At 56.0% G+C, this 115,343-nt stretch carries 94 protein-coding genes, 1 pseudogene and 1 riboswitch (1 of these 96 running past the window's edge); of the genes and pseudogenes, 34 read left to right on the top strand and 61 right to left on the bottom strand.

The genetic code is table 11. From position 1 onward, the window contains the following. A protein-coding gene (locus AB6T85_RS06675) for an SDR family oxidoreductase (RefSeq protein WP_253456026.1) crosses the window boundary here: on the bottom strand, positions 1 to 39 show its 5' portion. Its footprint begins 1,029 nt before the window's first position; 39 of the gene's 1,068 nt are visible here — the first part of the coding sequence; the start codon lies at positions 37 to 39; the stop codon falls past the left edge of the window. Between the two features lie 99 nt (positions 40 to 138). Here AB6T85_RS06675 and AB6T85_RS06670 point away from each other — a divergent pair, with 99 nt between their 5' ends. Further along, positions 139 to 1,047 carry a LysR family transcriptional regulator gene (locus tag AB6T85_RS06670; protein WP_301289639.1) on the top strand — a complete coding sequence of 303 codons (909 nt, stop codon included), beginning with the start codon at positions 139 to 141 and terminating at the stop codon, positions 1,045 to 1,047. Here the strand turns inward: AB6T85_RS06670 and yjdN are convergent. Beyond that, positions 1,037 to 1,477: a VOC family metalloprotein YjdN gene (yjdN, locus tag AB6T85_RS06665; protein WP_125290238.1), complete on the bottom strand. Its 441-nt coding sequence runs from the start codon at positions 1,475 to 1,477 to the stop codon at positions 1,037 to 1,039. The genes AB6T85_RS06670 and yjdN overlap by 11 nt on opposite strands. Before the next feature lie 970 nt (positions 1,478 to 2,447). Between yjdN and AB6T85_RS06660 the strand changes: the two genes are divergently transcribed. The 3 genes from AB6T85_RS06660 to AB6T85_RS06650 are packed head-to-tail and all read left to right on the top strand — an operon-like array spanning position 2,448 to position 3,976. Then, positions 2,448 to 2,930, top strand: coding sequence for an Hcp family type VI secretion system effector (locus AB6T85_RS06660; RefSeq protein WP_253456029.1), 483 nt, complete (start codon positions 2,448 to 2,450; stop codon positions 2,928 to 2,930). Positions 2,931 to 2,957: 27 nt separating this feature from the next. Next, on the top strand, positions 2,958 to 3,557 hold the full coding sequence (locus tag AB6T85_RS06655) for a peptidoglycan recognition protein family protein (RefSeq protein ID WP_253456032.1): 600 nt from the start codon (positions 2,958 to 2,960) through the stop codon (positions 3,555 to 3,557). After that, positions 3,551 to 3,976 (top strand): hypothetical protein, encoded by a 426-nt coding sequence (locus tag AB6T85_RS06650; protein ID WP_301252139.1) that lies wholly within the window; start codon positions 3,551 to 3,553, stop codon positions 3,974 to 3,976. The genes AB6T85_RS06655 and AB6T85_RS06650 overlap by 7 nt, the downstream gene beginning before the upstream one ends. 270 nt (positions 3,977 to 4,246) lie before the next feature. On the opposite strand, the gene AB6T85_RS06645 is transcribed toward AB6T85_RS06650, so the two are convergent. The 4 genes from AB6T85_RS06645 to AB6T85_RS06630 form a co-directional block, all read right to left on the bottom strand. After that, positions 4,247 to 5,560, bottom strand: a complete 1,314-nt coding sequence (locus tag AB6T85_RS06645; protein ID WP_369895289.1) for a c-type cytochrome — start codon at positions 5,558 to 5,560, stop codon at positions 4,247 to 4,249. 11 nt (positions 5,561 to 5,571) lie between these two features. Then, positions 5,572 to 7,356: a GMC family oxidoreductase gene (locus tag AB6T85_RS06640; RefSeq protein ID WP_253456038.1), complete on the bottom strand. Its 1,785-nt coding sequence runs from the start codon at positions 7,354 to 7,356 to the stop codon at positions 5,572 to 5,574. A 2-nt stretch (positions 7,357 to 7,358) separates the two neighbouring features. Beyond that, entirely contained in the window at positions 7,359 to 8,093 is a 735-nt protein-coding gene (locus AB6T85_RS06635) for a gluconate 2-dehydrogenase subunit 3 family protein (RefSeq protein ID WP_301730335.1), read from the bottom strand. Positions 8,094 to 8,606: 513 nt separating this feature from the next. Continuing rightward, positions 8,607 to 11,489, bottom strand: coding sequence for an EAL domain-containing protein (locus AB6T85_RS06630; protein WP_301252137.1), 2,883 nt, complete (start codon positions 11,487 to 11,489; stop codon positions 8,607 to 8,609). 461 nt (positions 11,490 to 11,950) lie between these two features. Here AB6T85_RS06630 and sbmA point away from each other — a divergent pair, with 461 nt between their 5' ends. Continuing rightward, positions 11,951 to 13,153, top strand: coding sequence for a peptide antibiotic transporter SbmA (sbmA, locus tag AB6T85_RS06625; RefSeq protein WP_253456047.1), 1,203 nt, complete (start codon positions 11,951 to 11,953; stop codon positions 13,151 to 13,153). A gap of 36 nt (positions 13,154 to 13,189) precedes the next feature. Here sbmA and AB6T85_RS06620 read toward each other — a convergent pair whose 3' ends face one another. The 4 genes from AB6T85_RS06620 to gltP form a co-directional block, all read right to left on the bottom strand. Then, positions 13,190 to 14,836, bottom strand: coding sequence for a dihydroxyacetone kinase subunit DhaK (locus AB6T85_RS06620; protein ID WP_369895092.1), 1,647 nt, complete (start codon positions 14,834 to 14,836; stop codon positions 13,190 to 13,192). A 768-nt stretch (positions 14,837 to 15,604) separates the two neighbouring features. After that, positions 15,605 to 17,149 carry a methyl-accepting chemotaxis protein gene (locus tag AB6T85_RS06615; RefSeq protein WP_253456056.1) on the bottom strand — a complete coding sequence of 515 codons (1,545 nt, stop codon included), beginning with the start codon at positions 17,147 to 17,149 and terminating at the stop codon, positions 15,605 to 15,607. Positions 17,150 to 17,408: 259 nt separating this feature from the next. Beyond that, on the bottom strand, positions 17,409 to 22,130 hold the full coding sequence (locus AB6T85_RS06610; RefSeq protein ID WP_369895090.1) for an autotransporter outer membrane beta-barrel domain-containing protein: 4,722 nt from the start codon (positions 22,128 to 22,130) through the stop codon (positions 17,409 to 17,411). A gap of 522 nt (positions 22,131 to 22,652) precedes the next feature. Then, positions 22,653 to 23,948, bottom strand: coding sequence for a glutamate/aspartate:proton symporter GltP (gene gltP, locus AB6T85_RS06605; protein WP_253456061.1), 1,296 nt, complete (start codon positions 23,946 to 23,948; stop codon positions 22,653 to 22,655). A 529-nt stretch (positions 23,949 to 24,477) separates the two neighbouring features. Between gltP and acs the strand changes: the two genes are divergently transcribed. The 3 genes from acs (at position 24,478) to actP (ending at position 28,542) form a co-directional block, all read left to right on the top strand. Further along, the gene (gene acs / locus AB6T85_RS06600) at positions 24,478 to 26,430 is read left to right on the top strand and encodes an acetate--CoA ligase (RefSeq protein WP_301730338.1); all 1,953 of its coding nucleotides are present in this window, start codon (positions 24,478 to 24,480) and stop codon (positions 26,428 to 26,430) included. Positions 26,431 to 26,587: 157 nt separating this feature from the next. Next, positions 26,588 to 26,893, top strand: coding sequence for a DUF485 domain-containing protein (locus AB6T85_RS06595; RefSeq protein ID WP_369895087.1), 306 nt, complete (start codon positions 26,588 to 26,590; stop codon positions 26,891 to 26,893). After that, complete coding sequence (gene actP, locus AB6T85_RS06590) at positions 26,890 to 28,542, top strand: cation/acetate symporter ActP (RefSeq protein ID WP_369895085.1); 1,653 nt, start codon at positions 26,890 to 26,892, stop codon at positions 28,540 to 28,542. Before AB6T85_RS06595 ends, actP begins: the two co-directional genes overlap by 4 nt. Before the next feature lie 186 nt (positions 28,543 to 28,728). Here the strand turns inward: actP and AB6T85_RS06585 are convergent, their stop codons facing one another. The 9 genes from AB6T85_RS06585 to AB6T85_RS06545 form a co-directional block, all read right to left on the bottom strand. Next, on the bottom strand, positions 28,729 to 29,364 hold the full coding sequence (locus AB6T85_RS06585; RefSeq protein WP_369895299.1) for a hypothetical protein: 636 nt from the start codon (positions 29,362 to 29,364) through the stop codon (positions 28,729 to 28,731). A gap of 59 nt (positions 29,365 to 29,423) precedes the next feature. Beyond that, complete coding sequence (locus AB6T85_RS06580; protein WP_301252126.1) at positions 29,424 to 29,972, bottom strand: fimbrial protein; 549 nt, start codon at positions 29,970 to 29,972, stop codon at positions 29,424 to 29,426. Next, positions 29,969 to 30,472, bottom strand: coding sequence for a fimbrial protein (locus AB6T85_RS06575; RefSeq protein ID WP_301730340.1), 504 nt, complete (start codon positions 30,470 to 30,472; stop codon positions 29,969 to 29,971). Before AB6T85_RS06575 ends, AB6T85_RS06580 begins: the two co-directional genes overlap by 4 nt. Before the next feature lie 125 nt (positions 30,473 to 30,597). Beyond that, positions 30,598 to 31,347 carry a fimbria/pilus periplasmic chaperone gene (locus tag AB6T85_RS06570; RefSeq protein ID WP_369895083.1) on the bottom strand — a complete coding sequence of 250 codons (750 nt, stop codon included), beginning with the start codon at positions 31,345 to 31,347 and terminating at the stop codon, positions 30,598 to 30,600. Positions 31,348 to 31,394: 47 nt separating this feature from the next. Then, positions 31,395 to 33,890 (bottom strand): outer membrane usher protein, encoded by a 2,496-nt coding sequence (locus tag AB6T85_RS06565; RefSeq protein WP_301252122.1) that lies wholly within the window; start codon positions 33,888 to 33,890, stop codon positions 31,395 to 31,397. A 193-nt stretch (positions 33,891 to 34,083) separates the two neighbouring features. Beyond that, entirely contained in the window at positions 34,084 to 34,593 is a 510-nt protein-coding gene (locus tag AB6T85_RS06560) for a fimbrial protein (protein ID WP_369895082.1), read from the bottom strand. A 678-nt stretch (positions 34,594 to 35,271) separates the two neighbouring features. Beyond that, complete coding sequence (locus AB6T85_RS06555) at positions 35,272 to 35,817, bottom strand: YfaZ family outer membrane protein (protein ID WP_253456085.1); 546 nt, start codon at positions 35,815 to 35,817, stop codon at positions 35,272 to 35,274. Positions 35,818 to 35,959: 142 nt separating this feature from the next. Further along, entirely contained in the window at positions 35,960 to 36,658 is a 699-nt protein-coding gene (locus AB6T85_RS06550) for an LrgB family protein (RefSeq protein ID WP_253456088.1), read from the bottom strand. After that, a complete protein-coding gene (locus tag AB6T85_RS06545; RefSeq protein ID WP_369895081.1) occupies positions 36,651 to 37,076 on the bottom strand; it encodes a CidA/LrgA family protein in 426 nt (141 codons plus the stop codon). The genes AB6T85_RS06550 and AB6T85_RS06545 overlap by 8 nt, the downstream gene beginning before the upstream one ends. A gap of 103 nt (positions 37,077 to 37,179) precedes the next feature. Here AB6T85_RS06545 and AB6T85_RS06540 point away from each other — a divergent pair, with 103 nt between their 5' ends. The 3 genes from AB6T85_RS06540 to AB6T85_RS06530 all read left to right on the top strand — a co-directional run bounded on the left by AB6T85_RS06540 (position 37,180) and on the right by AB6T85_RS06530 (position 39,928). Next, the gene (locus AB6T85_RS06540) at positions 37,180 to 38,082 is read left to right on the top strand and encodes a LysR family transcriptional regulator (protein ID WP_253456093.1); all 903 of its coding nucleotides are present in this window, start codon (positions 37,180 to 37,182) and stop codon (positions 38,080 to 38,082) included. A 557-nt stretch (positions 38,083 to 38,639) separates the two neighbouring features. Next, positions 38,640 to 39,464 (top strand): DUF3289 family protein, encoded by an 825-nt coding sequence (locus AB6T85_RS06535; RefSeq protein WP_301730342.1) that lies wholly within the window; start codon positions 38,640 to 38,642, stop codon positions 39,462 to 39,464. 2 nt (positions 39,465 to 39,466) lie between these two features. Further along, on the top strand, positions 39,467 to 39,928 hold the full coding sequence (locus AB6T85_RS06530; protein ID WP_369895079.1) for a DUF943 family protein: 462 nt from the start codon (positions 39,467 to 39,469) through the stop codon (positions 39,926 to 39,928). A 62-nt stretch (positions 39,929 to 39,990) separates the two neighbouring features. Here the strand turns inward: AB6T85_RS06530 and AB6T85_RS06525 are convergent, their stop codons facing one another. The 4 genes from AB6T85_RS06525 to soxR all read right to left on the bottom strand — a co-directional run bounded on the left by AB6T85_RS06525 (position 39,991) and on the right by soxR (position 44,693). Next, positions 39,991 to 41,640, bottom strand: a complete 1,650-nt coding sequence (locus AB6T85_RS06525) for a Na+/H+ antiporter (protein ID WP_253456099.1) — start codon at positions 41,638 to 41,640, stop codon at positions 39,991 to 39,993. A gap of 175 nt (positions 41,641 to 41,815) precedes the next feature. Further along, positions 41,816 to 43,165 carry an NCS2 family permease gene (locus tag AB6T85_RS06520; RefSeq protein WP_253456102.1) on the bottom strand — a complete coding sequence of 450 codons (1,350 nt, stop codon included), beginning with the start codon at positions 43,163 to 43,165 and terminating at the stop codon, positions 41,816 to 41,818. 355 nt (positions 43,166 to 43,520) lie between these two features. Continuing rightward, positions 43,521 to 44,183 carry a glutathione S-transferase family protein gene (locus tag AB6T85_RS06515; protein ID WP_301252118.1) on the bottom strand — a complete coding sequence of 221 codons (663 nt, stop codon included), beginning with the start codon at positions 44,181 to 44,183 and terminating at the stop codon, positions 43,521 to 43,523. Positions 44,184 to 44,228: 45 nt separating this feature from the next. Continuing rightward, complete coding sequence (soxR, locus tag AB6T85_RS06510) at positions 44,229 to 44,693, bottom strand: redox-sensitive transcriptional activator SoxR (RefSeq protein WP_369895077.1); 465 nt, start codon at positions 44,691 to 44,693, stop codon at positions 44,229 to 44,231. A 110-nt stretch (positions 44,694 to 44,803) separates the two neighbouring features. On the opposite strand from soxR, the gene soxS reads away from it, so the two are divergent. After that, positions 44,804 to 45,193, top strand: coding sequence for a superoxide response transcriptional regulator SoxS (gene soxS / locus AB6T85_RS06505; RefSeq protein ID WP_125290210.1), 390 nt, complete (start codon positions 44,804 to 44,806; stop codon positions 45,191 to 45,193). Here soxS and dgcN read toward each other — a convergent pair. After that, positions 45,190 to 46,494, bottom strand: a complete 1,305-nt coding sequence (gene dgcN, locus AB6T85_RS06500; protein ID WP_253456109.1) for a diguanylate cyclase DgcN/YfiN — start codon at positions 46,492 to 46,494, stop codon at positions 45,190 to 45,192. The two genes, soxS and dgcN, sit on opposite strands and share 4 nt — an antisense overlap. Before the next feature lie 806 nt (positions 46,495 to 47,300). On the opposite strand from dgcN, the gene AB6T85_RS06495 reads away from it, so the two are divergent. After that, positions 47,301 to 47,582, top strand: coding sequence for a YjcB family protein (locus tag AB6T85_RS06495; protein WP_125290208.1), 282 nt, complete (start codon positions 47,301 to 47,303; stop codon positions 47,580 to 47,582). Positions 47,583 to 47,620: 38 nt separating this feature from the next. On the opposite strand, the gene AB6T85_RS06490 is transcribed toward AB6T85_RS06495, so the two are convergent. The 3 genes from AB6T85_RS06490 to AB6T85_RS06480 form a co-directional block, all read right to left on the bottom strand. Beyond that, the gene (locus AB6T85_RS06490) at positions 47,621 to 48,574 is read right to left on the bottom strand and encodes an ATP-grasp fold amidoligase family protein (RefSeq protein WP_253456112.1); all 954 of its coding nucleotides are present in this window, start codon (positions 48,572 to 48,574) and stop codon (positions 47,621 to 47,623) included. A gap of 341 nt (positions 48,575 to 48,915) precedes the next feature. Then, positions 48,916 to 49,761 carry an ATP-grasp fold amidoligase family protein gene (locus tag AB6T85_RS06485; RefSeq protein WP_369895076.1) on the bottom strand — a complete coding sequence of 282 codons (846 nt, stop codon included), beginning with the start codon at positions 49,759 to 49,761 and terminating at the stop codon, positions 48,916 to 48,918. A 113-nt stretch (positions 49,762 to 49,874) separates the two neighbouring features. Continuing rightward, on the bottom strand, positions 49,875 to 51,131 hold the full coding sequence (locus tag AB6T85_RS06480; protein WP_301252115.1) for an MATE family efflux transporter: 1,257 nt from the start codon (positions 51,129 to 51,131) through the stop codon (positions 49,875 to 49,877). Between the two features lie 540 nt (positions 51,132 to 51,671). On the opposite strand from AB6T85_RS06480, the gene AB6T85_RS06475 reads away from it, so the two are divergent. After that, on the top strand, positions 51,672 to 52,067 hold the full coding sequence (locus tag AB6T85_RS06475; protein ID WP_125290204.1) for a transposase: 396 nt from the start codon (positions 51,672 to 51,674) through the stop codon (positions 52,065 to 52,067). 880 nt (positions 52,068 to 52,947) lie between these two features. Here the strand turns inward: AB6T85_RS06475 and AB6T85_RS06470 are convergent. Both AB6T85_RS06470 and AB6T85_RS06465 read right to left on the bottom strand, forming a co-directional pair. Further along, positions 52,948 to 53,907 (bottom strand): DMT family transporter, encoded by a 960-nt coding sequence (locus AB6T85_RS06470; protein ID WP_301252114.1) that lies wholly within the window; start codon positions 53,905 to 53,907, stop codon positions 52,948 to 52,950. A 77-nt stretch (positions 53,908 to 53,984) separates the two neighbouring features. After that, the gene (locus AB6T85_RS06465; protein WP_253456124.1) at positions 53,985 to 54,809 is read right to left on the bottom strand and encodes an AraC family transcriptional regulator; all 825 of its coding nucleotides are present in this window, start codon (positions 54,807 to 54,809) and stop codon (positions 53,985 to 53,987) included. A gap of 234 nt (positions 54,810 to 55,043) precedes the next feature. Here AB6T85_RS06465 and AB6T85_RS06460 point away from each other — a divergent pair, with 234 nt between their 5' ends. Continuing rightward, positions 55,044 to 55,979: a VirK/YbjX family protein gene (locus tag AB6T85_RS06460; protein WP_369895075.1), complete on the top strand. Its 936-nt coding sequence runs from the start codon at positions 55,044 to 55,046 to the stop codon at positions 55,977 to 55,979. A 44-nt stretch (positions 55,980 to 56,023) separates the two neighbouring features. Here the strand turns inward: AB6T85_RS06460 and AB6T85_RS06455 are convergent, their stop codons facing one another. After that, positions 56,024 to 56,455 carry a DUF3828 domain-containing protein gene (locus AB6T85_RS06455; RefSeq protein WP_253456131.1) on the bottom strand — a complete coding sequence of 144 codons (432 nt, stop codon included), beginning with the start codon at positions 56,453 to 56,455 and terminating at the stop codon, positions 56,024 to 56,026. Positions 56,456 to 56,827: 372 nt separating this feature from the next. Here AB6T85_RS06455 and AB6T85_RS06450 point away from each other — a divergent pair, with 372 nt between their 5' ends. Next, positions 56,828 to 57,016 carry a hypothetical protein gene (locus AB6T85_RS06450; RefSeq protein WP_253456134.1) on the top strand — a complete coding sequence of 63 codons (189 nt, stop codon included), beginning with the start codon at positions 56,828 to 56,830 and terminating at the stop codon, positions 57,014 to 57,016. A 112-nt stretch (positions 57,017 to 57,128) separates the two neighbouring features. Here AB6T85_RS06450 and AB6T85_RS06445 read toward each other — a convergent pair whose 3' ends face one another. The 5 genes from AB6T85_RS06445 to AB6T85_RS06425 are packed head-to-tail and all read right to left on the bottom strand — an operon-like array spanning position 57,129 to position 62,452. Continuing rightward, on the bottom strand, positions 57,129 to 58,391 hold the full coding sequence (locus tag AB6T85_RS06445; protein ID WP_369895074.1) for a phospholipase D-like domain-containing protein: 1,263 nt from the start codon (positions 58,389 to 58,391) through the stop codon (positions 57,129 to 57,131). Continuing rightward, positions 58,384 to 59,016 (bottom strand): MotA/TolQ/ExbB proton channel family protein, encoded by a 633-nt coding sequence (locus tag AB6T85_RS06440; RefSeq protein ID WP_369895073.1) that lies wholly within the window; start codon positions 59,014 to 59,016, stop codon positions 58,384 to 58,386. Before AB6T85_RS06440 ends, AB6T85_RS06445 begins: the two co-directional genes overlap by 8 nt. A 17-nt stretch (positions 59,017 to 59,033) precedes the next feature. Continuing rightward, on the bottom strand, positions 59,034 to 61,277 hold the full coding sequence (locus AB6T85_RS06435; protein WP_369895072.1) for a TonB-dependent receptor family protein: 2,244 nt from the start codon (positions 61,275 to 61,277) through the stop codon (positions 59,034 to 59,036). Between the two features lie 28 nt (positions 61,278 to 61,305). Further along, positions 61,306 to 62,043, bottom strand: coding sequence for an energy transducer TonB family protein (locus AB6T85_RS06430; RefSeq protein ID WP_369895071.1), 738 nt, complete (start codon positions 62,041 to 62,043; stop codon positions 61,306 to 61,308). Between the two features lies 1 nt (position 62,044). Further along, complete coding sequence (locus AB6T85_RS06425) at positions 62,045 to 62,452, bottom strand: ExbD/TolR family protein (protein WP_301730349.1); 408 nt, start codon at positions 62,450 to 62,452, stop codon at positions 62,045 to 62,047. A gap of 359 nt (positions 62,453 to 62,811) precedes the next feature. Between AB6T85_RS06425 and gstA the strand changes: the two genes are divergently transcribed. The 7 genes and pseudogenes from gstA to AB6T85_RS06390 all read left to right on the top strand — a co-directional run bounded on the left by gstA (position 62,812) and on the right by AB6T85_RS06390 (position 67,187). Continuing rightward, on the top strand, positions 62,812 to 63,414 hold the full coding sequence (gene gstA, locus AB6T85_RS06420; protein WP_369895069.1) for a glutathione transferase GstA: 603 nt from the start codon (positions 62,812 to 62,814) through the stop codon (positions 63,412 to 63,414). Between the two features lie 203 nt (positions 63,415 to 63,617). Next, positions 63,618 to 64,535, top strand: a complete 918-nt coding sequence (locus tag AB6T85_RS06415; RefSeq protein ID WP_301730350.1) for a pyridoxal-phosphate dependent enzyme — start codon at positions 63,618 to 63,620, stop codon at positions 64,533 to 64,535. 79 nt (positions 64,536 to 64,614) lie between these two features. Continuing rightward, on the top strand, positions 64,615 to 65,082 hold the full coding sequence (locus AB6T85_RS06410; protein WP_253456158.1) for an OsmC family protein: 468 nt from the start codon (positions 64,615 to 64,617) through the stop codon (positions 65,080 to 65,082). Positions 65,083 to 65,115: 33 nt separating this feature from the next. Continuing rightward, positions 65,116 to 65,496, top strand: a complete 381-nt coding sequence (locus AB6T85_RS06405; protein WP_369895068.1) for a DUF4440 domain-containing protein — start codon at positions 65,116 to 65,118, stop codon at positions 65,494 to 65,496. A 53-nt stretch (positions 65,497 to 65,549) separates the two neighbouring features. After that, positions 65,550 to 65,957 (top strand): annotated as a pseudogene (locus AB6T85_RS06400) (class I SAM-dependent methyltransferase); the annotation flags it as partial. A 238-nt stretch (positions 65,958 to 66,195) separates the two neighbouring features. After that, positions 66,196 to 66,729, top strand: coding sequence for a hypothetical protein (locus AB6T85_RS06395; protein WP_253456163.1), 534 nt, complete (start codon positions 66,196 to 66,198; stop codon positions 66,727 to 66,729). Positions 66,730 to 66,797: 68 nt separating this feature from the next. Beyond that, positions 66,798 to 67,187, top strand: a complete 390-nt coding sequence (locus AB6T85_RS06390; protein WP_253456165.1) for a hypothetical protein — start codon at positions 66,798 to 66,800, stop codon at positions 67,185 to 67,187. Positions 67,188 to 67,307: 120 nt separating this feature from the next. On the opposite strand, the gene cspE is transcribed toward AB6T85_RS06390, so the two are convergent. After that, complete coding sequence (gene cspE / locus AB6T85_RS06385; protein ID WP_125290184.1) at positions 67,308 to 67,520, bottom strand: transcription antiterminator/RNA stability regulator CspE; 213 nt, start codon at positions 67,518 to 67,520, stop codon at positions 67,308 to 67,310. Between the two features lie 382 nt (positions 67,521 to 67,902). Here cspE and AB6T85_RS06380 point away from each other — a divergent pair, with 382 nt between their 5' ends. Then, complete coding sequence (locus tag AB6T85_RS06380) at positions 67,903 to 68,661, top strand: SDR family NAD(P)-dependent oxidoreductase (protein ID WP_253456167.1); 759 nt, start codon at positions 67,903 to 67,905, stop codon at positions 68,659 to 68,661. Between the two features lie 185 nt (positions 68,662 to 68,846). Here AB6T85_RS06380 and AB6T85_RS06375 read toward each other — a convergent pair whose 3' ends face one another. Beyond that, positions 68,847 to 69,776, bottom strand: coding sequence for an alpha/beta fold hydrolase (locus tag AB6T85_RS06375; RefSeq protein WP_301252101.1), 930 nt, complete (start codon positions 69,774 to 69,776; stop codon positions 68,847 to 68,849). A gap of 414 nt (positions 69,777 to 70,190) precedes the next feature. Here AB6T85_RS06375 and AB6T85_RS06370 point away from each other — a divergent pair, with 414 nt between their 5' ends. Next, positions 70,191 to 73,994, top strand: a complete 3,804-nt coding sequence (locus AB6T85_RS06370) for an NAD(P)-binding protein (RefSeq protein WP_369895066.1) — start codon at positions 70,191 to 70,193, stop codon at positions 73,992 to 73,994. Between the two features lie 95 nt (positions 73,995 to 74,089). Here AB6T85_RS06370 and AB6T85_RS06365 read toward each other — a convergent pair whose 3' ends face one another. Beyond that, positions 74,090 to 74,632 carry a single-stranded DNA-binding protein gene (locus tag AB6T85_RS06365; protein ID WP_253456176.1) on the bottom strand — a complete coding sequence of 181 codons (543 nt, stop codon included), beginning with the start codon at positions 74,630 to 74,632 and terminating at the stop codon, positions 74,090 to 74,092. A gap of 310 nt (positions 74,633 to 74,942) precedes the next feature. Between AB6T85_RS06365 and uvrA the strand changes: the two genes are divergently transcribed. Continuing rightward, positions 74,943 to 77,774, top strand: coding sequence for an excinuclease ABC subunit UvrA (uvrA, locus tag AB6T85_RS06360; protein WP_253456179.1), 2,832 nt, complete (start codon positions 74,943 to 74,945; stop codon positions 77,772 to 77,774). Positions 77,775 to 78,021: 247 nt separating this feature from the next. Next, on the top strand, positions 78,022 to 79,074 hold the full coding sequence (locus tag AB6T85_RS06355; protein ID WP_125290177.1) for an NAD(P)-dependent alcohol dehydrogenase: 1,053 nt from the start codon (positions 78,022 to 78,024) through the stop codon (positions 79,072 to 79,074). 62 nt (positions 79,075 to 79,136) lie between these two features. Here the strand turns inward: AB6T85_RS06355 and AB6T85_RS06350 are convergent, their stop codons facing one another. The 6 genes from AB6T85_RS06350 to dnaB all read right to left on the bottom strand — a co-directional run bounded on the left by AB6T85_RS06350 (position 79,137) and on the right by dnaB (position 84,267). Further along, complete coding sequence (locus AB6T85_RS06350) at positions 79,137 to 79,466, bottom strand: MmcQ/YjbR family DNA-binding protein (protein ID WP_125290176.1); 330 nt, start codon at positions 79,464 to 79,466, stop codon at positions 79,137 to 79,139. Position 79,467: 1 nt separating this feature from the next. Continuing rightward, a complete protein-coding gene (locus tag AB6T85_RS06345; protein WP_301252096.1) occupies positions 79,468 to 79,884 on the bottom strand; it encodes a secondary thiamine-phosphate synthase enzyme YjbQ in 417 nt (138 codons plus the stop codon). Positions 79,885 to 79,999: 115 nt separating this feature from the next. Continuing rightward, positions 80,000 to 81,193 carry an amino acid aminotransferase gene (locus tag AB6T85_RS06340; protein ID WP_369895064.1) on the bottom strand — a complete coding sequence of 398 codons (1,194 nt, stop codon included), beginning with the start codon at positions 81,191 to 81,193 and terminating at the stop codon, positions 80,000 to 80,002. A gap of 78 nt (positions 81,194 to 81,271) precedes the next feature. After that, complete coding sequence (locus tag AB6T85_RS06335; protein WP_125290174.1) at positions 81,272 to 81,886, bottom strand: YitT family protein; 615 nt, start codon at positions 81,884 to 81,886, stop codon at positions 81,272 to 81,274. Positions 81,887 to 82,118: 232 nt separating this feature from the next. Further along, complete coding sequence (locus AB6T85_RS06330) at positions 82,119 to 82,583, bottom strand: Lrp/AsnC family transcriptional regulator (protein ID WP_253456188.1); 465 nt, start codon at positions 82,581 to 82,583, stop codon at positions 82,119 to 82,121. A gap of 268 nt (positions 82,584 to 82,851) precedes the next feature. Next, complete coding sequence (dnaB, locus tag AB6T85_RS06325) at positions 82,852 to 84,267, bottom strand: replicative DNA helicase (RefSeq protein WP_125290172.1); 1,416 nt, start codon at positions 84,265 to 84,267, stop codon at positions 82,852 to 82,854. Positions 84,268 to 84,359: 92 nt separating this feature from the next. On the opposite strand from dnaB, the gene AB6T85_RS06320 reads away from it, so the two are divergent. Next, positions 84,360 to 85,340 carry a quinone oxidoreductase gene (locus AB6T85_RS06320; protein WP_369895063.1) on the top strand — a complete coding sequence of 327 codons (981 nt, stop codon included), beginning with the start codon at positions 84,360 to 84,362 and terminating at the stop codon, positions 85,338 to 85,340. Between the two features lie 240 nt (positions 85,341 to 85,580). Here AB6T85_RS06320 and pspG read toward each other — a convergent pair whose 3' ends face one another. From pspG to AB6T85_RS06305, 3 genes are all read right to left on the bottom strand, one after another. Then, a complete protein-coding gene (pspG, locus tag AB6T85_RS06315) occupies positions 85,581 to 85,811 on the bottom strand; it encodes an envelope stress response protein PspG (RefSeq protein WP_253456194.1) in 231 nt (76 codons plus the stop codon). Between the two features lie 248 nt (positions 85,812 to 86,059). Beyond that, on the bottom strand, positions 86,060 to 87,055 hold the full coding sequence (gene dusA, locus AB6T85_RS06310; RefSeq protein ID WP_253456197.1) for a tRNA dihydrouridine(20/20a) synthase DusA: 996 nt from the start codon (positions 87,053 to 87,055) through the stop codon (positions 86,060 to 86,062). A gap of 113 nt (positions 87,056 to 87,168) precedes the next feature. Beyond that, positions 87,169 to 88,413, bottom strand: coding sequence for a conjugal transfer protein TraF (locus AB6T85_RS06305; protein ID WP_369895062.1), 1,245 nt, complete (start codon positions 88,411 to 88,413; stop codon positions 87,169 to 87,171). Between the two features lie 438 nt (positions 88,414 to 88,851). On the opposite strand from AB6T85_RS06305, the gene zur reads away from it, so the two are divergent. Continuing rightward, positions 88,852 to 89,367 carry a zinc uptake transcriptional repressor Zur gene (gene zur, locus AB6T85_RS06300; RefSeq protein ID WP_253456203.1) on the top strand — a complete coding sequence of 172 codons (516 nt, stop codon included), beginning with the start codon at positions 88,852 to 88,854 and terminating at the stop codon, positions 89,365 to 89,367. 147 nt (positions 89,368 to 89,514) lie between these two features. Here zur and AB6T85_RS06295 read toward each other — a convergent pair whose 3' ends face one another. From AB6T85_RS06295 to AB6T85_RS06285, 3 genes are all read right to left on the bottom strand, one after another. After that, positions 89,515 to 89,724 carry a CsbD family protein gene (locus tag AB6T85_RS06295; protein WP_125290167.1) on the bottom strand — a complete coding sequence of 70 codons (210 nt, stop codon included), beginning with the start codon at positions 89,722 to 89,724 and terminating at the stop codon, positions 89,515 to 89,517. Between the two features lie 649 nt (positions 89,725 to 90,373). Beyond that, entirely contained in the window at positions 90,374 to 90,982 is a 609-nt protein-coding gene (gene lexA / locus AB6T85_RS06290; protein ID WP_253456205.1) for a transcriptional repressor LexA, read from the bottom strand. A gap of 97 nt (positions 90,983 to 91,079) precedes the next feature. Then, positions 91,080 to 91,454 carry a diacylglycerol kinase gene (locus tag AB6T85_RS06285; RefSeq protein ID WP_301252092.1) on the bottom strand — a complete coding sequence of 125 codons (375 nt, stop codon included), beginning with the start codon at positions 91,452 to 91,454 and terminating at the stop codon, positions 91,080 to 91,082. A 128-nt stretch (positions 91,455 to 91,582) separates the two neighbouring features. Here AB6T85_RS06285 and plsB point away from each other — a divergent pair, with 128 nt between their 5' ends. Then, the gene (plsB, locus tag AB6T85_RS06280; protein WP_253461154.1) at positions 91,583 to 94,012 is read left to right on the top strand and encodes a glycerol-3-phosphate 1-O-acyltransferase PlsB; all 2,430 of its coding nucleotides are present in this window, start codon (positions 91,583 to 91,585) and stop codon (positions 94,010 to 94,012) included. Positions 94,013 to 94,072: 60 nt separating this feature from the next. On the opposite strand, the gene ubiA is transcribed toward plsB, so the two are convergent. The 8 genes from ubiA to pgi all read right to left on the bottom strand — a co-directional run bounded on the left by ubiA (position 94,073) and on the right by pgi (position 102,724). Continuing rightward, entirely contained in the window at positions 94,073 to 94,951 is an 879-nt protein-coding gene (ubiA, locus tag AB6T85_RS06275; RefSeq protein ID WP_301252090.1) for a 4-hydroxybenzoate octaprenyltransferase, read from the bottom strand. Then, positions 94,952 to 95,479: a chorismate lyase gene (gene ubiC, locus AB6T85_RS06270; protein WP_253456214.1), complete on the bottom strand. Its 528-nt coding sequence runs from the start codon at positions 95,477 to 95,479 to the stop codon at positions 94,952 to 94,954. Between the two features lie 602 nt (positions 95,480 to 96,081). Further along, the gene (psiE, locus tag AB6T85_RS06265; protein ID WP_253456218.1) at positions 96,082 to 96,480 is read right to left on the bottom strand and encodes a phosphate-starvation-inducible protein PsiE; all 399 of its coding nucleotides are present in this window, start codon (positions 96,478 to 96,480) and stop codon (positions 96,082 to 96,084) included. Between the two features lie 148 nt (positions 96,481 to 96,628). Beyond that, complete coding sequence (locus AB6T85_RS06260; protein ID WP_253456221.1) at positions 96,629 to 98,716, bottom strand: YjbH domain-containing protein; 2,088 nt, start codon at positions 98,714 to 98,716, stop codon at positions 96,629 to 96,631. Next, positions 98,716 to 99,465, bottom strand: a complete 750-nt coding sequence (locus tag AB6T85_RS06255; RefSeq protein ID WP_253456224.1) for a capsule biosynthesis GfcC D2 domain-containing protein — start codon at positions 99,463 to 99,465, stop codon at positions 98,716 to 98,718. The genes AB6T85_RS06260 and AB6T85_RS06255 overlap by 1 nt, the downstream gene beginning before the upstream one ends. After that, the gene (locus AB6T85_RS06250; RefSeq protein ID WP_253456227.1) at positions 99,462 to 100,103 is read right to left on the bottom strand and encodes a YjbF family lipoprotein; all 642 of its coding nucleotides are present in this window, start codon (positions 100,101 to 100,103) and stop codon (positions 99,462 to 99,464) included. Before AB6T85_RS06250 ends, AB6T85_RS06255 begins: the two co-directional genes overlap by 4 nt. 79 nt (positions 100,104 to 100,182) lie before the next feature. Next, on the bottom strand, positions 100,183 to 100,431 hold the full coding sequence (gene yjbE, locus AB6T85_RS06245; protein ID WP_125290158.1) for an exopolysaccharide production protein YjbE: 249 nt from the start codon (positions 100,429 to 100,431) through the stop codon (positions 100,183 to 100,185). 643 nt (positions 100,432 to 101,074) lie between these two features. Next, entirely contained in the window at positions 101,075 to 102,724 is a 1,650-nt protein-coding gene (pgi, locus tag AB6T85_RS06240; protein WP_301252087.1) for a glucose-6-phosphate isomerase, read from the bottom strand. Positions 102,725 to 102,937: 213 nt separating this feature from the next. Here pgi and AB6T85_RS06235 point away from each other — a divergent pair, with 213 nt between their 5' ends. The 4 genes from AB6T85_RS06235 to panS all read left to right on the top strand — a co-directional run bounded on the left by AB6T85_RS06235 (position 102,938) and on the right by panS (position 108,539). After that, complete coding sequence (locus tag AB6T85_RS06235; RefSeq protein WP_369895060.1) at positions 102,938 to 104,740, top strand: cation:proton antiporter; 1,803 nt, start codon at positions 102,938 to 102,940, stop codon at positions 104,738 to 104,740. A 52-nt stretch (positions 104,741 to 104,792) separates the two neighbouring features. Next, positions 104,793 to 104,986, top strand: a riboswitch (Lysine riboswitch). A 94-nt stretch (positions 104,987 to 105,080) separates the two neighbouring features. Beyond that, the gene (gene lysC, locus AB6T85_RS06230; protein ID WP_253456236.1) at positions 105,081 to 106,433 is read left to right on the top strand and encodes a lysine-sensitive aspartokinase 3; all 1,353 of its coding nucleotides are present in this window, start codon (positions 105,081 to 105,083) and stop codon (positions 106,431 to 106,433) included. A gap of 328 nt (positions 106,434 to 106,761) precedes the next feature. Further along, positions 106,762 to 107,454, top strand: a complete 693-nt coding sequence (gene aqpZ / locus AB6T85_RS06225) for an aquaporin Z (protein ID WP_253456239.1) — start codon at positions 106,762 to 106,764, stop codon at positions 107,452 to 107,454. 167 nt (positions 107,455 to 107,621) lie between these two features. After that, positions 107,622 to 108,539 (top strand): ketopantoate/pantoate/pantothenate transporter PanS, encoded by a 918-nt coding sequence (panS, locus tag AB6T85_RS06220; RefSeq protein ID WP_253456247.1) that lies wholly within the window; start codon positions 107,622 to 107,624, stop codon positions 108,537 to 108,539. 33 nt (positions 108,540 to 108,572) lie between these two features. Here panS and AB6T85_RS06215 read toward each other — a convergent pair whose 3' ends face one another. The 3 genes from AB6T85_RS06215 to metA form a co-directional block, all read right to left on the bottom strand. Then, positions 108,573 to 110,198 carry a Na/Pi cotransporter family protein gene (locus AB6T85_RS06215; RefSeq protein ID WP_253461156.1) on the bottom strand — a complete coding sequence of 542 codons (1,626 nt, stop codon included), beginning with the start codon at positions 110,196 to 110,198 and terminating at the stop codon, positions 108,573 to 108,575. Positions 110,199 to 110,394: 196 nt separating this feature from the next. Continuing rightward, entirely contained in the window at positions 110,395 to 114,075 is a 3,681-nt protein-coding gene (gene metH / locus AB6T85_RS06210; RefSeq protein WP_369895059.1) for a methionine synthase, read from the bottom strand. Positions 114,076 to 114,181: 106 nt separating this feature from the next. Then, on the bottom strand, positions 114,182 to 115,111 hold the full coding sequence (gene metA, locus AB6T85_RS06205; RefSeq protein ID WP_253456254.1) for a homoserine O-acetyltransferase MetA: 930 nt from the start codon (positions 115,109 to 115,111) through the stop codon (positions 114,182 to 114,184). Positions 115,112 to 115,343 lie beyond the last annotated feature (232 nt).

Raw genomic sequence — 115,343 nt, 5'->3', positions numbered from 1 at the left:
AACGCCGCTGACGCCGACAATAAGTGCGCGTTGTTGCATAAATTTTCCTCCTGATTGCTAATTCATTAAGCTTAATAGAGAATTAAAATCCTATTAGAGGTATAAATTCATATTATTTGAGAATATGAGTCATGAATAATGATCGGTCGGGATCGCCTTAAAGATATCACCCCCTTTGTCGCCAGCGTGGAACACGGCAGTTTTACCGCCGCCGCCGATTCGTTGCATCTGACCAGTTCAGCCATCAGCAAAAGCGTGGCAAGGCTGGAAGCCCGGCTCGGCTCGCGGCTGTTTGAACGCACCACGCGACGACTGGCGCTGACGGATGCCGGTCAGGCCTTTTATGAAACCTGTACGCGTGTGCTGAGCGAGCTGGCGGAAGCGGAATCCGTACTGGCCGCCCAGCGCGCCATTCCGGTCGGACGGCTGCGGATTGCCGTGCCCAACACCTTTGGCCGGATGCGGGTGATGCCGCTTATCAACGAATTTTGCCAGCAGAACCCGGAGATGCAGATTGCCCTCTCTTTCTCCGATCGCTTTGTCGATCTGTTTGAGGAAGGCGTGGATATCGCGATACGTATTGGCGGCTCGACAGATTTTCCGCCCTCGCTGGGCTGCCGCTTTTTGGGTAATGAAAGGCTGATCTTCTGCGCTTCGCCGGACTATCTGGCGCAGCACGGCGTGCCCGACTCTTTGCAGGCGCTGACCGAAAGGCGAGCCATTGTTTACGATCGGGTAGATGGCAGCACCAGTCCGTGGCATATCCGTTCGCCGGATGGACGAACGATAACCCGAACCCTGCCTTATCGGATGGCGTTAGGGGATGGCGAAGCCCAGGTCGCCGCCGTAGTAGCCGGACTCGGCGTGGCGCAAATGGCGACCTGGCTGCTGGAAAAAGAGTTGGCCAGCGGCGCGCTGGTACCGATCCTGCCAGAGCTGGCGGTAGAAGGTCTGCCGCTATTTATCGTCTGGCCGCGCAGAAAGCAGCTGCTGCCGAAGGTCGACGCGCTGCTTGCCACGCTGGATCGGCTGAAAATCAGTCAGTAGCGGGTTTATTTACGTTGATGCGCCACGGCACGCCGAACTTATCGATCAGCGTACCGAAACCGGCCGCCCAGAAGGTTTCTTCCCATTCCAGCGTGACCTTACCGCCAGCGGAAAGATTATCGAACCAGCGTTTGCCTTCGGCAGGATCGTTGCTCGACAGGCTGACGGCAAAACCGTTATAGCTTACCGCTTCCGCGCTGTCGCTCATTTGCAGCTCGCCGTCGCCGATATGCAGCAGCGCGTGCATGATTTTATCATCCGCTGGCTGTTCCGCGCTTGGGCTGTTCTGTTTCTGCGGCTGCTGTTTTTTCTCCGCAGGCACGTCACCCCAGGTCATTTTAACCGTCAGTTCGGCTCCCGTGGCCTGCTGATAAAAAGCGATAGCCTCTTCACAGTTTCCCGAAAAGTATAAATAAGGCGAAAGTTGCATAACATCTCCTTCGTTTGAGGTATGTGCTGAAGAACAAGCTCGAAGAAAGTGTAGCAGGCGACTGAGATCTGGCGCTTAATTACATGTTACTGAATAAAAACGCATGCCAGGAAAAGCAGAACGTTCTTCTGTCCGGCTCTGGCAGGAAGGCTCGTCGGTTTAAACCAGACGCTTTCGACACGGCAAAAAAACGGCCAGTTTGCTGGCCGCTTCATCTGAAAGGTATAAAAATATGTTGCCCTGCTACCGACGCTATCCGGGCCAACGCTTTCATGCCTTTGCCGTTACTCTTTGCCTCAGGTCGTTCCAGTAGTTGCGACAGGAGCGGTAATAAACAAGCGCTCGCCCGCGCTAATTATCTGCGTCCGTTTCAACATCATTTTTCTGGTAACCTCTTCCTGGCGACTATGGCATGTAGCTGACGATAAGATTCCATCTGGTCTCAAAAGCGACGGATATTGCGTTTCAATTGCGGGTCTCGCAGAAACTTCTGTGTGTAAATGTGCGGCCCAACCGGTATATCAAAATAACGCCTGTGTTGTCGTATTGGTTGTTATATACGTATTCAGCTTGCGGAGCGGCATTATCAGCGTCATTTTTTTGACCCTGGTGTAGTGACGTTGCGAGCAAGATTGACCTTTGCAGGGGTAATAAAATAAGTGTTGATTTAGCTGAGTAGCAGCGGTTTTATAACGGGGAACCGGCCTTGTGTAAACCGCCAGTGGCCCGGCTTTGACCATGCCCCGGCAGCAGTGCGCCAGGGAGACAAGCCAAGCGTTCCAAAGTTGAACCAGCTGGCAAGTTCAGTCCCGGAAGCCAGAGCGATTGCAGATGTTCTTCAGGCACGATGGCGTGAAATATCCAACCAGCGGTCTGACAGAGATGTTTTCAGTTACGTGATCAACCTTTATTGGAAGTTTATACGAGGCAAAGAAAAGCAGTAATCATTTTATTTATACAAGGAAGAATTATGGCTCAGGATATTTTCATAAAATTTAATGGAATTGAAGGCGAGTCTCAGGATTCTACACATAAAGGTGAAACAGAAATCCTGAGTTGGGAATGGTCTGTCAGACAGGCATCAAATATGCACCTGGGATGGGGTGGCGGCGCCGGGAAGTGTACCGTTGACGACTTGTATTTTGAACATTATATCGATAAGACCAGCACCAACTTACTTCATTATTGTCTTACTGGAAAACGTATACCTGAAGCCGTTTTGACTGTCAGAAAAGCTGGCGGCTCTCCGCTGGAGTATATGCACATTACGCTTCAGGATATTATCATCACCGGCGTAAATCCTGTGTATCTCAATACCATGCGCGTCCCGCGTGAAGCGGTCAGCCTCGCGTTCTCCAGGATAAAGATGGATTACGTTTTGCGAAATGCGGGGAGAAATATAGCGGGTACGGTTTCTATGGGATATGATATTAAAGCTAATACGGATATTTAACTATAAGTAATATAAGGGAATATAACTATGCTATTCGTTAATAAAAATGGGTTAGTGGATGCGGAACGTATTATCGTCAGACGTTTCAGCACGATAGAGCGTGGCAAACTGGACAAAGTAAATGGGATTATCGTACATCAGACCGGAGGATCGACAGCAGAAAGCTCTTTTAACAGTTATAAAAACACAGGTGCAAATGGTGCACATTTTCTGATAGATAAAGACGGTACTATTTACCAGACAGCTTCAGTCTTTAAAATTACTTATCATGTCGGCAATATAAGATCCAGATGCTACATGGAAAAGAAATGCAAACCTTCGGAAATTTCCAAAATAAAGCCATTACTGAATAAATATAAGCAGCTCTCTCGTTTAGAACAGAAAAAGCCATATCCAGAAAGATACCCTGCTAACTTTGATTCTCTGGGCATAGAAATAGTTGGAAAACCTGTTTCAGGTGAAGACCAGGATGCTATTTATGAAAAGATCAATGATGCCCAAAACAGTTCATTGAAATGGCTTGTAGCTGAACTTTCTGACACATTAAAAGTATCGATGACTGAAATTTTCAGACATCCTGAAGTATCATATAAAGTTAAGACAGAAGCGGGTACAGCACAATGGTAAAAAAAATTTTCGTCATGCTGTGTGTGTTTTTTACTATAAATATAGCTTTTGCAGGACATATGGCGACCCGAAAAATCACAGGCATTAAAATTGATGAAACGGGAAAAACCGAAGATGAATCAGGAAATGTCAAAAATGGCTGCCTGGCATTTAAAATAACAGAGCGAGACGTGACGGATTTTTTTTCTGAGGCGTATCCGGTGCCTTTAAGTTTTAATGTACATGATCGTTATTCACCCTGTTATGCTAAAGGGACTATTGAATTTAGCAACAACACCCGTGGTAAATGGAAAATATTCTCCAGTGGAGGAGGAACACTACGATGGGACACTGGTGATGTAGTAACTTTATTTTATAATGATTATAAATGGACAGATCCTTTCGAAGGAACATACACGTCTGATGACGAGCTTGATTAACAATCAAAATCTGCTCCCAACCATTAAGGTACACGCCTGACTGGCGTACCTTATTTACTGGGTGTTTCAACTTTTACAGCGCAATCTGGCCGGGCTGGAAAAGGGTGCCGGGTAACAAAATTTTGGCGGTTCCGGCGTAACTCTTGGTAATGAGCGGACATCAATGCCGTTTTCTGCATCTTTGTGGAAGCAATCTGTCCCCGGATCGGGCACGCCGTCTACAATCTGAAGCGGCCATTTACTGGCCGCTTTTTTACCGGTCAAAGTCGCTTATTTCACTTCAGTCAGCTTCTCAATATCCACGCTGCCCTGCTGTTCAGCGTCGTTTTTACGCACTTTCGCCACGTCGCTGGCGCTAACCTGCTCTTTGGCCGTATTGCCCCAGCTGGTGCGGATAAAGTTCACCACGTCGGCGACCTGCTGGTCGTTCAGCCGCCAGCCGAAAGCCGGCATGGCGATGGCAGAAGGGGCACCCTTCACGCCCGGTAGCGTCGCGCCGCTGATAACGATATGGATAAGCGAGGTTGGATCTTCCGCCAGCACCACAGGATTGCCGCTCAGCTGCGGGAAGAAGCGCTTATAGCCGCTGCCGTCCGTTTTATGGCAGGCCGCGCAGCTGTCGACGTACACCGACGCGCCCGGTTTGCTGTCGTCGCCCTTCCACAGCGCCTTCGCTACCTTGTCATCCGGCGTAAAGCCGACCTGATTTAAGTCTTTCGCGCCCAGGGATTTCAGATAGCGCGCAATGGCGGTGATATCTTCGTCGCTTAAATGCTGTAAACTGTGCTGCACCACTTCGGTCATGCCGCCAAAGGCCGCGGTACGATCGTTGCGGCCATAGCGCAGGAACTGCGTCAGATCGTCTTCACTCCAGCGGCCCAGTCCGTCACGGCTGTCGCCGCGCAGGTTGTTGGCGGTAAAGCCGTCAATCGGCGAGCTGCTGCCGGAAAGGTAGTCGCTGCCTTCGCCGTCGTTCAACGCTTTTTCCTGCATGGTCAGGCTACGCGGGGTATGACAGGCGCCGCAGTGGCCCAGGCCTTCCACCAGATACTGACCGCGAGCCAGCACCGCATCCTGCCCTTTAATCGCCTGGAAAGCTTTTACGTCCGGTGCAAACAGCCCGCGCCAGATCGACAGCGGCCAGCGCATCGACAGCGGCCAAGGAATGTCGCTTTTCCTGTTTTCGGCCTCAACCGGCTTCACGCCATGCATAAAGTAGGCGTAAAGCGCGTGCATATCCTCATCGTTAACCACGGCATAGGAAGGATAAGGCATCGCCGGATAGAGCGTGTCGCCGTTCTTCGCTACGCCGTGGCGTACCGCTTTCTGAAAGTCGTCATAGCTGTAATCGCCAATGCCGGTTTTCTTATCGGGCGTGATGTTGGTGGAGTAAATCTTGCCGATGGGCGTCGCCATCGCCAGCCCGCCGGCAAAAGATTCGCCACCCATTTTGGTATGGCAGGCCACGCAGTCACCCGCGCGCGCCAGATACTCGCCGCGCTTGATCAGATCGGCGCCGTTATCCTCCGCCGCCGCAACAAAGGTGGTCATACCCAGCATCAGAGCCGGGATCAGCATTTTCATCATGGTCATCCTTACGCCTGCACCAACGGACCTGGACTTGGAAGGTACTGTTCACGAATCGCTTTCGCTGACCAGTAGGTCAACGCCGCCACCATGCCGGTCGGGTTGTAGCCCAGACCCTGCGGGAAGGCGGACGCGCCCGGAACAAACACGTTCGGCACATCCCAGCTTTGCAGATAGCGGTTAACCGCGCTGGTTTTCGGATCTTCGCCCATGATCGCGCCGCCGTTCATATGCGTGGTCTGATACACGGTGGTGTCGAAATGCGTGCCCGGCATTTTCGGCGCGCCGCTGATCAGTTTCGGGTTCATCGCTTCGGCGATTTTGTGCATCCGGCCATGCATAAACTGCGACATTTTGATGTCGTTTTCCTGCCAGTCGAAGGTCATACGCAGCAGCGGCTGGCCGAAGGCATCCTTGTAGTTCGGATCCAGATCCAGATAGTTGTTGCGATAGGACTGGTGCGCGCCGTGCGCGTCCATCGAGACATGATGCGTATAGTGATCGGCGACCGCCGCTTTCCACTTGCTGCCCCAGCCTGGCGTGCCCGGCGGCGTCGGCAGGCCGGAGATCGGCTTCACGCCCGCCTGGTTAACCCAGAACGGCGAGCCGCCGACAAAGCCATATTTGCCGTGGTCGAAGTTATCCGCGTTGAAGTCGTCCACGCCCACGCCCGCGCCGCCCGCGCCGATAAAGTTGTTGGTAAAGACGTCTTTATCAAAGAAGGCCTTGATGGTGGAAATATTCTGATAGGCAAAGTTACGGCCTACGGTGCCTTCGTTAGTGACCGGATCGTAAGGCTTGCCGATGCCGGACAGCAGCATCAGGTGCACGTTATGGAACTGGAAGGCGGACAGGATCACCAGGTCGGCGGGCTGCTCGATCTGGCGGCCAAGCGCATCGACATAGGTCACGCCGGTAGCGCGCTTTTTGTCGTCGGTCAGGTTGACGCGCAGCACGTTGGCGTTTTCGCGCAGCTCAAACTTCGCTTCCTGACGTAGCGCAGGCAGCACGTTAACGTTCGGCGACGCTTTGGAATACATATAGCAGGCGTAGCCGCTGCAATAGCCGCAGAAGTTGCACGGCCCCATCTGCGCGCCGTAGGTGTTGGTGTACGGGCCGGAAGTATTGGCGGAAGGCAGATCGTAAGGATGATAGCCAACGGATTCAGCGGCCTGCGCGAACAGCTGCGCGGAGAAGGTTCGCTTCTGCGCGGGCAGCGGGAACTTGTCGGAGCGATCCGGCGCGAACGGGTTGCCGCGTCCCTGCTGGCCGACGACTTTGCCCTTAACGCGCCATTCCGAGCCGGAGGTGCCAAACACTTTTTCGGCCTTATCAAAAAACGGCTCCAGCTCGTCATAGGTGACGCCGAAATCCTGAATGGTCATGCCCTCAGGAATAAACTTTTTGCCGTAGCGCTCTTCATAGTGGCTGCGCATCCGCAGCTCGATCGGATCGACGCGGAAATGCACGCCTGACCAGTGCAGGCCCGCGCCGCCGGTGCCGGTGCCGGGTAAAAACGCGGCAAGCTGGCGATAGGGCTGCGCGGTCTGCGCCGAGTTATGGCGGATGGTCACGGTGCTTTTGGAGAGATCCTGGAACAGCTTTTTACGGATGTTATAGGTCAGCTCATCAATAACCTGCGGATACGCGCCGTCAGGATAGGTGTCGCGATGCGGGCCACGCTCCAGCGCAACCACGTTCAGGCCCGCTTCGGTCAGCTCTTTCGCCATGATCGATCCCGCCCAGCCGAAGCCTACGATCACCGCATCTACTTTTTTCATTACGTTTGCCATGCTTATGCTCTTTCCCCACGAATCGACACCGGCGGGAACGGATAGCGCTCGCCCCGTTCAACCCAGTCCATAAAATCAGCGCGCGCGCCCGGAAAGCCGATCAGCTTCCAGCCGACCATATTCTGATTGCCGCCATGCACAGGATCGCTGAAGAAGCCTTCGCGCGTGTTCTGTAACAGGAAAGAGAAGAAAACCTTAGCCGGAACCTGTTTGAATTCGGCTTTGCCGGCTTCAAAGGCCTGTAGCAATGCGTCCTGCTGGTCGTGGCTCAGGTCGGCGAACGCTTTGCCGTGCTGCGCTTTGGAGAAAGCATCCGCGTCCGCCAGGCCCAGGCGGTAAATATCGCGCGGGATCAGCGGGTACTGATAGCCCAGCTCTTTGTCGGCATCGGGATGGAAAGGCCCCTGCATATACCAGTTGGAACCGGTCGCGTAAGGCGTGTTCATCTGACGATCGATATACTCCGGCACGCCCGCTTCCAGCGCGCCGGGGCCGCGTTCGTCGGCAGGGATCAGGCGCGCCACGGCCGCCTTAATAAAAGCGTACTCTTCCGGGGTAAACCAGGTGGGCTGGTAATCGCGGGCCTGCTGCGGCCCTGCAGGCTCGGGCGCGGCTACGGCTGCGGCTGGCGCGGTTAACGCGCCCAGGCCCGTGCTGCCAATCGCCACGGCGGGCGCAAGCGTAATGGTTCTCAGCAGAAAGTCCCTGCGGGAGCTTCCGATCGTTTCTTTTGACATGACATTGCCTTTTAAAATGGCCTGGTTGTTCGGCTGTAAGCATTCGTGATGGGAGACCCGCTAGCCTGTTTTTTTATAAAAATCGGGCGCTAGCGTGATCTGAATCAATGTTACCGGTAACAATTTATGGATTTTAACAGGAATCGGCGCAAAAAATTAGCGTAAATAAACAAAATGGCACAATTTCATTAACAACCAGGCAGGCGGAAAGAGAGAGGCACGTCACCAGAGAGGGCCAGCGCGCAGCAGAGCGTTATAAGGGATGAGCTATTGAAGAACGCGCGGCCGCAGCAGAACCAGCATGCAGCCTGACGTTGTAAGGGATGAGCTACTGAAGAACGCGCGGCCGCAGAAGGCCAGCGCCTTATGATGGATGAGCCGCAGAAGGCCAGCTTGTCACATTGCGCGCGAATGATTTAGCCAAAGGCGCGCGCAAGGCCAGCGCGCAGCACGACGCCCTGGTGGATAAGCTACGCGGCGATCGTAGCCATAACGCTGTTCAGGATCGGGCCGCTAAGGGTGAACCTGGCCGTCGCGCTTTTCGTCCAGGCCAAACAGCTTCAGCCGCGTCTCCGACGGCTGCGGGCGGCCAAAATAATACCCCTGGAACAGCGTACAGCCTTCGATTTTCAGCTGCTCGAACTGCTCGCTGCTCTCCACCCCTTCCGCCGTGATTTGAATATCCAGGCTGCGGCTCATGCCCGTAATGGCCCGGATAATGGCCAGCGCCTCGCGGCTCTCTTTCATATCGTTGATAAACGACTTGTCGATTTTGATCTTATCGAACGGGAAAGAACGCAGATAGCTGAGCGACGAGTAGCCGGTGCCGAAGTCATCCAGCGCGATGCGCACGCCCAGCTTTTTCAGCTTTTGCAGAATGCGGATATTGACCAGGGTGTTGTCCAGCAGCACCGACTCCGTGATCTCCACTTCCAGCCGGTGCGGGGCCAGCCCGGAATCCTTCAGCGCCGCTTCCACTACCGACACCAGCGAACTGTTTTTAAACTGGAGCGGCGAAAGGTTGACCGCCACGCTCTGATGCGCCGGCCACTTCGCTGCCTCGCGGCAGGCTTCGTACAGCGCGAAGGCGCCCAGCGAGTGGATCAGCCCGGTTTCTTCCGCCACGGGAATAAAGTCCAGCGGCATAATCAGCCCCTGTTTCGGATGGTGCCAGCGCATCAGCGCTTCGTAGCTGATGATCTCCTGGCCCAGACTATCGGTAATCGGCTGGTAATACAGCTTGAGGTGGCGATGGGTCATTGCCTCGCGCAGATCGGTTTCAATCATGCGGCGCTTGCTGGCGGCTTCGCCCATTTCGCTGGAGAAATGCTCAAAGCGGTTGCGGCCGTTGCGTTTGGCTTCGTACAGCGCCATATCGGCACAGCGCAGCAGCTCGGCGGGGGTAGTCAGACCGCCTGCGACAATAGAAATGCCGATGCTCAGCCCTACCGTCAGGCTATGTCCGTCGACGTTGAAGGTCGGACGGATGGCCTCAATCAGTCTTTGCGCCACCGCTTCGGCTTCCTGTAAATGCGTCAGGCCCGGCAGTACGATAGAGAATTCATCGCCGCCGTTGCGCGCCAGCGTATCCTGTTCACGCAGCACGCCGCGCAAACGGCTGGCGACGGCGCGCAGCAGATCGTCGCCGACCTGATGGCCCAGCGCGTCGTTGACGTTCTTGAAGTTATCCAGATCCAGACAGAGCGCCGCCGTCTGTTTACCATTATCGAAATCGCAGCGCAGCGCCTCGTTCAGCCGCTGGCTGAACAGCACGCGGTTCGGCAGGCTGGTCAGGTTATCGTGATGCGCCATATGATGAATGCGCGCATCAGCCGCGCGCTGATCGGTAACGTCGTCAGCAATCAGCAGCACGTAGTTAGTATGGGCGTCGTTGCCGTTAATAATCGAGGCCGAAGCGTTGATGATCCGTTCGCCGCCACGGGTACGCAACAGCTGCTCGTTTTTATGCACGCCTTCATTGCGCTGTGCGGCGGTCGCCAGCTGGGAAAAATAGCCGCTCAGCTCTGAGGGCATGTAATCGTCCAGCCTTTTGCCGGCAAGCTCTTTCATTTTTACGCCCAGCAGCTGCTCCGCTTTGCTGTTCAGCAGCAGCACCTCGCGCGATACCACGTCTTCCACTATCACACAGCAGGGAATATTGCCGATAATGGTGTCGAGAAACTTCGACAGCGCGGCCATCTTATTGCTGTTCTGCTCTGCCAGATCTTTTGCCCGCAGGATCTGCTGTTCGTACTCGCGCAGTTCAGTGCAGTCGCGGGTAATTTTGGCAAAGCCAAGCAGGCGGCCTTCTTTAGTATGAATCGCTTCGATCACCACGTGCGCCCAGAAGGCGCTGCCGTCTTTGCGATAGCGCCAGCCCTGATCTTCAAAACGCCCAACGCTTTGCGCAATCGCCAGGTTTTTGTCGGGCAGGCAGGCAAAGCGATCCTGCGCGCTGTAAAAGCAGGAGAAGTGTTCGCCGACGATTTCCTCCGCCGTATAGCCTTTGGCGCGATGCGCGCCGGCATTCCAGTTCACCACATGGCCCTGGGGATCGAGCATATAGATGGCGTAGTCGGTGACGCCCTCCACCAGCAGACGGAACACCTGTTCCCTTTCGCGCTGTTCTTGCAGCACGCGCTGTTGTTCAGTGCAGTCGCGGGTGATTTTGGCGTAGCCGATTAGCCTGCCGTCGTCGTCGTGCACGGCGTCAATGACCACGTGCGCCCAGAAAGAGGTGCCGTCTTTACGATAGCGCCAGCCCTGCTCTTCGAATCGGCCGGTACGGTAGGCGGTTTTCAGGTTGGTTTCCGGGAGCTTAGCCAGCCGGTCTTGCGTGCTGTAAAAGCAGGAGAAGTGTTTGCCGACGATTTCTTCCGCCGTATAGCCTTTGGAACGCCTTGCGCCTTCGTTCCAGTTCACCACATAGCCGTCGGGATCGAGCATGTAGATGGCGTAATCGACCACGCCTTCGACCAGCAGACGGAATTTCTGCTCCTGGGCGCGCTGTTCGGCAAGCTGAGCCTGCTGTTCGGTGCAGTCGCGGGTAATTTTGGCGAAGCCGATTAGCCCGCCGTCGTCGTCGTGCACGGCGTCAATCACCACATGCGCCCAGAAAGCGCTGCCGTCTTTGCGGTAGCGCCAGCCTTCGGTTTCAAAACGTCCTTTTTCGCGGGCGATGGCCAGGCCGCGCTGCGGCAGACCTTTTTCTCTGTCTTCCGCACTGTAAAAACAGTCAAAATTTCTGCCGATAATTTCATCCGGCAGATAGCCTTTCGCCCGCTCCGCGCCCGCGTTCCAGTTGGCTACGGTGCCGTCAGGTTTCAGCATATAAATGGCGTAGCCGACCACGCTTTGCACCAGCAGTCGGTACATCACATCATTATTTTCGTTCATTTTCTTTCCGCCTGAGGGACGCTGCCCCGAAGAAGGCCTGGCCTGCAGATAAGCGGCCCTCCGCTGCAGGCCCGCCTTTTCTGAAGCAATCCCGCGCCGCTATTCCCTGTAAAACCTTGCTGTATCAGGCTCCGCTGCCTGAAAGTGCCTTATCGTTATCGGCCTCGTTTAAATAACATTCAGCATTTATTTTGCCGGGCCAGGGCGGGGGGACTATGCAGGGTTGAACGCGTGGCTGCAACCCGCGATCGCTACAATCCCGGGATAAGATGTTTGCAGAATATTAAAATAATGGCCTGTAATTTATTAACGCTTCGCGACCGCTATTCACGTTAATGACTGGCGTAACGGAAACACTCGCCTGTTGCAAAGGCGGCGGTCAGACATCAGCGGATACAAAACCGGTAAGACCATTAACGAGTAATCGCGTTAGATGGTGGCCTTACCGTTCTGGAGTCGCTATGTTTAAATCCTTTTTCCCCCGCCCCGCGCTGTTCTTCAGCAGCGCCGCCGTCTGGTGCGCGATCGCCATTCTCGTCTGGTTTGCCGGCGGCAGGCAGTTTCTTACCTCATTCGCCCATGCCGGCCCGCTGCCAAATAACGCCTTGCGCTTTATCGCGCCTTCCGCCCTCGCTTTTTATCTTTATTATTTTGCGGCTTTCGCCCTGTTCGCCGGGTTCTGGCGCGTGTTCAGTCCGCATCCCTGGCAAAATTGGTCGGTAAACGGTTCGGCGCTGATTATTTTTGTGACCTGGTTTTCGGTGCAGATGAACGTTGCTATCAACGCCTGGTATGAGCCGTTTTACGATCTGATCCAGCGCGCGCTGACCCATCCCAATTCAGTGCCGATCGCCACGCTTTATCAGCAGCTGATCGGCTTTCTCAGCATTGCGCTGATCGCCGTGCTGGTGGATGTGCTGAATATGTTCTTTATCAGCCACTATGTTTTCCGCTGGCGCACGGCGATGAACAACTATTATATGGCGCACTGGTCGCGGCTGCGCGGCATTGAAGGCGCGGCGCAGCGCGTGCAGGAAGACACCATGCGCTTCGCCTCGACGCTGGAGGATATGGGCGTCAGCCTGATTAACGCTGTTATGACGCTTATCGCTTTTTTGCCGGTGTTGATTGGGCTATCGGTGCATGTGAAAAACGTGCCGCTGCTGGGTGACCTGCCCTACGCGCTGGTGATTGCCGTGGTGCTCTGGTCGCTGCTGGGCACCGGGCTGCTGGCCGCCGTCGGCATCAGGCTGCCGGGCCTGTCGTTTCGTAATCAGCGGGTGGAGGCGGGCTACCGTAAAGAACTGGTCTATGGCGAAGACGATCCCGCACGCGCCAGTCCGCCCACGGTGCAAAATTTGTTCGGGCTGATCCGTAAAAACTATTTCCGGCTCTACTTTCACTATCTCTATTTTAATATCGCCCGCTCGCTCTATTTGCAGCTGGACGCCGTTTTCGGCCTGGTGGTGCTGTTCCCTTCTATTGTCACCGCCGCCATTACCTTCGGGCTGCTCCAGCAGATCAATAACGTATTTGAACAGGTGCGCGGCGCCTTTCAGTATCTGGTTTATTCGTGGAGCACGCTGGTTGAGCTGTTGTCTATTTATAAACGTCTGCGGCTGTTTGAACAGGTACTGGACAGGGAAGCGGAGGGAGAGCTTTAACAGGGCGCGGAAGGAACCGCGCCCCGGAAGGGCCGCTTATTGTTGCGCGGCCAGCCTGGCGAAGACCTGCTCTACCGCGTAAGCGCCCGGATCCTTCACGCCGTGCAGGCTTTCCTGGTTAAGGTAAGAGGAGCGACCCGCCTGCGCTTTGCTCATCTGCGCCGTTTTTTCCGCGCCCGCTTTTGCCGCCTGCGCCGCCTCTTCTCTACTTTTACCCGCCGTCAGCGCGGCAAAGGCCGGATCCAGCGCGTCAATCATGGTGCGATCGCCCGGCCGCGCGCCGCCGTAGTGCTGCATCCGTTCCAGCCCGTAGCTCAGCGCCTGCGGCAGCGCCTCGCCTTCTTCCAGCTTCTGTCCGGCGGCGGTAAACATAATCGACATCAGCACGCCGCTGGATCCGCCCATCACCACCGCCAGCTCTTCGCCAATCAGCGTTAGCAGGTTTTCTGGCTCGTTCAGCGGCAGCCTGTTCGCTTCCAGCTCGGCGAGGATTTTTTTCGCCCCGGCGGCAAAGGTCGAGCCGGTGTCGCCATCGCCCACTTTGGCATCCAGCTGGTTAAGCTCGGTCTCCAGCTCTGCCAGCGTGCGGCAAACGGTAGCAACTATGGCGGCCGTTGATGCATTTTCCGAAGGCGCAAAATGCTGCTGCCGCGCAACTTTTTCGCTCTGGCGCGTATTAAGCGGCGCAGGCTTGCTCGCGGGCTGCCAGCCGCTGGCCTCAACCGGCGCCTGCAACGCTTCCGCCAGCGCGTCGGTCAGCAGCAGCGTCGACAGCGAAAAGCCTTTCATATCCAGCGCGCTAACCAGCGTCGCCGGGCCAATCAGCAGATCGACCTGTTTTCCCAGCGGCGAACGCAGCACCTCGCGCGTCAGCACCGCCATTTCCAGCGAAGAGAATCCGCCCAGGTTATTGATTAACAGCGCCGTTTTTTTATTGTCCGGATTGTGCTCCGCCAGCTTCGCCGCCATCAGTGCAACGATCTCGCGGCTGTCCTGCGTTTTCAGCGTAGAGGCGCCCGGTTCGCCATGAATGCCCATGCCTAACTCGCTTTGGCCTTCTTTAACCCGCTCGTCCCGCTTTTCGCCGGGCACATGGCAGCTGCTGAAGGCCAGACCAAGGCTGGCGGTGGCGGCAATGGCTTCGTTGGCCGCTGCCATCACCTCCTCCAGCGATTTTCCGCTGGCGGCGGCGTAACCGGCGACTTTATGGATCAGCGCCGTACCGGCAATCCCGCGCGGCTGCGGATTATCCGGCAGCGCGATATCATCGGTCACCATCACCAGCTCGACCTTAAAGCCCAGCTTTTTGGCTTTTTCCGCCGCCAGGCCGAAGTTCAGCCGATCGCCCGTGTAGTTTTTAACGATCAGCAGGCAGCCTTTTTCACCCGTGACGTTGATGATAGCGCTGAGTACCGCCTCCACGCTCGGCGAGGCGAAGATATCGCCACAGACGGCCGCGGTCAGCATTCCTTTTCCGACAAAGCCCACGTGGGCCGGTTCATGCCCGGAGCCGCCGCCGGAAATCAGCGCTACGTCCTTTTTATCCCAGTCGTTACGCACCACCACCCGAATATCGGGGCCGGCGTCAAGCAGGCTAAGGCTGTGCCACGGGTTGCCGATCAGCGCGCCTTCAATGGCTTCACTGACCAAATCGCTTTTTTGATGCATGAAAAACTGACTCATAAATCTGTTTTCTCCTGGCTGAAAAGAGCGGACTGAGTCACTAACTGTAGTTGAATTCCTGCGGCGGCCGCGCAGGAAACAGGCAGGGCAAGGAGAAAAGCAGTAACTTAAAATGGACGTGATTTCCCTTTTTTCAGCAACAAACGTTGGTAAAAGCTAACGGAAAAACAACAGAATATTTTATATTTTTTATCACTTTTTGCCGTGGGAGAGTCGTTGCCCTTCTGGTCGGGCCTCTGCGTACCCGCCACAGGAAAACTCCGAATAACTGAAAACAGTACCATGATTACTAAAGAATTTATTATTGCAAACCCCGGCATTATTCCTAATTGTTTCTCTGCGCTGGTTTTGAGATTGCAGTATATCAGTCAATTATTATACAGTTTTGGTTATCGTTCTGCGGCGTTCGGGAAAGCTTCTTTTATCCGACAGCGCTTTCCCCCCTTAACGCAGACGATCCCCCTCTGTAGCAGGATAAGCTTCACCACGCCACCACCAGGGCGTTATGCGGAGCAGGTCGCAAGGCCTGCTCTTTTTTATCGCTGTTTTGGCTGTAAAAAGCCCGGAGGGGCCGCCCGCCTTAAAGCGTTATATCCGTGGAGAGAGCGTAAAACAGGCGTTGCCACCGCGTTTTCGGCCAGGCACCTGGGCAGGAGAATAAGGAAAGCGGGCGGGAATTGTGTTGTACCGTTTAAAAGTATACCGTTCAAAAGGCAGGCTCCGTCCGCTGCTCGCCAAAACGCGGCGCGACCGAAGCCTGCATCACCGTTAGCGGAACACGCTGATCGCTTCCACCAGACGGGTGGCCTGATGCGTCATTCGGCCAGCCGCCTGCGCGCCTTCTTCCACCCGCTCGGCGTTCTGATGGGTGATATTGTCCAGGTCTTCTACCGCCAGGCTGACTTCGCTCAGCGCCGTAGCCTGCTCGGCGGTGGCGGAACTGATCTGCGCAATCAGCGAGGTCACGTTCTGCACCTGAGAAACGATATCCTCCATCGTTTTGCCCGCGTCGTTAACGTGGACGCTGCCGGACTCCACCTTCAGCGCGCTGTTCTCCACCAGGCTTTTTATTTCGCTGGCGGCCTTGGCGCTGCGCTGCGCCAGGCTGCGCACTTCTCCGGCCACCACGGCAAAGCCTTTGCCCTGCTCGCCCGCGCGTGCGGCTTCCACCGCAGCGTTTAGCGCCAGGATATTGGTCTGGAACGCGATCCCATCAATGACGCTGGTGATGTTGGCTATCTTCTTCGAACTGTCGGCAATTTCCGCCATCATGCCGACCATATCCTTCATCACCACGCCGCCTTTGGTCGCGGCATCGCGAGTGCTGGCGGAAAGCGTATTAACCTGCTGCGCCGTGTCGGTATTGCTTTTTACCGTGGCGGTCAGTTCATTCATGGTGGCAGCCGTTTGCTGGACGTTGGCCGCCGCCTGCTCCGTACGACGGCTCAGCTCGTTGTTGCCGTGCGCGATAGCATCGCTGGCGCTCATCACGTTGACCGCCTGGCCGCTGACGTCTTCCAACAGCCAGCGGAACATCAGCCCCAGCTGCCCGACCGCCCGCAGCGTGGTGCCGATTTCATCCACGCGATCCATCTGGTCGACCTGCTGGCAGGCGCCGGTCGCCACGCTCAGCGCCTGTTTGCACAGCCGCTCGACGGGACGGGAAACCTGCTGCTCAAGCCAGCTCGTGGCCAGCAGCAGCAGCACGGCCATGATGGCGCTGAATATCGCCAGCGACTGGCCCGGTAGCCCCAGCGCCCAGACGCCCGCCACGGAGAGCGGCCACAGCGCCAGCAGCGCAGAGCGAATGCGCCAGCGCAGCGGCATGGTTTTCAGCAGCGAGGCCCAGCGCAGCGCCCCGGTACGCACCAGCAGCCCTTTATGGAAGCGCCAGCCCTTACGCTTGCCTTCGCGAAATTCTTTATACAATTTTTCAGCCTGCGCGATCTCCTGCGCGGCGGGACGGGTGCGTACGGACATATGGCCCTGTATCTTACCGTTGCGCACGATCGGCACGGCATTGGCGCGTACCCAGTAGTGATCGCCGTTTTTACGACGGTTTTTCACCAGCGCGGACCAGGGTTCGCCCTGTTGCAGCGTCGCCCACATATCGGCAAACGCTTCCGGCGGCATATCAGGATGGCGCACTATATTGTGAGGCTGCCCGTTGATCTCTTCCGGCGTAAAGCCGCTGACTTTGATGAATACGTCGTTCGCGTAGGTGATATGGCTGCTGGCGTCGGTGGTTGACATCAGCGTGGCGTTCTCATCAAACGCAAATTCCTGCTGTGTTACGGGTTGATTGCTGCGCATGGCGTAAATCCTTGAAGCGGTGACCAGGATTGGGCTTTGAGTGGATAAATTATCATTCGTTATATTTTCGGCCCGTTCCGCCTGAACTTTAGTTGCTAAAGCTAAATTCCATGCAAAGGTTAAAAAACCGCAAAGCCTTACGGACAGCCATCTGGCGAGAAAAGAACCGGTTCCAGCCGCCCGCAAAACCCTGTCGACGACAAGTCATTATTATGCAGAGATGTTTTAGTATGGTGAACGGATCACGCCCGCTGAAAGATCAAAAACGCCACCTTACGCCCGCGTTATAGCCCCAGCCTTTGCCGCCGTTGCCGTCGATTTCTTTCCGATAGTCCGCTTCCGCATAGAGCGACACGTTATTTTTAAAGACGGTGGTGGCGCCGACGCCGGCTTCCCACATCTGACCGAACTTACCGCTGCGGAAGCTCTGCTCAAGGCCGTCCACGCCTTTAGCGCCTATTGTGGTTTTAGCCTGACTGTCCCAGCCTTTGTAATAGTTGGTGCGCAGATAAGGCGTGTACTGGCGGCCGCTGTTATCGCTCCAGCGTCGATCCAGCTTCGCGCCGACGCGCCCAATGGTCTGGTGCGAATCGTCGTAGCTGACCGTCAGGTTATCCCTGTCGCTGAAGTTATCCAGCCCCAGATGCAGGTAAGTCAGCTGGGCTGAAGGCTCCAGCCGCAGCCCGCCGCCCAGCGCAAACGGATAGCCGCTCTCCAGCGAGGCGCTCCAGCCTTTGCCTTTGATCTTTGCCACGTTCTGCCTGCGTGCAATATCCGTTTCGCCACGATGCCAGCTGTAGGAGAGCGTGCCGTCCAGGTAGAAGCCGCTTTCCTGTAGCCAGGTGGCATAAAGCGCCAGCGTATCGCTGTCGAACGTGGTGCTGCTGTAGCCGTCGGCCGCGTCCGGACGGATGCGGCTGTTACCGCGTGTCCAGGCGACGCCGCCGCGCAGGCTGCCGTTGTCCCCATCCAGCTGCACGACGTTGCCGCCTACCTGCAGCGCGCTGTAATCCATATCCAGGTCGTAGCCGAAATTCTGGAAGCTCTGGCTGGTGCTGTAGCGCATGTTGGCGCCGGTATAGCGCAGGAACATTTCCCCGCCGGCCTCGCCCTGGTCCTGACGCAGCTCGCCCAGCCGGTTATGCAGATCGTTAAGCGTGGCTGCGGAATAGTACGCCAGCCCGGTCGGAGCGGAGAGATAAGCAGGCACCTGCGGCACTACCGCCGCACGGGAAACGCCGTTATTCCTGACGAGGCCGTTAGCCAGACGATAGTCGCGAAACTGGCTGCCGCTGCCGTCGACCTGCCGCTGGGCGGCATCGCTGCTGCCCGGCGCAAAGCTGTAGAGATCGTAGCGCCACGGCCCGGCTGCCAGATAGCCGCCCTGGAGCGCAAAGCTGTTGGCGCTGGCACTGCCTGCCACCTGTGCCAGCGAGATGCCTTCGTTCGCCTCAATAACGCCATTTTGATTAGCATCGTTCAGCGCGCCGGTGCTGCCTGCCGCTGGCGTGACGTTAATCAACGTGGTGCCGTTAACATCGCCGTTTACGCGCAGGATGTCGCTGCGCTGGTTGGCGGGCGCGCCGCCGCCGTTAAGCGCGCTGGCGAGCTTCAGCGTGCCGTTCAGCGAGTTCAGCGTGCCGTTGATGGTCAGCGTGTTGCCCGGCGATCCGGAGCCGTTGGTCAGATCCAGCGTACCGGCGTTATTCACCACCAGCGAATCGCTGGTGCCGCCTCTCAGTACGGGATCTACAAGGTTTCCGGCATAGAGCGTGGACTCGCGATCGATATTCAGGGTGCTGTGCGCCAGCTGCAGATTGTCGGTCAACGTCCAGTCGGTATGGTAGAAATTGATGGTGCTCCAGCCCGCGCCCAGGTTGACGCCCCGGCCTGCGTCGTCGCTGGCGAAGGAGCCGCCACGGGCCGCTATCTCGCTCAGGCTGAGCGTGCTGCCTTCGCCGCCCGCCGTGGTGATATGACTAACGTTAGCCAGGCTGACGTTCTGCACAAAGGCCTGGTTATCGATGCCGCTGCCCATCGTCAGGCTGCCGTTGAGGGTGCCGCCGGTCAGCGTCAGCGTATCGGTGCCGTTCCCCGTGTTCACATCGCCCTGCACCGCTCCACCGATCAGGGCGATCCGATCGTCCGTCGCGCCGCCCGCCACGATAACCGTATCGGCATATTGCGCGCCAATCGTGCCTTCGTTAACAAATACCGTGCTGCCGCCGCGCAGATCGATAACGGGCGCCACCGTACCCCACGAGAAGATGTCGCCCCGGTTTACCACTTCGCTGGCGGTCTGGCTGACAATTGCCGAACCGCCGCTTTCAGTGGTGATATAGATGTTTCCCTCTGAGATGACTTTCCCCGTGGTATTGGCGCGGATCCCCGTCCCGCCGCTGCCGACAAGGATCACCATGCCGCGTGGCACCAGCATGTCGGCCTGCGTGGTCGAGCCATCGGCATTAGCAAAGGTGTAGCCCGTTGCGCCGTCGGAAGGTTCGATACCAACGGCAAGCAGTGAATCGAAAGTGGTGGCGGAACGAATGCCGCTGCCGCTGCCCCTGGCATAGATATAGGTGTTGGCCAGGGAAATGTTGGGGGTTTCCGCCAGGTTATTGATGGCGCTGCCGCTGCCGTTTACCGTCAGCGTAGCGCCGTCAATCGACAGCCCGGCGGCGCCTTCTTCCAGCAGAACGGCGTCGGCGCTGCCGTTGCCCGTAATGCTGTTACGGAAGATGCCGTCGCCATACAGCGCAAAATTACCGTTATGGCCCACGCGTACCGCTGCCGTACCACCTGACTCCAGCTGGGCGCTTTCGGGAAAAAATTGCGCGGTGCCTTCGCTCACATCAAACGCGATACCGGTAGCAGCGACCAGACCGCCCTGCATCAAAAAAGAGCCGCCGTTTTGTATCCGTACGCCGGTGCTGTTGTCGCCGGTTAGTTTAACCAACGAAGCGTCTCCCAGCGTTATCCTCGCGCCGTTGGTTATCTGAAAAGCGGTTGCGTTAGCGCCACCGCCAGAAACGCTGCCGCTATCGTAAACCGATGTACCTGCGCCGTCAGCGCGGATGCCGACGGCGCCTTCTCCCCCCAGAGTGATTGGGCCAGTGAGGTAGGCATAAGCGTTGCCGCCCGCCTCGCTTCTTAACCACACCGCCGTATTGTGGGTGTCGCCTGACGGCCCGGTGCTGCCGTTAACGTTGACGATCCCGTCCGAGTAAACGCTGGCAAAGCTGCCGCTGCTGGCGATCGCTTTGATCCCGGTGCCGTTATCGCCATTCAGATTGATCGTCCCGGCGTTGCCGACCAGCCCGCCGCTGCCGGAGTCGATCGCCAGCAGCGCGATATTCTCCTCCGGGCGAAAATCCGCCTGACCGTTAACGTCAATCACGCCGTTATTTTGCAGGCGGGCGTTCGGGCCATTCACCACCTTCATGGCGGTGCTGTTCTGAGTTTGTGCACCCAGTACGATATGCCCGTCATTTACGGCGCTGCCATCACCAATCATATTAATGCCGACGGCGCCGGACAGCCGGGTATCGAAGGCTTCATCCGTCAGAGCATTTTGCGGCGATCGCCCCAGCCAGAGCGTGCCGTCCACAGCATTGGTGAAGCTCGCCTGCGGGCCGTTAACGAACACGCCGCTGGCGCCGTCCGCCGCGCCTGTATTAATGTTGCCGTTATTGATCGCGCTGCCGCTAAAAATCCCCAGGCCAGTGCCGCTGCCTGCGATGTTGATGACGCCGTTATTGGTGAAACGGCTGCCGTCCTGTAGCCGTACCGCATTGCGGCTTTGGCCGACCGTGCTGCTGTCCACGCCGCTGCCATCGGCATTATTGAAGAAGCCGGCATTAATAACGCCGTTATTAACGCCGGTACTGCCGCTAAGCAGCTCCAGCGCGTTGCCATCGGTGATGCCGTTACCGGTACTGGCGACCTTACCGTTGATAATCGCCGTGCCGCCGTTTGCAGCCAGCACCGCGCTGCTGGCGTTCGCCACCTCCAGCGTTTTATTAACCGTAACCCTGGCCTGCGCGCCGTCTGCGCTGAGCACCACCAGTTCGCCAATCGGCTGCGCCGCTTCGTCATCCGCATCCTGCGCCACTATGCCGTAAACGATTTGCCCGCTGGTGAGAGTTACGGCTTTATCCAGCTCGTCACGGTAGCTGTCGGGATTGAGCTGGCCCGTTTCCAGCTGCCCGATAAGCCAGTTGTTATAGTTTTTAAAATCATCAAAGTTGGTCACGTTGAATCGCGTGATGACGTTATTTCTGGTGGCGACGCTGAACTCGCCTTTGTAATCAGCCACGCTGTCTACGGGAAGGGTGAGGTAAGGCCCGCCAGAAGGTGGAAGCGCAGCGGTAAAGGTCAGGCGGTTATCGCCATTCCAGTTCATGTTGCCGCTGCCGGTGGCGGCAAAAAGCCGACTCTGTTTGGCCGCCATGCGCCAGCCGTTGGTTTCTGACGTCGTTGCCGCACCGGACTGGCCGATTGCCACGTTAATGGTGCCTTTACTGACCTGCGCCACGCGGGCGTTAATATATTGCCCGCCTTTGACGTCAACATAGTTTGGCAGCGGCGTATCCAGCCCGAGCGGCGGTATTTCGACCATGCTGGCGGAATTAAAAACGTCAAAGGGACGATAGCCGCCGTTCTCCCAGTCCGGGACATAAATGGTGTAACCGCCTGTACCGGGATCCAGGCCCGGCCTTTCTGCCAGCGACAGGTCAGGGTTATTCACACGGCCCTGTAGCTCTCTCAGCGTAAAGCTTTGCTCGCCGCTCAGCCCCGGCGAAAACTGCTGGTTGCCGCTAAGCGTTTGCGTGGAGCCGTTGCAGACGCAAAAAGCGCCGACTTTATTATCATTAACATAGGGTGAAAAGGGTTTCAGCGTCGCCGCCTGGCTGTAAAAAGCAGGCGCTATCGCGCCCTGTGCCGCAATAAGGCTTAACAAAAGGGGATGTAATTTAAACAAGGATATTTCCTCCAGAGCTGAAGAAAAAAGTAAAAAACATCTCGCCGTAAAAATGCGATTGCAGACGGCAGGCGGCGTGACGAATAATTAAAAATTGTTAATAACAATCACATCACTACTGAAAAGAAAGATCCATATAAATTTATGGCGGCAAACGACACCCCCGAAAAAATAAGAATAGTGCCGTAAATAATAATATTAATTACCGGCCCTTTATTAAACTCTACAGGCCTGATTGCTAAAAGGAATCGCCGCCTTTTCAGGCTTAACGTAAAATATAATTATAGTCTTGACAAATAAATGCAGCTCGCGATAAGAGAAAAAATGAGAAGATAAAATTTAACGGTCAACGCCATAAATATTTACTATTAAAAATCAGTAAGAAACGTTATTCAGCGGCGACTTAAATAATCTCATTTATGATTACGCAACCGCATAACCGCTGCGTTTGTGCCTTGCAAAAAACAAAAAAAATGGCCCGAAGGCCATTTTCATTTTTGCTGTTCTTCCGCGCCGGAGCGATCAGGAAGCGGATGCCAGACGCGCCTCGTAGGCCACTGCCTGTTCGGCATCGAACTGGTTTTCCCACTTGGCGATCACCAGCACCGCCAGCGCGTTGCCGACCACGTTTAGCGCGGTACGTGCCATGTCCATGATACGGTCAACGCCGGCGATAAACGCCAGGCCTTCCAGCGGAATGCCTACGCTGCCCAGCGTAGCCAGCAGCACCACAAAGGAAACGCCAGGCACGCCCGCGATCCCCTTTGAGGTCACCATCAGCGTCAGCACCAGCACGATCTCCTGACCAATAGAGAGGTCAATGCCGTACAGCTGCGCGATAAAGATCGCCGCGATGCTCTGATAGAGCGTGGAGCCGTCCAGGTTAAACGAATAGCCGGTCGGCACCACAAAGCTGGTGATGGATTTGGGCGCGCCGTAAGCCTCCATTTTCTCCATGATCTTCGGCAGCACCGTTTCGGAGCTGGAGGTGGAGTAAGAGAGGATCAGCTCATCCTTCAGGATGCGCATCAGCGTGGTAATGCGCAGCTTACAGATGCGCGCGACCGTTCCCAGCACCACAAAGGCAAAGAACAGAATGGCAACGTACACCAGGATCACCAGCTTAGCCAGCGGCCACAGCGAGGCGAAACCAAAGTTGGCGATAGTCACCGAGATCAGGGCAAACACGCCAATCGGCGCGTAACGCATAATCATATTGGTGACTTTAAACATGGTTTCCGAGGTGGAACGAAACACCTTCACCAACGGCTCGCGATGTTCCGCAGGCAGCGATGACAGCCCCAGACCAAACAGCACCGAGAAGAAGATGATCGGCAGCATCTCGCCTTTCGCGATCGCCGCGAAAATATTCTGCGGGATCAGCGACAGGATAGTGGTCACCAGGCTGTGCGGGCCGCCCTGAACCTGCGCCGTCGTGGCTTCATACTTAGAGATGTCCACCGTTGCCAGCGTCGACATATCAATGCCGTAGCCAGGTTGAAACACATTCGCCAGGGTAATCCCTACCACAATGGCAATGGTGGTTATCACTTCAAAATAGAGGATGGTTTTGACGCCGATCCGCCCCAGTTTTTTCGCATCGCCCACGCCGGCGATACCGACGATCAGCGTGGAAATCACGATGGGAACCACAATCATCTTGATCAGATGGATAAAGATATCCCCGGCAGGACTAAGAATGTTAGCGATTAACCATTCACGATCCTCCGGTTGATTATGCAGTATCGCGCCAACGACGATCCCCAGTACCAACGCCGTCAATATTTGCCAGGCAAGGCTGAATTTTGCAGCTTTCATAATAGTTTTTTCCTTAACAAAACCCGCTCTCCGCGTCTTTAATGCGGAGCGATCACTCTCAAGGGAAGCAGGCCGATGTCGGCGAATGCGCGGATAATGGATGGTTGATACCTGATTTGCAGGCGCGTAATCAGTACCATTTTCACGGGTATAAATGCAACCCTAAGTGATATACGGCTAAACTATCATCGCCGAACAGGATAAAGCTCTGGAATCGACGTGTACGACTAACTCTTTGTTATAATTAGCAATATATCTCCATACTTGCGCATAGCTATGCAGTTGCTCGCCAGACGCCTGGCGAACAGCCAGGTTTAGTTGTGCGCCTTTTGTACAGCCCGTTTGCGTTATGCGGCGAATGAGTGGGCGACGGTTGCAGAAAGTTCCACCGTATTACGGCAACTTTTTGACCATTTTCATCACCTGACGTTATGGCGTGATCCATGGCGCAAAAAGCAAACAAAGCCCGGCGGCTCGCTCCATCCAACCTTTGATTGACATATTATTAACATCTTCAAGGAGAGTAGCCATGAGCCAACAACACCGACATCCCGTTCCCGCGAATATCGCGGAAAATACGCTGATCACTGCCCAGCAGTATCAGTCGATGTACCAGCAGTCCGTACAGGATCCCGAGGCGTTCTGGGGCGAACAGGGTAAAATCCTCGACTGGATAAAACCGTACACCCGCGTGAAGAACACCTCATTTGCGCCGGGCAATATTAATATCCGCTGGTTTGAAGACGGCACGCTCAATCTGGCGGCCAACTGTCTGGATCGCCACCTGCACAGCCGGGGCGACCATCCGGCGATTATCTGGGAAGGCGACGACGCCAGCGAAAGCAAGACGCTGACCTTTCGCGAGCTGCATCGCGAAGTCTGCCGCTTCGCCAACTCGCTGAAAGAGCTGGGCATAGGTAAAGGCGACGTGGTGGCGATCTATATGCCAATGGTGCCGGAAGCCGCCGTCGCCATGCTGGCCTGCGCGCGTATCGGCGCGGTGCACTCGGTGATTTTTGGCGGTTTCTCGCCGGAAGCCGTGGCCGGACGTATCGTCGACTCCGCCGCGAAGCTGGTGGTGACTGCCGATGAGGGCATTCGCGCCGGGCGCGCCATCCCGCTGAAGAAAAACGTCGACGAGGCGCTGGCTAATCCCAGTGTCACCACGGTAAGCAACGTGGTGGTTTTCCGCCGCACCGGCGCGGATATCGACTGGCACAGCCGCGATCTGTGGTGGCACGAGCTGGTGAACAAGGCCAGCGCGCACCACCAGCCGGAAGAGATGGGCGCGGAAGATCCGCTGTTTATCCTTTACACCTCCGGTTCCACCGGCAAGCCGAAGGGCGTGCTGCATACTACCGGCGGCTATCTGGTTTACGCGGCGACCACCTTCAAATACGTTTTTGATTATCATGCCGACGATATCTACTGGTGCACCGCCGACGTCGGCTGGATCACCGGCCACAGCTATCTGCTTTACGGCCCGCTGGCGCTGGGCGCGACCACGCTGATGTTTGAAGGCGTGCCGAACTGGCCGAAGCCGAGCCGGATGGCGGAAGTGGTGGATAAACATAAAGTCACGCTGCTGTATACCGCGCCTACGGCAATTCGCGCGCTGATGGCGGAGGGCGACAAGGCCATTAGCGGCACCGATCGCTCCACGCTGCGTATTCTGGGTTCCGTCGGCGAACCGATTAACCCGGAAGCCTGGGAGTGGTATTACCAGAAAATTGGCAATAGCCGCTGCCCGATTGTCGATACCTGGTGGCAGACGGAAACGGGCGGCTTTATGATCGCGCCGCTGCCTGGCGCGACGGAGCTGAAGGCCGGTTCGGCCACCAAACCCTTTTTCGGCGTGCAGCCCGCGCTGGTCGATAACGAAGGCAACGCGCTGGAAGGTGCCTGCGAGGGCAACCTGGTGATCGTTGACGCCTGGCCAGGCCTGGCACGCACGCTGTTCGGCGATCACGAGCGCTTTGAACAGACCTACTTCTCTACCTTTAAAAACATGTACTTCAGCGGCGACGGCGCGCGACGCGACGAGGACGGCTATTACTGGATCACCGGCCGCGTGGACGACGTCCTGAACGTTTCCGGCCATCGGCTGGGCACGGCGGAGATAGAATCTGCACTGGTGTCCCATCCTAAAATCGCCGAGGCGGCCGTGGTCGGCATTCCTCACGCCATTAAAGGCCAGGCCATCTACGCCTATATCACGCTGAACAGCGGCGAAGAGCCGACGCCCGAGCTTTACAGCGAGGTGCGCAGCTGGGTGCGTAAAGAGATCGGCCCTATCGCCACGCCGGACGTGCTGCACTGGACGGACTCCCTGCCGAAAACCCGCTCCGGGAAAATTATGCGCCGTATTTTGCGCAAAATTGCCGCTGGCGATACCACCAATTTAGGCGATACCTCGACGCTGGCCGATCCGGGCGTGGTGGAAAAACTGCTGGAGGAGAAACAGGGTATTGCCATGCCCTGAAAATAAGCAAAAGTCAGTATAGCTTTATCGGGCAGCGTAATGATTATCACGCTGCCCTTTATTTATCAGCTTCCCGATGATGAGGCATTACCGGCGCGGTCGCTCAGTCAAGCCGGATCTCATAACAGCTCTTGCAATTATCTCTGGAGACTCTGTAATGAACGATAGATATCAGCGGATTGAAAAAAGCGCGCGCTTTAAAGAGCTGGTCAGAAAACGCCAGGCCTTCGCCACGCTGCTCTCGGTAATAATGCTTATTCTCTACGTCGGCTTTATTTTATTAATCGCCTTTGCGCCAGGCTGGCTGGGTACGCCGCTTGACGCTAATACCAATGTTACCCGTGGTATTCCGATTGGCATTGGGCTGATCGTTATTTCTTTTCTTTTAACCGGTATTTATGTCTGGCGAGCCAATGGCGAATTCGACCGCTTAACCAAAGCGCTGCTGGATGAGGTGAAATGATGAAACTTTTCCTTTATTTCGCCCTGCTGCTGCCTGTTTCCTCCCGCGCCGCCGATGCGATTAGCGGCGCGGTTGAAAAACAGCCCACCAACGTTGAAGCGATCGTGATGTTCCTGATCTTCGTGGCCGCCACGCTGGGTATCACCTGGTGGGCCTCCAAACGCACCCGTTCGCGCAGCGATTATTATACCGCAGGCGGCAATATCACTGGTTTTCAGAACGGCCTGGCGATGGCGGGCGACTTTATGTCCGCCGCCTCATTCCTGGGGATCTCCGCGCTGGTTTATACCTCCGGCTACGACGGCCTGATCTATTCGCTGGGTTTTCTGGTCGGCTGGCCGATTATCCTGTTTCTGATCGCCGAACGGCTGCGCAACCTGGGACGCTATACCTTTGCCGACGTTGCCTCCTATCGTCTGAAACAGCTGCCTATTCGCACGCTTTCCGCCTGCGGCTCGCTGGTGGTGGTGGCGCTCTATCTGATTGCGCAGATGGTCGGCGCGGGTAAGCTTATCCAGCTGCTGTTTGGCCTGGACTATCACGTCGCCGTGGTGCTGGTGGGGATCCTGATGGTGCTGTACGTCCTGTTCGGCGGCATGCTGGCGACCACCTGGGTGCAGATTATCAAGGCGGTGCTGCTGCTGTTCGGCGCCAGCTTTATGGCAATCATGGTGATGAAAACCGTGGGCTTCAGCTTTAATAATCTCTTTACCCAAGCGATGGCGGTGCATCCTAAAGGCGTGGCGATCATGCGTCCCGGCGGGCTGGTGCACGACCCGATTTCCGCGCTGTCGCTCGGGCTGGGGCTGATGTTTGGTACGGCCGGCCTGCCGCATATCCTGATGCGCTTCTTTACCGTCAGCGATGCCCGCGAGGCGCGTAAAAGCGTGTTCTACGCCACCGGTTTTATGGGCTACTTCTACTTCCTGACCTTTATTATCGGCTTCGGCGCTATTCTGCTGGTCGGCGCTAATCCGGCATTTAAGGATGCCACCGGCTTGTTGATTGGCGGAAACAATATGGCGGCGGTGCATCTGGCCGATGCCGTTGGCGGCAGCCTGTTCCTGGGCTTTATTTCCGCAGTGGCCTTCGCCACGATTCTGGCGGTGGTTGCCGGGCTGACGCTGGCGGGCGCATCGGCGGTATCGCACGACCTTTACGCCAGCGTGGTGAAAAAGGGCCAGGCCACCGAGAAGCAGGAGCTGCGCGTCTCGAAAATCACCGTGCTGGTGCTGGGGGTGGTCGCTATCGCGCTGGGTATTTTGTTTGAGAAACAGAATATCGCCTTTATGGTCGGGCTGGCCTTCTCGATTGCGGCAAGCTGTAACTTCCCGATTATTCTGCTGTCGATGTACTGGTCGAAACTGACCACAAGAGGTGCGATGGCAGGCGGCTGGCTGGGGCTACTGACGGCGGTCGTGTTGATGATCCTGGGGCCAACGGTATGGGTGCAGGTGCTGGGCCACGCGAAGCCGGTCTTCCCCTACGAGTATCCGGCGCTGTTTTCTATGCTGGTCGCCTTTATCGGCACCTGGCTGTTTTCCGTGACCGACCACTCGCAGGAAGGCCAGCAGGAGCGGCAGCGTTTCCAGGCGCAGTTTGTGCGTTCGCAAACCGGCGTGGGCATTGAAAGCGGGAAAAGTCACTAAGTAGCGATCTGCAAGGCGGCTGGCCGCCTTGCAGCGCAGCAACGCGCGCCCTCAGTAGTAGTTCAGCACCACCACCACGCTATCCTCTATACGCTGTGCCACTTTCGGCGTTCCGGTTGTTTGCATATACAGCGCCTCGGTTACGCCGCTGGTAAAAACCTTTAGTCCCTCAAGTTTTTTACCGCTTTAATCCAGGATCTGCTGCTCGAGCACGTTCCCCGCCGATGCCTGCTGCGTAATCTCCACTGTAGTCGACGGCACCGTTTTGCATATTAACGTGAGGTCCCCTACCTTGTGGTTACGGTTAATGGGCTCGCCGACGATAACCGTCCCCAGATCGTTGGGGTAACTCACCAGCTCTGCATGGCAGTCATCGATCGGCGTGATCGGTATGCCGCCGCTGCAGCGTGCGTCTTTGCCCAGGCCATCCCATCCTGACCAGCAGGCGCTGTAATCGCCTTCCTGTACCGGTACGCTTACCGTTTGCGTTAAGCGGTATTGCGCGACTTTTATCCGACTTGCTGGTTCGTCGGTGGCGTTCTGGCATTGTTGTACGGTTGGCGCGCCGCCGGGCGCATCGCTCATTCCGATAAACGTGGCGGCCACTTCAGGATCGCGGACGGTAAGGCCATAGATATGGAACACAAGGTCACGATCGTTGCCTCTGCTGGAGCAGAGCCAGACATCGGTGCCGGCCTCCACCGTAATCATATTGTTTCTGACCGTCAGGCCGGTCGTGACGCCCGGCACGGAATTGTAGTACCACGCCAGCGCCGACGTTGAAAAACAGATCAGGCTCAGCGCGAACATAATCCTTTTCATTTTATCTCCTTGTTATGAGCCAGCCAGCACCCCGTACGGCGGCGGCGGGCTGCGTCGGTTCAGGGGTATTCGATGATGTAATTCAGGCTGGCGGTGAATTCTCCCGCCGTCGGCGGCGTCGCGCCGTCCGCCCGTAGATAGGCCTGCATCGGGATAACGATATCAGCAGCATTCAAAGACAGCGTCAGGCCCGGCGAGGCGGCATTGACCGCCAGCGGCGCGCCCCGCACATTTTCGATGCCGATAACGATGCCGGTAGCGGTACTGCCTGCATCCGGTTGCAGCATCCCGTTACTGTCCCCATTCCCGCGCAGGAAAACTTCAATTCGGCCTGGCGTTGTTGCATCAAACTCGCAGTTTTCCAGATGAACGGCAAACGGGTAACGCGGGCTTTCCTGCGAGTTCTGCAACATGTTCAGCGTGACGGCCGCCAGCGGGAGCGTAATGTATTCATCGCCGGGCCGTATCGTACAGGGGCTGAGATTTTCAACCAGCGTACCGCTGAATTTGGCCTTCACCGCTACCTCTACAGGCGCGGCATAGCCGAGCGCAACGCACAGCATCATCCCCAGGCCTGACCACAGGCAGCGTAATAATCCCCTTTTCATTCGTAGACCGCCTTAATTGTCGCCGTCGCCTCAAAGTATCCGGGCGTTAACGAGGCCGCCGTATTTTTCACCAGCACGGCCATCAGAACGGGGGGATCCGTGCCATCAATAGCAAACGAGGTGTTTACCGGCTGGAGTTTACCGTCGTTCATTATTTTAATGGCCAGGCCGGGCTGGACATACAGCATCCCCTGGCCAAAATCTGCGCCCGTGCCGTCGATTTGCAGCGTTACCGCATTTTTACCCTGCTGCTTGCAGCTAAAGTTATAAGCAATCTCGCTCTGGTAATTAGTGCCGTTGATTTTTGCAATATCTACCTGATCGCCAAAGGAAACCTCAACGTTTTTGCCTTCATTAAGCTGACAGGAGGCAGACTGCACCACGTTGGCCGTCATGGTGAAGGTAAATACCTCCGGCGCTGCCGTCACCCGGCCTGAAAATAGCGTTAATCCTGTTAGCGTGCAGAGCACCGCTTTTGCAAAGGTGGTTGTCCTGTCCATCTGTTTATTCCTGCCGCCGTTTATCACGACTTATCCAACATAAACCTGCCGCAGCCCGAGCAAAACGCGGTTAAGCAAAGAAGCGTTGCGCGGCTGCTCTGGCGAAGCGGCAAAACTTTATGCGCTTAGCCAGCGGGCCTGACCGCCGTGGCCTTACAATGATCCCCGCTACAGGTAAACTGCAACTGCGGACGGGCGCCGTAATCGTTGATATAGGTGAGCAGCGGGCGGCTCCCCAGCGCTTCAGCGCTGACCTCAAGCACGCCTTTACTTTTCGGCGCGATCATCAGCGGCTTGAAATCATTGATGGCGCTATTCCTGGCGGCGTTGCGGCCATCGATCAGCGTCACGAAATAGGGCGTGGGATTGTTTACCTGATAGCGATCGCCGGCGCGAGTCAGCGTCAGCTGCTCCTGAAAGGGCACCGCGTTTCTTTTGGGCACCAGCGCCTGCGGGCGATAAAATAATTTTACCTTTGTCTGCAAGGCAAGCTGGAGCGTATTGGGGCGTTCGGATCGCGGCGGGATCTCACGCAGATTAAAGTAGAACAAGGTTTCACGATCCTGCGGCAGCGCGCCCACGGAAGGCAACGTCTCTATTTTTACCTGGCTTTTGCTGCCCGGCTCAATGCGCTGTACCGGCGGCAGAGCAGTCAGCGGCTGCTGGATTTTTTTACCCTGGCTATCTTCTATCCAGCCCTGCGCCAGATAGGGTAATTGTTTATTATCGTTACTGACGACCAGGCTGACAGACTTTTGGCCGCCCTCAAAAATCACGCGTGTACGATCGAGCGAAACAGCGCCATAGCTTTGTGCAGCCACCAGGACGGAGAGTAAAACGGCGATGCGTGATAAACCTGCTTTAGATGATCTCATTTTTTCCCCTTACACCATGTCAACTATCAGCGGCAGCCCTGCGCGGTTTATAACAGGCGGCACGGCAATAAAAGACGCTGAGAAATATCACCGGACAAGCTCTCCGGCAGTTTAAATTCGCACTGCTCTTTGCCGCTCCAGCTTACCCGCATCGTTATGCCTGGCTGGATACCGCTCAGATAGATGCTGCCGTCGTCATTCACAATGCCCACTTCCTGACGCTGGCTGTTTTTTACCGTAGCGCCAAACGGCGGGGCTTCGCCGTTTTCCAGGCGCAGTACCGCCATGGTTTTGCTCCCGGTCACCACTTTAAAGCCACCGTAGCCAATCGCGCCTTCGGTTAAGGTGCGCTGGATAACCGAAGCGCTCGCTTCAGCATTGTCCGGCAACGCATTGATATCGATACTGATGCGGTTACGGTAATAGCTGCTGATATCCGCGATAACGGCTTTGCCAAAGTGGTTACTCAAGGTATCCGCGCCGTAGCTTTTTACCGGAATATCCTTTACCGCGGTGTCGATCAGCATTCTGGTGCCGCCCGGCCTGCTGGTACGATGCAGCGCCGCACCCTGTGCGGTAGCCGTTACGCCGCCCTGCGCCGAAAGGCTTAAAGCTGAATAGCTGTTGCCCTGATAGCTGGCATTAACGTTTATCCGCGCTCTGTCTCCCTGATAGGTGTAATAGCCGCTTGCCAGCGTCTCCTGACCGGCAACCCCGCCGCTGATTTGGTAGTTGTTACGCTCATCCATCGTATTGAAGTAGCTGGCCTGATGACTGTTATTACCCTGATTAAAAGATCCGTTGTAATTCAGCGTGCCGCTGTTGCCCCACGGTAGAGACAGCGACAGGTAAATACCGTCATCATTGCTGCCGTCATATTTATTACGCCAGGCGGTGGCTGACAGACTGACGTTACGCAAGCGCCCGGCGTCAAAATATTTCGTCGCCGTCAGGGTAAAACGGTCATTGTCCGGTTTGTCCCACCAGGTCTGATGAGAGTAATTCAGATAAAAGCTTGCCCGCCAGTCGCGCAGCTGCTGGCTGAAGATGGCGGTATACATCTCTTTACCGTTGCCGTAGGCCCTGCCGTATTTATGCGCGTTAAGGTAATCCTGCATACTCATATAGCCCTGCTCTGAATAGCGGTAGCCTGCAAAGGTCATTTCACTGTCGGTTTCGTCGAACCTTTTTGAGTAGCTGACGCGCCACGAGGCCCCTTTCTGCGTATCCGGCAGCGGATCGGGCAAACGCCGGGCAAACGCCTGAGTAAAATCCAGAGAGAGCGCGCCGAAAGCCATCAGATCGCGCCCTGTGCCCAGCGCCAGCGCCTGGTATTCCTCACTGGCTATCGTCCCGCCGTACAGGGACCAGCCGTTACTGACGCCCCATGAGAACTCGCCGTTTACAAACCCCTCGCCTTCCATATGGTGCTGAGTGTTGGAAGGCCTGCCCGCCGCCAGCTTGTAGCGCACCATGCCCGGCCGCGTCAAATAGGGCACGCTGGCCGTATTGATGCTGAAAGTTTGTACTGAGCCATCCTGCTCTTCTACCCGCACATCCAGCTCGCCGCTGATCGTTTCGTTGAGATCCTGAATACGAAACGGCCCGGCGGCGACCCGGGTTTCCTTGATGACCCGCCCTTTCTGGCTGATCACCACTCTGGCGCTGGTTTTCGCTATCCCGCTGATTTCCGGGGAATAACCACGCAGATTAGGCGGCAGCATATTGTCATCAGACCGCAGGCTCAGCCCGGTATAGGTAAAACTGTCGAAGATATCTGAAAAGAGCGCATGTTCGCCCACGCCCAGCCTTGCGTGCCTGTGCGGTAAAGCGCGCCAGGCATAGAAACGCGTCCAGTCCCAGTTAAGGTTGTTACTGGCCTGATTGTCATAGCGCCCCTGCCAGTCGGCACGCAGGCGCCAGGGACCAACGTTGGCCCCAGCCGTCCCGTTGCCCGTGAACGTGTTGTCCGTCTTCTTCTCGTGCTCATGTCGGGTCTGGGCACTGGCGTAATAATCGAACAACAAGCCGGGTATCCCCTCATCCCACTGCGCTGGCGGATCCCAGTTGGGCGCGCGGTATTCCAGATAAATTTGTGGGATAGTTAAATAGAGCGTATTGGTGCCTAAATCAGCGCGCTGGCTCATACCCGGCAAACTGTCGGTATTCAGACACTGGCCCTCATGCCACCACGTTAACTGCGGGCGTAGCTCAGGCTTCAGGCCAATAAAATTGACCAGAGCGGCAGTCAGACAGGGCTTACTTTCTTTTTCATTATCTTCTGTCGTAAACCAGTCTACTGACTGCTCGGGGAGCTCATTATCATTAATCTGAAGTTTCAGAGTGTAGTTACCGGGCATGATATATCCCGCCTGAGAAAAACGGCTGAGATCGATGTTCGCTCTGTCTTTCACATCTAAAAGATCGGTATTAAATTCTATTCCACGTGCCTCGACAGACCGCGCGAAACAGCAAAGAATCAGCAGGAAGATGGCATGCCACAGCCATAAAATATCTTTTTTTAATATAATATTCACTGACATCGGCATCCTTACGAGAAGTTAATCCCTGGGTAAGCCTTTCATAACCGATTTAATAATTTTTTGTCGGAGGAATTAAGCATGGAAATAATTCCGCCATTCTGCCGACAAACATGAACCTGTTTTGCCGTTGTTCCCCAGGCAGAAAACACTCCCGGCAGAAACGCCGGGAGAGGACAAGGTCCGTCAAATCGACTTATTGATATGCAAGTGTGAAATCAGCAATACTCTGGAATTCGCCAGGCGTTACGTCTTTACCATCACCTTGCACATAGGCAGAAAAACTCAGCGTATTATAGCCAGTCTGCAAAACCTGCTTAGCGCTCGGACTGCCGAGCTTGAGCACTGCGCCAGTACCATCAGTGATGGCGATACTCGCGCCCTTAACTGTCCCGGTCATGCCCAACAGACCGGTAGCGCTTTCCGGTCCGCTAAACGTGGCCGTTACCGCTGCGGCGGTCGCAACCGTACAGTTTTCCAGTTTAATCTGGAAAGGACGGGGATCGGAGGTTCCACCATCCTTCAGGGTAACAGTCGAGATTTGCCCAAGAGGCACGTCCTGATAAACAGAGTCAGGATTAATTGAGCAAGGAGACTCAATGACGGAGCCAGAAAAAGTCACTGAACCATGTCCCTGGTCGGCATAAGCTACAGAAGTCATGCCGAAAATGGCGATAGCTGACAGTAAGATTTTATTCAGTTGCATAAAGTACATTCCTTTGATTATAAACCTTTCCGTTTATCGGATGATAAATGTTTATTTATAACATCATTTTCTTTGCTGAAAAAAAGCCAACCTGTAAAAACAGATAAGTTAATAATGCATTAACGGCGCTTCAGTTTATTAATGGCCATTTACATTGTCAGGTAAATACAATCCTTAATAAATACCTATTCAGGGCGGCAGGATTATTCTTACAGAAGACATTTCCAGATGAAAGGTCTTTTTTCTTAAAAAATGACAGAAAAAAATGAAAGTTTAGACAGGAAGGTGTTACTGGCGATAAATGCTAAAAAATCGTCAAACAGAGATGCTCTTTAGAATAAAAAACCAAATAAAACCCATTTTGCACGCCGTCACTCTATAAATGACAAATGTAAAAAAAGAAGAAACAAACGGGGCGGTTTAAATATATAGCATTTATCTTTGCCGGAGTATTAAAAATATCAGGCAAGCTCCTTAATATAAGCTGCTATATTTTAATATATATCACCTGTTTGAACATTAGCGGCAACAACTTTATAAACCTTGTTAAAAGTTCAGCATAATAAGCCTGTTCCCGGCCTGTATCAGGGCATCAGCCGTACCGGGAGCAGGCAGGTCCGGCCAGAAGCCGGACACATTCAGCGGCGGGCCACCCTTTACAGGTTGCCGCCTTTGGCATCAGAAATGCAGGGATGCACCTACGTATGCGCCGTCAGCAATGACGTTGTCTTTACGACCGTCTTTGCCGTTCATCGCCAGGTACTGATAGCCCACGCGCACGTCAACCAGGGAGATTGGCTTAAAGCTCACGCCAGCGGAAGCTTCCTGGTAGTCATCAATGTGGCTGGAGAAAGAATCCGGCGAGTAGTAATACTGGCCAAATACGTTGAACATATTGGTGACTGGAACGCTTGCGCCAATGCCGACCGCAACGGCATAGCCGTCTTTGCTATCGGTTGGGTTAGTGGAAATCGCTTTCACGCCAGGCGTGATAAAGATATCGCCCAGACCCACATTGTAACCCAGACCCAGGCTGCCCATGCTGCCGTCGTGATCGCTACGCAACCAGTTACCGGTCAGCGCCAGACCAGGCGAGTCAGCGCCCATGCCCGCGTGTACATTAGTATAATCACGACCTACGTCGACACCGCCTTCAATCGCCTGCGCTGATCCGGCCAGCGCCAGCAGCGCCAGAGCGCCTGCGGTAGTTGCCACTGCTTTCATTTTATTCTCCTGATGAATTTACTTACGCCGTTTCCCGACGGCAGCGGAGGATAGATCATCAACAGAGGAAATAAAATGAGAATGCGACGAATCTTAGGGCTTGTTTAGTAAATGTTGCTGTTAGGGGGCGAACATACAGGCTTTAAACCAGCGTCCACATCAGGCGGCCAATCAGCGGCGCGATAACCACAGTCACCACGCCTGACAGCATCATCACCAGGCTGGCGACCACGCCCTCCTCCTGACCAATTTCATAGGCGCGAGCGGTGCCTGCGCCGTGTGAGGCCGCGCCAAACCCGGCGCCTTTCGCCAATCCCTGCTTGACGGCAAGCCGAATAAAAAGCAGATCGCCGACGGCCATGCCGAATACGCCGGTGATCACCACAAACAGCGCCACCAGATCGGGCTGCCCGCCCAGCTGCTTCGCCGCCGCCAGCGCAAAGGGCGTAGTGACAGAGCGCACCGCCAGACTACGCTGGATTGCCTCCGGCAGCGTCAGCAGCCTTGCCAGCCATACCGAGCTGCAAACGGCGACCAGCGTGGCGGTCAGTACGCCCGCGCTAAGCGACAGCCAGTGGCGGCGGATAATCGCCATATTTTCATAAACGGGCACGGCGAAGGCCAGCGTAGCCGGGCCAAGCAGCCACAGCAGCCAGCGGTTTTCGTCGATATAGTTCTGCCAGGAGATATGGGTCAGCAGCAGCAGCGCCACCAGCACCATTGGCGTCATCACCAGCGGCATCAGCAGCAGCCTGTGCCAGCGGCGGTAGAGACGTTTATTGAGAAAATAGACCAGCAGCGTCGCCAGCAGACAGAGCAGGCTGATAAAAAAGTTATTCACCCTGACGCTCCTTTTTTCGTGCCGCCAGGCGCATTTCAAAACGATAGACGCGATCCACCACCAGCGCGGTAGCGGAAAGCACCAGCAGCGTACTGATCATAATCACCAACATAATCCGCCAGCCGTCCACGCGCAGCAGCTGCGAATAGTTAACCACCGCCACCACGGCAGGAATAAAAAACAGCAGCATTTCCGCCAGCAGCCAGCGCGATCCGGCTTTCACCCAGTTCAGCGGCAGCACCCGCAGCATAATCAACGCCAGCAGCAGCAACATGCCCACGATATTGGCGGGCAACGGCAGCCGCAGCCAGTCAACCAGCCGCTGCGCGGTCAGAAAAAAAGCGATATACAGCACCACCTGTAACGGAACCTGAATACGTTGCTGCCACGTGCTTTGCGGGCGTATCGCCAGCTTCATGATGGGTCTCTCTCTGAATAATGCGTAAAGAGAGTATAAAGCCGTACCAAAGGGTGAAAAAAATGACTTAATATTATCTGAACTATGCCTTACAGGAATGTTTATGGACGTCAGAGCCCTGCGTTATTTTGTGGAAGTGGTGCGCCAGCAAAGCTTTACTCGCGCGGCGGAGCAGCTGTACGTCACGCAGCCGACCATCAGTAAAATGCTGCGCCAGCTGGAGGATGAGCTGGGCTGTACGCTGCTGATCCGTGAAGGACGCAAGCTGCATCTGACCGATACCGGACAGGCCGTTTATCAGCGCGGACTGACTATCCTTCAGGAATTTAAGCAGCTGGAAGCGGAAATCAGCGATATCAACGACCTGAAAACGGGCGAGCTGCGGTTAGGCATTCCGCCAATGGTGGGGATGCAGATTGCCGGTTCGATCTCCGCTTTCCGCCAGCGTTATCCCGGCGTCGAGCTGAAAATTTCCGAATTCGGCGGCCTGACGGTGCAGCAGGCAGTGCTTTCCGGCACGCTGGATATTGCGATGACCGCGCTGCCGGTAGCGGAAGATCTGCCGCTGAACGCGCTGCCGCTGATGAGCCACCCGCTCTGCGTGCTGGTGCCGAAAACCCGCGAATGGCTGCGCCGTACCCATATTCCGCTGGCCGAGCTGGCCGGGCATCCTATCCTGATTTATAACGAAGAGTTTTCGCTGAACCGCCAGCTGATGCGTGCCTTCCAGGCCAGCGGCTTTACGCCGCAGATCGCGGTACGCAGCGGCCAGTGGGATTTTCTCGCGGCGATGGTACAGGCCGGTATGGGCGTGGCAATCCTGCCGGAGCCGATCTGCCAGCGGCTGGATAAAAGCCATCTGCTGTGGCTGCCGCTGGAGTCGGAGCTGGTCTGGCAGCTGGGCCTGATCTGGCGGGAAGGCAGCTACCTCTCAAAGAGCGCGCAGGCCTGGATCGCCTGCTGTCGCCAGTTCTGGCCGGGTCAGACGCCAACGCTGTCGGTATAAAAAACGGGGGCGCTGGCAGCGGCCCCGGAGACGCTAAACAGGCGCATTTTTACCTGTCTTTTAACCTTATTCGTTCTGCCTCTTACGGATATTGCTATTCAGCTTGTCTGCTGCCTCTGCGTTCTGGAAAAGAATGCCGAAGAAGATATAGATCGGCACGGATGAAAGCGTATGACTTCATCAGCAATAATTAGCAGAACTGTTACGTCAGAGACTGGCCTGATATTTACCAGACCCAACCCTGAGCCTTAAAGCGCGTTTTCCTGCCGTTTACAAAACAAAAGCAAAAGAAAATAGTATTAGCCTGGCGGAACCTCTCATTTCATCAGAACAGCAGCAAGCAGAATAAACCACCGGTTACCCCCCTTATCATAATATTTCCTTTTCCTCCAAAATATAATTACCGTTATATGAAGAATTTATCTTTCGCTGTACGGTTGAATAACATCAGATGACAGAGGCGATTTTCTTAACGCAGCATGACGAACATAAATTAAGCTGATAAACTAACAGAAAACCGGGCAATAGCGCTCGTTGACCAGCAAAAGGAATATTGCATGTCACCTTCTCTACAGGCTTTACGCCTGCCCTTCGATGTTTTTCAGACGCAGAAACGCATGGATGATTACGGTGCCGATGATATGCAGTGCGGCGATTTGAGCGAGCTGCAGCTGAAGAACTTTTATCGGCTGGAGAAAGTATCCGGTCAGTATGATCCCTGGCGGGCAGAGAGAACGGATTTTCCCATCAGTAACTACGGGATTATACGCCATAAAATGCGTCGTCAGGACGTGGCGGGCAGGCTCTTTGATGAGTTCCGACGCGACGCGACTCCTTTCTCTTTCATGGGGCACCGCAGCTTATTTCTGGCTATGGTTAACCATTTTCAATATGGTGGAGGCAACGCCTTTTCCAGTAATGAACTGAATAGCGCCTACCGGCGGCTGATTATGGGCGAGCGCTTCAAGCAAAACAGCTCTGTCAGCCGAATCAGAAATTTTATTTCCCGAACGCTAATAACTAATAAGGGAACGTTCCCCGATGACTTAAAGCACGATCTTACCGTTGAAATTGCTAACAGCTTCTTACCCCATTTCGATCGCTGGCAGGATAAGATTAATGGCCTGGGCATGTCTGTTCATGGTATCTATGCTACGCAGATCATCCTGAAATCCTTAGAAACGAACGGCTATGATTACAGGGCTGTGCTGCAATATAAAGGACAGGACCATTTTGGTCTGGACGAACGAGACATTTTAGATCCTCGTTTTCATTCGCTAAATATATTTCGCATCTGGTTTATATTACAACGTTGGCAAAACTTCGCGTACAGACCCTTTTTTACCAATATGGAAGCGGTTGTCACTCTAACGGGAAATTAGCCATGAAGCCGATTAAGAATATTTTCCCAGCTTTTGTTATCGTTGCCTGGCTGTATGCCATTTTTATGCTGTCGCAGCCGGTGGAGATTATTGCAGTTCATCAGGATGATCTTCTGGTAAGAAACTTTCCTCTTACCGATAAAGGTAAAATTAGCTGGTGGAAAAAAAATTCGGCTATGTTGAAAGCAAAATATGCGCTTGATGCTGGAAATTCTACCATCAATATTTGGGATTTTGGCGAGGGTTATCAGACCGAAACGCCGGATAAAACCACCTTCTTTCCCAGTCATGATACCGACTATTTGCTTTGTTTTGACGATATGAACGTACCGGAACGCTGTATCAGAAAAGAAAATTTCCTCATGTATCTACATCAAGCGGCGGATGGCTTAACATGGTATACAGTTGAGGGCGGCGTATATTACCAGAAAGAAAATGGCCCTTTAGTAAAGCATGAAGACTAAACGCGTTACAGCAGCAGTAGCCATAAAAAAGACCGCGAGCCGGGCGGCTCGCGGTCTTCCCGCTACTCTTCTTTCTCGATCAGCAGCGTTTCCAGCAGGTCGAGATCGTGCAGCATCTTCTGCATGGTTTCGTTGCTGATTTTCTGCGTGGCGCGCAGGTGATACAGCTCGCCGCGCTCGGCGCGCAGCGCGGTCAGACGGAAGCGGCGCTCCAGATTTTCCGCATACAGCGCCCGCTCCAGATCGTCCTTACCGTCCACGCGACGGCGCATATTGCCAATCACTCGCGATGCGATTTCTTTGACCAGGTCAGCGTCGATATTCTCTTCGGTATCGGCCGCCAGCCGCTCTTCCATCTTGTGCAGGCTGTCGATAGCCGTTTCCGCCATCGCCGCGCGCGCCATCTGGATCTCATGGCGGTGCGCCGTCTTATCCCTGCCTGCCACGCCGCGCAGCAGCAGCGGCAGCAACACTACGCCGACCAGCAGCGAGAACAGGATCACGCCCATTGCCAGGAAAACCAGCTCGTAGCGCGCCGGGAAAGCGTCACCGTTGGTCAGAAACAGCGGAATGGACAGCACGCCGGCCAGGGTGATAGCCCCGCGTACGCCGGCAAAAGAGGCAATCAGCAGCTCACGCAGGCTGTAGCTGCTGAACTCCATTGGCCGCTTTTTCAGCAGGCGCTGGCTAATCAGGCGCATCGTCCATAGCCAGGCGAAGCGGACGATCATCAGCGCGGCATAAATCAGCACCACCGACAGCACCAGCATCCACAGATCGACGTTAGGATCGGCCTCTGCCTGAGTCACGGACAGCTGTAAAATGTCCGGCAGCTGTAAGCCCAGCATCAGGAACACCATGCCGTTAAAGACAAACTCCAGCATCTGCCAGACGCTGTTGGCACGCAGACGCATCGCCAGCGGCGCCTGACGGATAATGCCCGAACGGGTAATGGTCATGCCCGCCGCAACGGCGGCCAGGATCCCCGATACGCCGATATGTTCGGCAATCAGGTAAGAAGCAAAAGGCAGCAGCAGCAGCAGCACCGTCTGCGTAGCCGGATCGTCACCGCTCCAGCGGCTGAACAGACGCAGCGACTTGCCGTACAGCCAGCAGATAACAATACCGGCCACCAGACCGCCGACGGCAACCTTTACGAACTCCAGCGACGCGCCGGAAACCGTGAACACCATGGTGCCCATCGCGACCGCAACGGCAAACTTCAGCGACACCAGGCCCGAAGCGTCGTTCATCAGCGCCTCGCCCTGCAGTATCGACATAATTTTTTTCGGGATGCGCCCTTCTCCGACAATCCCGGAGAGCGCCACGGCGTCGGTTGGCGACAGCACAGCCGCCAGCGCGAAGGCGGGCAGCAGCGGAATACCCGGCACCAGCCAGTAGATCAGATAGCCGATGCCGACCACGGTGATCAAAACCAGCACCAGCGCCAGGCCGATAATCTCGCGTCCGTGATGCAAAAACTCGCTGGTTGGCGTCTTCCAGCCGTCAGCAAACAGCAGCGGCGGAATAAACAGGACCAGGAACAGCTCGGGATCGAAGTCGACGTGCAGGCCGAAAGTCGGCCACGCCAGCAGCGCGCCCATCACAATTTGCACCAGCGGCAGGGGGATTTGAAAAGGAATAATGCGTGCGGCTACGCCAGAGAGCGAGACCACCAGCGTGAGGATGAGAATAGTAAAAAAGATTTCCATGTTGTCCTTTCATAGCTTCCAGATAGCGACAAAAATATCAGGCTCGGAACAAATAATGCCCTGTGTAATAGTAAAGCAAAAATGGGATGGCTTGAAAAAGCTGATGTGTGCTATTGCGTGGAAAAAAGCAAAAATTCGGAACGGAGGCCGGAAAAACCGGCCTCGTAAAAAGGGATCAGATAGCCCAGCCGCCGGCGTAAAAAGCGACCAGCGCGATAGCGATAACCACGGTGCCGACGTTGAGCTTGCGCCACTCGCCCGCAAAGATGCGGCCAATGACCAGCGAGCCGAAGCCCAGCATAATACCGGTAACGATATTGCAGGTCAGCACGATGAACACGGCGGCCAGCAGACCGGACATGGCGTCAACAAAATCGCTGAAGTCGATTTTAGAAACGTTGCTCAGCATCAGCAGGCCGACATACATCAGCGCGGGCGCGGTAGCATAGCCCGGCACTAAATAAGCCAGCGGCGACAGGAACAGGATCAGCAGAAACAGCACGCCTACCACGATAGCGGTCAGGCCCGTTTTACCGCCCGCCGCCGTGCCCGCTGCGGATTCGATATACACCGCCGCAGGCGAAGCGCCGATAAGGCCGGAAAAGATGCTGCTGACCGAGTCGGTGGTCAGCGCTTTGCCGCCGTTCAGGATCTGATGATCTTTATCCAGCAGGTTCGCCTGGCCTGCTACCGCGCGGATGGTGCCGGTGGCGTCAAACACGGCGGTCATCACCAGCGCCAGCACGCTTGGCAATACCGCAGGCTTCAGCGCGCCCAGAATATCCAGGCTGAACACCAGCGAGTGGCCCTGCGCATCCGACAGTGAAGGCATGGCAAACAGCCCCTGATATTTTACGGCCGGATCGAAAATCAGTCCGAGCACGGAAATGGCGATAATAGTCAGCAGGATCCCGCCCGGCACGCGCAGCTTTTCCAGACCGAAGATTGCCGCAAGGCCTGCCAGCGTCATCAACACGGGGAAGGAAGCGAAATCGCCCAGCGCGACCGGCAGTGCGCCAGGTACAGGGTTTTTTACGACCAGGCCCACGCCGTTAGCGGCAATCAGCAGCAGAAACAGGCCGATGCCGACGCCGGTGCCGTGCGCCACGCCCATTGGCAGGTTGCGTAAAATCCAGGCACGGATGCCGGTTGCAGAGATCAGCGTAAACAGCACTCCCATCAGGAATACGGCTCCCAGCGCTACGGGCACGCTGATATGCTGGCCCAGCACCAGGCTGAAAGCCGTGAAGGCGGTCAGCGAGATCGCGCAGCCGATTGCCATCGGCAGGTTCGCCCACAGCCCCATAATGACCGAGCCGAAGCCCGCCACCAGGCAGGTAGAGACAAAAACGGCGGCGGGAGGAAAGCCCGCCTTGCCGAGCATGGACGGCACAACAATCACCGAATAGACCATGGCGAGGAAGGTGGTAAGTCCGGCTAAAATCTCCTGGCGGACGGTGCTGCCGCGTGCAGAGATTTTAAACCAGGCGTCTAACGTTCCGCCGGTCTGATGATGAGTCGACATAATGGAAATCCCCTGAACTTTCTTATGAATTATCGATGCCTGATGGCGGGTTGGTACCACGTTTACATCCCTGATAGCGCTATTGCAGATCGCCAAAACTTCGTAAAGAAGCCGCGATCGGAAAAAAGCAAACGTTTAACCCGACAGGCATAATGCCCTTTTTATAAAGGCAAACGATTATCCTGCCTTTAAGGCCGCCTTTTCAACTGCTGATGCCGGGAAGGCGGCAGATTTTCGTCTCTTTTACGTCCGCGCCTGCCTGAGCAGACTTTAGCTGGCTCGCCGACAAGCGCGGTCATAGCACTTTCTTATGGTCGCGGGCGCGATGAAACGTCAGGGGCCGCCGCGCGATGATTCATTCAAGAGTGAGCGCACCGCCTTTTTGCAGCGCCCGCTGCCAGGCCGCACGGCTTTGGACTTTCTTCAGCCAGCCCTGAATGGCAGGGGAGTCGCCTGCGCCGCCGCGCGCGCTGAGCGCCTGAAGCGGAAAGCTCATCTGCACGTCGGCAATGCTGAAGCGCGACCCCGCAAACCATTCGTTGCCCGCAAGGTGTTGCTCGATAAATTCGCGATGGGTGGCGAGCTGCTTATCCAGGAACGCCTTCTGCACGCCCTTGCCAAAGGCGCGGCCCACCGGCCGCAGCAGCCACGGCACCGGCGCCTCGCCCATTCGGCTGAAAATCAGCTTCATCACCAACAGCGGCATCAGTGAACCTTCCGCATAGTGCAGCCAGTAACGAGACTCGATACGCTCATCTTCCGTGGTGAGTTTCAGACGATTTTCTGCGTCATAGTGCTCCGCCAGGTATTCCAGGATCGCGCCGGACTCTGCAATCACCCGATTTCCATCGGTGATCACCGGCGATTTGCCGAGAGGATGCACTTTTTTCAGCGAATCGGGCGCCAGCATCGTTTTTTCGCGCTGGTACAGTTTGATTTGATAAGGCGTTTCCAGCTCTTCCAACAGCCAGAGAATACGCTGCGAACGGGAGTTGTTCAGGTGGTGAACGGTGATCATGACCTTTCCTTGTGCGTAAACGAAGTGCTATCAGTATAGACGGCCTTATTTACGTTCAGGCTCCAGCAGGATTGCGCCCGTGCCGCGCTCGCTCAGGCGGTCATCCGGGTTGCGCAGCGGACAGTCCTCCATCGATAAACAGCCGCAGCCGATACAGCCATCCAGATCGTCGCGCAGTCGGGTCAGCGTATCAATGCGGCTGTCCAGCTCCTCGCGCCATTTACGGGTCAGCAGCGCCCACTCTTTAGGCGACAGCCGCTTGCCCGGCGGAAACTGCACCAGGTGCTCGCCGATGGTCGCCAGCGGGATGCCGATCCGCTGGGCGATTTTAATGACCGCCACCCGGCGCAGGACATCGCGATGATAGCGGCGCTGGTTGCCGCCGTTGCGAAAGCTGACGATCAGGCCTTTGCTTTCATAAAAATGCAGCGTCGAGACGGCGACGCCGCAGCGTGCGGCCACGTCGCCGGGCGTCAGTTCGCGCTTGTTCAGTACGGGATTTTTTTTCATTTTGCGCTTTACCTCAAGTTAACTTGAGGAATTATACTCCAGCCCTTAAGAAGGCGAACCCCTCTTTTTCGCCATAGCGATCGGCCGCCAGCCCCAGGGAGAAGACCAGTATGCATGATGAGATTATTCACGCGCTTACCGACTGGATTGACAGCAATCTGGACAAAACGCTTTCTATCGATGACGTTGCGGCGCGATCCGGCTATTCGAAATGGCACCTGCAGCGCATGTTCCGCGCCGTGACCAAACAGACGCTGGGCAACTATATTCGTGAGCGTCGCCTGACGCTGGCCGCGAAAGAGCTGCGCCAGACGCAGCGTCCGGTGTTTGATATCGCCATGCAGTATGGCTATGACTCGCAGCAGACTTTCTCGCGCGTTTTTCGCCGCCAGTTTTCCCAGACGCCGACGGCCTGGCGCAACACCATGCGCCGTCAGCAAAAGCGTCCGCTCTATTTTGACTGCTCTGAATTCCCGTCAGCGGTCAGCACCAACGGCTAAACGCTTTCGCACTCCAGCGCTGCCGACGCCTGTCGCCTGCTCCAGAGCGCGGGCGAAAAATACCAGCCGCCGCCCAGCGCTTTGATGTGGTACATCGCCGCATCGGCCTGGGCGATGGTCGCCTCGCCGGTATGATGATTTTTCGCCAGCGCGATGCCGATACTCAGAGACTGGGTAAGGATCGTGCCGTCGTCCAGCCTTATGGGTTCACGCATCGCCTCAATGACGCTTTGCGCAACGCAGCCTGCCTGCTCGCCGCTGTCAATCGCTAACAGCAGTACCGCAAACTCATCCCCGCCTAGCCGCGCCACCAAATCGCCTTTGCGCAAGCGTGCGCGCAGGCGCTGTGCGGTAATGGTCAGAACCCTGTCGCCAGCAGCATGGCCGTAGCGATCGTTTACCTCTTTAAAACGGTCGCCGTCGATAAACAGCACCGCCACCCGCGCGGCGGTCAAAGGATTGTCCAGCTGTTTGTGCAGCTCCTGCTCAAAAGCCGTGCGGTTTGGCAGGCCGGTTAACGCATCGTGCCGCACCTGATGGGCCAGCGTGGCATTCTCGCTTTGCAGATGGCGCTGCCAGTCGGCCAGCTCGTCCAGCAGGCTGTTAAAGTCGCCGCTCAGCTTGTTTAATTCGGCAATAGAAGAAGAAGGCACGCGCAATGAAAAGGCTCGTCGCCTGCGTACTTCATGCGCCACGCAGGCGATGTTTGACAGCGCGCTGACGATGCCTGAATGCATTCGGCGCGACAGATAAAAGGCCAGCAGCGCGGAGAGCAACATGCTGCATCCCAACCATGTCAGCGCCTGATAAAGATAATGCATTACCCGACATCCATCGCCGGTCAGCCAGATGGTGCCAATTTCTTTACCGCCGCGCAGGACGGGGATCTGCACCGGTTTGGGAAATAACCAGCGCGATACCAGCTCGCTGAAGGCGCTCTTGTCGCGATTATCGTTTGCAGCCCAGCTTGCCAGCAAACGGCGATCCGCATCGAGGATCCGAGCCTGACCAAACTGTGTTTTCGCGCCGATAGCCTGGAGGATAGCGCGCGCCGCTGCGCCGTCACCTGTCGCTACCGCCTGCCCGGCGCTGTAGCTGATGGTCGTCGCCAGCAGCTCGGAATTGTTTTCGGCGTAGTTACGCAAAGCCAGCACCGAAAGCAGCGAGAGCGAAATGCCGCTGAACGTTAGCGAGACAAGAATAATAGTTAAATGAATACGCCGTAGCGACTTGCGTAGCGTAGGCAGCGGCTTAGCTGCCGGTTGCGCGGTAATGTTTCCCGCGGGACGGTCATGATCCATGATTCCTCCCACGCCAACCGAACGGATCTCCGCTCATGCAGCGCTTCTGCATTGGGGGCTTGCGTTGGCGACCGCCCGTAGCAGTAACGCTGCCGGGACCAGGCTGCTGCCCCGATCTGAGGTAAAGAGCAAGCTGCACGCGAGGGGAATGTTGTTTGCGGGCAAAAAATGGCTTTTCGACCCTGAACAGCCACAGGCAAACAGGCAGGCTCCGGTTATCTGACGTAAAATTTCTGCTATTGCCATCCTGTGCGCGTTTACCGCTGATAGCTTATGCAGGAAATAAAATGGCAAAAATTAGTTTTCAAAAATCCTACAACTCCTCTTCATCCCATACAACTTTTAACAGGTCAGATTCATCCCAAAGGAGCCAACTATTGCCAGATAATTTGGCATAATTCAGCGAATAGATAAAAATAACGGCGCGGAGAAATAAGTTAAAAGCGCTAAGGCAATTTCGGAACGGTGGGCGAAATGATGTAAATTACTCTCATTCCTTGTCTCAAAAATAACCTGAGTTTGAACGTAATTTAAAAAGATATTAACTTTTTCAGGCGCTATTTAACGCCCGCCGCGCAATATCACCGCTAACTTACGGGAAATAAATGTGATTATTGTGCGCGATCAAAAAACGCCCATAAGCGGTCTTAAAAGTGTTCAAAACTCGCCTGACGCAATGCTATAATGTGACCGTCATCACACTTACTCCCTGTATCCGCCCCGATGAAAAGCAATCCTGGCCTTTTCGTCCGGACAGATGACGCTTTTTCTATTGCCAGGCCTGATTGACGCGGAGTTTCAGAGATATGGGTACCTTAACCGCTAGCCTGGTGCTGATGAGATGGGAACTGGTTAGTGCAGTCATGATGTTTCTCGCCAGCACCTTTAACGTAAAATGTCGTCAGTCCAGCCGCAACGGCATGGCCTTCATTTTTACCGGCGTTGGCATAGGCATGTCGTGTTGGTTCGTTACCGGCCTGTTAGGTATCACGCTGAGCATGGATAACCTGCTTAACTTCTGGCATATCACCAAAGACGTGTTTGTCGATGTCATGAGCCATACGCCAGCCGATTATCCTCTGCCATAAAAGCGTAAAGCCGCATGAAGATCATGCGGCTTTCGTCTTTATACTTTCTTCAGCGTCCCGGCCATCGCCGCCGCTTCGCCGCCAATCGCCTTCAGCGTTTTTGGCTTACGTTCCTGTAGCCACATGTCGCCCATCATCTTATCCAGCCCCTGATCCAGACCGGTTACCATGCCTGCGCCCGGCGTGAAGGTCAGCTCGCCGAAGTAGATTTGCCCTTCGCTGATATACCAGTCAACGCGCACGTAATCGAAGTCGCTGGCCAGCTTTTTGCTCAGCGCCAGCGCTTTTTCCAGCGTTTCCAGGTCGCCGCTGATATCCAGCCCCGTATCACGGATCTTATAGAAGCAAGATTTCAACGTGTTAACGTAGAAGTTCATCGACAGCGGCGCATTACCGCAGCGATTATAGATAATCTGCAAAACGTACTCGAAAGTACCGTCTTTCTTGTTAAACATGTGAAACTTGTAGTCAACGGCGGCAAATTTACCGTCGCCGACGTACTGCTCAACCAGAATGCGCGGCTTGATATAGCGATAGTGGATCTCACGCGCTTCGTGCGAGAAATCCCGGCTCAGCCACTCTTCGCAGCGCTTGATCAGCAGCTGTTTCTGCAAACAGTCCGGCTCTTCCAGCAAAATCTCCACCATGCCTGACCCGTGATTGGGCTTCACCACGGTGTTCTTCAGCGAGCTAAGCCCCAGCAGCGTGACAGGATCGGCTGTTTCATGCAGCAACGGGATTAAATATTCATCCCCAATAGTCTGAGAAATATAGTCACGAACCAACAGCTTATCGGACAGCATGCCATAACGCAGGTAGTCGCCGGTGACGAATTTGCGGTACAGAACTTTCTCATTAAACAGTTTCGGCTGGTGTATGTTGGGTAATTTTTTAAATTTATGCAGATAATAAATTCTGTCCTGGTAGGACCAGGGCATTTTTTTGAAAAGGAACAGGAAACCTTTTCTTATTTCTGCTTTGAGTTTTAGCATTTTCGACCTCATTTGCAGGCTTTATAATTGTTTGAGGAAAAATTTCTTCAAAATAGCGTTTTCTCGCCATCCGAAATCGCGACACCCGCGTCTCATTTCTCCCGGCAGACATAAAAAATCCGTCAGCTGCTTTACCCGTTTATGCAGTTTTCCTGCGCACGGTCTCTGCTTCCTGCAAGGCAACACCAGATTCATGCCTCTGGCGTCAGAAGAGAGAAAACTGACTGACGAAAAGCCCGTTAAGGACGCGCTGAGCAGATTCCTGCTTGCGGTAGTGCCCTTCGCGGGACGACAACTCCATTTTTACTGAACAGAGCGGCCTGCGGCCGTCCTGGGTTTTATTACTGTTTCTTCTGCGCCGTCGACGGCGCGCTTTCCTGCCGCTCCGCCTGGGTGGCTGATTGACCATCCTGCAGCCACATCTTGCCCATCATTTCGTCCAGCCCGTGCTTCAGCACCGGCATCAGGCCTGCGCCTGGCGTAAAGGTCAGCTCGCCAAAGTAGACGTCGCCCTGGCTGATATACCAGTCAACCCGTACGTAATCGAAATCGCTGGCCAGCTTTTTGCTCAGCGCCAGCGCCTTCTCCAGCGCGGCCCGGTTGTGGCTGATATCCAGTCCGGCAGTATCAAAGCGGCGGTAGAAGCAGCTATCAAGATTATTGACATAGAACAGCATCGACAGCGGTTGATTATCGCTACGGTTAAACACCACCTGCAGCACATACTCAAAGTGGCCGTCCTGCTTGTTAAACATATGAAACTTGTAATCAATCGCCGTAGACTTACCGTCTCCTACCCGCTGCTCAACCATGATCTGCGGTTTGATATAGCGGTAATGGATTTCACGCGCTTCGTGCGAATAATCTTTTGTCAGCCACTCACCACAGCGTTCAATAAGCTGATGTTTTTCGACAAAATCAGGTTCTTCTACAAAGACTTTAACCATCCCTGAACCGTGATTTGGCTTAATGACCGTATCTTTTAGCGTTTCCAGCTCAAACAGCGTCTCAGGATTATCCGTGGTGTGTAACAAAGGGATCAGGTATTCCTCACCAATCTTGTGGGAAATATAATCCCGCACCAGGATCTTATCTGATAACGCGGCGTAACAATCGTAATCGCCTTTAATAAACTTGCGAAACAGTACCTTTTCATTAAAGGAATAGGGATGACGAATATGCGGCATCCGTTTAAACCGATGAAAATAATATAATCTGTCCTGGCAAGACCACGGCATAATTCGGATGCAATTCAGGGCGGCCTTTTTAAGTTGTTTTTTTGCGTCTACCATTTTCTTACTCACCTATAGGTTTTGTAGTTGAGTGAGGAAAGCTGCATCTTAAGAATGACCCCATTCTTAAAGAAATAATTCATCAGCGTCAGGGATAACAGTTCCGTGACCAGCACGCTCCACGCGGCACCCGTCAAGCCCCAAAAACGAATGAAAAACCAGTTGGTTACTACGCTGACCGCCACCAGTAAAATAATTTTCACCAGCAGATAATTAAAACCGCCCTCTTTCACCATGTAGCGATAGGCTACGGTACCCATTGCTGAAAAGCAGGTCGCCAGAGAAAGCAACGTGACCAGATCGCCTGATTGCTGATAGTCATGACCGTAAAGCAGGCTGACAATTTTTTCGCCGAACAGCGCAACAATCAGCAGCATAAACAGTGAAACGGCCATAACGTAGCCGTTAAGCCTGGCGGCCAGTCTCAAAGCTACATCCGCCCGCTCGCGGAAAATTTCCGAGAAGCTGGAGGTGATAATCGCCACCGGGATAAATATCCATGAGGCAGAAATCGTATTCGCAGCGGTAAACAGCCCAAGCTCGTGTGCCGATCCCACGCCGACCAGGAAAAACTGCGCCAGCTTCACCTGAACAGAAATAAACACGCTGGAGATCGCCAGCGGCAGTCCCGCATGGAACAGATAGCGCAGATAGCTGCGGTGCTTGCGCCTGGTTGGCGGGCTGATGGTGTTTTTTTGATAAAACATCGTCCGCTTAATCAGGTACGGCACCAGCGTCACCGCAACAATCGAGAAGGACAGCAGTAGCGGATTAAGCTTGAACCACGCAATAGCAAAGCTAATGGCGAAACTGATAATCATTCCCGTTGCGTTCGCAACCGTGTTCATCCGCGATTCCAGTCGCGCATTGTTATAAACGCTAAAAATATCCTGGGTCACGAAAATAGCCGACAGAAACGACGCCACGGCAAAAATCAAAAAATTTTCACGCATCTCCAGCCAGACCCACGCCAGCACCGGCAAAGAAAGTAATAATAACAATGCCATACGCAGCTGTTTTGCCACGGCCATCAGCCGCAGGCCTTTCGCCGCGCTTTTGCTGATGCTTTTAAACAGGATGGTTTCCGTACCAAAAATCGCTACGGTTTGAACAATGGAAAAAATGGATGCAGAAAATGCGATTTGCCCAAAAACAGATGGCCCAAAAGATTTTGCAACATAGGATGTAACAAAAATTACACCAAAAACCGAAACCACCTTCTCTGACATCATCCAGGCAGCGTTCGTAACGACACTGTGTTTCATTGAAGCTTCCTTCGTAGAACTAATAACTTATAACGAAAGTCAGTACATCCTTGTCTATCACAGAGAAAATAAACCTGGCCTGGGCCTGGCAAAATAAGCGTCCGGAATATTATTTTACGGGCGATAGCGCACCGCTCTTATTTAAAAGATTTTATTTTATCAGATCGTTTTTTTAACGAACCGTCTGATTCTTCCTGGACTTGATACTGGTTAGCAACCCACCTCAGCACGAACAACGCTGGAGAATATCCTGGCACAGTTTTTTTCTTCCGCCTGCTGGATCATTCTGAATTACTAACTGGCCTTGCTGCTGGCATGAATCGAATTTATAACAAAAAGCGCTTTATCGAAAGCTAACCAGGTGCTTTGCAAATAAAATAGGAGAAATCCCATGATGATATTTATTCATAATCCCTTAACTTAAAGCCTGCAATTCAAATCGCGCACTTAACGTCGCTGTCCTGATTAATGGATAAATTAGATCCATTCTTTAGTGCAGCCATTCTCATCACTTTATAGTTAAGAAAGGTAATAGCATCCATGAGAAAGTCACGATATACAGAAGAGCAAATCACCAGTGCCATTAAAGCATCTGAATGCGGCGTAAAGGTTAAGGAGATTTGTGAAGAACTGGGGATTTCTGAGGCCACATTCTACAGCTGGAAAAAGAAATACGCCGGGCTATTCTCGGAAGAAGGAAGAAAAATCAAGGAGTTAGAAGAGCGCGTACACAGTATGGAACGCGAACTCCAGATGCTCTCTTCAGATAAAGAAATGCTGCAGAGCGTATTGAAAAACTTCTTTACTACCAATGATAAGCGTCAGGCGGTTAATTTTCTTCAGGATACTTTTGATATCGGCACGCGCCGGAGCTGCCGCTTGCTGGATATTAGCCGCAGCGTTTATCATTATCCTTACAACTGTGAGAATCAATAATTGCGACGCAGTGCGCAATTTTTTTACTGTTCAGGACCAAATTAAAATATTCCGATCTTTAATTAAAAAGTACCGTTCCTTTTTATGGCGACCTGATTCGGTGATGAGTTTATTCCTATAAACCCGCCTCACCAGGCTACCACAATTGATCGTCACCAGAAAAATTATTTTACTTTCATACAGTTAAGAGCGCATTTATCTTTTTGGTCAACGATAAATGCGCCAATTCTGACATAAAACCTTCTTACAGATCGACCCGAAAACCCGGCATCTACTTCAGTAATGATAATGCTTATCAGTTTACGAATGGTTTACAGTTCTCACTGTTCTCTGCCGTTCACCATGCGTCCTTTCGCGTGAAAACCCCGCCACTCCGGCCTCCTCCGTTTCGCTACCCTGCTTTCAAGACCAACGATAATGCAACAGACCTTAACATTCCTGACCTTTACGACCGACATTGATGTGCAGAGTTAATCTTTTCCTGTGATTTATTAATGTATCCATCTGCCGGGCATCGTCCTTTCTTCCGTTTCTGTTCATTAAAATTTGAGTTAAAAATGGTTTATTGCTGCTAAAACAGTCTCAAAAAAGAAGCAATATTGAATGTGTAGTAAGAATTGACTGTGTTTGAAAATAACCAAATCCGATTAGCGATTATTCTTATAGCGGAACAATCGGTCACTGTGTCATAGCGGTCTTTGATGGAAGCCGCTTTTTTTCCTCACCGCATCGGAAAAAAAACGTGATAAAAATCACACATAGAGCTAAAAACTTCCGGAAATTACAGCCAGCGGCAATAAAAAAAGAGCACGAAAAGCGCTCTTTTTTTTACCTTAATCAAAATAGTTTGCCAAAGGCTGTGCCTTTTTCGGCCAGTCTCTTAAGAAAAGACGGATTTCTTAACCGGTTCAGGTTGGATACGTGTCGCCAGCACTACGCCCGCTATCAGGGCCAGAATGCCGCAGACCGTTACTGCTGAAGGCCAGCCCTGCCTTAATAAAAAGGTGTAGGCCAATGCCGCCAGCGTTTCAAAAACAATCAGCGGGCCAACCAACACGGTGGGTAAACGCTGGCTGGCTTCGTTCCAACACAAAGCGCCCAGCCAGGAGCAGAACAGGCCCAGCGCGATCATTAAGGCGATAAAAAGAGCGGGATGGGGGCCAAAAGGCAGCGAAAAGTCGGGACGGGTAACGTGCAGCTGAATGCTCACCAGCAAATAGCCCACCAGTGCCAGCGGCAGCGTGGCTATGCCTTGCGCCGTCGCCCAAGTCGTCGCGCTTTTCTGCGGATGCGCGCGTAACCAGCGAGCGTTGCGTAGCGGATACCATGTCCAGCAAATCATCGCCATTACCGCCAGCCCTATGCCGCTCAGATAACGTGGCAGATCGCCATGCTGAGCGCTATCCTGCCATTCCGCAACGTTGACGCAGCCTAATCCCAGCGCGATCAGCAGCAGTACCGGCACCAGCTTTCGCCACGGCAGCCGCCCTTCATGGTGCCCATAAAACAGGTTAGCGCTGACGGAAATAACTACCGGCAACGTGCCGATAATCATACTGGAAACAGGTGCGCCGGTACGCTGAATAGCACTGGCTAAAAAGGTGTAATAAAGAAGGTTACCGATCAGCGCCAGTTTGAGTGCTTCTTTCCAGTCGCCGCGCGACAGCTGACGCAACCGGCGTCGATCCTGCCACGCCAGCGGCAGAGCAATCAGGCCGAAAGCCACATAGCGGCCTACCGACTGTAGCGCGCCCGGGTAATCCGGCACCAGCAGAGGCACCACAAAAATAAGTCCCCACATCAGTCCCGCGCTCAGGGCAAAAAAGACACCAGCAAACATAAACAGCGATCCCGTTAATTAAAGCGAAAACGCTATTCTGACGCGCCGTCAGGGGAAAAGATTGTAGCAGATTGCGCTTAGCCTCTTATCTGCTTCTGATAGCGCACCGGGGTAGTGCCGTAGCGGTTAGCGAAGCTGCGGGTCAGATGAGCCTGATCGGTCAGGCCTACCGCCAGCGCGACGTCAGCGGCCGGGCGGCCCGAGGCCAGCAGCTCTTTTGCGCGCCACAGGCGAAACGCCATCAGCATCTGATGCGGCGTAACGTGATACTGCGCCTTGAACTGTCGTTGAAAATGCCAGGGACTGAGCGAGGCCAGCGCGGCCAGCTCGTTCAGGGTGATATTGTCAGCAAGGTTGTCGCGTAAATACTCTTTTATGAGGTCGAAGCGGTGCCTGGGCGCGGCTGCCATCTTATCGCCAATCCGGGCGCAGGGACGCAAAAGGTCGATCGCTGTCAGTAAAATGCCGTCTCTCGCCAGCGGATCCCGCACCTGCCAGAGCATAGCCAACAGCGCGGAAAGCTGGGCCGCTCGAGGCGGATCGAAGCACACCGCCTCGGTAAACCACCAGCCCTGCTCGCCCGTTATGGCGGCCAGCCGCGCCGGATCGAGATAGAGCATACGATACTGCCACCCTTCTTCGCTGGCCGATTCGCCGGTATGCAGCTCGTCCGGATTCATTAACACCAGCGATTGCGCGGGTGCCGTATGCACAGCGCCGCGATAGCGAAAACGCTCCGCGCCTGCGTCTATCGTGCCGATGCCGAACGCCTCATGCGTGTGCGGCTCAAAGGCGTAGCGCGAAATATGCGCCTGATAAAGCTCTACGCCCGTCAGGCCATCAAGCTGGCAAAAGCGGGCGCGATCTTTTTCATCATTAAACTGCGCGGGAACACCCTGCAAGCCAGCCTCCGGAAAATTGAGCGAGGAACCCTCTTCTGCTTAATACAAAAGTATAACGTTAGCAGCGAACGTCATCCTTAATTTGTCTGTTTCCTGCAATTGATTTGGCATAAGTGATTAATAAATTAAACATTCATTCAACCAACAAGCAATGCTCTTAACTTGTAAATCGTCATTTACTCAATGTTGAGGTTGCCGGTGTTCAACTGAGTTTTTTCCACTGGAACGCCGAAGATGTCCGATATCACACTTACGTCAGGTCAGGAGAGCAGCCTGACCCTTTTTCTGTCGCTGGTTACGGGCAGGCTGAAACCGGGCAAGCTGTGGTATGACCGGGAATATCGCCTCAAGTATTTGTTCCGCTCGCTCGCCTGTCCGCGGCAGACCCTGAAACTGGCCGATGCGATTATTCATGAGCCGGTGATGCGTGAAATACTGGCCGTCCAGCATACGCTGCCGAGCAAGATCCATCGCCCCTATCTCTATGGCGGCATGCCGGTGGCGGATCGGGCCGGGGCGATTATCGCGCACTACCGATTCGCCAGAGACCTGCCTTACTCTGTCTTTCGTCAGGCGCTGCTCAGCCAACAAGGGGCGGAGCTGCTGCGTTTTGCAGGCAAAGGTGGCGAAAGCTTTTCCATTACCATGGCCTGTACCGGACGCTGTGAAAGAGAAGGCGAGGTCAATCTGTTTTTCAGCCAGGACGGGATCAAGCTGGCGATAGTGACCTTTGCCGTAACCGAGCAGCAAGGTGAAAAGGTAGCGATCGTCGGCGGTATTCAGGGCGCGCATCGCGATACGCCGCACGAGCTGATCCGTTCGGCGACCAAGGCCTGCTATGGTTTATTTCCGAAACGCCTGCTGATGGAAACCCTGGCGCTGTTCTGTAAGGCAACGGGGATTTCGCAGATCCAGGCCGTCAGCGACACCGGCCATATTTTCCGCAGCTGGCGCTATCGCCTGAAAAAGAAGAGTTTGTTTCATGCCAGCTATGACGAATTCTGGCAGACGCTTAACGCTGTGCCGCTGTCGTCAAAACTCTGTCGCTTGCCGACGACGTTTGCACGCAAGCCGCTGGAGGAGATAAGCAGCAAGAAACGGTCGGAGTATCGGAAACGCTACGAGCTGCTGGACGCCCTGGCCGGGCAGTTCACCGCGCATATCCGCTGAGCCGCGTGCCACAGGTGACCGTACCGGCCCGCGTGCGGTTCACCTTAGCGGCTTTCCTTTACCACATCATCAATTTTCCAGCCGTCGCGATCTTTGCGCATCGTGACCAGCAGCAGCTGACGATCCTCTGGATCCTTGCCCAGCGCCACGTCGCCGGAGGCGGTTTCGCCGTTGACGGTAAACCGGCTAACGCTGACGTGATCCACCCAGCTGTCGCTGTAATCCTGATCCTGCAAAAAGAAATCGTCGTCCATGCCGTCAGGGCTTTTGATCAGCACGTTGATCTTTTGCAGCAGCTGCGGCGTGACATACTGATTTAACACCGGATCGTGCTCGTCGATCGGGCTTTCATCCTTGCTCAACGCGTTAAGATACCAGCTGTAAAAATCCTGGCTTACCTTTTGCGGATCCTGTTCCGCCGCGCCAGCCTGCGACGCCAGTAGCGCTATGCCCAGCGCCAGTATCCATTTTTTCATCAACAAATCTCTGCCCGTTACGCTTTTACGTGGCGGCTCCACGCTGCCGGTTAATTTACCTTTTCATCGCCCTGAATGAACCCGTTTCCGCATTATTTTTGGTAAATGTTTATACCGTGTCGCGCCGTAGCCAACGGGTCATGACTTTAGCCAGGGCAGCAGGCGCCGCAGCGGCCTGATAACTGCAACAGCCTGCAAATCCGGACGACAAATGCGAGCCATGCCGAAGTCCTCAATGTTTTTCCGCTGCGCCGTCAGAAAACAGTGTCCGCTTTTTTTATGTGGTTATAAGATTATCGCGCTGCCGCAACTCCTGTCTTAATTATCGTAAGCGTCAGCTTTGCCGTTCAGACCGCAATGGAGAGCAAACAGATGGAAAGACGAGTCACCAGGCTGGAAACCGATGTCGGGCATATGCAGGAAGCTATTCAGGAAATCAAAAGCGACATCCGTGAGTTTAAAAAAGAGGCGCGCATGGATTTTCGCCTGCTGTTCGGCGCAATTGTGACCACAACTCTGGGGCTGGCTTTGCTGATAGCCAGGGGTTTTGCCTGGCTGTGACGCGGCCTGCCCGCTGGAGCCAGGTTATCCTTTACAAGCCGGGCCGGTTTCTGGCGGCAGCGGGTGCTGCTGATGCTTTATACCGCCCTCTCCTGGTGTTTCATGCTTAGCGCTATGGCGCGTCCCGGCGCGGCGCATTTTCCCGCAGCAGACCGCCGGGATCGGGCGCAGGATAGTCGGCATCAATGCGTAACGGCGCGGCATAGCGGCTCTGCCACAGCTGCTCATAAAGCGCATCCAGCCGCGCCGCCATGACGTCATCATTCAGCACCAGCTCCAGGTTGCGTGAATTATCAAAGTAGCCGCCGCTCCAGTTACTGGTGCCTGTCCAGGCCAGTTCGCCGTCGATGGTCATGATCTTACTGTGCACGACGCGGGCGTAGGGAATAAAACCGCTGCTCGCCTCCGGTATCGTCACGATTTTTATCGTTACGCCCGGCACCAGCGCCAGACTTTTCAGCCAGGCGATATCGGGCTGTTTGGTATTCCAGTTGGCGACCATCAGCTCGACCTGTACGCCGCGCGCCGCTGCTGCGCGCAACGCATTGTCGATAACGGCATAAAAGGGGCGAGTGCGATTTTCGCCAAACGACAGCGGCGCATATTCCATTACCTGCACCCGAATACGCTTTCTGGCGGAAGCAAGCAGCTGCGGCAGCACCAGCTGCGAATCAGGAATACCTGCCGGATTCCAGGCGCGCGGGCTGGCGACCAGATAACGGCCGGCGCGAAGATCGGCAGGCAAAGCACCCTTACCGGTTTCGGGCACCTTTTCGCCCGCCTCCAGCAACGGCTGCGCGGCCCAGTCGTGATTAAAGATGGCGGCAATTTGCGCTACAACAGGTGCGTCGTTAATCAGCAGACCGGTTTCCTGGATATGCTCCAGCGCCCGCCAGTCGAAGTTCTGGCTGCCGACAAAGCTCTGCTTACCATCCACCAGCAGGTATTTTGCATGAATAATACCGCCAGCCAGGCGGGCGAAAGGCATAATGCGCAAGGTCAGTCCCGGAATGGCTTTCAGCTGCGCCAGCGTTTCCGGCGTGCTGAGCTTCAGCCCCTTTTGATCCATTAAAAAACGAATTTTTACGCCGCGTTCGCCAGCCTGCCGCAGCGTCTGGATCACCTTATCCAATTGCGAACCCGGCTCGTTGGCCACATAGAATTGTGCAATATCGATCTGCGTACGGGCGCTGGCGAACATCTCTTGCCACACCACGGCACTGCTGCGCAGATCTGACGCCGTCAGGGTGGTTTCGGCGGGCGCATCATAAACCAGTTCATAACCCGCGATGGCGAACTTTGCCTCACCGAGCGGGCTGAACAGCAGCAGCCCGCCGCACAGCAGCCGTTTGCACCGCTGCGCAAGATCACGCATAGCGGCGCACGCCATTGTCCTGCGGCCCGGCAACAGGCTCGGCCCGCTGTACGGGCGTAGCCGCCCGCAACAGCAGCACCTTAAGTAATTCATTAATGCGCTCCATACGGTTCTGCAAAAAGTTATTGCTAACCAGGCAAACCAGCGCGATAGCGATGCCTAATCCGGTGGCGTACAGCGCGGTGCCCATCCCGGCGGAAACCTGGCTGGCGTCCGACACGCCTGCCGCCGCCAGCGCTTTAAACGTGTCGATAATTCCCATTACCGTGCCCAGCAGCCCCAGCAGCGGCGCGGCGGTCACCACCGTTTCCAGCAGCCACAGGCCGCGCGTCATGGCCGCTTTGCTCAGCAGATACTGCGCGTCGACCTCGTCGCTGAGCGCCTCGGCGGAAGCCTGCGCTTTACGTGCCAGTACGGGCTGCACTGCGCGCAGCGGCACGCTGCTGCGTCGGGTTACGCTTTCCGGCAGCGCGTGCGTTTCCGTCGTCAGTACCGCCGCCAGCTGGCTGGCCTGCCGCCGCGTCCACGCAAACCAGATAGATCGTTCAATAATAATCACCAGCGCTGCCGCCAGCGAGAAGTACATGACATAAAAGATTGCATCGTGCATCAGGGTTGCATTCATCTTCTTCTCTCTTTCGGTTAAAAAGTGGCTTCCAGCGAAACGCTGTAGGTACGCTCTACGCCAACATTGTAATAAGGCGTGGCGGCGCTAAGACCGTTACGCGCATCGGCGTTAAATACCGTAGTGCGCGCCGACGTCAGGTATTCCTTATCGAGCAGGTTGAGGATGCCGAACCGCAGCGCGGCGCTTTTGACGATCTTTTTATCCACTGGCAAATAAACGCCTGCCGCCAGATCGAACACCGTTCTGCCGCCCACTTTTTCATCGTTGGTCATGTCGCCGTAAAACGCGCCGACATATTTTCCGCTGACGCTGCTGTAGTAGCGGCCATCATCGTAGCCCAGCGTCAGGTTCAACAGATTTTTGGGCGAGTTGGGCAGCTGCTTGCCGCTGGTCGGCAGAGAGATATCTTCCCGCGTGACGTTATCTTTCTGCTCGGAGTCGGTATAGGTGTAAGACGTGTAGTAGTTGAAGTTATAGGGCAGCTTGCCGCTCCACTCGACCTCCAGCCCCCGGTTTTCCACCTTGCCGACGTTCATCATCTCGTAGTCGCCATCCGGGTTGGTGGTGGAAATCTGACGGTCGGTATAGCGCAAATAGAACAGCGTGGCGCTGAGCAGCATATCGTCTTGCTGAAAGCGCCAGCCCAGCTCATGGTTCCAGCTCAGCTCCGGTTTAGTATTAATCGAATCGCCGACGTTATAGAGCACGTAGTTTTGCGGTGTACGCATATTGCGCGTCAGGTTGTAAAACACCTGATTCTGCTGATCGAGCCGATAGCTGGCGCTGAAGTTCGGCAGGAACTTGTGATAGGTGGCGTGGCGATGCTCCGGCGCGTTTTCCAGGCTGCCTTTGTTTTCGCCGCGACGATCGACGTGCTGCCAGGCCAGACCGCCGACCAGCGTCCAGTCGGGCGTGACGAACCAGCTATCCTGTAGCCAGATTTTTTGCGCGGGCGTGATGGTATACTGGTTGCGGCCCTGCACGGTGTTGCCGTTGGCATCCTTTACCTGTCCGGCACCGTTCGGATCGCCCCACAGATCAGCTGGATTACCGTCGCTCTTGATCGCCACATAAGGCTGCGTTTGTAGCTGGCGAGCGCGTTCATACCAGTAGCCCAGATCCAGACTGTGCTGCTCGTTGATATCCCACTTCAGTTTAGTCGTGATGCCGGGCCGCCAGGTTTGTGTCCACGACGGGCGGTAATAAGTATTGCTGGTCAGATTGCTGAGATCGTACTGGCCCGCCTGATCGGACGTTGGCCCCAGCGTGCTGGCGCTCTGGCCGGTAAAGCTGCCGCCGTTGCCCCAGTAATAGTAAGGCTGCAACGTCAGCGACAGGTTATCCTGCAGCTGGAGTTTCTGCGTAAAGCTGAGGGTGAAATTCTCGAACGGGTTACGGTTCAGCTTGTAGTATCTCGACAGCTGACCACGGCTATTGTACTGCGGCGTAGCGGGATAATCGTTGGCGTAGCGTCCGTCCTGTTCAAACTGCGCCTTGCTTAACGTGTTGTAATTGGCGTTTTCCTGACGGTTATACTTCATAATCAGGTTGCTGCTGTTGCCATTTTCCGCCTCGAAGAGCGAGTTCATCTCAAATTTATTGGAATATAAGCGTCCTTCGCCGCGCCATTTTTTCGCTTCGGTATGCGAATAAGAGAGCCAGTTACTGAAGCCGTTATATTCGCCGGTTTCCAGACGGGCGAATGTTTTACTCAGATTGTTACTGCCCAGCGTCTGCTTCACAAAGCCGCCGAAATCTTTTGCGGGTCTTTTGGTCACCAGACCGATATTGCCGCCGCTCGATCCAATATGGGGGCCGTCTGCCTCGGACGAGCCCTGCGTCACAAACACCTCTTCGATATTTTCCGCGTCGCCCACCAGATTAGGGTAAACCGCGTAGTTGCCGGAGTCGTTAATTGGAATGCCGTCGATCGACAGGCCAATCTGATCGGAGTTCATGCCGCGCATGGTGTAATCAACGCCGCTCAAACCGCTGGCGTCGTTGCTGTTAACGTTCAGGCCGGGCGTATATTTCAGTCGATCCAGCGCGTTTCCCGCCATATCCGCCTGCTTCTGCATCGCCTCTTTAGTAATGGTAGAACGTGCTTTCGCCGACTCTTCCTGCACCATCATGCCGCCGCCCAGCGTCTCGCCCTGAACATTAATGGCACCGACATCGGTACTTTCTGCTGCCTGTGCCGCCATTGATAAGGCCGACATCACCGCAAGGCACACCCCGGAACGTATAAAAATGCTCATTATTATTTCCTGTTTTGATGTTGGGCGTTCACGGCGCCCGATAATTCAGCGTGGCGGTAAAGCGCCTGCTGTTTTGTCCGGCGAAGGCGTCGGCCGGGAACGGCTTGACCTGCCTGATATTTTGTAAGCTGCCCAGCGCGGCGCGATTAAGCAGCATATTGCGAGCTTTACTGCTGATGCCGGAAGCCAGTACGCGACCGCTGCGATCGACTTCCAGCCAGATTTCCACGCTGCCTTCCGGGCGTTCCAGCGAGGCCTGACGGCCGGTGGGATAGCGTTTTTGTGCCTCCAGATCGTGACGTAGCTCTGCGATCCAACCGTTTTCGATGGCGCCGCTGTTGACGCGCGGCGCGACGGGTTTGGGCGTGGCGACCGGCGACGCGGCGGGTATCGGCCTTGCAACGGCAGTAGGTTTAACCGAAGTACTGGCTGGCTCGATCGCCTTTTTCGGTTTTGGCTTTGGCTTCGGTTTGGGCTTCGGCGGCGGCGCAACGGGTTCAGGCGAGGAGAGCGTAGGTTCCGGCGGCGTTTCCACTACGGGCTGAGGCTCGGGTTCCGCTGGTGGTTCGGAAGGCGTTTCAACCGGCGGTGTCTCAACCGGCGGCGTTTCAGCCGATGGGGGTTCCACCAGCGCCAGTTCCATGGTTGATTCGTCGTAGCGCGGTTCAATTTTCAGCGTGGCGTGCTGATTCATCAGCACCCAGCCAGCCGCCATCAGCACGGGCAGCCAGCTAAAAGCATGGCGAAAACGATAGACGGCGTACATGTCATAGTTTCCGTGTTGCGATAGAAATAGCGGTAAAGCCGCCCTGCCGCAGGCTGTCCATTACGGCAATCAGCCGCTCGACGGGCACGCTTTTATCGCTGTTAAGCACGATCGCCGTTTTCTGGCCGTTTTCCTGCTGTGCTTTCAGCCGGTTAACGAGCGTTTCTGGCGTCACCGGCTGTCCGTCCAGCTCCAGACGGTTATCCGTGCCCAGCGTAACGATGGCGTGCTGCTGCGGTTTTAACTGCTGCGCGCTGGCCGCGCCCGGCAGCTGGGTTTTCATTCCCTGGGAAGGAATAACGTTCAGGCTGATCAGAACAAAAAACACCAGCAGGAACATCATCACGTCAATCATCGGGATCAGTTCAATATGGGCTTTATTTTTGACAGGTTCATTCCAGCTACGCATCAGGCTCCCCCTCTTTTTGGAAGGCCAATATAGAAGCGGAATGTTTATTTTTAGTTACACTTTTAAGATAAAACGGTGGATCATTACGATTAACTTACATATTAGTGACGGAAGGAAATTAAAAACGGGTGAACGGGGGGTTTTGCGAGGGGCATCTGAAATCGAAAAGAATTATCTCTCAGAATACAGGCTTAAATACGTGAACGCAGTGCAAGCGTAATAATTAAGCTATTGATAATAAAGTTATTAATGGAAAAACCGCGCGTAAAACTTAGCGCTTTGCCAAAGCCGAAAGGCTTGTTATCACTCTCTGGCGGGAGTAACGTCATCAGGCCATTCATTACCATTTAAGGAAGAATATGAAACTCTATTACTCTCCCGGCGCCTGCTCGCTGGCCCCGCATATCGTCCTGCACGAAACTGGCCTGGCACACGAGCTGGAGGCGGTGGATTTAAAAACCAAAACCACCCGCAGCGGCAAAGATTTTCGGGCCATCAACAGCAAAGGCTATGTGCCCGCGCTGGCCCTGGACAACGGTAGGGTGATGACTGAAGGCGCAGTGATTTCACAATACCTGGCGGATTTAAACCCCGAAAGCGGCCTGCTGCCTGCGCAAGGCGAAGCGCGCTACGCCGTGCTGGAGTGGATGAGCTTTATTTCTGCCGAGCTGCATAAGACGCTGGCGGCGCTGTTTAACCCGGCGGTAAAAGGCGAGTGGAAAGATGCGGTGGTTGCTCAGCTGACGCGCCGACTGAGCTGGCTGGAAAATGAAATCGACGGTAAAACCACGCTGACCGGCGACCGCTTCACTATTGCCGACGCCTATTTGTTTACCGTGCTCGGCTGGAGCAAAGTGGTTGGATTTAGCCTGGACGACTGGCCTGCGGTGCAGCGTTACCTTGCCAACGTCGCGGAACGGCCCGCCGTGCAGGCCGCGCTGAAGGCGGAAGGCCTGATCTGAATAGCTGCGCGGAGCGAGGTTAACCTGCGCAACCCGCGTTCATCCGGCCTTTTGCGTACGGCAAAAGGCCGGGCGGACAGCGCTACGCAGGTTTCCCGGCCCGTTCGGTCGCAGGCAGCAAGCTGGCCTTCAATCTGGATGTAGAAACAGAAGTCCGGGCCGTATCTGCCGCTGCCCATCTTCGTTAGCCTTCAGGAATAAATATGCACCTACACCAAGCAACGCCGCTTATCCCGTCACGTGCGCTCAGCCTGCTGGCCGGACGTGACGTCTGGCTAAAAATGGAGGCGTTTCAGCCGCCCGGCTCTTTTAAAATCCGCGGTATCGGGCTGGCCTGCCAGCACTATTTACACCAGGGTGCCGAACGCTTTGTCTCTTCTTCCGGCGGCAATGCGGGCATGGCGGTCGCCTGGGCCGGTCGCCAGCTGGGCGTACCCGTTATCGTCGTCGTGCCTGAAACCACTTCCGCGCGCGCCGTTGAGCTGCTGCGTCAGGAGAACGCAGAGGTTATCGTACACGGCGCGTCCTGGCAGGAAGCCAACCACTACGCTCAGTCGCTCTCAGGCAGCAAGGATGCTTTTCTGCACCCGTTTGACGATCCGTTGCTGTGGCAGGGCCATGCCACAATGATCGATGAAGTGGCCGCTGACGGCTGTAAACCTGACGTGGTGATCCTGTCTGTTGGCGGCGGCGGCCTGCTGAACGGCGTGGTGGAAGGGTTGCAGCGCAACGGCTGGCACGATGTCCCCGTGATAGCGGTGGAAACCGAAGGCGCAGCCTCCTTTCATGCGGCTCTGCAGGCCGGTCATACCGTGGAGCTGGCCGCTATTAACAGCGTGGCCGGTTCGCTGGGTGCAAAGCGCGTCAGCGAGCAGTCTCTACGCTGCGCCGCTACGCATCCGATCCACAGCGCGCTGGTTACCGACAGCCAGGCTATCGCCGCGTGCAGCCGCTTCCTGAACGATCATCGCGTGCTGACCGAGCCAGCCTGCGGCGCAAGCCTGGCGGTTATTTACGATAGCCATCCGCTGCTGGCGGCGTTCCGGAAACCGCTGGTGATTGTCTGCGGCGGCGCTACCGTTACGGCGGAACAGCTGTGGCATCTGTCCGAAAAGCGCTAAAGGCTGTAAATGCGTCTGGTAATGCGGGCAGAAAACGCTAATCTTCTGATTTTGTTAATAACAGGACAGAAGAAGCGCTATGGCAGATCGCGAGCATGACTATCAGGTGACCGTGGAGTGGACCGGCAACAAAGGCCAGGGCACCGAAAATTACAAGGCCTACGACCGCCAGTTTAAGGTGGTAGCCGACGCTAAAGCAGAGATAGCCGGCTCCGCCGATCCCGCTTTTCTGGGCGACGCCAGCCGCTGGAATCCCGAAGAGATGCTGCTGGCTTCCGCTTCCGCCTGCCATAAACTTTGGTATCTGCACCTGTGCGCCGAGGCGGGCATTAGCGTGCAAAGCTACTGCGACAGGGCGGAAGGCACCATGCTGGAAGCCAGACGCGGCCGTTTTACCCGAATTGTCCTGAAGCCGCAAATCACGCTACGCGCGGGTGACGATATTACCCTGGCGGCAGCGCTGCACGAAAAAGCGCATGAGCAGTGTTTTATCGCCAACTCGCTGAACTTTCCGGTACTTTGCGAGCCGACTATCAAACACGCCTGAGTGAAAAACGACGTTAACCCAACCGGAGAAGTCATGAACCCTTATTTTACGGAAGTTATCGCTGCCCACGTGGCGATTGAAAACTGGCTTGGTCAGGGTAGCGGCGACATACAGGCGCTTTTAAATCGCTTCAGCGCGGACTTTGTGATGATCCCTCCTACCGGTCGCTGCATGGATATGGCCAGCGTGAGCGACTTTTTTCTGGCGCAGCGCGGCGGCAGGCCGGGGCTGGCTATCGTGCTTGAGGAACTGACGCTGGTGGAAAGCTGGCCCGGCGGCGCGGTAGTACGCTATCTTGAACGGCAGACCCGGCCAGACGCAGCCGCCACCGCGCGCTGGTCAACGGCGGTGTTCCGGCTGATCGACGGCCATCCACAGTGGGTTTCCCTGCACGAAACCTGGCAAAACGCGTAACCAGCGCGCCTTAGCTCGCGCTTTGGCAGTCCGCGTCCGGGATCGGCATAAATTCCGCGCATCACTGGCACGACGTCGGCCAGGCGCTGCGCGAGGTAAACCGCGTCCTGAAGCCGGGCGGTAAATTTATCCTGATGGATACCGCCTCGCCCGGTCAGCCGGTACTGGATGTCTGGCTGCAAACGGTGGAGATGCTGCGCGATCCTTCTCACGTACGCAATTACTCGCAGGGTGACTGGCTGAAGATGGCGAACGAAAGCGGGATGATCGTTAACCGGGTGGTGATGGATCGTCTGGATCTGGCGTTCGCTTCGTGGATCGAAAGAATGCAAACGCCGCAGACGCTGACGCAGGCGATCCTTTTGCTGCAGGAAAAAGCATCCGCCAGCGTGAAGCGCCATTATGCCCTCCAGCCGGACGGATCCTTTAGCACCGATACCCTGATGTTTCAGGCACAATAACCCTGTTCTGCTTTGTTTATCCTCAGCTTGCTGATGCGTTTGAGCGGCATTTTTTCATCTGCCCGCCAAAACGCATTACGCTGCGGCCTTACAAACGCCGCGTGCCGGTCAGCTTTTGCGCTTTTTATAACCGTAGCAGGCTCATTCAGCCACGGTTTTCATCTTTCGCCGCATCGCTCTGGCGGGCCTGGGGTAATCAGGCCATAGTTATCGGACGCTGTCTTCGAGGAAAAATAGAATGAGAATTGCCTGTTTGGGTTGGGGATCGCTTATCTGGAAATCCGGCGTGCTGCCGGTCGAGGGCGAATGGCATAAAGATGGGCCGCCTGTGCCGATAGAATTTTCCCGCATCAGCGACGGCGGCGAGCTGGCGACGGCTATTTGTATCAACGCCGATCCCGTTCCTGCGCTGTGGGCATGGCTGACGGTTGATGACCTCGCGACGGCGTGTGAACTGTTGAAAGCCCGCGAGGCCATTCCGGCACAGCGTAGCGACGGCATCGGCTCGCTGATAGTGACCGACAGGCCGGCAGGCGCGCTGGCTAAATGGGCGCACGACCGGCATATTGATGCGGTGATCTGGACGGCTCTGCCGCCGTGCTGCGATAAGATTGAGAGCCGTACGCCTTCTTTAGAGGCGGCGCTGGCCTATCTGGACAGCCTGACGGGCGAGACGCGGGAACATGCTAAAGATTATATCTGCCGGGTGCCGGCGCAGATCGACACCACTTACCGTCGGGCCATTGTAGAAAGCTTAGGCTGGACTGACTAAACGCCCGTCTTGTTACACGTTATGCTTTTCCGGTAGCGTGTCGTGAGGTGACTTTACATGGAGGTACGATGCGCAGGTTCTGGAAGCCCCTTTCTTACTTTATTACGCTTTTATTGGGCGGCGTGCTGACGCTGGCCTGCCTGGCGGCGCTGATGATTTACTCACGCGTTGCGCCTGCCGATGAGGCTTTTCAGCAGGCCTGTCCGCGCTTTACGCCGGAAGAGGTCCGCGAGGAATATATTCGGTCGTGGCTGCGTTCGGCTGGAGAAAATGAGCGGAAAGCGGCTATCGGCCTGGACAGCCTGAGTTTTAATACCGCCCCGACTTTCGGGAACAAGATGTGGTTCGGCAAGCTCCAGGTCAGCGGCAGCAAAGGCAGTGATGAAGCTTATGTCATTCTGGACTGCCGTACGGGAATGTTCGATTATTCGGGAACTGAACTCTCCTCCGGACGGTGACTTCCTTTTCCACAGACGTAAAAAAACCCGCACGAGGCGGGTTTTTTGTCACTGTTATTATTTTCCACTTAACTGCTCAGGCTGCTGCCTTCATCGCTATCGTAAGTGTGGTAATAATATTTACAGTGCGACGACGTTTGCAGCTGAAGGGCCTTTAGCACCATTTTCGATGGTGAATTCTACCTTCTGGCCTTCGTCCAGCGTTTTGTAGTCATTACCCTGGATTGCAGAGAAATGTACAAATACGTCTTTGCTGCCGTCCTGCGGAGAAATGAAGCCGAAACCTTTATCCGCGTTAAACCATTTTACTAAACCAGTCATTTTACCAGACATCGATACTTCCTTAATTTTGAGCCACTTAAATTGGCGTGAAGGCCTGTTTCCAGAGCATAACTTATTGGGCACTTAGAAGAAGATCAGGAGGAAGGATATCGTTGGATAACGCTTGCGCTGAGGACTGCTTTACTAAAACTGCTTTCATAAGGTCTGTATTCCAAACCGATGACGCTATTAAGTCATGCCTGACTCAGTTAAGCAACGTTTATTTTTTATATTTTATTCGCGCCGGGTTTTTTGGCCGCCGGTTTAGAAACCAGCCAGCGCCAATACGCTATGATTTTACGCTATTGCGCTGGCCCGCTGCGGCAAAAAAGACGCTGGCGCTTTCGTCTGTTTTCATGCACTTAACTCAAATCCGCCTCCGGAGACGCGTTTAATGTTAAACGAAACTTACACTCGCTATAGCAGCCTGCAAAATAAGACCATCATCATCACCGGCGGCGCAAGCGGGATCGGCGCAGATCTGGTTGCGGCTTTCGCTCAGCAGCAGGGCAAGGTGCATTTTCTGGATATCGATCGCAGCGGCGAAGCGCTGGCAAAGCAGCTCGGCACAACTTTTCACTACTGCGATTTGCGTGACGGCGCGGCGTGTCGGGCGATTATTAACGATATCGCCAGCCAGGAAGGTGCGCTGGACGTGCTGATCAATAATGCCGCCAATGACGATCGCCACGATTTCTTTAGCGTGGAGCCGGCATACTGGCGCGATCGGCTGGCGGTGAATCTGGATCACCAGTTTTTCGCCAGCCAGGCGGCGGCGGAGATTATGCGCCGACAGGGATCGGGGAATATTCTACTGACCAGCTCAACCTCGTTTATGAGAGGCCGCCCCGGGATGGTCGGTTACACCACGGCCAAAGCCGCCGTTATCGGGCTGACCCAGACGCTGGCGCGTGAGCTGGGCCAGTACGGTATCCGGGTCAACTGTCTGGTACCCGGCGCAATCGCCACGCCCAGACAGCAGGCGCTGTGGCGCACGCCGGAAGCGCAGGCGGAAATTCAGGCCGCGCAGGCGCTGAAGATAGTGCTTCAGGGTCGCGACGTGGCCGCAATGGCGCTGTTTGTGGCCTCCGATGAGGCGCGAGGCTGCACCGGCGCGCAGTTTATGATCGACGCGGGTATCCGGCTCGCCTGACCTGGTCGGCGTCGCGGCTTCAGAAGCCGTCGCAGGCAGTCGAGGTTCGGCTACTCGTCTTTCTCAGGCAGGCGGCCACCAATAAACAGGCGCGGCTACTCCTCCCTCTCAGGCAGGCGGCCACCGATAAACAGGCGCGGCTACTCTCCCTTCACAAGCAGGTGGGCACCGCTGAGCAGGCGCGGCTATTCCTCATCCTCAGCCAGAAAAGGCAGCAGCGTCGCCAGCACGTTTTCCGGCACCTCCTCCTGAGGCGAATGCCCGCACGGCAACGCCTCGCCGCTGACGCACAGGGCTTTTTCCTGCCATGTGGCGACCACGTCGTAAAGCTGGCCTACCGTGCCCTTCTCGCCCCACAGCAGCAGCAAAGGGCAACGGATACGTTGATCGCTGTCCGCCGCATCGTCTGCCAGGTCGATTGTCGCCGAGGCACGATAATCTTCGCAGACCGCGTGGATCATCGCAGGATCGCGGTAACAGCGCAGATAATCGGCGAAAATTTCCGGCTCCGTGGCGCCAGGCGTTTTCAGCTGTCCTTCAATATGCTTTTGCAGGAAAAAAGCCGGATCGTTGCCGATCATTTTTTCCGGCAGCGGCTCGGGCTGGATCAGGAAAAACCACCAGAAATAGCGGGTTGCAAACGCTTTGTCGGTCTGCGCATACATGGTTGCCGTCGGCGCAATATCGAGAAAAACGCAGCGCTCCACCCGATCAGGATAATCAAGCGCCAGCCGGTGTCCGACGCGGCCGCCGCGATCGTGGCCGACAAAAGCGAAACGGTCATAGCCCAGCGCGTCCATCAGCTGGGCCACATCCTGCGCCATCACTTTTTTGGAATAGCAGCGGTGATCGGCATCGCCTGGCGGTTTATCACTGTCGCCATAGCCGCGCAGATCCGGCATCACCACCGTGTAGTGCTGGCTCAGCGCCGGCGCAATCTTCCGCCAGGCCAGGTGGTTCTGCGGATGTCCGTGCAGCAGCACCAGCGGCTTACCCTGCCCCATAACGGCAACGCGCAGCGTTATCCCGTTTGGCAGCTTTACGTCCTTAAGCGAGCAATCCGCAATAAACGGAGATGCGCCTCTTGCGGTTTCAACCTGTTGATCTGTTGCCATTTCACGCTCCCGTAATGTCATCCCCTGTGTATAAGACGGCGTTTCTGTTTTCGGGCCGCCTTCTCGTCGGAAAGTTTAGCGTGCTTTTACAGCGCCAGAACTTTCCTGAAAGAGACGAAAATCACATTGCATTTCCGGATGCTGTCTATAATCAGTACAAAGTTTCGCCGCCTGGCTGAGTATGGCCTGCGGCGCGGCGACTTGTGCGGTTCAGTCTCCAGCCGCCTTTTCTTCTGCTCCTCACTGATTTTACCGCTTTCCCCCGTTCGCCAGCTTACGGCGGATATTGCCTTTTTTACGGCGTGGAAACGGTTTTCGGACCGATCGTAATCGGCCTGCACAGCTGCTATCCAGCCGTCGGCACCCTGACGCTGGCGGGAAAATATTCTCTTTTAAACGGTAAGGGAATTTTGCATGGCGCCATTTCGCAGTTTTTGGCAGGCAGGTTACGAAGGAGCCGATCACATTAATCCGCAGGGCCTGCGCCTGTCGATGAATGCGATTACCGACCACCTGACGCAGGCCCGACAGGATTATGCCCGGCTTAAACATTTTAATATTTCCACCGTGCGCGAAAGCGTCGGCTGGCGGCTCGCTGAAACGGCAAAGGGCTACGATTTTTCTTCCGTCGCGTTGCGAATGCAGGCCGCATGCGAACACGATATACAGATATCCTGGACTCTGTGCCACTACGGCTGGCCTGAATACCTGAACCTGTTTTCTTCCGAATTTATCAGCAGTTTCGCTGCATTTTGCGGCGCATTAGCGGAATTTCTGGCGCCGTTCTATGCAGGATCGGAAGCGCCGGTTTACGCGCCGATGAATGAGATTTCTTTCCTCAGTTGGGGTATCTCGGTCGGCCTGTTCGCCTGTGCGGGCGGCCCGGCAAATGACCGCGCGCTTGCCGCCAAGCGCCAGCTGGTGCGCGCCACGCTGGCCGCCTGTGACGCCATTCGCCTTGCCGATCCCCGCGCGCGCTTTCTGCACTGCGATCCCCTGATCCACGTTATCGCCGATGAAGAAAACGAAGCCTGTCGGCAGGCCGCCCGCAGCATAACTGAATCCCAATATCAGGCCTGGGATATGATCGCGGGCCGCTGCGAGCCCGAACTGGGCGGCGCGCCGCACTATCTGGATCTGATTGGCGTTAATTATTATCACGACAATCAGTGGGAAGCGTTTTCCGGCCGTCGGCTCTACTGGCATCTTGGCGACGCACGCCGCAAGCCGCTGCATGCGCTGCTGCATGCGCTGCATAATCGCTACCAGCGGCCGCTGCTGCTGGCCGAAACCAGCCATGTCGGCAGCGGGCGCGGCGCCTGGATCGCGGAGATCGGCTCGCAGCTTGCGCAGGCGCAGCTGGCTGGCGTCACCATCAGCGGCGCTTGCCTTTATCCGATTATCGATCGACCGCTTTGGGAAGACACCGCTTTCTGGACCCGCAGCGGCTTGTGGGATCTCGATCGGCAAGGCCCCGATCCCTGTGCACGTCAGCTACAACACCCTTATGACCATGCTCTGCTCCTGGCGCAGCGTACGATGCGCCGTTTTCATTCCTTTATCACGTCGGCCAGGGAAGCCCGGGAGAATAATATGAAAATACCAGTCCTGATTGTTTTCAGTCATCTGCGTTGGGGATTCGTTTTTCAACGCCCTCAGCATCTGCTGACCCGCCTCGCGCAGCACTACCGCATCCTGTTTGTTGAAGAGCCGATTTATCAGGCGGGAGCGGAAGAGATCCATACCAGCAGCCCGGCGCCTAACGTGACGGTGGTGCAGCCGCATACCGACGTCAACGCGCCGGGTTTTCACGACAGCCAGATTGCGCCGCTTCAGCTTCTGCTCGCCACGCTGATTGATGAGGATGAGCAGCCGCTGATTTGGTTCTATACGCCTATGGCGCTGCCTCTGCTGACGGGCCTGAAGCCGCGCGCCATTATTTACGACTGCATGGATGAGCTGTCGGCGTTCGATCAGGCGCCGCGCCAGCTCCAACAGCGTGAATCCGCGCTGATGAGCCGGGCCGATCTGGTGTTTACCGGCGGCACCAGCCTGTACGAGGCGAAAAAAAGCAAGCATCCTCACGTACACTGTTTCCCCAGCAGCGTAGACGCGGTGCATTTTGAGCAGGCGCTGGATCGCAGCAACGGCCATCCTTTGCAGGAAAATTTGCCGCCGCTGCGCCTGGGCTACTATGGCGTGATCGATGAGCGTCTGGATCTGCCGCTCATTGCGGCGCTGGCCGACAGCCATCCGGACTGGCAGATCGTTATGGTCGGGCCGGTGGTGAAAATCGATCCGGCTACGCTGCCGCAGCGCGGCAATATTCACTGGTTCGGGCAGCAGCCTTATCAGGCGCTGCCGCAGTTTCTCGCGGGCTGGGATGTCTGCCTGATGCCCTTCGCCCTGAACGCCTCCACGCGCTATATCAGCCCAACCAAAGTGCTGGAGTATATGGCGGCTCGTCTGCCTGTCGTCAGCACGGCTATCGCCGACGTGCAGCGGCACTACGCGGGGCTGGTCGAAATTGCCGATAGTCACGCGGCCTTTATCCACGCCTGTGAAAAGATGCTGAAACTGACGCCGGACGCTCACCAGATGCTCGCCGCGAAGATGCGCACCAAAGTGGCGGAGACGTCCTGGGATCGCACTGCAGATCGAATGCACGAGCTGATGACACAGGCTGTCGTCGCCCACTCCGCGCCGTCAGCCGCCGACGCAGCCGTTAAGGCACAGGATGTCGCCTGGCTTAACGTGCAGGCCGAAGAGGCAGAGAAGGTTCCCTGTTTGATTATCGGCGCCGGGCCGACCGGGCTGAGCGCGGGCTACCACTATGGCGAAGGCGCCGTGCTGCTGGAAAAAAACGCCGCGCCCGGCGGCTGGTGCCGCTCGGTCGAACACGCCGGTTTCACCTTCGATTACGCTGGCCATATTATGTTTTCCCAGGATCCCTACGTGCTGCAGCTTTACGAGATGCTGCTGGGCGATAACCTGCACTGGCAGGATCGGGAGGCCTGGGTTTACAGCGAGGGCGTGCACACCCGCTACCCTTTCCAGTCCGCGCTGCATGGGCTGCCGCCGGAGGTGATCAAAGAGTGCATCCTTGGCGCTATCGAAGCGCGCTATGGCGAGGCCGAAGCGCAGGCGGTGCCGCTTAACGCCGCGGCCGCCAGGGATTTGCGCCGCACGGAGAACCGTCTTAGCCACCGCGACTGCTGCGCGGATGGATCGGTGCCCGATGAAGCGTGCGCACTGACCGTCGGCAAACCGGAAAATTTTGAGCAGTTTATCCTGCATACGTGGGGAAAAGGCATCGCGCGTTATTTTGCGCTGCCCTACAACAACAAGCTGTGGAAGCTGCCGCTGAGCGAAATGGAAACCTCATGGCTCGGCGGCCGCGTGCCCTTACCGGATTTGGATCAGATTATCGACGGCGCGCTGAAGCCGCTGGCGAAGCCGGTCGGCCCAAACGCCCGCTTCGGCTATCCGCTGCGCGGCGGTTTTCAGGCGTTGATGTCCGGTTTTTTACCCCATCTGAAATGCAGGCTGGAAACCAATGCTGCTATCGTCAAGATCCTGCCGCAGGCGCGCACCGCGCTGCTGGCCGACGGGCGGGCCTTTCGCTATGAGCAGCTGATCAATACTATGCCGCTGCCGGAACTGATCGTTCTGATGGGCGATGAAGCGCCGCAAAACGTGCAGGCAGCCGCCAGGCATTTGCGTCATGTTTCAGTGCGCTGCGTCAACCTGGGCATCGGCCGCGCTAACCTTAGCGAGAAACACTGGATTTACTATCCGGGCGAGACGATCTTCCACCGCATTTTCCTGCAAGGCAACGCCAGTCCGTTTAATAACCCGAAAGATGGCTTTGGCCTGACCTGCGAGATCAGCTATTGCGCGGAGCACCCTTTGCCGCTGAAAGGCGACGCGCTGATAGCCCGCTGCGTGGAGGATTGTATTCGGGTTGGTATTATCCGCGCTGACGATCCCGTGATTACCGCCAGCGAGGTCGATATGCCTTACGCCTATGTGGTGTACGACCATCACCGCCAGGCGAACGTCGCGTTAATCCGCCAGTGGCTGCTGACCCAGGATATTCATCTGTCGGGTCGCTATAGCGAGTGGGAGTACTACAATTCGGATCACGCGTTCCTGGCCGGTAAACGCGCGGCAGAGAACGTAAAAAGCGAGAGCGTCGCCACCAGCACGCTGGGTTAATCCGCTGCAGCTATAAAACTGCGGCCATAAAAAAACCCCGTATAAACGGGGTTTTTGCTGTTTAGTCTGCCCAGGCCTTGGCCCGGCGACAATAATCAGAACGGGATATCGTCATCGAAATCCATTGGCGGCTCGTTGCCCGCCGGCGCGCTGTTCTGCTGCGGCTGTGGACGAGACTGCTGCTGCTGGCCGCCGCTGAACTGGTTGCCGCCCGCAGGCTGCTGCGGCTGGCCCCAGCCGTTGTTGTTGTTCTGACCCTGGCCGCCGCCAGCCGGTGCGCCGCCGCCCTGACGGCCGCCCAGCATCTGCATGGTGCCGCCAACGTTAACCACAACCTCGGTGGTGTACTTCTCCACGCCCGCCTGGTCGGTCCATTTACGGGTTTGCAGCGCCCCTTCGATATAAACCTGAGAGCCTTTGCGCAGGTATTCGCCCGCCACTTCCGCCAGCTTGCCGAACAGCACTACGCGGTGCCATTCCGTTTTCTCTTTGGTTTCGCCGGTCTGCTTGTCACGCCAGCTTTCGGACGTGGCCAGCGTAATGTTGGCAACGGCGCCGCCATTCGGCATATAGCGGACTTCCGGATCCTGACCCAGATTTCCCACCAGGATTACTTTATTTACGCCTCTGCTGGCCATGTTCGTCTCTCCGATAAATGTTCTTAGCTTAAGGATGAAATTCTAACACGCCCTACCCATAGATTATACCTTCGGATCCGGGTTTCAGAGGCGGATCGCAAAGGGTCGCTTTCAGGCGCAGCCTTTCGGCAGGCGGGGCGGGCAGGATCGCAAAATGCCCTGGCGTCGCCTGGCAATGCCAGGATCCCGTGGCGTATTATACAGCAAAGTACTGTATATCCATTCAGCTTTTTTTGTGCCATACTAACAGGCTTAATTCTGGCCGTGCCGGACAGGCATGGTGACGTCCGTGTTAATCCGGGAATTGTGAATGGATAAGATCGAAGTACGGGGTGCCCGCACCCATAATCTGAAGAATATCAACCTGATCATCCCGCGCGACAAACTGATCGTTGTCACCGGCCTGTCGGGTTCGGGTAAGTCCTCGCTGGCGTTTGATACGCTGTATGCCGAGGGGCAGCGCCGCTACGTGGAATCCCTTTCCGCCTATGCGCGTCAGTTCCTCTCGCTGATGGAAAAGCCGGATGTCGATCATATAGAAGGGCTGTCGCCAGCCATCTCGATCGAACAGAAATCAACCTCGCATAACCCACGCTCTACCGTCGGCACCATCACGGAAATCCACGACTACCTGCGCCTGCTGTTTGCTCGCGTGGGCGAACCGCGCTGCCCGGACCACGACGTCACGCTGGCGGCGCAGACGGTCAGCCAGATGGTGGATAACGTGCTGTCGGAGCCGGAAGGCCGCCGCCTGATGCTGCTCGCGCCTATCGTTAAAGAACGCAAGGGCGAGCACACCAAAACGCTGGAAAACCTGGCTTCACAGGGCTATATCCGCGCGCGCATCGACGGCGAAGTCTGCGATCTCTCCGATCCGCCGAAGCTGGAGCTGCAAAAGAAACACACTATTGAAGTGGTAGTGGATCGCTTCAAGGTGCGGGAAGATCTGAAACAGCGCCTGGCGGAATCCTTTGAGACGGCGCTGGAGCTTTCCGGCGGCACCGCCGTGATCGCCGATATGGACGACGCGCAGGCGGAAGAGCTGATCTTCTCCGCCAATTTCGCCTGTCCGATCTGCGGCTACAGCATGACGGAGCTGGAACCACGCCTGTTCTCGTTCAACAATCCGGCCGGCGCCTGCCCGACCTGCGACGGTCTGGGCGTACAGCAATATTTCGATCCGGATCGCGTGGTGCAAAACCCGGAGCTGTCGCTGGCCGGCGGCGCTATCCGTGGCTGGGATCGCCGTAACTTTTACTACTTCCAGATGCTGCGCTCGCTGGCCGAGCACCTGGATTTCGACATCGAAGCGCCGTTTGATTCGCTGAGCGACAAGGCTCGCAAAATCATCCTGTACGGCTCCGGCAAAGAGAGCATCGAGTTTAAATACATCAACGATCGCGGCGATACCTCCGTGCGTCGTCATCCGTTCGAAGGCGTGCTGCATAATATGGAGCGCCGTTACAAAGAGACGGAGTCCGCCGCAGTGCGCGAGGACCTGGCGAAGTTTATCAGCAACCGCGCCTGTGCGACCTGTGAAGGCACGCGTCTGCGCCGTGAGGCGCGCCACGTCTACGTTGAGAACACCACGCTGCCGACTATTTCGGATATGAGCATCGGCCATGCAATGGCGTTCTTCCAGAACATGAAGCTGAGCGGCCAGCGCGCCAAAATCGCCGAGAAAGTACTGAAAGAGATCGGCGATCGCCTGAAGTTTTTGGTTAACGTCGGCCTGAATTACCTGTCGATGTCCCGCTCTGCTGAAACGTTGTCGGGCGGCGAAGCGCAGCGTATCCGTCTGGCGAGCCAGATCGGCGCCGGGCTGGTGGGCGTGATGTACGTGCTGGACGAGCCTTCTATCGGCCTGCACCAGCGCGATAACGAGCGCCTGCTGGAGACGCTGGTACACCTGCGCGATCTGGGTAACACCGTGATCGTGGTAGAGCATGATGAAGATGCGATCCGCGCTGCCGATCACGTGATCGATATCGGGCCGGGCGCGGGCGTGCACGGCGGCCAGGTAGTGGCGGAAGGTACCGTTGACGACATCATGGCCGTGAAGGAGTCGCTGACCGGGCAGTACCTGAGCGGCGAGCGCGGAATCCAGGTGCCGGAAGAGCGCGTCAAAGCCGATGCCAGCAAAGTGCTGAAGCTAAGCGGCGCAAAAGGCAACAACCTCAAGGACGTAACGCTGACGCTGCCGGTTGGCCTGTTCAGCTGCATTACCGGCGTGTCCGGTTCCGGCAAGTCGACGCTGATCAACGATACGCTGTTCCCTATTGCGCAGCGCCAGCTGAACGGCGCTACCATCGCCGAGGCGGCACCCTATCGCGAAATTACCGGCATGGAGCATTTCGATAAGGTTATCGATATCGACCAAAGCCCGATCGGGCGTACGCCGCGCTCCAACCCGGCCACCTATACCGGCATCTTTACGCCGGTGCGCGAACTGTTTGCGGGCGTGCCGGAGTCGCGCACGCGCGGCTATACGCCCGGCCGCTTCAGCTTTAACGTGCGCGGCGGACGCTGCGAAGCCTGTCAGGGCGACGGCGTGATCAAGGTGGAAATGCACTTCCTGCCGGATATCTACGTGCCGTGCGACCAGTGTAAAGGCAAGCGCTATAACCGCGAGACGCTGGAGATAAAATACAAAGGCAAAAGCATTCACCAGGTGCTGGAGATGACTATCGAAGAGGCGCGCGAGTTCTTCGATGCGGTGCCTGCGCTGGCGCGTAAGCTGCAAACGCTGATGGACGTGGGCCTTTCCTATATCCGTCTGGGGCAGTCGGCCACCACGCTTTCCGGCGGCGAGGCGCAGCGCGTCAAGCTGGCCCGCGAGCTGTCGAAGCGCGGCACCGGTCAGACGCTCTATATCCTGGATGAGCCGACCACCGGCCTGCACTTTGCCGATATCCAGCAGCTGCTGGCCGTGCTGCACCAGCTGCGCGATCAGGGCAATACCATCGTGGTAATTGAGCACAACCTCGACGTGATCAAAACTGCTGACTGGATTGTCGATCTCGGCCCGGAAGGCGGCAGCGGCGGCGGTGAGATCCTGGTTTCCGGCACGCCGGAAACGGTGGCGGAGTGCAAAGAGTCGCATACCGCACGCTTCCTTAAGCCGCTACTGGCAAAGAAATAGTTTGCCACGAAGGCGCGAGTCGTTAAGGACTCGCGCCTTTTTCCTTCTGCACTGCCGTTATCGCTTCCGCTGTTTTCTTCCGCGTCTGCAATAAAACTTTCTTATTAGCGCCTGTTTTTTGTCATTTTCCCCTAAAAATTGCAGGATCAGGCAAGATTTAAACAGGTTCCGGCATACCCCTGCGCGGGTCGGGCCACTATCCTTAATGAGCCGTGAGGCACACGCCATTCCATTATCAGGAGAGTCCATGAATATTACCCATGCTTATGCCGCTAAAAGCGCCGATGCGAAGCTTGCGCCTTTTGAATTCCAGCCGCGCGAACTGCGTGAGCACGACGTACAGATTGAAATTCTTTACTGCGGCGTCTGCCATTCCGATTTACACCAGGCCCGCAACGAGTGGAAAAACACCATTTTTCCCGTCGTACCGGGACATGAAATCGTAGGTCGCGTGACCGCCGTCGGCGGCCATACGCACAAGTATAAAATCGGCGATTTAGTCGGCGTTGGCTGTCTGGTTGATTCCTGCCGCACCTGCGACAGCTGTAAAGAAGACCTGGAGCAGTATTGCGAAAACGGCTTTACCGGCACCTATAACGGTGAAGATCGCGAAACCGGCGACATCACCTACGGCGGCTACTCAACGCAGATCGTCGTCAATGAAGACTTCGTGCTGCGCGTGCCGGAGAATCTGGATCCCGCAGGCGCCGCGCCGCTGCTGTGCGCCGGCATCACCACTTATTCGCCGCTGAGCCACTGGGGCGCAGGTCCGGGCAAAAAAGTCGGTATCGTGGGCCTGGGCGGTCTGGGCCATATGGGCGTGAAAATCGCACACGCGATGGGCGCGCACGTCGTGCTGTTCACCACCTCCCCTTCTAAGGTAGAAGACGGCAAACGCCTGGGTGCGGATGAAGTGGTGATTTCTAAAGATCCTGAGCAGATGGCGCAGCACGCCAACAGCTTTGATTTTATCCTGAATACCGTGGCGGCTCCGCACGATCTGAACCCGTTTATCACGCTGCTGCGTCGCGACGGCAACATGACGCTGGTTGGCGCGCCGGAACACGATCATCCATCACCGCAGGTGTTTAACCTGATTTTTAAACGCCGCAGCATCGCCGGTTCGCTGATTGGCGGCATCAAAGAAACGCAGGAAATGCTGGATTTCTGCGGCAAGCACAACATCACCTCGGATATTGAGATGATCAAAATGGACGAAATCAACGAAGCCTACGAACGTATGCTGAAAAGCGACGTGAAGTACCGTTTTGTGATTGATATCGCCACGCTGCGCGGATAAACGTTCTTCAGGCATCCTGAAGCCCGATGGGTATCAGGGTGCCTGAGCCGCGTCTTCTTTCACTACGCCGTTCGCGTAGCCAGCGCCTGCTGAAGCGAGGCGTCGATCAGATAGTAAATCTGCGAATCCTTCAGCGAGCCATCCAGCAGCACGGTGCTCCAGTGCGTTTTATTCAGATGCGCGGCGGGCACCACATCGCTGTGCTTTTCCCGCAGTAAATCCGCCAGCGCGGGCGTCGACTTCAGAGTTACCGCAGGACGGTCGTCCACTTCATGTACCATTGCAAACAGCACGTCATCCACTTTTATCTGGGTCGCTTTCCAGTCGTTATGCACGACCTGCTCCGCACCCGGCTTATCCATGCAGTAAGAAAGTAAATCCGATACGTTCATGTCATTCCCCCTGTAGCGTGGCGATAATGCGGCGGCTGCCGCCGTGATTGCGATGCTCGCCCAGCCAGATGCCTTGCCAGGTGCCCAGCAGCAGCTTGCCACGGCTCACCGGCAGCGTCAGCGACACGCCCAGCGACGAAGATTTAATATGCGCAGGCATATCGTCCGCGCCTTCGTAATCATGCTCATAGTTCGCCTTTTCCGGCACCTGCCGCAAAAAATGGTTTTCCATGTCGCTTCTCACCGTGGGATCGCAATTTTCATTCAGCGTCAGCGAGGCGGAAGTATGCTGAAGCAGCAGATGCAGCAGGCCGACCTGCACATCGCCAAGCCGCCGCAGCTCCTGGACGATCTCGTCCGTTACCAGATGAAAGCCGCGGGATTTGGGATCCAGGGTGATTGTCTGCTGATACCACATCGTTATGCTCCTTAACTGAATACGTTCCGTTAAGTGTGCAGCATGATGGGAAAAGGTAAACCTGCGGAGGGAAAAAAGAGTGAAAAAGGCCGGACGGGCGTCCGGCCACAGCGGCTTACATGACCGCCGCGAAAGCTTCGGCAACCTGATGCACGTTCTCGTTGTTCAGGCCCGCCACGCACATACGCCCGCTGGCGATCAGATAGATGCCGAACTCGTCACGCAGGCGATCGACCTGTGCCGCGCTCAGACCGGTGTAGCTGAACATGCCGCGCTGCTTCAGCAGGTAATCGAAGTTTTTGCCCGGCACCGCCGTGGTCAGCACGTCCACCAGCGCCTGACGCATGGTGGAGATGCGCACGCGCATCGCCTCGACTTCCGCCAGCCACTGCGCTTTCAGCGCCGCGTCGTTCAGCACGCAGGCCACCACCTGAGCGCCGAAGTTTGGCGGGCTGGAGTAGTTGCGGCGCACGGTGGCCTTCAGCTGGCCCAGCACGCGGGAAGCTTCTTCCGCATCTTCACAGACCACGGAAAGACCGCCGACGCGCTCGCCGTACAGCGAGAAGATTTTTGAGAAAGAGTTGCTGACCAGCGACGGTAAACCTGCGGCGGCAATCGCGCGGATCGCATAGGCGTCTTCTTCCATGCCTTCGCCAAAGCCCTGATAGGCAATATCCAGGAAGGGGATCAGATCGCGCTCTTTCAGTACCGCCGTCACGCTGTCCCACTGCTGGTTAGTCAGATCGGCGCCGGTCGGATTATGGCAGCAGGGATGCAGCAGCACGATGCTCTGCGGCGGCAGCGTCTTCAGCGTGGCGATCAGCTCTTCGAACTTCACGCCGTTGGTCGCATCGTCGTACCACGGATAGGTGTTTACCTGGAAACCCGCGCCGGAAAAGATCGCAATATGGTTTTCCCAGGTTGGGTTACTGACCCAGACCTGAGAGCCGGGAAAATACGCCTTGAGGAAATCCGCACCGACCTTCAGCGCGCCGGAGCCGCCAACGGTCTGGATGGTGGCGATACGCCCGGCCTGCAACATTGGATGCGCCTGACCAAACAGCAGCGGCGCAACCGCGCTGCGGTAGGACGGCAGCCCTTCCATCGGCAGATAGAGAGAAGCATCGTGCGCCTGCGCGTTCAGACGCGCTTCCGCTGCGGCCACCGCCTTCAGCTGAGGAATAACGCCCTGGCCGTCGTAATACAGCCCGATGCTCAGGTTAACCTTGTGGGGGCGCGTATCCTGCTTGTAGGTTTCCATCAGGGAAAGGATCGGATCGCCAGCATAGGCATCAACGTTTTGAAACACGGTGCAAATCTCCATTAATTAGTTGGTCGGACGCTGTGGCGCTCGCGGCCTTGCGCGACGAAGGGCGCCGCGCCTGGTTCAGACAGCGTAACGGCCAGGGCGGTGGTTCATGGCGATAATCAGGTTAAGGATCGCCGCGCCCGCAACCGAGGCCGCCAGCATCGGCAACGGCACCACAAACAGCGAGGCCAGTACCACGCAGGTATCGACCGCCATCTGTAATTTTCCGGCACGGATACCGTAACGATCCTGTAGCCATAACGCCAGAATATTCACGCCGCCCAGGCTGGCCTTATGGCGGAACAGTACTATAAACCCAATCCCCATAATGACGTTACCGAACAGCGTGGCGTAAAAGGGATCCAGCGCGGAAAAATGGATAAAAAGCGTATGCAGATGGGTAAACAGCGACACCAGGCCGACGGCGCTGAAGGTTTTAAGGGTAAACGCCCAGCCCATGCGCTTAACCGCCAGCCAGTAAAAAGGCAGGTTGATCAGGAAAAAAGCGAGGCCGAAAGAAGCGTGCGTCAGATAGCTAAGCAGAAAAGCGATACCTGCGGTGCTGCCGGTCAGGGCACCCGCGCTTTTTAACAGCATTACGCCAAACGAGACCATCAGCGTTCCAAACAGCAGCGCCAGCGCATCTTCGATAAAGGTATGGGGGACTTTAACAGGCTGAACGACGTTATCCATAAGGTTGATTCTCTGAGAAATAAACGCTGACTCAGCAAGAATCGCACCACTCTTTTGCCATTCGGGTGATGGCGAGACAAGTGATTGACTGGAAAGAATTAACCTTGTGCGCATTTACGGGGTAAAAGCAGCAATATATGCATGAATAAGAGGAAACACGCTTATATCTCGCATGGCATACCCTGACCATGCACTAAATTGATCCACATCTGCACCAAAAAAGGGCTATTGGTCAGCCAGGCGTCATCATGCCGTTTTCTTTCAGGCGGGTGAGCACGACAGAGGTCTTAACATGCGACACGCTTCGATGTCCCGCCACCAGCTGGCTAATCAGCGCGCTCAACGCGGGCAAATCGGCGACGGCGACCTTTAGCAGATAGTCGGCGTCGCCGGTGGTTTTCCAGGCATCGACGATAGCCGTTTCTTCAGCCACCATGCGGGTAAAGCTGTCCACGTATTCAGCGGTGTGGTTAATCAGGCGGACTTCAATCAGGCCGATCAGGCCCAGCCCTACCGCATTAGCTGAAAGCCGTGCGTGATAGCCGAGGATCAGCCCCGCCTGCTCAAGGTTGATGCGGCGGCGGGAGCACTGCGAAGCGGAAAGCCCGACCAGATCGCTCAGCTCCTGGTTAGTCAGGCGGCCATTGCTTTCCAGCAGCGTCAGTATTTTGAAGTCATAATCATCGATCTGGGTCATCATTTATCCGGCGGCTAATTATTTTTCCTGCCGGACAGGTAAGCGCAGTTCCCGCCTCGTTGTCCAATACTATTTTCCTAAGGGAAAAACCGCTGCCGGGTAAACGCACGCTTATTGGTAATGGCTTTCTTGTCAGAGATTAATATTCAAAAAAATTACGAGAAGAACAGCAGGAGAGAATAAAGGGTTAGCGTATTGATATGCCTGAAGGCAATGAAAACCCTCTTCCAATAACGGCCGCTACCGGAAGAGGCAAAGAAAGAAGAGCTTATTCGTCGTCGTACTGCGGGCCGGCGTAGTTATCAAAGCGCGACCACTGGCCGTTAAAGGTCAGGCGCACCGTGCCGATAGGGCCGTTACGCTGCTTGCCCAGAATGATTTCCGCAATGCCTTTCAGATCGCTGTTTTCGTGGTAAACCTCGTCACGATAGATAAACATGATCAGGTCGGCATCCTGCTCGATGGAGCCGGACTCACGCAGATCGGAGTTAACGGGACGCTTATCGGCACGCTGTTCAAGAGAACGGTTAAGCTGCGACAGCGCCACGACCGGCACCTGCAGCTCTTTTGCCAGCGCCTTCAGCGAGCGGGAAATCTCGGCAATCTCCAGCGTACGGTTATCGGACAGCGCCGGGACGCGCATCAGCTGCAGGTAGTCGATCATAATCAGGCTTAACCCGCCGTGCTCACGGAAAATACGTCGCGCGCGCGAGCGCACTTCCGTTGGCGTCAGGCCGGAAGAGTCATCGATAAACATGTTCTTCTTCTCCAGCAGGATGCCCATCGTGCTGGAAATACGCGCCCAGTCTTCGTCATCCAGCTGGCCGGTACGAATACGGGTCTGGTCAACGCGGGAAAGGGAGGCCAGCATACGCATCATCAGCTGTTCGCCGGGCATTTCCAGGCTGAAGATCAATACCGGTTTATCCTGCAACATCGCCGCGTTTTCGCAGAGGTTCATGGCAAACGTGGTTTTACCCATCGACGGACGCGCCGCCACGATAATCAAATCCGAGCGCTGGAGACCTGCGGTCTTCTTATTAAGATCCTGATAGCCGGTGTCAACGCCGGTTACGCCATCATGCGGCGTTTGGTAAAGCGATTCGATCCTGGAGATCGTCGCTTCCAGGATCTGATCGACGCTTTTCGGCCCTTCATCCTTGTTGGCGCGATTTTCGGCGATCTGGAAAACGCGGGATTCCGCCAGATCGAGCAGATCTTCGCTGGTGCGGCCTTGCGGATCGTAACCGGCATCGGCGATCTCGTTTGCCACCGCGATCATTTCGCGTACCACCGCTCGTTCGCGTACGATGTCGGCATAGGCGCCTATGTTCGCCGCACTTGGCGTATTTTTCGATAATTCAGCCAGGTAAGCGAAGCCGCCGACCATGCTGAGTTCACCTTTGGTTTCCAGCGACTCGGAAAGCGTGATCAGATCGATTGGCTTGCCCATTTCCAGCAGCCGCTGCATTTCGCTGAAGATCATGCGATGCGGACGACTAAAGAAGTCCTGCGCCACCACGCGCTCAGAGACGTTATCCCAGCGCTCGTTATCCAGCATCAGGCCGCCCAACACGGACTGCTCCGCTTCCAGCGAATGGGGCGGCAGCTTCAGCCCTTCCATTTGCCGGTCGCGCGGCTCACGGTTTTCATTGGATTTGTTGGTGGGTTTATTTCCTGCCATAGTGATGTAATACCTTGTGTGGGGACGCGCCAGTATACCCGTTTGACGGCCTTTCGTCCTCCATCAATCACGCGCAATCAACAGGAGTGACCATGCCAAAACGCATACAAATCAGTCAGCACGGCGGCCCGGAAGTGATGCAGATTATCGATGCGGCCATCCCGGAACCGGCCGCTGACGAGGTTGTGGTTGAGAACAAAGCGATAGGCATTAACTACATTGATACCTACGTGCGCAGCGGGCTTTATCCGGCTTCGCTGCCTTCTGGCCTGGGAACGGAAGCGGCTGGCGTGGTAAAGAGCGTGGGCGAAGGCGTGACTACGGTTAAGGTTGGCGATCGCGTGGTTTATGCGCAGTCGGCGCTGGGCGCCTACAGCGAATATCATGCCGTTGCGGCTGACAAGCTGGCGCTGCTGCCGGACGCCATCTCTTTTGAGCAGGCGGCGGCCTCGTTTCTGAAAGGGCTGACCGTGCATTACCTGCTGCGGCAGACCTACGTGGTACAGCCGGACGAAACCTTTCTGTTTCAGGCGGCGGCGGGCGGCGTAGGGCTGATCGCCTGCCAGTGGGCGAAAGCGCTGGGCGCGCATCTGATCGGCACCGTCGGCTCGGCGGAAAAAGCGGCAAGAGCCAAAGAGGCCGGCGCCTGGGAAACCATTAACTATCGCGAAGAAGATGTGGCAAAGCGCGTGCTGGAACTGACCAACGGCAAGAAAGTGCGCGTGGTGTACGACTCGGTAGGCAAGGATACCTGGGAAGCCTCGCTGGACTGCCTGCAGCGGCGCGGCCTGATGGTCAGCTTCGGCAACGCCTCCGGGCCGGTGACCGGGGTGAATTTATCGACGCTCACCCAGAAAGGATCGCTGTACGTGACCCGCCCTTCTCTTAACGGCTATATCACCAACGCCGATGCGCTGACGCAGGCCAGCAACGAGCTGTTTTCGCTGATAGCCAGCGGTGCGATTAAGGTAGAGGTGCCGGAACAGCAGAAGTTTGCGTTAACGGACGCGCAGCAGGCGCATAAAACATTGCAAAGCCGTGCCACTCAAGGCTCCTGCCTGCTGATCCCCTGACGGCAAACGCGCCAGGCCTGTCAGAAATAAGTGGGGCTTCCCGTAGGAAGCCCCTTTTTCTTTTTTATAGTTCGCGCTGGTTGTAGGGTCAGCGGCGATGAATTTCGGCAATTCAGTAAAATCATCCTGACAGAATTCATAAGTAAAAAATATGTTTAATTGCAAATTTGTCTGTGCGATCTGCCAGGTTGTGATCGACTCCGCATTACCTTTTGCAAACCTGGCGTCAACGCTCTGAAATTAGCGAGATATCCAGCGTGCTGTTTTTGACGGCGGTTTACGGTATGCGCGATAAATCCATACCGCAGCGACCGCCAGCGCCAGCCAAGGCAGCATTTTAATGACCACCATCAGCAAACCGGCGAACATCATCACTACGCTGGCGACAAACAGCGCCAGGATAATCCCCAGCAGCGAAACGCCCGTCAGCAGCAGCATGACAAAAAAGCCAAGCACGAAAAAGATTTCCATCAGCGTTCCTCCCGTTAAAGATGCTGTAGCACTATTACAAGATCCGTGCCAGAAATGCAGTTCATCTAAAGCTTTGAATTTAATGAGAAAGGATAAAAGAACCGCACGGAGGGCCTGGTCAATATCGCTATTACCTGGCGCGATATTGACCAGGTAATAGCGAGCCAGCAGCAGGCCGTGCTTTACAGGCGGTCATTCGAGGATTTCTGCCGGCCGCCGCTTACTGATAGCGCCTTTGGCCCGACGGCTTATACCGCTGTCGGTACCTTGTCGGCCACCAGCGCCAGCGCGGCTTCCAGCGTCTCTACGTTCGCACCCGGCTTGTGGGCATTTTCACTCAGATAACGACGCCACTGGCGTGCGCCAGGGATCCCCTGAAACAGCCCCAGCATATGGCGAGTGATATGGCCCAGGTAAGTTCCCTGCGCCAGTTCGCTTTCAATATAAGGGTACATTGAGCGCACCACCGCCACCGGATCGACCGCAGGACGATCGCAGCCAAACAGCTCCCGATCAACCTCTGCCAGCATTCCCGGATTTTGATAGGCTTCGCGGCCTACCATCACGCCATCCACATGCTGCAAATGCGCTTTGGCTTCCGCCAGCGACTTGATGCCGCCGTTAATCGACAGCGTCAAATGCGGAAAATCACGTTTCAGTTGATAAACGCGCTCGTAGTCCAGCGGCGGGATCTCGCGGTTCTCTTTCGGGCTGAGGCCGGAAAGCCAGGCTTTACGCGCATGGATAATAAACATGTCGCAGCCGCCCTGTTCCGATACCTGACGGATAAAATCGCAGAGAAACTCATAGCTGTCCTGCTCATCAATGCCGATACGGGTTTTTACCGTGACCGGAATCGACACGCGATCGCGCATGGCCTTCACCGCGTCTGCCACCAGCGCGGCTTCTCCCATCAGGCAGGCGCCGAAGCGTCCGTTCTGCACGCGGTCGGAAGGACAACCGACGTTCAGGTTGATCTCGTTATAGCCGCGAGCCTGCGCCAGTTCGGCACATTGCGCCAGCGCAAGCGGATCGCTACCGCCAAGCTGCAGGGCGACCGGCTGCTCCTGCTGGTTCCAGGCCAGATAGTCGCCTTTGCCATGAATAATGGCGCCGGTGGTGACCATCTCGGTGTAAAGCAACGCCTGACGGCTCAGCTGACGGTGAAAGTAGCGGCAGTGGCGGTCGGTCCAGTCCAGCATTGGCGCAACGGAAAAACGGTGGGCAGGTAAATTTTGGGTCATAAAGCGCAAAGACTCTGATTAACAAATGACGATAATGTGCGCAATGATAGCATGACTGCCCGCAATCGCTAAACGGGCTGTAAGGGCGCACGGTGATGCGCCCCTGAGAGAAATCAGAACGTGAAGTTAAGCTGGGCTACCGCGCCCCAGGTATTGTCATTGCCCCGCATTCCGGCCAGGTCCAGATGTACCTTGTTAAACGGCGACACGCCAAAACCGGCGGTGACCACGTTGGTATCGTTAGACTTCATATCCGCACGATAACCTGCACGCAGCTGCAGCCAGTCCAGTACGCGATACTCCGCGCCCACGCCTGCATACTGGCTGTCTTCCACCGTTTTAAACCGTTTGGTCGGCGTGGCGTCCACATCCAGCGCCGCCGTCAGCCGCTCGGTATGATAAGAGACGCCAGGCGTCACTACCGGGCGGATCTGGTAAGTATCCTTGTAGCCGTTCACTTCGCGGGTATCGATATCGCGGGCAATCAGGTTCTGCGCGCTGACGCCCAGCGTCCAGTTATCGTTCAGATCGGTCGCCGCACCGGCATCCATGTTGAAACCGGTATTGGAATTTTTATAGCGCCCTTTGGTGAAATCCGACTTGTCGTAGTTATAAACGGAGGCGCTATAGTTATAGAGATAAGTCTTCTGGATCTTCGGCGTGATGCCAAACGAAACCGGATGACCGGCAATATTGAACTCATGCGCCACGGCAACGCCGTAGTCATAAACTATGGCGCCGCGTCCCAGCGCTGACGAGGTCAGCGAGTCCTGCGCGCCCGGCCGTGGAAAATCGGTGCCGTCGGCAATGCGCTGCAAATAGTCGATATCGCCCTGGCTGACGTTCGCCGTCACGTGCGCCGTACCGTAAGCTTTCGCCACAAAGGCAAAAGGCAGCACTTCGTTCGGCACGGTCACCGCCACGGCCGCGCCTGCCGTAGCCCAGGCTTTGTTGCCCTTGATGCCGCGCAGCTGGCTCGCCAGATCGCCGGCCGCCGCCCGCACGCGTGGATAATTCGTGATCGGGCTGATGGGAGCCTGCTCTGCAATGTCCTGATAGCGATCAACGCTGTCGCTCAGGTCATCCACTTTATCGATGAGCTTGTGCTTATCCGTCAGCTGCGCGCCAGCGGCCGGAAGAATAATACTGACATCGTCTTCCGGCTGGGCTTTCGTCATCAGCGCCGGGTTAGCCAGCACCGCCGTGCCATAGGTTGAAGAGGCTACGCCCGTGCCACCCATCGCATCGTTGCGAGCGTCGTAGTAGTTGCCAGCGGCCAGAGCGCTTAGCGGAGCCAGAAACAGCACGGGAAATACAACCGGTCGGGTGAATCTGTTCAGCTTAAATTTTTTGACCATTTACTTCTAACCCTTCAACAAAGGAGACAGCGCCTGAAGCGCGACAAGTGTGATTGTCCGTATAATGGGCCGAACGGCGCTAAGTCATTAGCCTGAACTAAGTCAAATTACCGGGGCTTTTCTGCTCATTGCACGGCTTTTAATCTGCTAGCTGGCTTGAAAATAAGCCGTGTTTTCAACGTCTGCTGTGGAAAGGTTTACAAATATTTAAGTAAATGTAGCCAAAACATTTCAGAGTGCAACCGTTATTGACGGTCTTCTTTAGTAATGAATGGTACAACGCAGTTGATGACAAAGGTGAGCTTCCGCTCTTCGGATTTGACTGAAATTTTTTGCGGGCATAGCGATGAAGGGAGACGCTCAGGCGGGAAGCCGGAAGCGCGGCGTTTTTATCGGCGCTGTGATAATATAACGTGCTAAGCCAGCCTGGGGAGATCTATGAACATTAACAGTCCTGAAAATATTCTGTCGCAGGCGGAAGCTATCTGTCAGCAGCGCAACGTCAGGCTGACGCCTCAGCGTCTGGAGGTGCTGCGGCTGATGAGCCAGCACCACGGCGCGATCAGCGCGTACGACCTGCTGGACCTGCTGCGCGCCAGCGAACCGCAGGCCAAACCGCCCACTATCTATCGGGCATTGGACTTTCTGCTGGAGCAGGGATTCGTGCATCGCGTGGAGTCCACCAACAGCTATGTCGTCTGCCATCATTTCGAAGAGCCTGCGCATACCTCGGCGATGCTGATCTGCGACCGCTGCGGCGGCGTAGCGGAGCAACATGCGGAAGGCGTGCAGGATATTCTGAAGTCCCTGTCGCGGGCAGCGGGCTTTGCGCTGACCAACAGCGTGATTGAAGCGCACGGATTGTGCCAAAGCTGCGTTGAGGTGGAAGCCTGCCAGCATCAGGATGCGTGCCAGCACGATCATACGCTTGGGACAAAAAAGCGCGGTCGTTGAAACGGTCAACCATCAGAATAATTTAAGCGGCGGGATCGCGCCAGACAAAACAACAAGGGCAGCGCCAGAAGCGCTGCCCTTGCTTTAGAAGGCTATCCGGAGAGTCGGCCCTGGCAGTGCCAGTCAGCCTTTCCGGAGGCTATCTTATCAGAAACGATGGTTGTTGCTGGTTTCCCAGTCGCCCAGCTCTTTCTCAGCCTGGTCTTTGGTGTAGCCATAACGTTCCTGAATTTTACCGACCAGCTGATCGCGTTTACCTTCTACGACGGTCATGTCGTCATCGGTCAGCTTGCCCCATTTTTCTTTAAATTTACCTTTTAACTGTTTCCAGTTACCGCCGGCTTCGTCTTTATTCATCTTGTTTCTCCTTAACCTTAGGTGATAACAGCTTATCGTTACAGCAAAACCACTGACAGCAACATAAAACGCTGCCCAAATGCCTAACGTACAGATAATTGTAGTAGAAGATGGCAGGTTTGCACGGCGAGGCGGCGTATTTTTCTAAAAAAAAGCGAAGCGGCACGGGCCGGGCAGCAAAAATCGCGCGGGCTCGGATACTTAAGAAGCGGGAGAACAGAAGCGCTGAGGCGATTTTGCCGGTTCGATCGGCGGGGTTCAGGAAAAGACGGATGCAAACAGAGAGTAACTGCCCATACGGAATGCCAACACACAATAAACGCCAATGCGGAATACCAACAGGCAGTAAATATCATCGTGGGATACGAAAAGATAATAAACGCTAAATACGAACAGGAGCGGGCATCGATATATGTCGGACAGAACTACGATGGCTTGCGCTCCACAGAAGACATTCAGGCACGTTCAGACAATATGGCAGGGGCAGACAACAACCGTAGGTGCGGTCAGACAATATGGCAGGGGCATACAGCAGAAGGATTCAGACAATATGAGAGGTGCGAAATAAAAGCCGTAGGCGATACGCCCGCCGGTAGAAGCAAGCCTCTGCGTCATCGCAACGACGCAGAGGCGGCACGGCGTCTGGCTATTACAGCCAGCTACCGTTGCGGATCACGCCGACGGCAAGCCCTTCGATAGAGAAGGTATGCTCACGCAGATCCACCACAATCGGCTGGAACTCGCTGTTTTCCGGCAGCAGCTGCACAATGTTGCCCTGCTTTTTCAGGCGCTTGACGGTGACTTCATCATCAATACGCGCTACCACGACCTGGCCATTGCGCACGTCCTGGGTTTTATGAACCGCCAGCAGGTCGCCATCCATAATGCCGATATCCTTCATCGACATGCCGCTAACGCGCAGCAGGAAATCCGCGCCCGGCTTAAACAGATCGGGATCGACCTGGTAATGGCCTTCGATATGCTGTTCCGCCAGCAGCGGTTCGCCTGCCGCCACGCGGCCAATCAGCGGCAGGCCATCGACTTCTTCCATCATCAGGCGGATACCGCGTGATGCGCCGGAAACGATCTCGATAACGCCTTTACGCGCCAGCGCCTTCAGGTGTTCTTCAGCCGCATTCGGGGAGCGGAAGCCGAGCTGAGCGGCAATCTCTGCCCGCGTCGGCGGCATGCCGGTCTGGTTAATATGCTGGCGAATCAGGTCATAGACCTGCTGCTGCCTTGCCGTTAGTGCTTTCATCCCGCCCCCTGGTTGTTTATACAGTCGACTGTGAGTATATACAGGTATTTCGTCAATGAAAACCTCAAGCCGGATAAAAAACCATGGTGATAGCTATTTAGCCCGGCGGCTGGTGAGAAAGCAGAATCGTCAGCCAGACAAAAACCGCTAACAGAATAGCTAACAGCACGGCAGCTGAGCCCATATCTTTGGCGCGCCCGGAAAGCTCGTGGAACTCATTGCCCAGCCTGTCGACCACGGCTTCTATCGCGCTGTTGAGGATTTCCACAATCACCACCAGCGCGACGGAGCCAATCAGCATGACTCTGGCCAAAGGCGTCACGTCCAGCCAGCAGGCGATAATAATCGCCACTACCGCCGCAACCACTTCCTGGCGGAAAGCCGCCTCGTGTTGCCAGGCCGCCCGTAATCCTTTCCAGGAATACCCCGCAGCTTTAATGATCCGCGTTAAACCCGAGGCGTTATTTGCCATAATCAGGGAACCCTTTGTTCTGTTTAGCGTCAATGTCAGGGTAGCGCACATTTTGCAACACCACAGATCTCATGCAAGGATTCTGGTATGCTTGCGGCGCTTTGCTAACAAGAGGCTTTATGTTGTCTATGTCAGGTTGGCGTAACTTATATTACAAATTATTGAATTTACCGGTAAAAATGCTGGTAAAAAGTAAAGCGATCCCTGCCGAGCCGGTCGTTGAGCTGGGGCTGGATACGTCGCGTCCTATTATGTATGTGCTGCCATACGATTCAAAGGCCGATTTGCTGGCGCTGCGTGAGCAGTGTCGCAAAGAGGATCTGCCCGATCCTTTAGACCCGCTGGAGATCGACGGCACGCTGCTGCCCCGCTACGTCTTTATTCATGATGGCCCGCGCGTATTTCCTTATTACGCGGCCAATCCGGAATCCGTAAAGACGTTTCACGACTATCTGGATCTCCATCGCAGCAACCCGCTGCTGGACGTGCAGATGGTGCCCGTCTCGATTATGTTTGGTCGGGCGCCGGGGCGTGAAGTTCAGGGCGAAAGCCAGCCGCATCTGCGCGTGCTGAACGGCATTCAGAAATTTATCGCCGTCCTGTGGCTGGGCCGCGACAGCTTTGTGCGTTTCTCGCCGATGGTGTCGCTGCGCCGTATGGCAACCGAGCACGGCACCGATAAAACCATCGCCCAGAAGCTGGCGCGCGTGGCCAGAATGCACTTTGCCCGTCAGCGCCTTGCCGCAGTCGGCCCGCGTCTGCCTGTGCGTCAGGATCTGTTCAACAAGCTCTTACAGTCCAAGGCTATCGCCAAGGCCGTAGAGGACGAAGCGCGCAGCAAGAAAATCTCCCATGAGAAGGCGCAGCAGAACGCCATTGAGCTGATGGAAGAAGTTGCCGCAGATTTCTCCTACGAGGCAATCCGTCTGACCGACAGGATCATGGGCTGGACGTGGAGCAAGCTCTATCAGGGCATCAACGTCAACGGCGGCGAGCGCGTGCGTCAGCTGGCGCAGGACGGCCATGAAATCGTTTACGTGCCGTGCCACCGCAGCCATATGGATTACCTGCTGCTCTCCTACGTGCTTTATCACCAGGGCCTGGTGCCGCCGCATATCGCTGCGGGCATCAACCTGAACTTCTGGCCGGCCGGCCCGATTTTCCGTCGCCTGGGCGCGTTCTTTATTCGCCGCACGTTTAAGGGCAACAAGCTCTACTCCACCGTTTTCCGCGAATACCTGGGCGAGCTGTTCACCCGTGGCTATTCCGTGGAGTACTTTGTGGAAGGCGGCCGTTCCCGAACCGGACGCCTGCTCGATCCAAAAACCGGCACGCTGTCGATGACCATTCAGGCGATGCTGCGCGGCGGCAACCGCCCGATTACGCTGGTGCCGATTTACATCGGCTACGAGCACGTCATGGAAGTTGGCACCTATGCCAAAGAGCTGCGCGGCGCGACCAAAGAAAAAGAAGGCTTTATGCAGATGGTGCGCGGGCTGCGCAAGCTGCGCAATCTGGGCCAGGGCTACGTCAACTTCGGTGAACCGCTGCCGCTGGTGGCTTACCTGAACAAGCACGTGCCGGAATGGCGCGACGCTATCGACCCGATCGAATCCCAGCGTCCGGCCTGGCTGACGCCAGCGGTCAACGATATCGCCCAGCGCGTCATGGTGCGGATCAATAACGCGGGCGCGGCCAACGCCATGAACCTGTGCGTTACCGCGCTGCTGGCTTCCCGTCAGCGTTCGCTAACCCGTGAGCAGCTGGTGGAACAGCTGGACTGCTATATTCAGCTGCTGCGCAACGTGCCTTATTCGCCGGACGCCACCGTGCCGGACATGACGCCGGAAGCGCTCCTGGATCATGCGCTCAGCATGAACAAGTTCGAGATCGAGCAGGATAATATCGGCGAGATCATCGTGCTGCCGCGCGAGCAGGCGGTGCTGATGACCTATTACCGCAACAACGTTCACCACATGCTGGTGATGCCGTCGGTGATTGCGGTAATTTTGATGCAGCATCAGGAGCTGACGCGCGCCGAGCTGCTGCGCCAGGTCAGCGTGATCTATCCTATGCTGAAAAGCGAGCTGTTCCTGCACTGGGAAAAAGACGAGCTGCCGGGCGTGCTGGATCCGCTGGTCAGCGAAATGGCGCGTCAGGGTTTGTTGACCGCCGACGAGCAGACGCAAACGCTACGCCTCAGCCCTGCCCGTTTCCATACGCTACAGCTGCTGGCGGCCGGTGTGCGGGAGACGCTACAGCGCTACGCCATCACCTTTTCTATCCTCAGCGCCAATCCGTCGATCAACCGCGGTACGCTGGAGAAAGAGAGCCGCACCATGGCGCAGCGCCTGTCGGTGCTGCACGGCATCAATGCGCCGGAATTCTTCGATAAGGCGGTGTTCTCGACGCTGGTGCTGACGCTGCGTGATGAAGGCTATATCAGCGATACCGGCGATGCGCACTATGAAAGAACGCATAAGGTCTATCAGCTGCTGGCCGATCTGATCAGCCAGGAAGTGCGGATGACCATTGAAAGCGCGCTGACATACGAGTAGGTAAGAGATAAAAAAAAGGCCGGCGTGAGCATCACACCGGCCTTTTTTATTGGCTGTCGATCAGCCAGAAAACGGCGCACAGCTCAAAGCGATGCCGACAAACAGGATCAGCCCCACATAGTTGTTATTCAGAAAGCCACGAAAACAGGCATCACGTTCGCGAGCGCTAATCAGCTTTTGCTGATAAATAAACAGCGTCGCCGCCGCCAGCAGCGAGCAGTAAAAAGGCGTACCCAGCTGCATCAGCCAGCCGATGGCGGCCATCAGCCCCAGCGTGGCCAGCTGCAACAGGCCGATAATCAGCTTATCAAAACGGCCAAACAGGATGGCGGTGGATTTGACGCCGATTTTTAAATCGTCATCCCTGTCCACCATCGCATACTGCGTGTCGTAAGCGACCGTCCAACAAATATTGGCGAAAAACAGCAGCCAGCAGGCCAGCGGCACCGTTTCGCTGACCGCCGCCCAGCCCATCGGAATGGCCCAGCCAAACGCCGCGCCCAGCACCACCTGCGGCAGATGGGTGTAGCGCTTCATAAACGGATAGATCCACGCCAGCGCCAGGCCGCCAAAAGAGAGCAGGATGGTCATCAGATTCATGGTCAGCACCAGGCAAAACGACACCAGCACCAGACCGCCAAACAAAAATTTCGCCTCCGTCGAGGTGACTGCGCCGCTCGGTAGCGGCCGCGATCGCGTGCGTTTGACGTGTCCGTCTATCTTGCGATCGGCAAAGTCGTTAACCACACAGCCCGCCGCGCGCATAAAAAAGACGCCCAGCGTAAACACCACCAGCACGTTGAGCGGCGGCACGCGCAGCCCGGCCAGCCATAGCGCCCAGAAAGTCGGCCACAGCAGCAGCAGCGAGCCGATTGGCTTATCAATCCGCATCAGGCGACTGTAGGCCTGAAGCTTACTGACAGGTAAAGATTTTTCCATCTACTTCTTCCTTTCGGCCTGAACGGCGTGATAAAGCGGCGCAGGCGGTAAAAACAGTTCGGTCAGCAGCAGCGGCTTGCCGGAAAGGCGCAGCAGCGAGCGGCGACCCCACAGGTCGTGGCTGCGTCCCGGTTCGATAAAATCGCGGCTGAGCGTCGACGAGGCGAAAAGATAGCGCCCCAGCGGCTGGCTGCCAAGCTGTTGCAGCTTCTGCTCCGGCCCTTGTAGCGTGGATTCCGGCAGGATGGTGCGGGCCGCCAGCCAGGCTTCGCCATCGCCGCACAGCAGGATTTCCCGCAGCCAGTAGCGCGGCTCTTCAGGCAGCAGCAGCGCATCCGCGCCGGCCTCTTCCGCCCCGATAAAGCCCTCGCGCAGGATCTCAACGGTAACTTTTTCGCAGTGGCGTTCAAAGCGGCGGGTCATGGAATCTTCTTCCATCAGCCAGTCAAGCAGCGACGGCGTCAGCTGGGGCGAAGAGAGTGGAAGCCATTCGATAGCGTGCAGCTGCGTCAGCGCGCGGTTGGTCATTGCGCTTCTCCGGACAGTAAAATGGGGCTAGCGTAGCACAAGGCAAAAGGCGTTAAACAGAATTTTAACAGGATAGCGAAGCGGAAAGCCGCCCCGGTAGGACGGCCTCCTGGCTTACTTGCCTGCTGCGTTAACGATCACCGTGATGGAATTATGGGACAGCTCCCACTTCCCTTCTCCGGATGACCACAGCGCACCAGAAACAACGAGCACGATACAAAGATACCGTTTCATTGTGCGGCCCTGCTAAAGGCCGCTTCGCAATGCCACCACCGGAGATGTAACTGCGAATGCAAGCACTTGGGAGTACTTGCGTTTACGGCCGTTGGAAATCCTTTTCCCAATCCGGTGCCCGCTTGCTTAAGACGGCGAAAAGGCCCGCCCGCATTGTACGCTAAACAAGCAGTTTGTACACTTGACAGACATTCTTCAAAAGGACATTCTATGAGCACTTGGGAGTGCTTGCGTTAAATCAGCAATCAACCTGCTGGCAAGGCCGCTTACCTGGCCAGCGCAAAAAAACCGCCGTTAAAGGCGGTTTTTTTGTTTCTGCCCTTGGGCGAAAAGCTGCCGCTTCGTCAGCCCACAAAGCGTCTTCCTGCCTATTCGCGTTTCAGGCGGTTGCTGTTCGCCAGCCACAGCGTCACCACCAGGATCAGGATCGCGACAGAATAGGCCAGCGTGTCGAGCGGATTCTTATGATCGACGATGATCAGGCGGATAATAGCCGTGATGCCGATATACACAAAGTAGCGCAGCGGGAAGTGGTAGCCGGACTGGAAGTACTTCACAATCAGCGCAATAAATTCAAAGTACAGAAAGTAGATCACAATCCCTTCGATCAGCAGATACGAAGAGGTCTGCTCGCCGGTATTCAGCAGCACGTTGGCCAGATGAAACGTCTCTTTTCCTAAAAAAACGGCCAGAATACCGGCCAGTGAAATCAGGCCTACGTTCAGCACCATCTGTAAAAACCAGGCAATACGCGTGGCGTTAATCATTATCATCCTCTGCAAATACGATTTCCCGTCAGATCATCCTGACCGCCACAATATGCTTTAGTGTGAGCTGCTTCACAAGTTTTCCGCAGGCCAGCCGCCCGCAACAGGCATAAAAAAAGGGGCGAAAATTCGCCCCTTGCTGTGCACCCTAGCGGAAGTCTTTGTCCCGATCGGTGGTCATATCGTAAAGCTGATACTTGCGGCCCAGCATCTGACCGCCGTCGCGCGTCAGCGGCGTCCAGTTGACCTGCGCGCGTCCACGCGTCGGCGAAGCGGTAAACAGATCCATCGGAATAGAAATGTAGAAGCCTTTGGTGAAGTCGCCTTCGCCATACTCCTCCGCCGAAACGTTGGTTTTGGTGGCGTAAGCGCCGACGATCACGCCACTGTCGAACTGACGGGAAACGTCCAGCGTCGCCCCTTTGTCCTCGGCCAGATACTGACCCACGCTCGCCTTCACCAGCACCTGATGGTTAAAGAAGGAGGGACGCCAGTAGGCGGTCAGATTACCGACTTTCGCATTGTAGTCGGTGAACTGCATCATGTTGTCCCAGTCGCGCTGCTTGACGTAGTTAGCGTCAACGCCGAACGCCCAGTCGGAATCAAGCGGACGATAAAGGAGTTCGCCGCCCACGCCGCCATACATCGTTTCCAGATAGCCGCCGTAAACCTGCCCGTAAAAGCCGTTGCCCAGGGAGTGCATATAGTTGGCTTGCAGGTTATTTACGTAGACGTTGTTGTCAACATAGTCGCGGATATGGGTACGGACGCGCGGCAGCGAGGAATCGGCCGGCGCGCCGTTATAGGTGAACTTATCGTAATTGTTCGCCAGGTTGCCGAAGACGCTGCCGTCCACCAGCAAATGATCGGTCAGCCAGTAGTTGGCGCTGGCCATCACGCCGACCTGGTACAGATAGAAGCTTTCCGGCCCGCCGACGGACTGGTTCAGCACCGGTGACAGGCTGGCGTTAAAGCGATCCGCGTCGATGTAATAGCCCTGCTCGGTATGGCCAGGATCGGACGGGTTAACCCGCTTCTGATCCAGCATTTTTTCTTTGCCGAGCGGATAGCCTTCCAGCTGCTGACGCAGGCTGTCGGTGCTGGTTTCCGTAGTGACCTGCGGCATATTGTTGCGCGTTTCGGTCACGTTCAGTTTTTCGATGTTCTGCGGCAGCGCATTCATCATGATCACATTGGCGCGATCGATCCCTTCCTGGGTATTGCGATATTTTACCTGCTGACCGGAAACATAAAGCGTGTCGCCCTTCACCTGAATTCTTGGCCCCACCAGGCCCGCATTATATTTCAGGTCGGTCAGCTGGTTCGCCACCACCGTCGGCTCGAGGAATTCGCCCTGCGGCTGTGGATTATAAGCTGGCTTAGGCGCATCCACCGAGGCGGTATGCAGATCGTTGAAGTTGGTGCGCAGCGTAAAGCCCGCCATCAGCGTGTTGCCACGCTCGTAGCTGACGTTAACGTCGGCCCAGTCGGTAATGCGATAAATAGCCCCAACGTTGACTTTACTTTTCTGCTCCAGGCGACCGGCAAAATCATCCTGATAGTCGTTGCCTTCGTATTCCACCTTCAGACGCAGCGGCTGCCATGGCGTCTGGTATTCAATGCCGCCGAAAATAGCCGCCGGGCCTTTAAACAGATCTTTGTCGCTGACCGAACCGGCGGTGCCGTTGGTGTTGGAGCGGTAGCAGTAGCTGCTGTCCGCCTCGCAGAACGGGTTTTTGACCGTGCCGCTGTTGCCGAGATAGCCGAAGCCCAGCCCGACGGTGAAGTCAAACGGCCCCCAGGCTTTGCTGGCAACCATATATTCGCTGTCGAACAGTCCTGTACCGCCCAGGTCGCGCGCGCCGACGGAGACTTCCGGCAACCAGTAGCCTTCCTGCCACAGTCGCGCTTTAAGATCGAACGCCTTGTCTTTATAGGACTGGCTGCCGCTGAAGCTTTCCACGGCGCTGTAGCGACGGGTTTTCACGTCGGTATAGCGGATGGTGGCTTCCAGCCACGGGAAAAGCTGCACCGAGGAGGAATAGAAGCGGTACTGATCGTTATAGCGGTAGTTCAGGCTGAATTCGCCATCTTTCGCCATACGCGCCGTCGGCACCTGCAGCAGGCCCACGCCGCCAAAGTCGGACTGCGATGGCCCGACAGGATCCGCAGCCTGAGCCTGGCAAGCGCAGGCCACGGACATCGCCAGCAGGCTGAGAAGGTAAGTTTTTTTCATCAGTCAGGGATCCGGTGCGTCAAAACAGAAATAATTTGCTGGTTAAGATCCGGGCCGTCAGGCAGCGACCAGGCAGAAAAGCCAACGTAAATGATGCTGCCCGCGTCGGGTTCAACATCGCGGCGATTCCAGTAGGCGACCGGCACCTGCTCGGTTTTGCCGGTAGGCGCGATCAGCGTGACGAAATTGCGCTCGCCGCCGTCCAGACGCTCGTGGTCAGCCAGATAGTCAACCACGCTGCGGCCCGCCACCCAGGTTGTTTTGCCGCTGTTATTCGCCAGACCGGCGATCGTCAGGCTGCCGGGTTTTTGCAGCGTATAGACGCTGTATTCACCCTCCAGCCGACGGTTCTCTTCAGGGCGCAGGCGCACCCAGTCCGGATCGAGGTTCACAATCTGACGACCCGTGACCTTAATGGCGGCAATCTGCTGGTAAAGGTTATCGACAACCGCGGCTTTTTCGCCGTCGTCGTCGGCACGTAATTCCGCGCTCCAGCTTTTCAGACGCGCCAGCAGCTGCTGCTGTTGCTGTACCGCCGCTGCCGTCGCCAGCTTTTCGCTGATAACCGTGCCTGGCCACCAGGTACCTGCCAGCGCGGGGCTTGCCGTCAGCTGCGCCAGGTTCTGTGCATGGCTGACCAGCGCAGTTTCGCTGCGATCCGGCGAGAAGACGGTGACTTCGCTGTCGGCGCACACGTTCAGCGACACGCAGGCGGCGAGGCCTGCGAGGAGATAAGTAATATTTTTCATGATTTTGCAGGCTTCAGGATGGTGGTTTCAACGGAGACGTCGTCGCCGCCCAGCGTCTGCCGCGACTGGCGAACCTGGCCGGTAGTCGTGTCGATCCAGAAAATATTGCGCCAGGTTTTACCGTCGGCCGTGACCTCTTCCTGCCAGACGCGGCAGGCGACGCGGTGCCCTGTCAGGTCAAGTACCTCATCCTGCAAACGCGTAAAGCGCGATACCGCCGTCGCGGCGTGGAAGCGGCCCGCTGCCGACCAGGTCAGTTGGCGTGTCCAGCCTGCGCCATCGGTCAGATGCAGCGGATCGGCCAGCGGATCCTGAGCAAGGTTGCTCACCTCATGCAGGTTGTCCGCCAGGCCTAACGTTTTCACTACGCGGCCATGCTGCGTGACGATCATGGTGCGATCGCGCGTGATCCATTTTTGCTGGCCGTTTTCGTCAAAGCCCAGCACCACAAAAATACGCTGGCCGTTGTTAACGCGCAGATACATGCTGGCATAGGGCAGGCCTTCGACCTGCTCTGCCGTTACCTCGACGTCGTCCGGCCCGAGCAGAGCGAGTTTTACCGTCTCCCCCAGGCTTTTTTGTGTTTGTGTGCAGCCCTGGGCAAGCAGGCATAAAAGCAGCAGTGGTAGGTAGCGCACTGGTGTAAGTTCCTGAATGAAGTCTGAAAATATCAAAAAATAACCACACAAGCGTGTGGTTATGATTAATTTACTGCACTTAACGAGTGGTGCTGGTGGTGGTAGTAGTCGTGGTTCCGGTGTTGGAACCGTTACCGCCGCTGCTTGCTGCCAGCGCCACGCCAACCAGCGCGCCAAGCGCGCCCACACCCACTGCCGTGGTCGTCCCGGCGGAAAGGGTTCCCGCCGAGGCGCCCGCTGCGGCACCGGCCTCTTCAGGCGCGGCAAACGCGGCGGAAGCAGTCGCTAAGTACGCTACGGCTGCAGCAGCACATAAGACTTTTTTCATACAAAATCCTTCATAGAATGAATGGATAACTCGCCTGAAAGATTTCAGACCGGCTCATTATAAGGCAATAAATTACCAGAATTCAGGACGGTTAAACGCGCTGGCTGCTGCCGCTTCGCTGTGTGAAACAGAAACATTTTTGGAGGGATAAGGCAACAATTGGTCAATAAACTCGTTATATCGCTATTTATCGCTGCCATAACGCGACAAGTTAGCGCCATTCACTACCGATTGTGATTAAAACGGCCGTTTTATGGGCAGAAAATGCGGCAGCGCGCTTTTTCTGTTAAAAGTGCAGTTTTTCAGTGAGTTAAATGTATTTACTCAGCGTTTTAAGCGGATCGAACGAGAATACGTTTCGGACTATTCCTGCCATAAATTGACTTAGTGGCCTGAAATTTAAGAATTTCCTTAGTCAGGCAGCAGGTCATTCAGCAATTATTGGAAGAGGAATTAACCTTAAACTCTGTTACAGCGCCGCATTCGTCAGGGCCAGCGGGAAACCGCGTCGCTGTCAAACAGGACCACCAGTAGGTAAAGATGGATCTGATAAACGCATTATGCAGCTAAAAAAGGCCGGCGCGATGGCCGACCTTCAGACTTTGCGCTGCGCCAGCAGAGAGCCGGACGCGTGTCAGCTGTTTCAGCCGCGCCAGTTTTTGTAGCGGTTGATCAGGCCGTTGGTGGAGCTGTCATGGCTTGCCACCTGCTCGCCGCCGGAAAGCTCAGGCAGGATGCGGTTAGCCAGCTGTTTACCCAGCTCCACGCCCCACTGATCGAAGGTGAAGATGTTCAGGATAGCGCCCTGGGTAAAGATTTTGTGCTCGTACAGCGCAATCAACGCGCCCAGGCTGAACGGGTTGATTTCACGCAGCAGAATGGAGTTGGTCGGACGGTTCCCTTCAAACACTTTGAACGGCACGATATGCCCGACGGACTGGGCATCTTTGCCCGCATCAGCGAACTCTTTCTCTACCGTTTCGCGAGATTTGCCGAACGCCAGCGCTTCGGTCTGTGCGAAGAAGTTAGAGAGCAGCTTGGCGTGATGATCGCCCAGCTGGTTGTGGCTGACGGCCGGCGCGATAAAGTCGCACGGCACCAGCTTGGTGCCCTGGTGGATCAGCTGATAGAAGGCGTGCTGACCGTTGGTGCCAGGCTCGCCCCAGATGATCGGGCCGGTTTCATAGCTGACAGGGTTGCCGTTGCGATCGACATATTTGCCGTTCGACTCCATATTGCCCTGCTGGAAGTAGGCGGCAAAACGATGCATGTACTGGTCGTAAGGCAGGATAGCTTCGGTTTCGGCACCGAAGAAGTTGTTATACCAGATGCCGATCAGCGCCAGGATCACCGGCAGGTTTTGCTCCGCAGGCGTGTTGGCGAAGTGGTTGTCCATCGCGTGGGCGCCGCTCAGCAGCTGCTCGAAGTTATCGAAGCCAATGGACAGCACGATAGAGAGGCCAATCGCCGACCAGAGCGAATAGCGGCCGCCGACCCAGTCCCAGAACTCAAACATATTGGCGGTGTCGATGCCGAACTCGCCCACGGCTTTGGCATTGGTAGAGAGCGCGGCGAAATGTTTCGCTACGTGCTGCTCGTCGCCCGCCGCCTTCAGGAACCAGTCACGCGCGCTGTGGGCGTTGGTCATGGTTTCCTGGGTGGTGAAGGTTTTTGACGCGACCAGGAACAGTGTGGTTTCCGGGCTGAGATCTTTTACCGTTTCCGCGATATGCGTGCCGTCTACGTTAGAGACGAAATGCATATTCAGATGGTTTTTATACGGACGCAGCGCCTCGGTAACCATAAACGGCCCCAGATCGGAACCGCCGATACCGATGTTGACCACGTCGGTGATAGCTTTACCGGTGTAGCCCTTCCACTCACCGCTGATGATGCGATCGGAGAACGACTTCATCTTCTCCAGCACCGCATTGACTTCCGGCATCACATCCTTGCCATCGACCATAATCGGCTTGTTGCTGCGGTTGCGCAGGGCAACGTGCAGCACGGCGCGATCTTCAGTGCGGTTAATTTTTTCCCCGGAGAACATGGATTTGATAGCATCCTGCAGCTCGGTTTCTTTCGCCAGAGCCTGCAGCTTGTCGAGCGTTTCGCTGGTGATGCGGTTTTTAGAGAAGTCCACCAGCATTTGATCGTCGAAGGTGGCGGAAAATTTGCTGAACCGATCGGCATCTTTCGCGAACAGGTCGGCAATCTCTACGTCTTTCATCTCTGCAAAATGCTGCTGCAGCGCTTGCCAGGCAGCGGTTTGTGTCGGATTGATATTTTTCATAGCAACACACTCTTTTTATTTAAGAACCGTAAAACAGACCGGGCGCCATGTTACCTGTTACGCGTTTTTCGCACGCCTTTCCCTGCAACAGGTGACGGCTATCAGAGGAGAAGTTTTCCTCTCTTTTGCCCGGGGCTATTTATAATTCAGGCGGCGGGGTGAAACCCGATGCGTTTCAGTATGACTATTCTTGCCCTTTAAAGGAAAAATTTTATGGAGCTTTCTGCGCCACTCCTGTTGGTTATCATTGGATTAAGCTCGCTCGTGGCCCAGTGGCTGGCCTGGTTGCTGCGTTTACCGGCCATTTTACCGCTGCTTGTTTTCGGCATTCTCCTGGGGCCGGTCGGTCATGTTTTGCAGCCGGATGCGCTGTTTGGCGCTCTGCTGTTCCCGCTGGTTTCTCTCTCGGTAGCGATCATTCTGTTTGAAGGCGCGTTGACGCTGCGTTTCGACGAGATCCGTGGATTGGGCAAGGTGGTGCGCAATCTGGTCACAATCGGCATGTTTATCACTTTTCTGGCTATCGGCCTCACCTGCTGGCTGCTGCTCGACTTCCCGCCCGAGCTGGCGGCGCTGGTCGGCGCCGTCACGGTCGTCACCGGCCCGACGGTTATCGCTCCGCTGATGCGCGTGGTGCGTCCGAATAAGGCAATTAATCAGATCCTGCGCTGGGAAGGCATTGTGATCGATCCGGTCGGCGCTATTTTCACGCTGCTGGTGTTTGAATTCATTGTGCTACAGCAAAAAGCGGAGTCGCTGACCCATCTCTTCTGGACGTTCGGCCTGACCGTGGTGGTCGGCACCGTCGGCGGCGCGCTGTTCGGCTGGCTGATGGGCGTCGCGCTGAAGCGCGTCTGGCTGCCGGGCTATCTGCAAAACTTTGCGGTGCTGGCCGTTACGCTGACCGCTTTCGGCGCGTCGAACGCTATTGCCGACGAGTCGGGCCTGCTGACCGTCACCGTGATGGGGATCTGGCTGGCCAATATGCGCGATGTGGATTTGAGCGAGATTATCGCCTTTAAAGAGGAGCTGTCGGCGCTGCTGATCTCCGCGCTGTTTATTATTCTGGCCGCCAGGCTGGATCTCGGCGCGCTGCTGGCGATGGGCTGGCCGCTGCTTGGCCTGCTGCTGGTGGTGCAGTTTATCGCTCGTCCGCTCTGTATCGCGCTCTCCACGTGGGGTTCCTCGCTCTCCTGGCGCGACAAGCTGCTGCTGAGCTGGATTTCGCCACGCGGCATCGTGGCGGCGGCAGTCAGCTCGCTGTTTGCGCTGACGCTGGAAAAAACCGGCTATGAAGGCGCCAGCCGGCTGGTGACCGTGGTGTTTGCGGTGATTATCGGCACCGTGGTGCTGCAAAGCCTGACCAGCTCGTTCCTCGCCCGTGCGCTGCGCGTGCAGCAACGGGAGCCGCGCGGTATCCTGATTATCGGCGCGAACAGCGTCGCCCGCGCGCTGGCTGCCGCGCTGCAAAAGCTGGATCTGCCCGTGCTGGTGACGGACAGCAGCTGGGAATATTATCGGCTGGCCCGTATGGAAGGCATTCCCGCTTACTACGGCAACGCCTGGTCGGATCATGCCGAAAACTTCCTCGACCTTAGCGAAACGGCCCAGGTGCTTGCCCTGTCGCCCAATCGCCATCAAAATGCGCTGGCCGTTTACCATTTCAGCCATATTTTTGGTAACAACAACGTGGCGGCTATTCGTTCGGGCGCCGCGCTGAAAGGCCGCCGCGACAGTGAAAGCCCGCGCTTTCGCCGTCATGAAGTGCTGTTCAGCCAGGAGCATACCTATGCCCGCCTCAGCAGCCTGCTGGCGAAAGGCGGCGTAATCAAAGCGACGGGCCTGAATGAAAATTTCGGCTGGGAAGAGTATCTGGAAAAGAATCAGAACGCGCTGTTGCTCTTTGTGCAGGACGAACAGGGCAAGCTGAAAATAGGCGACGGCCAGCCGCCCGTGCTGCCCTGTACGGTGATCGCTCTGGTACAAAATGAATCATCGGCCAGTTCCGGGGATTGACAGCAAGGCAATAACCCGGTATTTCTGGGCGGCTAGCTGCGCATCTGATGCGCAGGCCAGAAGAGGCGCGTCGCCCAGGCAGTGTGTTGGAGGAACCGAATCCGTAGAAAACACATCAGGGGGAGCGACGCCGAGGTACAAACCATGCGGTATGGGGCGTATCGGCTACAGGGGCTGAATCCTCTGGGTTGTCACCACGATCGTCCGCCGGGCGGACGATTTGCAAGGTGGAGCGCTTCTGGGTGACTCGTAGTAATCCCTTTTCTACGTCTGCCCCGTTTCTGCTCTTCCCTTGTGCCAAGGCTGATAGATTTTAACCTGACACGAGGTATGTCAAGACATGTCCCAATCATTGATCGTGGCGAAGTTCGGCGGCACCAGCGTTGCCGATTACGCCGCCATGAACCGCAGCGCCGACGTGGTGCTGGCCGATCCGAATGTGCGCGTGGTGGTGCTTTCCGCCTCTGCGGGCGTCACCAACCTGTTGGTTTCCCTGGCGGAAGGCCTGGAGCAGGAGCAGCGTGCTTATCAACTGGATGAGATCCGCCGCATCCAGTACGCCATTGTTGACCAGCTGCCGCATTCTGAAGTGATTCGCGACGAAATCGATCGCGTGCTGGAAAACATCACCATGCTTTCCGAAGCCGCCGCGCTGGCTACCTCAACCGCGCTGACCGATGAGCTGGTCAGCCACGGCGAACTGATGTCCAGCCTGCTGTTTGTAGAGATCCTGCGCCAGCGCGAAGTGGCCTCCGAGTGGTTCGACGTGCGTAAAGTGATGCGCACCAACGACCGCTTTGGTCGCGCAGAGCCGGATGTCGCGCTGCTGGCGGAACTGACGCAGGCACAGCTGGCGCCGCGGCTGGGCGAAGCGCTGATCGTGACCCAGGGCTTTATCGGCAGCGAGCCGAAAGGCCGCACCACCACGCTGGGTCGCGGCGGCAGCGACTATACCGCCGCGCTGCTGGGCGAAGCGCTGCACGCAAGCCGTATCGACATCTGGACCGATGTACCGGGCATCTATACCACCGATCCGCGCGTGGTGCCGACGGCGAAACGCATTGATGAAATCACCTTTGGCGAAGCGGCGGAGATGGCGACGTTTGGTGCCAAGGTGCTGCATCCGGCCACGCTGTTGCCTGCCGTACGCAGCGATATTCCGGTGTTCGTCGGCTCCAGTAAGGATCCGGCCGCTGGCGGCACGCGCGTCTGCAACGAAACGCAGGATCCGCCGCTGTTCCGCGCGCTGGCCCTGCGCCGCAAACAGACGCTGCTGACGCTGCACAGCCTGAATATGCTGCACGCGCGCGGCTTTCTGGTTGAGGTTTTCACCATCCTCGCGCGCCATAATATCTCGGTCGATCTGATTACCACTTCGGAGGTAAGCGTTGCGCTGACGCTGGATACCACTGGCTCCACCTCCAACAGCGATGGCCTGCTGACTCAGGCGCTGCTGACCGAGCTCTCTTCGCTGTGCCGCGTAGAGGTAGAAGAGAATCTGGCGCTGGTGGCGCTGATCGGCAATCAGCTTTCCAAAGCCTGCGGCGTCGGCAAAGAGGTCTTCGGCGTGCTGGAGCCGTTTAACCTGCGCCTGATCTGCTATGGCGCAAGCAGCTATAACCTCTGCTTCCTGGTGCCGGGCAACGACGCCGAACAGGTGGTGCAGGCGCTGCATAAAAATCTGTTTGAGTAAGCGTGGAAGCCGGGCGGAAGCCCGGCTTCCAGATTGCTGACAAGCCTGCGGCGCCCTGCCGTTTTCGCAGCAATACAGCCGACCTTCATCAGCCCAATGGTGGCCTGATAGCCTGAAGGCTTATTATCAGCCTTGCCCGCTTTTTTACTTTTCTTGTTTTTCCCTTTCATCGCTTTACTCAGCGAGCGCTTATCTTTTGATCTGGCTCAAGCCAGTCGCTAATAAAGCCGCAGATCCGTCCGCAGACAGCATATTCTCCGTTCCGTTGATTTTCCGGTTGGACAAGCCAGGGATAATCGTGGCGTTAAATCAAATAATGGAGCAAAACATGCGTAGGTTAGTCGCTGAATCGCTGGGAACCTTTGTGCTGGTTCTCGGCGGCTGTGGTAGCGCGGTATTAGCCGCGGCTTTTCCCGAGCTGGGAATTGGTTTTGTCGGCGTATCGCTGGCGTTTGGCCTGACCGTCCTGACGATGGCTTATGCCGTAGGGCATATCTCGGGCGGTCATTTTAATCCGGCGGTAACCATAGGGCTGTGGGCCGGCGGCCGTTTTCCCGCGTCGCAAATCCTTCCCTATGTGCTGGCGCAGGTTGTGGGCGGCGCGCTGGCGGCAGGCACGCTTTATCTGATCGCCAGCGGCAAAGCCTCTTTTGACGCGGCAGCCAGCGGTTTTGCCGCCAACGGCTACGGCGAGCATTCGCCCGGCGGTTTCTCTCTGCTGTCCGGCATGATTGCGGAAGCCGTGCTGACCGCTATTTTCCTGATCGTTATCCACGGCGCGACCGACAAACGCGCGCCGAAGGGCTTTGCGCCCATTGCTATCGGTCTGGCGCTGACCCTGATCCATTTGATCAGCATTCCGGTGACCAATACCTCGGTTAACCCGGCACGCAGTACCGCCGTGGCTATCTTCCAGGGCGGCTGGGCGCTGGATCAGCTATGGATGTTCTGGGCGATGCCGCTCGTCGGCGCGCTGGTTGGCGGCCTGATTTACCGCGTTCTGCTGGAGGAAAAAGCGTAACGCCTGCCTGGCGGGCCGCTGCTGGCCCGCCCTTTTCCTGCGTCTTTCCCGCCGCTGTCCGCTCGTCCTTCCTTTCCCATCGGCTAATGCTATGATTCGACGACCGCTTTTCCCCCGTTCCGGGAAAACGGCATTTTGTAATCACAACATCAAAAGGAAGTCTGGCTATGCTCGCCACCGTTACCCGACTGTTCCCGTTATGGGCAGTCCTGCTTTCCCTTGCTGCCTGGTACACGCCAACCCCCTTTCTGGGTATTGGCCCCTGGGTCACTTATTTGCTGATGCTGATTATGTTTGGTATGGGCGTCACGCTGAATATCAACGATTTCAAACGCGTGCTGACCCGACCGGCACCGGTTATCGCCGGCACGTTTTTGCACTATCTGGTGATGCCGCTCGCCGCCTGGGCGCTGGCAAAACTGTTTAAGATGCCGCCGGATCTGGCAGCGGGCATGATCCTGGTTGGCAGCGTCGCCAGCGGCACCGCTTCCAACGTGATGATCTATCTGGCTAAGGGCGACGTGGCGCTGTCGGTGACCATCTCGTCCGTCTCCGCACTGGTAGGCGTGTTCGCCACGCCGCTGCTGACTAAGCTCTACGTGGATACGCATATTCAGGTGGATGTCGCCGGGATGCTGCTGAGCATCGTTAAAATCGTGGTGGTGCCGATTAGCATCGGGCTGATTGTCCATCACACGCTGCACGGCGTGGTGCGCCGCGTGGAGCCTTATCTGCCCGCTTTTTCCATGGTCTGCATTCTGCTGATTATTAGCGCCGTCGTAGCGGGCAGTCAGGGCTTTATCGGGTCGGTGGGGCTGGTGACGATAGCCGCAGTGATCCTGCATAACGCTATCGGCCTGCTGGGCGGCTATTGGGGCGGCAAGCTGTTTGGCTTCGATGAATCCACCTGCCGCACGCTGGCGCTGGAAGTGGGGATGCAAAACTCCGGGCTGGCGGCGACGCTGGGCAAGCTTTACTTCTCACCGCTGGCCGCGCTGCCGGGCGCGCTGTTCTCGGTCTGGCACAATCTTTCCGGCTCGCTGCTGGCGGGCTACTGGTCCAGCAAACCCATCAGCAAAAAATAGCGTTTCTCCCCCGCATTGTCGCGGGGGCTTGCGTTATTCCTCATCCCTGGGATCGTCAGGCTGCTCCAGCACGCTGTAGGCAACCGCGCAAAATAGCGAGTTCAACCTTTTCATATCGCCCAGCAGGCCCAGATGCAGCGAACTGGTTTCTATACTCTGCACGTTTTGCTGATGCAGACGATCGACATGCTTATGCGAATAGCGGCGAGTTGTAATGCGGAAACGGTGCTTGGCGCGCCGCAGCCGCTTAGCGCTGGTTACGTCATGTGATAAAAATACCGACAGGCTCAGACGCAGGTTGGCGTTGAGCTGCTCAAGCAGCGCATCCAGTTCCGCCAGGCCCTCCACCGAAAAAGCACGGCGCGCATTCAGCGATTTATCCACCACGTCGCCGCTCATGCGCTCCAGAATATCGCCCGCCATTTCCAGGTTCAGCGCCATTTCGATGATTTCCGCCCAGCGCCGCGAATCCTCTTCCGGGAGATCTTCTTTCGGCATCTGCGCCAGATAGAGTTTGATCGCGGTATAAAGTATGTCAACGTCGTCGTCCAGCCGCCGGATTTCCCTTTCCTCTCGCAGCTCGCCGTGCATCACTTTACTGAAGCTGGTCAGCATCTGTTCCAGCACGTCACCCATGCGCAGCGTCTCTCTTGAAGCGTTCGCCAGCGCCAGCGCGGGCGTATCCAGCGCGCTACTGTCCAGATGTTTCGGCTTCAGGCGCAAATCCGTTTCCGGCTCTTCACGAATAATTCGCTGGCACAGATCGGCCATCAAATCGGCGAAAGGCACCATCACCAGACAGCGGATCAGGTTGTAGAAGACGTGGAAAAAGATCACCAGCTCTTCGTCGTTAACCGGCAGCTTTTGCAGCCAGTCCGCCAGCAGATCGATGAAAGGCAGCACTATCAGCGAGCCGATAAATTTGAACAGCAGACTGCCCAGCGCCACCTGTTTCCCTGCGGCATTGGAGCCGCTGTTGTTCAGCATCGCCAGCAGGCCGCTGCCCAGATTCGCGCCGATCACCAGGCACAGCGCCACTTTAAAAGAGATAACGCCGGTCGCGGTGAGCGTGGCGGTGATCAGCACCGCCGCCAGACTCGAATAGCTGATAATGGCAAATACCGCGCCAATCAGCGAGTCCAGCATTACGTCGCCGGTGAGCGAAGAGAAGATTACCTTAACGCCTGCGGCCTGGGTGATTGGCGTCGCCGCCGCGACGATCAGCTGTAGCGCCAGCAGGATCAGCCCCAGCCCGATGCTGGCGCGGCCAAGCTGCCCGGCGCGCGTCTGTTTGCGTCCCAGGAAAAAGACCACGCCAAAGAAAATAAACAGCGGCGACAGCCAGGAAAGATCAAAGGTCAGGATGCGCGCCATGAGCGCCGTCCCCACGTCCGCGCCCAGTATGATCACCAGCGCGGGCGTCAGCGCCACCAGCTCCTGCGCCACAAACGAAGTCACCAGCAGCGTGGTGGCATTGCTGCTCTGCACCAGCGCGGTGACGCCGATGCCGGCCACAAAGGCCATCGGCTTTTTCGCCACGCTGCGGCTGAGCACGCGGCGGAGATCTGCGCCGTAAACTCGCATAATGCCGGTACGAACAATATGCGTTCCCCACACCAGCAGCGCTACGGCAGAAAGTAAATTAAGCAGGGTCAGCACCGATATTAACCTCACGGATTTTCACGAATAAAAGCTTTAGTCCTGATGAGCGACCGTCGCCTTAAGTTTAGTCGCTCTGGCGAAAAAGCTTTTTTATCAGCGTCATATTATTGAAATGGCATCGCGCGACTGGCGCTGGCTGAAGAGCAGGCGGGAGAAAAGCAGGGCAGATCCTGTTATCTGCCCCCGGCATTGGTCAGTCGGCGTCATAACCCAGGTTTGAGGCCAGCCAGCGCTCAACTTCGCTCACCGACATCCCTTTGCGCTGCGCATAATCTTCTACCTGATCGCGTTGCAGTTGAGCGACCGCAAAATATTTGCTTTGCGGATGGCTGAAGTACCAGCCGGAAACCGATGCGCCCGGCCACATGGCAAAAGATTCCGTCAGCCTCATGCCGGTATGGGTTTCAACATCCAGCAGCTGCCAGATGGTCGCCTTCTCGGTGTGTTCCGGACAGGCGGGATAGCCGGGCGCGGGACGAATGCCCTGATAGTTCTCACGGATCAGCTCTTCATTGCTCAGGTTTTCCGTAGGCGCAAAGCCCCAGATGACCTTACGAACTCGCTCATGCAGATATTCCGCGAACGCTTCCGCCAAACGATCTGCCAGCGCTTTCACCATGATTTTGTTGTAATCATCATGAGCGGCGTCATAGGCTTCCGCCAGCGAATCTTCCTCCAGGCCGCCGGTAACGGCGAACGCGCCCAGATAGTCGGCTTTGCGGCTGGCAGCCGGTGCCACAAAATCGGCCAGGCAGTAGTTCGCAAAGTCCGTTTTTTCCGTCTGCTGACGTAAGTGATGGCTTACTTGCAGAACGTCGCGGCGTGCTTCGTCGCGATAAATATGGATATCGTCGCCGACGCGGTTAGCCGGAAAAATGCCTACTACGCCGCGCGGTGTAAGCGCCTGCTTCGCGCTCAGCTCGTCCAGCATCGCGTTCGCATCGTCAAAAAGCCGTTTCGCCTCAACACCCACCACTTCGTCTTCCAGAATGCGGGGATATTTGCCAGCCAGCGACCAGGTCATAAAGAACGGCGTCCAGTCTATATAGTGCCGCAGCGTTTCGATGTTAGCGCTTACTTCGCTTATGCCCAGCCGGTGCGGCACGGGCGGCGTATAATCTTCCCAGTCCAGCGCCAGGGCATTAGCCCTTGCCGTCGCCAGCGAGACCGGCGGCGTGCGCGGCTTTTTACGACCGTGCTGGATGCGCACCGTTTCATACTCTTTACGCGTGCGGGCCACGAAATCGTCACGCTGCGTGGCGGAAAGCAGCGCTGAAACCACGCCAACCGTGCGCGAGGCGTTTTGCACATAGACCGTTGGGCCGCTATAGTTTTGCTCGATTTTAACGGCCGTATGCGCTTTGGACGTGGTTGCGCCGCCGATCAGCAGCGGCAGCGTAAAGCCCTGCCGCTCCATCTCTTTCGCCACGTTGACCATCTCGTCCAGCGACGGCGTAATCAGCCCCGACAGACCGATGATATCGGCATTTTGTTCTCTGGCGGTTTTAAGAATTTTATCGCCGGGCACCATCACGCCCAGATCGACGATTTCGTAGTTGTTGCATTGCAGCACCACGCCGACGATATTTTTACCAATGTCGTGAACATCGCCTTTTACCGTAGCGAGCACGATTTTGCCGTTGGTGCGGCCCTTCTCTTTGCTCGCCTCAATATAAGGCTCCAGATAAGCCACTGCCTGCTTCATTACGCGCGCGGATTTCACTACCTGCGGCAGGAACATTTTGCCTTCGCCAAACAGGTCGCCGACCACGTTCATGCCCGCCATCAGCGGCCCCTCGATTACTTCAATCGGGCGACTCGCCTTCTGGCGCGCGGCCTCGGTATCCTCTTCAATAAATTCGGTAATGCCTTTAACCAGCGAATACTCCAGCCGCTTTTCCACTTCCCAGCTGCGCCATTCTGCCTGCGGCTTGTTTCCGTCGTCCGCCTTGCTGCCACGATATTTTTCCGCCAGCGTCAGCAGCCGCTCGGTGCTGTCTTCACGCCGGTTAAGCACCACGTCTTCTACCGCGTTGCGCAGATCTGGCGCCAGGTCGTCATAGATGGCCAGCTGACCGGCATTGACGATCCCCATATCCATACCGTTGCGAATAGCGTAATAAAGGAAAACCGCGTGGATAGCTTCACGTACCGGATCGTTGCCGCGAAAGGAAAAGGAGACGTTGGAGACGCCGCCTGAAATCATCGCGTGCGGCAGCTCTCGCTTGATATCTTCACAGGCGCCGATGAAATCCATCGCGTAGTTGTTGTGCTCTTCAATGCCGGTAGCGACCGCAAAGATGTTGGGGTCGAAAATGATATCTTCCGGCGGGAAGCCAACCTCTTCCGTCAGGATCTGATAGGCACGACGGCAGATAGCGATTTTGCGTTCGCGGGTATCCGCCTGGCCGATCTCATCAAACGCCATCACAACCATTGCCGCGCCGTAGCGCCGCACCAGACGGGCATGATGAATAAAGGCTTCGATGCCTTCCTTCATCGAAATGGAGTTAACGATGCCTTTGCCCTGAATACACTGCAGGCCTTTTTCAATCACTTCCCATTTGGAGGAGTCGATCATCACCGGCACGCGCGCAATATCCGGCTCACCGGCAATCAGGTTCAGGAAGCGTACCATCGCCGCCTCCGCATCCAGCATCCCCTCGTCCATATTGATATCAACGATCTGCGCGCCGCTTTCCACCTGCTGCAACGCCACTTCCAGCGCCTCGCTGTACTTCTCTTCTTTGATCAGACGCTTGAATTTTGCCGAGCCGGTAACGTTGGTGCGCTCGCCGACGTTGACGAACAGCGTTTCAGCGCTGATGTTCAGTGGTTCAAGACCGGAAAGACGACAGGCCACGGGCAGATCCGGCCGCTGGCGAGGCGTAACGCCCTCTACCGCGGCGGCCATTGCGGCAATATGTGCTGGCGTAGTACCGCAGCAGCCGCCGACGATATTTAAAAAGCCCGATCGCGCCCATTCACCTATCTGCTCCGCCATAATGTCCGCGTCCAGATCGTATTCACCAAAGGCGTTAGGCAGGCCCGCATTGGGGTGCGCGGTCACGTAGCTTTCCGCAATGCGCGACAGCTCCGCCACGTACTGACGCAGCTCGTCCGGCCCCAGCGCGCAGTTCAGGCCGAACGACAGCGGCTGCGCATGACGCAGCGAATTATAAAAAGCTTCGGTAGTCTGTCCCGAAAGCGTACGGCCGGATGCATCGGTAATGGTGCCGGAAATCATCAGAGGCAGCGTAATGCCCTGCTCGTCAAATTCGCTTTTTACCGCGAAAATGGCCGCTTTGGCATTTAACGTATCGAAAATGGTTTCGATCATAATAATATCAACGCCGCCCGCCATCAGTGCCTTTGTTGATTCACGGTAGGCTTCGACCAGCTGATTGAAAGTGATATTACGGAAGGCAGGATCGTTAACGTCCGGCGAAATCGAGCAGGTGCGGTTAGTTGGCCCTAAAACGCCTGCAACATAGCGTGGTTTTTCTGGCGTGCGGGCCGTCCAGGCATCGGCGCACTCACGGGCCAGCTTTGCGGCGGCAAAGTTGATTTCCGCCGACAGCGAGGCCATATGGTAATCCGCCATCGCAACAGGGGTGGCGTTGAACGTGTTGGTTTCCAGAATATCTGCGCCCGCCTGTAGATAGGCGTGGTGAATGTCGCTTATCACATCAGGCCGCGTCAGCACCAGCAGGTCGTTATTACCCTTTAAATCGCTCTGCCAGTCGGCAAACCGCTCGCCGCGAAAATCCTCTTCGCTCAGACGATAGCTCTGGATCATGGTGCCCATGCCGCCATCCAGCACCATGATGCGTTTTGCCAGCTGCTGATGCAGCGCTTCTGTTCTGTTGCCCACTGTTGCCTCTTTCTCACCTGCGGCACGATGCCGGCAATCCATACTGGCACAAGTTTTCATCACGTAGAAGCATCCGACTGGCGGTCTGGCAAAACGCCCTGCGCTACTATTCCAGCGTTGGGTTCATATGACGCAGATCGAACGGCGTGATCTGGTAAACGTAGTAGTTCAGCCAGTTTGAAAACAGCAGGTTGCCGTGGCTGCGCCAGCTGGCTCGAGGCGGCAGTTCCGGGTTGTCCTGTGGGAAGTAATTACAGGGTACCTCCGGATGCAGCCCGGCTTCGTAGTCACGATGGTATTCGCCGGACAGCGTCAGCGCATCGTATTCCGGATGGCCGGTGACGAAAGCCAGACGCTTGTCTTTGCTGGCGAACAGGTAAGCGCCCGTCTCTTCTGATTCGGCAAAAATTTCCAGATCCGTGTAATCGCGCAGCAGGTGCGTCGGGAAATCCGCATAGCGTGAATGCGGCGCCAGAAAAGTATCGTCGAAGCCACGCGTTAACAGAGCGTGCGGATGCAGAATACGATGCTCATAAACGCCCGATAATTTTTTATCACGCGTTTGTTTAGGGATGCCGTACAGGATATTCAAAGCAGCCTGCACCGCCCAGCAAACAAAAAGCGTGGAGGTAACGTGCTCTTTAGCCCAGTGGAGAACGCGCTGGATCTGCGGCCAGTACGCCACATCGTTAAAATCCACCAGGCCCAGCGGTGCCCCGGTAACGATCAGACCATCGTAGTTATTGTCCTGAATATCCTCAAAATTACAGTAAAAGTTGTTCAGGTGCTCCACAGGCGTATTGCGTGACTCGCGGCTGTCGACGCGCAGAAGTTGAATATCTATTTGCAACGGCGAGTTAGAAAGCAGGCGTAAAAACTGGTTCTCCGTCTCGATTTTTTTAGGCATCAGATTCAAAACCAGCACTTTTAACGGGCGGATTTCCTGAGTGCTGGCCCTTGTAGAGGTCATCACAAATACATTTTCATTACGCAGAAAATTCACGGCTGGTAATTCATCGGGTACCCTAATCGGCATCGTTTACTTCCTCGGCTAACCATTTATACGTTTAGACATCCAGACAGCCAAAGATAGCGGGTCAGGCGCTGAAAGTCGAGATGAGATGAAGTAGTTGAAAATGTTTCATCACAGACGCAAAGGTTAAAGAATATACCGGATGACGGAAATATAAGCGTAAAAAGGGAATGCCAGGCAGGAAGTGAGAGGGGAATAAAGCCTGTAGCTCTTGAATCGGTTATCAAAAAGTTTC

It is taken from the genome of Erwinia aeris, from assembly GCF_041224955.1.
GTDB classification, from domain to species: Bacteria; Pseudomonadota; Gammaproteobacteria; order Enterobacterales; family Enterobacteriaceae; genus Erwinia; species Erwinia aeris.
This window is presented reverse-complemented; position numbering and strand designations above follow the sequence as displayed.

What these genes read in the sequence shown, in the direction of transcription:
- AB6T85_RS06595 (WP_369895087.1), top strand. Translation starts at nt 26,588, where the DNA reads ATGAACGATAGATATCAGCGGATTGAAAAAAGCGCGCGCTTTAAAGAG.
- AB6T85_RS06415 (WP_301730350.1), top strand. Translation starts at nt 63,618, where the DNA reads ATGCACCTACACCAAGCAACGCCGCTTATCCCGTCACGTGCGCTCAGC.
- AB6T85_RS06615 (WP_253456056.1), bottom strand. Translation starts at nt 17,149, where the DNA reads ATGCGCAGCAATCAACCCGTAACACAGCAGGAATTTGCGTTTGATGAG.
- ubiA (WP_301252090.1), bottom strand. Translation starts at nt 94,951, where the DNA reads ATGGAAAAATCTTTACCTGTCAGTAAGCTTCAGGCCTACAGTCGCCTG.
- uvrA (WP_253456179.1), top strand. Translation starts at nt 74,943, where the DNA reads ATGGATAAGATCGAAGTACGGGGTGCCCGCACCCATAATCTGAAGAAT.
- psiE (WP_253456218.1), bottom strand. Translation starts at nt 96,480, where the DNA reads ATGATTAACGCCACGCGTATTGCCTGGTTTTTACAGATGGTGCTGAAC.
- yjdN (WP_125290238.1), bottom strand. Translation starts at nt 1,477, where the DNA reads ATGCAACTTTCGCCTTATTTATACTTTTCGGGAAACTGTGAAGAGGCT.
- pgi (WP_301252087.1), bottom strand. Translation starts at nt 102,724, where the DNA reads ATGAAAAATATCAATCCGACACAAACCGCTGCCTGGCAAGCGCTGCAG.
- AB6T85_RS06260 (WP_253456221.1), bottom strand. Translation starts at nt 98,716, where the DNA reads ATGAAAAAAACTTACCTTCTCAGCCTGCTGGCGATGTCCGTGGCCTGC.
- AB6T85_RS06620 (WP_369895092.1), bottom strand. Translation starts at nt 14,836, where the DNA reads ATGAGTCAGTTTTTCATGCATCAAAAAAGCGATTTGGTCAGTGAAGCC.
- AB6T85_RS06575 (WP_301730340.1), bottom strand. Translation starts at nt 30,472, where the DNA reads ATGGACAGGACAACCACCTTTGCAAAAGCGGTGCTCTGCACGCTAACA.
- AB6T85_RS06335 (WP_125290174.1), bottom strand. Translation starts at nt 81,886, where the DNA reads ATGGATAACGTCGTTCAGCCTGTTAAAGTCCCCCATACCTTTATCGAA.
- plsB (WP_253461154.1), top strand. Translation starts at nt 91,583, where the DNA reads ATGTCAGGTTGGCGTAACTTATATTACAAATTATTGAATTTACCGGTA.
- AB6T85_RS06640 (WP_253456038.1), bottom strand. Translation starts at nt 7,356, where the DNA reads ATGGCAAACGTAATGAAAAAAGTAGATGCGGTGATCGTAGGCTTCGGC.
- lysC (WP_253456236.1), top strand. Translation starts at nt 105,081, where the DNA reads ATGTCCCAATCATTGATCGTGGCGAAGTTCGGCGGCACCAGCGTTGCC.
- AB6T85_RS06430 (WP_369895071.1), bottom strand. Translation starts at nt 62,043, where the DNA reads ATGTACGCCGTCTATCGTTTTCGCCATGCTTTTAGCTGGCTGCCCGTG.
- AB6T85_RS06460 (WP_369895075.1), top strand. Translation starts at nt 55,044, where the DNA reads ATGTCCGATATCACACTTACGTCAGGTCAGGAGAGCAGCCTGACCCTT.
- AB6T85_RS06450 (WP_253456134.1), top strand. Translation starts at nt 56,828, where the DNA reads ATGGAAAGACGAGTCACCAGGCTGGAAACCGATGTCGGGCATATGCAG.
- metA (WP_253456254.1), bottom strand. Translation starts at nt 115,111, where the DNA reads ATGCCGATTAGGGTACCCGATGAATTACCAGCCGTGAATTTTCTGCGT.
- AB6T85_RS06350 (WP_125290176.1), bottom strand. Translation starts at nt 79,466, where the DNA reads ATGAACGTATCGGATTTACTTTCTTACTGCATGGATAAGCCGGGTGCG.
- AB6T85_RS06485 (WP_369895076.1), bottom strand. Translation starts at nt 49,761, where the DNA reads ATGCCGCATATTCGTCATCCCTATTCCTTTAATGAAAAGGTACTGTTT.
- pspG (WP_253456194.1), bottom strand. Translation starts at nt 85,811, where the DNA reads ATGGAAATCTTTTTCGTGCTTGGCTTTTTTGTCATGCTGCTGCTGACG.
- AB6T85_RS06530 (WP_369895079.1), top strand. Translation starts at nt 39,467, where the DNA reads ATGAAGCCGATTAAGAATATTTTCCCAGCTTTTGTTATCGTTGCCTGG.
- AB6T85_RS06435 (WP_369895072.1), bottom strand. Translation starts at nt 61,277, where the DNA reads ATGAGCATTTTTATACGTTCCGGGGTGTGCCTTGCGGTGATGTCGGCC.
- sbmA (WP_253456047.1), top strand. Translation starts at nt 11,951, where the DNA reads ATGTTTAAATCCTTTTTCCCCCGCCCCGCGCTGTTCTTCAGCAGCGCC.
- AB6T85_RS06295 (WP_125290167.1), bottom strand. Translation starts at nt 89,724, where the DNA reads ATGAATAAAGACGAAGCCGGCGGTAACTGGAAACAGTTAAAAGGTAAA.
- AB6T85_RS06565 (WP_301252122.1), bottom strand. Translation starts at nt 33,890, where the DNA reads ATGTCAGTGAATATTATATTAAAAAAAGATATTTTATGGCTGTGGCAT.
- AB6T85_RS06635 (WP_301730335.1), bottom strand. Translation starts at nt 8,093, where the DNA reads ATGTCAAAAGAAACGATCGGAAGCTCCCGCAGGGACTTTCTGCTGAGA.
- AB6T85_RS06440 (WP_369895073.1), bottom strand. Translation starts at nt 59,016, where the DNA reads ATGAATGCAACCCTGATGCACGATGCAATCTTTTATGTCATGTACTTC.
- AB6T85_RS06545 (WP_369895081.1), bottom strand. Translation starts at nt 37,076, where the DNA reads ATGAAGCTGGCGATACGCCCGCAAAGCACGTGGCAGCAACGTATTCAG.
- AB6T85_RS06235 (WP_369895060.1), top strand. Translation starts at nt 102,938, where the DNA reads ATGGAGCTTTCTGCGCCACTCCTGTTGGTTATCATTGGATTAAGCTCG.
- gltP (WP_253456061.1), bottom strand. Translation starts at nt 23,948, where the DNA reads ATGAAAGCTGCAAAATTCAGCCTTGCCTGGCAAATATTGACGGCGTTG.
- AB6T85_RS06375 (WP_301252101.1), bottom strand. Translation starts at nt 69,776, where the DNA reads ATGGCAACAGATCAACAGGTTGAAACCGCAAGAGGCGCATCTCCGTTT.
- AB6T85_RS06305 (WP_369895062.1), bottom strand. Translation starts at nt 88,413, where the DNA reads ATGGTCAAAAAATTTAAGCTGAACAGATTCACCCGACCGGTTGTATTT.
- AB6T85_RS06660 (WP_253456029.1), top strand. Translation starts at nt 2,448, where the DNA reads ATGGCTCAGGATATTTTCATAAAATTTAATGGAATTGAAGGCGAGTCT.
- lexA (WP_253456205.1), bottom strand. Translation starts at nt 90,982, where the DNA reads ATGAAAGCACTAACGGCAAGGCAGCAGCAGGTCTATGACCTGATTCGC.
- AB6T85_RS06320 (WP_369895063.1), top strand. Translation starts at nt 84,360, where the DNA reads ATGCCAAAACGCATACAAATCAGTCAGCACGGCGGCCCGGAAGTGATG.
- panS (WP_253456247.1), top strand. Translation starts at nt 107,622, where the DNA reads ATGCTCGCCACCGTTACCCGACTGTTCCCGTTATGGGCAGTCCTGCTT.
- AB6T85_RS06650 (WP_301252139.1), top strand. Translation starts at nt 3,551, where the DNA reads ATGGTAAAAAAAATTTTCGTCATGCTGTGTGTGTTTTTTACTATAAAT.
- AB6T85_RS06535 (WP_301730342.1), top strand. Translation starts at nt 38,640, where the DNA reads ATGTCACCTTCTCTACAGGCTTTACGCCTGCCCTTCGATGTTTTTCAG.
- AB6T85_RS06645 (WP_369895289.1), bottom strand. Translation starts at nt 5,560, where the DNA reads ATGAAAATGCTGATCCCGGCTCTGATGCTGGGTATGACCACCTTTGTT.
- AB6T85_RS06345 (WP_301252096.1), bottom strand. Translation starts at nt 79,884, where the DNA reads ATGTGGTATCAGCAGACAATCACCCTGGATCCCAAATCCCGCGGCTTT.
- AB6T85_RS06515 (WP_301252118.1), bottom strand. Translation starts at nt 44,183, where the DNA reads ATGATCACCGTTCACCACCTGAACAACTCCCGTTCGCAGCGTATTCTC.
- AB6T85_RS06255 (WP_253456224.1), bottom strand. Translation starts at nt 99,465, where the DNA reads ATGAAAAATATTACTTATCTCCTCGCAGGCCTCGCCGCCTGCGTGTCG.
- dusA (WP_253456197.1), bottom strand. Translation starts at nt 87,055, where the DNA reads ATGACCCAAAATTTACCTGCCCACCGTTTTTCCGTTGCGCCAATGCTG.
- AB6T85_RS06475 (WP_125290204.1), top strand. Translation starts at nt 51,672, where the DNA reads ATGAGAAAGTCACGATATACAGAAGAGCAAATCACCAGTGCCATTAAA.
- AB6T85_RS06630 (WP_301252137.1), bottom strand. Translation starts at nt 11,489, where the DNA reads ATGAACGAAAATAATGATGTGATGTACCGACTGCTGGTGCAAAGCGTG.
- AB6T85_RS06490 (WP_253456112.1), bottom strand. Translation starts at nt 48,574, where the DNA reads ATGCTAAAACTCAAAGCAGAAATAAGAAAAGGTTTCCTGTTCCTTTTC.
- zur (WP_253456203.1), top strand. Translation starts at nt 88,852, where the DNA reads ATGAACATTAACAGTCCTGAAAATATTCTGTCGCAGGCGGAAGCTATC.
- dnaB (WP_125290172.1), bottom strand. Translation starts at nt 84,267, where the DNA reads ATGGCAGGAAATAAACCCACCAACAAATCCAATGAAAACCGTGAGCCG.
- AB6T85_RS06455 (WP_253456131.1), bottom strand. Translation starts at nt 56,455, where the DNA reads ATGAAAAAATGGATACTGGCGCTGGGCATAGCGCTACTGGCGTCGCAG.
- AB6T85_RS06540 (WP_253456093.1), top strand. Translation starts at nt 37,180, where the DNA reads ATGGACGTCAGAGCCCTGCGTTATTTTGTGGAAGTGGTGCGCCAGCAA.
- AB6T85_RS06410 (WP_253456158.1), top strand. Translation starts at nt 64,615, where the DNA reads ATGGCAGATCGCGAGCATGACTATCAGGTGACCGTGGAGTGGACCGGC.
- ubiC (WP_253456214.1), bottom strand. Translation starts at nt 95,479, where the DNA reads ATGACCAACCGCGCGCTGACGCAGCTGCACGCTATCGAATGGCTTCCA.
- AB6T85_RS06580 (WP_301252126.1), bottom strand. Translation starts at nt 29,972, where the DNA reads ATGAAAAGGGGATTATTACGCTGCCTGTGGTCAGGCCTGGGGATGATG.
- soxS (WP_125290210.1), top strand. Translation starts at nt 44,804, where the DNA reads ATGCATGATGAGATTATTCACGCGCTTACCGACTGGATTGACAGCAAT.
- soxR (WP_369895077.1), bottom strand. Translation starts at nt 44,693, where the DNA reads ATGAAAAAAAATCCCGTACTGAACAAGCGCGAACTGACGCCCGGCGAC.
- AB6T85_RS06390 (WP_253456165.1), top strand. Translation starts at nt 66,798, where the DNA reads ATGCGCAGGTTCTGGAAGCCCCTTTCTTACTTTATTACGCTTTTATTG.
- AB6T85_RS06670 (WP_301289639.1), top strand. Translation starts at nt 139, where the DNA reads ATGATCGGTCGGGATCGCCTTAAAGATATCACCCCCTTTGTCGCCAGC.
- AB6T85_RS06655 (WP_253456032.1), top strand. Translation starts at nt 2,958, where the DNA reads ATGCTATTCGTTAATAAAAATGGGTTAGTGGATGCGGAACGTATTATC.
- AB6T85_RS06480 (WP_301252115.1), bottom strand. Translation starts at nt 51,131, where the DNA reads ATGAAACACAGTGTCGTTACGAACGCTGCCTGGATGATGTCAGAGAAG.
- AB6T85_RS06380 (WP_253456167.1), top strand. Translation starts at nt 67,903, where the DNA reads ATGTTAAACGAAACTTACACTCGCTATAGCAGCCTGCAAAATAAGACC.
- AB6T85_RS06365 (WP_253456176.1), bottom strand. Translation starts at nt 74,632, where the DNA reads ATGGCCAGCAGAGGCGTAAATAAAGTAATCCTGGTGGGAAATCTGGGT.
- AB6T85_RS06560 (WP_369895082.1), bottom strand. Translation starts at nt 34,593, where the DNA reads ATGCAACTGAATAAAATCTTACTGTCAGCTATCGCCATTTTCGGCATG.
- AB6T85_RS06570 (WP_369895083.1), bottom strand. Translation starts at nt 31,347, where the DNA reads ATGAGATCATCTAAAGCAGGTTTATCACGCATCGCCGTTTTACTCTCC.
- AB6T85_RS06330 (WP_253456188.1), bottom strand. Translation starts at nt 82,583, where the DNA reads ATGACCCAGATCGATGATTATGACTTCAAAATACTGACGCTGCTGGAA.
- AB6T85_RS06370 (WP_369895066.1), top strand. Translation starts at nt 70,191, where the DNA reads ATGGCGCCATTTCGCAGTTTTTGGCAGGCAGGTTACGAAGGAGCCGAT.
- aqpZ (WP_253456239.1), top strand. Translation starts at nt 106,762, where the DNA reads ATGCGTAGGTTAGTCGCTGAATCGCTGGGAACCTTTGTGCTGGTTCTC.
- AB6T85_RS06585 (WP_369895299.1), bottom strand. Translation starts at nt 29,364, where the DNA reads ATGAAAAGGATTATGTTCGCGCTGAGCCTGATCTGTTTTTCAACGTCG.
- AB6T85_RS06525 (WP_253456099.1), bottom strand. Translation starts at nt 41,640, where the DNA reads ATGGAAATCTTTTTTACTATTCTCATCCTCACGCTGGTGGTCTCGCTC.
- gstA (WP_369895069.1), top strand. Translation starts at nt 62,812, where the DNA reads ATGAAACTCTATTACTCTCCCGGCGCCTGCTCGCTGGCCCCGCATATC.
- AB6T85_RS06425 (WP_301730349.1), bottom strand. Translation starts at nt 62,452, where the DNA reads ATGCGTAGCTGGAATGAACCTGTCAAAAATAAAGCCCATATTGAACTG.
- yjbE (WP_125290158.1), bottom strand. Translation starts at nt 100,431, where the DNA reads ATGAAAAAAGTCTTATGTGCTGCTGCAGCCGTAGCGTACTTAGCGACT.
- AB6T85_RS06395 (WP_253456163.1), top strand. Translation starts at nt 66,196, where the DNA reads ATGAGAATTGCCTGTTTGGGTTGGGGATCGCTTATCTGGAAATCCGGC.
- AB6T85_RS06520 (WP_253456102.1), bottom strand. Translation starts at nt 43,165, where the DNA reads ATGTCGACTCATCATCAGACCGGCGGAACGTTAGACGCCTGGTTTAAA.
- AB6T85_RS06405 (WP_369895068.1), top strand. Translation starts at nt 65,116, where the DNA reads ATGAACCCTTATTTTACGGAAGTTATCGCTGCCCACGTGGCGATTGAA.
- AB6T85_RS06495 (WP_125290208.1), top strand. Translation starts at nt 47,301, where the DNA reads ATGGGTACCTTAACCGCTAGCCTGGTGCTGATGAGATGGGAACTGGTT.
- AB6T85_RS06555 (WP_253456085.1), bottom strand. Translation starts at nt 35,817, where the DNA reads ATGAAAGCAGTGGCAACTACCGCAGGCGCTCTGGCGCTGCTGGCGCTG.
- actP (WP_369895085.1), top strand. Translation starts at nt 26,890, where the DNA reads ATGATGAAACTTTTCCTTTATTTCGCCCTGCTGCTGCCTGTTTCCTCC.
- dgcN (WP_253456109.1), bottom strand. Translation starts at nt 46,494, where the DNA reads ATGGATCATGACCGTCCCGCGGGAAACATTACCGCGCAACCGGCAGCT.
- acs (WP_301730338.1), top strand. Translation starts at nt 24,478, where the DNA reads ATGAGCCAACAACACCGACATCCCGTTCCCGCGAATATCGCGGAAAAT.
- AB6T85_RS06285 (WP_301252092.1), bottom strand. Translation starts at nt 91,454, where the DNA reads ATGGCAAATAACGCCTCGGGTTTAACGCGGATCATTAAAGCTGCGGGG.
- AB6T85_RS06445 (WP_369895074.1), bottom strand. Translation starts at nt 58,391, where the DNA reads ATGCGTGATCTTGCGCAGCGGTGCAAACGGCTGCTGTGCGGCGGGCTG.
- AB6T85_RS06355 (WP_125290177.1), top strand. Translation starts at nt 78,022, where the DNA reads ATGAATATTACCCATGCTTATGCCGCTAAAAGCGCCGATGCGAAGCTT.
- cspE (WP_125290184.1), bottom strand. Translation starts at nt 67,520, where the DNA reads ATGTCTGGTAAAATGACTGGTTTAGTAAAATGGTTTAACGCGGATAAA.
- AB6T85_RS06470 (WP_301252114.1), bottom strand. Translation starts at nt 53,907, where the DNA reads ATGTTTGCTGGTGTCTTTTTTGCCCTGAGCGCGGGACTGATGTGGGGA.